Source organism: Kitasatospora sp. NPDC050463 (assembly GCF_040655255.1).
Lineage (GTDB): Bacteria > Actinomycetota > Actinomycetes > Streptomycetales > Streptomycetaceae > Kitasatospora.
In genome coordinates this window covers 1-112,276 of sequence record NZ_JBFAJO010000009.1, presented here as the reverse complement: position 1 = coordinate 112,276, position 112,276 = coordinate 1, and the positions used below count along the sequence as shown (strand labels likewise).

Sequence of the window (112,276 nt, the reverse complement as noted above, 5' to 3'; positions counted from 1 at the left end):
CGGGGGTGCCGACGCCGTTGACCACGGTGATCGGCACGGCCGCCTGCTCGGGGGAGAGCGCGGTGGGCGAGACGGCGGGGAGGGCGGCGTCGGACGGGGAGGGGGACGCGGCGGCCGGGTCGGCCACCTGGCCGGTGTTCTGGCCGTCCAGCGTGCGGCCCTCCCGCAGCAGCTTCCAGAGGGTGTCCACGTCCGGGTGGACCAGCGCGACCCGGTCGCCGGAGAAGCGCCACGGGGTGGTGACGAAGGTGATGTCGGAGAGCTTGATGCTCTGCAGCGACTGGGCGAAGTCCACCAGCTTCATCGCGGTGCCCAGGCCCTCGTCCACGGTGAGCGAGCGGGTGGCGGCGTCGGCCAGCGGGAGCAGGGTCGGCAGCGAGAAGCCCTGGCCCTGGATCTTGCTGATCATCGCGGAGAGGAACGCCTGCTGGCGCTTCATCCGCCCGATGTCGGAGTTGTCGCCGAAGCCGTACCGCGCCCGCAGATAGTCCACCGCGGGCTGCCCGGAGAGCTTCTGCATGCCCTTCCTGAGCTTGATGTTGTGCGAGTTCACGTCGTTCGGGACGCAGACGTCCACGCCGTTGATCGCCTCGGTCATCGCGGCGACGCCCTTGAAGTCGACCACGATGGTGTGATCGATGCGCAGGCCGGTGAGCGCCTCGACGGTGTTCTGCGTGCAGGCCGGGTTCCCCTGGGGGAACTCGCCTATGGTGAACGCCGAGTTGAACATCTGGTTCGTCCGGGGCTCCGTCCACCTGCCGCTCGGCAGCTTGCAGGACGGGATGGTCACCAGCGCGTCGCGGGGTATCGAGACGCCGACGGCGTGCTTGTGGTCGGCGTAGACGTGCAGCAGGATCGCGGTGTCCGAGTGGCCGACGCCCTCCTCGCCGCCGCCGAGGTCGGCGTTGCCGTCGTCCCGGGTGTCCGAGCCGAGCAGCAGGACGTTGACCGGGACGGAGGCGCCCGGGGTGACCGGAACGGGGGCGGGGGGCCGCTCGGTGGCGACGCCGCCCGCGTCGAAGGTGGTGATGTTGCTGTCCAGCCGGTGGTAGAACCAGGCTCCCGCCCCGGCGACGGACAGCACCAGAACGGCGGCGAGCCCCACGGCGGTCCGTACGATGCGCCGCCGGCGTGTGCTGCTGCTCATCCTTCCCGGCCCCCCGTCTTCTGGTGTCGTTCCTGCGCACCGGCCGTGGGAGGGCCGGTGCCAAGTCTCGAACCTTAGACGACTCGGGAGAGTGTTCGGTTACAGCCGATGGCCTGCCAATTCGGCCGGATCGGCCGCTGGGGCTGTGATGCTGCTCACGCCCCCGGGCCGGAGGCGCCCGCCAGCATCCTGCGCAGCAGGTCGCGCAGGGCCGTCCGCTCCTCCGGGCCGAGCGCGGCCAGCGGTTCGCGGGCGAAGTTCAGCGACTCGCGCAGCTCCTCCGAGGCGGCCGAGCCGGTCTCGGTCGCGGCGACGAGCTTGACCCGGCGGTCCTGCCGGTCGGCCTCCCTGGTCACGAAGCCGCGCGACTCCAGCCGGTCGACGATGCCGGTGATGTTGGACGGCTCGCAGCTGAGCGTCTGGGCGATGTGGCGCATCGGCATCGGTCCGCGCCGCAGCAGCGCGAGGACCTTGGCCTGGGCTCCGGTGAGCGAACGGGCGGCGGCGGCCTCCTCGTACTCGCGATGGAAGAGCGCGACCAGATTGGCCATCAGGTCGACGACCTCACGGGTGATCTCGTCGGGCTGCGGCGTGGCGGCCCCGGTCGGCTGGGTGTCCATGGGTGACAGTCTACCTGAACAGTTGACAACATGAACCTTTCATGTCCATCGTTACTTCAGTCGCTCAACCTTTTAGGTCGGGCGGTATCACCGGGGGACCACCCAGAAACCTCAAGGAGCACCACCGATGGCAGAGCAGGAAGCGCCCGCCACCGCCCGCGAATGGCACCTCGCCGCCCGCCCGCAGGGCTGGCCGGTCCCGACGGACTTCGCCCTGGTCCAGGCGCCGGTCCGGGCCCCGGGCCCCGGCGAGATCCTGGTGCGCAACACCCATCTCTCGGTCGACCCGTACATGCGCGGCCGGATGAACGACGTCAAGTCCTACTCCCCGCCGTTCCGGCTCGGCGAGGCGATGGACGGCGGCGCGGTCGGCTACGTGGTCGCCTCCGCCGCCGACGGCTTCGCCCCGGGCGACGCCGTGCTGCACGGCCTGGGCTGGCGCGAGTACGCCACCGTGCCCGCCGAGCGAGCCGTGAAGGTCGACCCGGCGGCCGCGCCGCTGTCCGCCTACCTCGGCGTGCTCGGCATGACCGGTCTGACCGCCTACGCGGGCCTGCTGGCGGTCGGCGGCCTCAAGGAGGGCGACAAGGTCTTCGTCTCCGGCGCGGCCGGCGCCGTGGGCTCGATGGTCGGCCAGATCGCCCGACTCAAGGGCGCCTCGCTGGTGGTCGGTTCGGCCGGCTCGGCGGAGAAGGTCGCCAAGCTGGTCGACGAGTACGGCTTCGACGCCGCGTTCAACTACAAGGACGCGCCGGTCCACGAGCAGCTCGCCAAGGCCGCCCCGGACGGCATCGACCTCTACTTCGACAACGTCGGCGGCGACCACCTGGAGGCCGCGATCGGCGCGCTCGGCGTGCACGGCCGGGCGGTGCTCTGCGGCGCGATCGCGCAGTACAACGACACCACCGCCCCGGCGGGCCCGCGCAACCTGGCGCAGGCGATCGGCAAGCGGCTGCGCCTGGAGGGCATGCTGGTGCGCGACCACGCGGCCCTGCAGCCGCAGTTCATCGCCGAGGTCGGCGGCTGGCTGCGGGAGGGGAAGCTGCGCCACGAGGAGACCGTGGTGGACGGCTTCGAGAACACCGCGGAGGCCTTCCTGGACCTGCTGCGCGGCGCCAACACCGGCAAGATGGTGGTCCGCCTGGACGCCTGACGCCGGGTCAGTGGACCAGCCGCCCCGCCGCCCCTCCGGGCGCGGGGCGGTTTGCGTACCGGGCGCAGGGCATCGCGTCGCACTACCGCATTCCGGCCGGATCCGAAAGTGCGTCATCCATGGTGCGGGACGGCGCGGTACGGTGGTCCCGCCTCACGATGGGGCCGTTCGGGGGAGAGATCCCACCGAGGGGTGGACCTCGTTGGGGATTCGATTAGCATTGAGCGAAAGCCTGTCCGTTTTGCTCAATTTAGTGGCTTAATGTCGGCTAACGTGGGTAACTGTGGATCAACTACAGGCACGAACGCGAGGCAGCTGGGGAAGGCGACCCTCGTCCACAGCCTGGAGGTCCCGGTGACGACACGTGGAGTCCTGTACGTCCACTCCGCGCCCCGCGCGCTGTGCCCGCACGTCGAGTGGGCCGTCGCGGGGGTGCTCGGTGTGCGGGTGAGTCTGGACTGGATCCGCCAGCCGGCCGCGCCCGGCCACTGGCGGGCCGAGCTCTCCTGGCAGGGAGAGTCCGGTACGGCCTCGAAGCTCGCCTCCGCGCTGCGCGGCTGGCAGTTGATGCGGTACGAAGTCACCAGTGAGCCCTGCGCCACGGCGGAGGGCGAGCGGTACAGCAGCACGCCCGCGCTCGGCATCTTCCATGCCGTCACGGGTATCCACGGCGACATCCTGATCCCCGAGGACCGGCTCCGCGCCGTCCTGCTGCGGGCCCGCAGCGAGGGGGCCGATCTGGAGGCCGAGATCTCCCGACTGCTCGGCAAGCCCTGGGACGACGAGCTGGAGCCGTTCCGCTACGCCGGCGAGGGCGCCCCGGTGCGCTGGCTGCACCAGGTGGTCTGAGCCGCCGCGGTTGGTCCGGCCGAGGTCACCCGGCCGGGCGGTCCGGTGCGCACGAAGGGGCCGGCGCTCGTCACGAGCGCCGGCCCCTTCGTCATGGGCTCCGGGGTGGACCTCAGACGGTGCGGAAGGCCAGCACCACGTTGTGGCCGCCGAAGCCGAACGAGTTGTTCAGCGCCGCGATCCGGCCCTCGGGCAGCTTGCGCGGCTCGTCCCGGACGATGTCCGCGTCCACGTCGTCGTCCAGCTCGTCGACGTTGATGGTCGGCGGGGCGAGCCGGTTGTACAGGGCCAGCACGGTGGCGACGGTCTCGATGCCGCCGGCGCCGCCCAGCAGGTGGCCGGTCATCGACTTGGTGGCCGAGACGGCGATGTGGTCGAGGTGCTCGCCGAGCTCCTTGCGCAGCGCCTTCAGCTCCGCCGTGTCACCCTGCGGGGTCGACGTGGCGTGCGCGTTGACGTGCACGATCTCGGCCTTGTCCAGCGCGTTGCGGTCGAACAGGTCGGCCAGCGCGCGGGCCACCCCGGCACCGGTCGGCTCGGGCTGGGCGATGTGGTGGGCGTCGGAGGAGAGGCCCTGGCCCACCGCCTCGCAGTAGATCCGGGCGCCGCGCGCCTCGGCGTGCTCGACCGACTCCAGCACGACCACGCCGGCGCCCTCGCCGAGCACGAAGCCGTCGCGGCCCTTGTCGTACGGGCGGGAGGCGTGCTCGGGGTCGTCGTTGTTCTTGGACATCGCCATCATGTTGGCGAAGGCGGCGATCGGCAGCGGGTGGATCGCCGCCTCGGTGCCGCCGGCCACCACGACGTCGGCGCGGCCGGAGCGGATCATCTCGATCGCGTAGCCGATCGCCTCGGCGCCGGAGGCGCAGGCGGAGACGGGGGTGTGCACACCCGCGCGGGCGCCGACCTCCAGGCCGACGTTGGCCGCCGGGGAGTTGGGCATCAGCATCGGGACGGTGTGCGGAGAGACCTTGCGGGCGCCCTTGTCCTTCAGTACGTCGTACTGGTCGAGCAGGGTGGTGACACCGCCGATGCCCGAGGCGATCACGGCGCCCAGGCGCTCGGGGGCGAGCTTGGAGGAGTCGTCGGTGGCGGGGGTCTCGTAGCCGGCGTCGGCCCACGCCTCGCGGGCCGCGATCAGCGCGAACTGCGCGGAGCGGTCCAGCCGGCGGGCCAGCGGACGGGGGAGGATCTCGCCGGGCTCGACCGCGGTGCGCGCGGCGATCCGGACGGGCAGCTCGGCGGCCCACTCCTCGGTCAGGGCAGCCACTCCGGAGCGCCCGGCGACCAGGTTCTCCCAGGTGGTGGCGGCGTCGCCGCCCAGCGGCGTGAAGGCGCCGATACCCGTGACGACCACGGTACGGTTTTCAGCGGTCACTGGATCTTCTTCTCTCACGTTTGTGCGGGGTGCGGCGGCGAGCCGTGGATGGCCCGGCCGGGCGCCCGGTGGGGCGGCCCGGCCGGCGTGTCGGCCGGCTGCGGGAGCCGGCCGACGTCAGGCGTCGAACGAGTCGAACGCTCAGGCGTTGGCGAGGATGTAGTCCACCGCGTCGCCGACGGTCTTCAGGTTCTTGACCTCGTCGTCCGGGATCTTCACGTCGAAGCGCTCCTCGGCGGCCACGACGACCTCGACCATGGACAGCGAGTCGACGTCCAGGTCGTCGGTGAAGGACTTGTCGACCTCGACGTCCTCGGTCGGGATGCCGGCGATCTCGTTGACGATCTCAGCGAGACCTTCCAGGACCTCGTCCTTGGTAGCCATACTGGCTGCTCCTCTTCGGTGGTGAATGCGGCCGCCCGGCGGACGGACGCAGGCTTGCGGATGGGTGAGGCGAAAGTTGCCTAGGGGAGCGTAACGACTGCTGCCGCGTAGACCAGACCCGCCCCGAACCCGATGATCAGCGCGAGGTCGCCACTGCGGGCCTCGCCGCTCTCCAGCATGCGTTCCATCGCCAGCGGGATGGAGGCCGCGGAGGTGTTGCCGGTCTCGGTGATGTCGCGGGCGACAGGCACCGATTCGGGCAGCTTCAGCGCCTTGATCATGGCATCGGTGATGCGCATGTTGGCCTGGTGCGGGATGAACGCACCGAGCTGGTCGGCGGTGATCCCGGCGGCGTCCAGCGCCTGCTGGGCCACCTTGGCCATCTCCCAGACCGCCCAGCGGAAGACCGACTGGCCCTCCATGCGCAGGGCCGGCCACTTGCCGCGACCGTCGTCGTGGGCCTCGCCGAGGCCGTTGACGGCGTCCTCCTTGCCGAAGGCGGTGTCCCAGGCCTGGGTCTGCGAGATGACGTCCTTCTGGGAGCCGTCCGAGCCCCAGACGACCTTGCCGATGCCGGGCGTGTCGGACGGACCGACGATCGCGGCGCCGGCGCCGTCACCGAAGATGAAGGCGGTCGAGCGGTCCGACCGGTCGGTCAGGTCGCTGAGCCGCTCCACGCCGATCACCAGCACGTACCCGGCGCTGCCGCCGCGGATCATGCCGTCGGCCAGGCTCAGGCCGTAGCCGAAGCCGGCGCAGGCGGCCGAGATGTCGAAGGCCGGGGCGGTGCCGCAGCCCAGCCGCTCGGCGATCTCGGTCGCGATCGCGGGGGTCTGCTTGAGGTGCGAGACGGTCGCGACGATCACGCCGCCGATCTGGTCGGGGCTGATCCCGGCCTGCGCGATGGCCTTGCCGGCGGCCTGCACCGACATCTCGGCGACGGACTCCTCCGGGCCGGCCCAACGGCGCTCGGCGATCCCGCTGCGGCTGCGGATCCACTCGTCCGAGGAGTCGATCCAGTTCAGCACCTCGGAGTTCGGGATCACCCGGACCGGGCGGTAGCCGCCGACACCGTGGATGCGCGCGTACCGGGCGCCCGTGACGGGCTTGATCTGGGGCTGGCTCATGCCTTGGTCTCCTGATCCTGACCGCCGTGCTCCGCGACGAGCGCACGGGCCTTGTCGAGATCGGCGGGGGTCTTGAGGGCAAGCGTCGCCACACCCTTGAGGTTGCGCTTGACCAGTCCGGTGAGGGTACCCGCAGGGGCGAGCTCGATGACGGCTGTCGCGCCCAGCTGCTGCAGGGTCTCCATGCAGAGGTCCCAGCGGACCGGGTTGGAGACCTGCGACACCAGGCGGTTCAGCACCTCGGTGCCGTCGGTCACGACCTCGCCGTCCCGGTTGGAGACGTAGGCGACCTTGGGGTCCGCGACCGCCAGGGTCGGGGCCAGCTTGGCCAGCCGCTCGACACCGGGCGCCATGTGCTCGGTGTGGAACGCGCCGGCGACCTTGAGCCCGATCAGCCGCGAGACGGGCGGCGGATCGGCCTTGAGGGCCTCCAGCTGGGCCAGCGTGCCGGCCGCGACGATCTGACCGCCGCCGTTGTTGTTGGCCGGGGTCAGACCGTGCTCCGCCAGCTTGGCGGCCACGACCTCCGGGTCGCCGCCGAGGACGGCGAGCATGCCGGTCTCGGTGGCGGCGGCGGCCTCGGCCATCGCGAGGCTGCGCTCACGGACGAAGGTCAGCGCGTCATGGGCGGAGAGCACCCCGGCGCCGGCGGCGGCGGTGATCTCGCCGACGCTGTGGCCGGCCACGGCGCCGACCAGCGCACGGGCGCCGTCCTCGTCCGGGAACAGCGCACGGGCGGTCACCAGACCGGCCGCGACCAGCAGCGGCTGGGCGACGGCGGTGTCCTTGATCTCCTCGGCGGATGCCTCAGTGCCGGCGTGCACCAGGTCGAGCCCGGCGACCTCCGACCAGCCGCGCAGGCGGTCGGTGACACCGTCGAGCTCCAGCCAGGGGCTGAGGAAACCGGGGGACTGGGCACCCTGTCCAGGGGCGACGATTACGAGCACGGTTCAACCCTCTCTCGCCAGGCGCCCGCGGGCGGGTAGGCGACGGTAACGAAGAAAAGCATCCGGGATTGTCAGTTCCCTACATCGGGGTCAACTCTGCTCCCCGGCCGCGGCGAGTCGGCCCAGCGCCAGTGCGATACGCAGCGTGAAGGCCGAACGTACGTCGGAGGGAGCGTAGCCCGTGACGTCTGTCACACGTCGGAGCCGGTAGCGCACCGTGTTGGGGTGAACGAAGAGCATCCGGGCGGCTCCCTCCAGGGAGGAGGCCTGCTCCAGGTAGACACTCAAGGTCTCCAGCAGTGCCGAACCGGCCTCGTCGAGCGGTGTGTAGATCTCCTCCACCAGCTGACGGCGGGCCGCCTGGTCCCCGGCGAGCGCCCGCTCGGGCAGCAGGTCGTCGGCCAGAGCCGGGCGCGGGGCGTCCGGCCAGGCGGCGCAGGCCCGCAGGCCGGCGGCGGCGGCGTGTGCCGAACGGGTCGCCGACAGCAGGTCGGGCACGGTCGGGCCGACCACCACCGGGCCCGGCGCGAACTGGCCGATCAGGGCCCGGGCCGCGTGCACCGGCTCCTTCTCGCCGCCGACCACCACCACCAGGCGCTTGCCCAGCACCCCGGTCAGGACGTGCAGCTTGGCGTAGCGGGCGGCCCGGCGGATCGCCTCCACCACCAGCTCGCTGTCGCCGTCCGGGGCGCTGCCCATCACCACCCGGACCTGGCTCGGCTGGCCCCAGCCGAGCGCGGCGGCCCGCGAGAGCACCCCCTCGTCGGCGTCGCCGGAGAGCAGCGAGTTGACGACCAGTGCCTCCAGCCGGGCGTCCCATGCGCCGCGCGCCTCGGCGGCCTGGGCGTACACCTGGGCGGTGGCGAAGGCGATCTCCCGGGCGTAGACCAGGACGGACTCGCGCATGTCCGACTCGTCGCCGGGGGAGGCCACCTCCTCGATGGCCTCCTCCATCACCTCGATGGTGGTGCGGATGAGCTCGACGGTCTGGCGCAGGGTGATGGCCCGGGTCAGCTCGCGCGGCGCGGTGCCGAAGACGTCGGTGGAGATCGCCTGCCGGGCTTCCGGGTGGCGGTACCACTCGGTGAAGGCGGCGATGCCGGCCTGGGCGACCAGGCCGATCCAGGAGCGGTGCTCCGGCGGCATCCGCCGGTACCAGCCGAGCTGGTCGTCCATCCGCGCGATCGCGGCGGTGGCCAGCTTGCCCGCGGACTTCTCCAGCCGCTTGAGCGTCGCGGTCCGCCGTTCGGCCCGCTCGGCCGCGAGTCTGCGCTCCTGCGCGGTCAGGCGTGGCGCCGCCCGGCCGGGCCGGTCGCGGCCGGAGCCGGGCGTCGGGCTCTTCCCGTTCCTGTCGGGCTTGGCGGTCGGATCGTTCTTGGAGTTCGCGGAGGCGGCTGGCACAAGGACAAGACTGCCTCACCGGAGTGACTGCTCGTGCACACCCCCCGGCGCAGTGGCACGGTGGCCACCGTCACGATCACGGCGCCGGGGGTGCCCCGGCGGCTCGGGCACGGGCGCGCCGCCCGGTCGCCGGACCGGGCGGCAGTGTCGCCGCCGGGCCCGGGAACGAGCCTCGGAGCGCGCTACCGTGGGGCCCGTGACCGACGCTCCCGCCCGCCCCCGCGCCGACCTGCGCCGTACCTCCGAGCGCTACCGCTCCACCCCGGCGGAGGGCATCGAGACCAGACACGCGTTCTCCTTCGCCGGACACTACGACCCGAGGAACACCCACTTCGGCGCGCTGCTCGCCTGCAACGAGGAACTGCTCGCCCCCGGGGCGGGGTTCGACGAGCACAAGCACCGGGACACCGAGATCCTCACCTGGGTCCTGGAGGGCGCCCTCGCGCACCGGGACTCCCGGGGCCACAGCGGCGTGGTCCGCCCCGGCATGCTCCAGTACCTGGGCGCGGGCTCGGGCGTCAGCCACACCGAGCGCAACGTCGGCGGCGCCGACGGGCCGGTCCGCTTCGTCCAGATGTGGCTCCAGCCGGACGTGTTCGACGCACCCCCGGTGTACGGGCTGCGCCGGGTGGAACCGGCGGACGGAGGGTTGACGCTGCTCGCCTCCGGGCTGGAGCGGGACGCCGGGACGGACGCCCTGCGGCTGCGCCGCGGTGACGCCGCGCTCTGGCTCGTCACCGCCGGCCCCTGGCAGCCGCTGCCCCGGCTCCCGCTCGCGGCCTGGCGGTACGCGCATCTGACGGCCGGCTCGCTGGGGTACCGGACGGTGCCGGGGCCGCAGGGCGGCGGCCGCTCGATGGTGCCCGGCGACAGCGTGCGGATCACCGGCGAGGCCTTCGCCGACCCGACGGCCGGCGAGGACGGCGCCTGCCTGCTGCTCTGGGAGATGCACTCGCCGGTCTCGTACGGCTGACGGCGGGCCCGGCCCGGATGCCCGCCCCGCCGGGCTCAGCCGCGCAGTTCGGCCAGGACGGCGTCGCCGAGGACCGGCCAGACCTCGGCGGCCCACGGCCCGAAGTCCCGGTCGGTGAGCGCGACGCAGGCCACGCCGGCCTCCGGGTCCACCCAGAGGAAGGTGCCGGACTGCCCGAAGTGGCCGAAGGTGGCCGGGGAGTTGGTGGTGCCCGTCCAGTGCGGCGCCTTGCCGTCCCGGATCTCGAAGCCGAGGCCCCAGTCGTTCGGCCGGCGGTGGCCGAAGCCCGGCAGCACACCGCTCGTCCCGGGGAAGGCGACCTCGCGGGTGGCCGCGCGCAGGGTGGAGGGGTCCAGCAGCTTGGGCGACTGCAGCTCGGCCGCGAACAGCGCGAGGTCCGCCGCCGTGGAGAGGCCACCGGCGCCGGCGGGGGACTTGTGCGCGGTGTTGATCAGCGTCGAGTCCATCCCGAGCGGCTCGAACACGGCCTCGGCGGCGTAGCGGCCGAACTCGATGCCCGAGGCCTGCTGGAGGGTCTGCGCCAGTACGTCGAAGCCGGCGTTGGAGTAGAGCCGGCGGTTGCCCGGCTCGGCCATCACCCGGTGCTCGTCGAAGGCCAGGCCCGAGGTGTGGGCCAGCAGGTGGCGCACGGTCGAGCCGGCCGGCCCGGCCGGGTCGTCCAATTCGAAGACGCCCTCCTCGACCGCGACCAGCACCGCGTACGAGGTGAGCAGCTTGGTCACCGACGCCAGCGGGAACAGGTGCTGCTGCGGGCCGTGCCCGCCCAGGACGGCGCCGTCCGCGCCCCGTACCACCACCGTCGCGGCGTTGGGCACCGGCCAGGTCTCGATCATCCGCAAGCTCTCCATGGCGCCGACTCTAACGGGCGGCCGGATCCGGGTGTCGGGAGTACCCGGATGGCAGGCTTGCTTGGAGTGCACTCCAACTCACTAGCGTCGTCGTCAACGCTCACCACCGGGGGTAATGATCATGGCCAGGCTCGCACCGATCCACGTCGACCTACGGAGCTGCTCCGACGTGTTCAACACGCCGGTCGGCGAGCCGGACCGGACCCCTCGGCACACCATCAGCGAGGTGGCGGCGGCCAGTGGGCTGACCGCCCACACGCTGCGCTGGTACGAGCGGATCGGCCTGCTCGACCCGGTCGACCGCGCCGCCTCCGGCCAGCGCCGCTACCGCGACGCCGACCTGCACCGGCTGGCCTTCCTCGGGCGGCTGCGGCTGACCGGCATGACGGTCGCCGACATGCTCCGGTACGTGGAGCTGGCCCGCCGGGGCGAGCGGACCATGGAGGACCGGCGCGACCTGCTGCTCGCCCACCGCGAAGAGGTCCGGCAGCGGATCGCCGACCTGCACGCCACCCTCGCCGTCATCGACTACAAGATCGACCTGTACGCCGGGAAGATCGCCGACCGCGGCGGACCGGCGGAGGGCGACGAGCCGGCGGACGCCCCGCGGACAAGGGAGCGGAGCGCATGACTCTCCCGGCACTCCCCGCCGCCCGGCTCGGCCCGCCGGGAGGGGCGCCCGCCCCTCCCGGCGCCGGGGATCAGACCGCGCGACCCAGCCAGGCCGCCAGCCGGGTGTAGGCATCGGCATCGGCCGGCGCGGGCCGCACCGTGCCGAACGGGACCGGACCGCCGCGGGACTCGGGCGGCAGCACGGCCTCGGCGATCGCCAGCGCGGTCAGTGCCAGCTGCTCGTCGAGGGCGAGGCGGCTGTCGAGCGCTCGCGCGATGTCCCAGGAGTGGGTGACCGCCTCCATCACGTAGCCGCCCAGCGCGGCCCGGCCGGGCACCTCGCCCCAGGGGGCGACGGTGGGGCGGTCCAGCTTCGCGTCGTCCGCCCAGGCGGCGACGGCCCGGGCGCGGGCCCGGCCGAGGGCGGCCGGCCAGGCGTCGTCGGCCAGCTCGTCGGTGGCCGCCACGACGTCCTCCGCCCGGCCGCCCTCGCCCATGTAGGCGAGCCGGTGCACGCCGCCGACCACGTGGCTGAGCAGCTGGCGCAGGTCGTACTCGGTGCACGGGGTGGGGCGCCCCAGCGCCTGCGGGGTCACCTCGGCGATCAGCTTCTCCAACTGGCCGAGGGCGAGCAGGTACAGCGGGCGGGGGTCCTGGGTGGTGTCCATACGGAATCTGCTCCATCGATGCGAAGGGGGTTGGGCTCTCTGGAGGCAATCTCCCGGTAAAACCTGACAACCAACGTCATGTTTTCTGGAACCCTCTCCTTCCATGAAGGCCGACCGCCTGCTCTCGATCCTGCTGTTGCTCCAGACCCGCGGCCAGGTGTCCGCCACCGAACTGGCCGAGCGCCTGGAGGTGTCGGTCCGCACCATCTACCGCGACGTCGAGGCGCTCTCGTCGGCCGGCGTGCCGGTCTACACCGAGCGCGGCCGACACGGCGGGATCGCCCTGCTGCCCGGCTACCGCACCGATGTCAGCGGTCTGACCGCCGACGAGGCCCGGGCCCTGTTCGTGCTCTCCGCCCGGGGCGCGCACAGCGACCTCGGGCTGGACGGCGCGCTCGGCTCGGCGCTGCGCAAGGTGATGGCCGCGCTGCCCGCCCCGCACCGCCCGGCCGCCGAGCGGATCAGCGAGCGGATCCTGGTGGACCCGGCCCGCTGGTTGCAGGCCGGCGCACCCGCCGGGCCGGACCTCGGCGATCTGCAGTACGCCGTCTTCGCCGACCGCCGGCTGCGGCTGCGCTACCGGCACAGCGGCACACCGGCCCCGGTCGAGTACGTCGTCGACCCGTACGGCCTGGTCAGCAAGGCCGCCGTCTGGTACCTGGTGGCCGATCTGCGCGGTGAGCCCCGGCTGTTCCGGGCCGACCGGGTACTCGTGGCCGAGGCCACCGAGGAGCCGGTGCGCCGGCGACCGGGGCTGGGGCTGGGCGACCTCTGGGCGGTGCTGCGCGAGCAGGTGGAGCGGCTGCCGAAGGAGGTGCCGGTGAAGGTCCGGGTGCGGCGCGGGCGGCTGGACCTGTTCGTCCGGATCCACGGCGGCCGGCTCACGGCGCCGCCGCCCGAGTCGGGCGCCGGGGCCCCGGACGAGTGGGTCGAGCTCGCGATGGGCTTCCAGGCGCTGCCGGCCGTCCGCGCGCTGCTCTCCTTCGGCCCGGACGTCGAGGTGCTGTCGCCGCCGGCCGCCCGGCGGGAGCTGGCCCGGTGCGCCGCCGAGGCCGTCCGGCTCTACCAGGACCAGCCGCACTGACCCGCGGACCGCGGCGGGCTCAGGCCTCGGGAACGGGCCGGACCACGTCCTCGTAGTGGCCGAGCGAGATGGCCGCGAAGTTGTGCAGGCTGTCGGTGCCCTCGGTGAAGTAGCCGTTGTGGCCGGAGGAACGGGCAGAGGAGATCTGCTCGGCGCCGAACTCGGCCGAGGTCGGGTCGGCGCCGTGGCCGAGCCCGCCGACCTCCAGGTACGGCACGTTGCCGATCCAGTCACTGCCGTTGCGGGTGGCCCAGACGTGCACGCCGGTGCCGAGCTCGGCGGTGCTCTGCACGCCCATGCCCGGGCTGCCGAACACCATCAGGTCGGTGACCCCGGAGGTGTCGGACGGCGAGGCGGCCGCCCGGGGGATCTCGGGGGCGGCGTTGCCGCAGACCACCGAGCCGTAGGAGTGGCAGAGCAGCGACGGCGGCGCGTCCGGCCGGGTGGTCTCCTTGAGGCCGGCGAGCAGCCGCTCCAGCCGGGGTGCGCCGACGTCGGCGAGCCGGGAGGTGACGGCGTCCGGGCCGAGGCCGGAGGGTGTGACGTAGCCGGTCCAGGCGATCACCGCGGTACGGGTGCCGGGCGACTGCCGCCGCTCCTCGGCGTACAGCGCGCGGGCCATTCCGGCGGGGGAGCGCAGCGGCTCGGCCGCCTGGTCGAAGTGGCCGAGGTCGGCGTCGGAGCCGGGGACCACCACGGAGATCCGGTCGGCGTCGGTGAGGTCGCCCCAGACCTCGCTGACCAGGCCGCGGCCGCGCGGGTCGAAGGCCAGCACCTGGCGCTCGGGGGCCAGCAGGTGTTCGACGTCGTTGGCGCGGGAGACGGCGAGTGCGCGCAGGTCGGAGTCGAGGCCGCGGTCGGCGGCGCGGGCCCGGGCGCGGTCCCGCTCGGCGGCGAGGGCGATCCGGTTGGCGCGGTAGCGCAGCTCGACCGGGGCGCCGTCGAAGTTGCCGACCACCAGCGGGTAGTCCTGGATCAGCCGGTCCAGCTCGGTGGGGGCCAGTGAGGCGAAGAACTCCGCGGCGGCGGCCGGCGAGGTGACGGCCGGGTCGGGCAGGGAGCGGTCGAAGGAGTGGTCCTCGACCCAGGCGGCGCTGCCGGCCGGTGGCGTGGAGATCGCCAACTGCTCGGTGGACGCGGCGGCCTGGGCCGCCGCGGCGCCGGCATCGGCGAGCACGGCGCACCCGGCGAAGGCACCGATCAGTACACGCTTCCACCGCCGACGGCGCATCGCGTCAACTCCCTAGGGGCCCGTGACCGTTCTGCGGGCGGGGCCCGGAGGGTGGTACGACTGCCAACTTCCCTGGGTAAGCGTAGGGGGAGTGGCGCGGTGTCGGGCCCGCTCAAACTGTGGGATGGATCACATGAACCTCCGGCGTCCTTTCGGCGTCACCGGGACTGCGTCGCGTCGAACTCCCTGACAATGCGCTTCGGTGCGGTGCGCCGCCAGGCCTCGGTCAGCAACTCCCGCAGCTCCTCCGGGTCGATCAGGTCGAGCCGGATCCCCACCCAGCCGTGCCGCCCGACGTACTGGGGGTACGAGAACACCTCGGGCGCGGCGGCGAGCAGTTCGGTCTGCTCCTCGGGAGAGGCCTTGACGCTGACGCTCGCGCCGTCCGGCGAGCCCATCGCGAAGATCTTCGTGCGGACCCGCAGGGTCTCGATCTCCCAGGTGGGCTGCTGCACGGCCTCGGGCAGGGCGAGCGCCATCGCGCGGAACTCATCGAACGTCACCATGGCGGCAGCGTAGGGCAGGGGACCGACACCCGTGCTCCCGGCGCGCGTCGCGGACCGGGAGCACGGGTCCCCGGCTCAGGCCAGTGAGTTCCAGGCGCTGCACGAGCGGTCGTCGGTGAGCTTGCGGTCCGGGTGGCCGCTGCCGTCGGCCACCGAGATCCGGCGGTAGTCCTCGCCGTGGAACACCCAGTACTCGCTCTTGCCGCCGACCCGCTGGCAGTCGGGCACCGGCAGGAAGCAGTCCACCTTGGTGATGCCGCCCAGCGAACCCCACTGGGAGAGTTCGCGGTCGGTGCGCTCACAGACGTCGGTGTGCGCGGCGCCGTCCGCCACCGAGATCAGCCGGTACTGCTGGCGGCCGCCGGTGCTGTGGAACGCCCAGTACCAGCTCTTCCCGCCGACCCGCTGCTGGTCGGGCACCGGGAGGAAGCAGTCCATCCGGTCGACGCCGCCGAGCGAGCCCCAGGCCGAGAGGTCGCGGTCCGGGCGCTCCACGGCGTTGGTGTGGCTCCCGCCGCCGCAGGTGATCGAGACGGCCCGGTACTGCTGGCGGCCGCCGGTGCTGTGGAACACCCAGTACCAGCTCTTGCCGGACGGGTTCTGCAGATCGGGCATCGGCAGCACGCAGTCGATCCGCGCGATGCCCTGCAGGCAGGGCCAGCCGGTCAGCGCGGCGTCGCGCTCGACCGAGCGGTCGGTGTGCGAGGCGCCGTCCTCGACCGAGATCCGGCGGCACTGCTCGCCGTGGAACGCCCAGTACTGGCTCTGCCCGCCCTGGCGCCACTGGTCCGGGACGGCGACGAAGTCGTCGCACGGGTAGCCCCTGCCCTGCTGCGGGGAGGCCTGGCCGCCCTGCTGGCCCTGCGATTGGCCGGTGAGCCGCCCCTCGGCGAGGGCCTTGAGGGTGCTGATGGACGGTGCGAAGGCGTAGACCGAGCCCTGGGTCTGCACGAACTGCTGGAAGCTCAGCGGAGTGTGCTTGATCGCGCCGTCCGGGCCGCGGCTCTCGAAGTCGACGGCGTCGGCCTCGGTGATCACGGGGTCCTTGCCGGGTACCGGGTTGCGGCCGGGCGGGAAGTCCGGCTGGTCGATCCAGTCGGCCTGGATGAATTCGAACTGCCGGGCGATGTCGGCCTGGTAGCAGACGAAGAGCAGGCCGCGCGGGTCGTCGGGCCCGCCGGGGCCCTCGGCGGCCGGGTCGAACGGATGCCCGTAGGGCGCGCCGCGCCGCATGATCCGCCGGCCGTCCAGCTCCTTGGCGTCGAACGGCGGCCGGCTGGGGTCGGGGGCCTGCAGCCCGGCCCGCGGGCTGGACTTGCGCAGGTGCGAGAAGAGCGGGGTGGCCAGGCCCTCCAGGTCGTCCCGGAAGTCGAAGTCGTTGTCCGACGAGGCGTTCGGGTCGTTCGGGACGTCGCGGTCCTGGTGCTTGCAGACCGGCGCGCCGGAGCGCCAGCGGCCGACCAGCCTGGCGGCCAGCCATTCGGTGGTGGCGGTGTCCGGGACGGCCTTGGCCTGCTTGAGCTCCTTCAGCTTGACCGAGACCTGCGACCACCAGCCGGGGACGTCCTGGGAGAGCCGGCGGACGACCTGGAAGGAGCCGTTGCGGGCCCACGCGGGGAAGTCGGTGAAGCTGCCGGGGGCGGGCTGCTCGCCGACGACGAACTCGCCGGCCGGGATGATCCGGGTGCCCGGGTGGCCGTCGACCTCCTCCTCGTTGCCCGCGCTGGGCTGGTCGAAGAAGCGGACGCCGGGCTCGCTGATGCCGTCCTTGAAGCCGAAGTGCTCCTTGCCGCGGCGGCTGCCCAGCAGGGTCTTCGCGTTCTGCTGGAAGATGATGACGATCCTGGCCTCGGCGGCCGCCTCGCGCTGGGCGGTGACGGTGGCGGCGAGGTCCTGCTCGGTGTCCGAGGCGATCGTCAGCACGGCGTGCACCGCCTGGTTCCGGCCGTTGCCGAAGAGCCAGTTCTCCGGGGAGTTGTCGCCGGTGTCGCCGAGTGCGCCGGCCCGTTTGGCCGAACCCTCCCGGAACGCCTCCAGGCCGCTGCCGACCGGCGGGGCCTGCTCGAACGGGTCGGTGGCGGAGAGCTGGCGCATGCCCTCGTAGGTGAGGCTGACGCCCAGCCAGGTGGCCTTGAGGGTCCTGGGGTCGTCGCCGCCCGAGGACCTGCGGGCCTCGCTGAACGCCGCGTTGAAGTCGGCGACCTGGCGGGTGGTGGCGATCTGCGGGGCGAGCCCGCGCAGCCAGTCGCGGGCCCTGGCGGCGTCCTCGAACTTCAGGAACAGCAGGGTGACGTTGTCCTTCTTGAAGCCGGCGATGATGTCGCCCTGGATCTCATCGCTCTGGCGCAGTCTCAGATCCGTTGCCATGGGGTTCCTCCGTGAGGTGGGTGGGGGAGGCCGTGATCAGGCCGAGGAGCTGAGCTGCACCCACTGCGCGACGCTGGGCACGCCCTGGTCGTTGAGCAGGAAGAGCATGTACCAGCCGGGGGGCGCCGCCTTGGCGTCCGGCGGCGCCTGGAACTCCAGCCGGTTGCCGGCCCGGCTGCTGAGCCGCAGCTCGATGTGGCGCTGGCTGGTGTTGACCGAGTGGGTCGCGGTGGTCGGCGCCAGCAGGACGGCCTTGGCCGCGCGCTCCGGCGTCGATGTGGTGACCAGGAACTTCTTGTCGTAGCCGACCGGTGTGGTGGGGGCCCGGTCGAGCGAGGGCCGGTTGCTCTGGTGCAGGTAGTTCGGCTCGTAGATCTCGATGGTGCCGTTCATGGTGACGGGGCCCGTCGTACCGGGGATGCCGCTCACCGTGCCGTTGACGTCCGGATTGTTGGCGAGCTGCTGGAGCTCGTCACCGGTCACCATGACGCGTCCGTCCGGCAGGACCACGGCGTTGGAGTGGTAGCCGCGCGGCAGCCGCTGGACCGGGCCGAGCTTCCAGTTGCCCTGGGCGTCGCGCAGCTCGATCTGGCGGTACTTGAGGTCGGCGTTCGGGTTGTAGGGGCCGTTGCCGTAGTCGCGGATGTCGTACGCGCCGTTGACGGTCAGCAGCTTGCCGTCGGGTAGCAGGATGGTGTCGTCCTGGGTGCGGCCGAACGCGCGCGACTTCTCGGCGGTCCAACTGCCGTTGGAGAAGCGCAGGGTGCTCGGGTTGTCCCGGTCGCCGCCGAGGACCAGCGCGGAGTCCGGGCCGTTCGGGCCGCTCGGCAGCATGACGGCCGAGCCGTAGTTGCGCTTGCGGCCGTCCGGGCGGGGTGCCAGGTCGCTGCGGGACTCCGCGACCGGGTCGAACTTCCACTGCTCGTCGGCCTGGCGGCCGAAGCCGTAGATGTTGCCGTCGTTGAGCGAGAACAGGTGCGGGTAGTCCAGGCTGAACGGAGCGTCCGCCTTGAACCGGTCCACCGGGGTGTTCTTCGGGATCTCGGTCTTGAGCGAGGGCACCGGGTAGCCCTTGGCGGGGAAGCGCTCGACCACCGGGGTCGGGGTTCCCCAGCCCAGTTCGGACTGGCCGGACATGATCAGTTGGCGGCCATCGGCGCCGGTCACCACGGACGGGTACCAGCGGCCGACCGACATGTCCGGGTTCTTGGTCCAGGTCTCGGTCCACGGGTCGAAGATCAGTGAGAGCTTGGCGCCGGTGCCGCCGTTGCCGCCCAGGTTGCCGCCGAAGACGCCGAGCATGCCGTTGGGCAGGAACGAGTGGCCGGAGCAGAAGAACGGGGCCGGCCGGGGTTCGTGCAGCCCGTCCGGCATGTCGACGATCGGCGGGGCGACCTGCTTGAAGGCGTCCGTGCCGTAGCCCTTCGCCGGGTCCCAGAGGAAGGCCCGGCCGGCGTTCTCCTTGCCGGTGGTCTGGGTCGGCGCGGGCTCCTTCTCCGGATTGGTCTCGATCCGCTCGAACGAGAACACCAGGACCTTGCCGGTCGGCAGCAGCGCGATGTGGTCGCCGAAGTCGGGTGAGGGGAAGTACTGCTTGAACGCGCCGAAGAGGGTCGGGTCGAAGCCGGCGTTGGTGCTGGTCTGGGAGTCCGTCAACGCCTTGAGCCGGTTGGTCCGGGTGGTCTGCGGGTAGTCGCCGATGCCGCGGACGGCCGCCCGCATGCGGGCGTGCTCCTCGGCGTGCTCCTGACCGAGCGCCGCGACCTCGTCGTCCCGCATCTCGGCCAGCACCCGGGGTGAGGTGACGTGCGGGGTCAGCTCGTCGTCGGCGCCGCCGTGGGCGAGGACCAGGGCGGCGGCCGGGGTGGCGGCGGTCAGGACGGTGCCGGTGGTCAGCGCGCAGACGACGGCGGTGGCGACGACGGACAGCCGGCGGCGGGCCCGCGGCCGGCGACGCGGCCGCGGTGGGGACAGGGACATGGGACTCCTCGGAACGGGATATGGGGGGAGACGGGGTGGGCGGACGCGCGGACGGCCCCGGCCGTGGGCGGGCGCGGGCGTACCGATAGTTGCCGACGGTCACAGGACATCACAGTGCGTGGTGGTTCGCATGCGGATGCACCGCTTCGACAGGAGCGTGTCGCCGCCGGACGGGGCGTGCGCCGCAGCAGCTCACGCCCCGTCAATCCCCCTGAGAGATCCCGGCTCAGACCACGCCCAGCGCGTACGCGGCGAACAGTGCCGCGCCGGCGCCGGCCACCGCCTTCCAGGTGCGGGAGAACGCCGTCCAGGGGCCGTCGAACCGGCGGGTGAACCACCCGATCGCGATCAGGACAGCGCCGAACAGCGGAAGCAGCGCCACCCGGGCGGCCACCCAGGCCGGCGAGTCCGGTGCGCCGGTCAGGCCGGGCACGGTGCCGAAGGCGGCCGCGCCGGGCACCGCGACGGCCAGCATCGCGCTCTGGTGCCAGCAGAAGATCGTCATCGCCGAGAGGTTGACCGCCACCACCGGCAGCCAGAGCAGCGGACGCCGCAGCAGCCGGCCGAACCGCTCCCGCAGCAGTACCGCGGCGCCGCACTGCACCGCCGCCAGGGCCAGGACCAGCAGGGACGGCGGGTGCGAGTTGGTCCGCTCGGCGCCGGGCACGCCGACCATGCTGGCCGGGTAGTGGAAGACCAGCAGCAGCGCGGCGAACAGCGCGCCACCGCCGAACAGCAGCAGTCGCGCGGCCGGGCGGCCGAGCCGCCCGTGGGCCCAGAGCACGCCCAGCTGGTAGCCGAAGAGCCAGCCCGGAAGGATGTTCAGCAGCCCGACCCAGGACGGCACCGCCTCCGCCCACGGGCCGTACCGCAGCAGGTCGACCACGGCGACCACGGCCGCCAGGACGCCCGCCGACCAGCCGCGCAGCCGCCGGGCGGCGGCCGTGCCGAGCGGGGTCAGCGCGGTCAGCCCCAGGTAGACGGCGATGTACCAGAGGGGCTGCACCACCAGCACCGAACCGGTCCGAACGGTGTCGCCCGGGACACCGAGCCGGCCCAACAGCGGGATCAGCAGCGCCCAGACGGCCGCCACCCCGAGGACCGGCCGCAGCAGCCGCACCGAGCGGCCGCGCAGCCAGCCCGCGTAACCGACCCCCCGGGCGCGGGCCCGTTCCAGTGAGCGGGCCGAGGAGTGACCGCCGACCAGGAAGAACACACCGAGCATCTGGAGCACCCAGCTGACCGGCGCGAAGAAGCCGAGCGAGGCGAGCGGGCTGGCGTTGTGCAGCGCACCGTCGGCGGAGAGGGTGAAGCCGCCGAGCAGCCAGTGGCCGACGGGGACGGCGAGCAGGGCGAGCGCGCGCAGTCCGTCCAGGGCGCGGTCGCGGGTCTCGGGGGTGCGGGCGTCGACCTGGTGCGCGGCGCGGCGCAGGGCGGTCAGCGGGTGGGCCATGGCGTTGCTCCTCGGGAGGTGGCGGGCGGGGCCGGGGTTCGGCGGCCGGGTTTAAGCGGCCCGGCGGGGTGGCCGGCTTCAGCGGCCGAGCGCGAGGGTGGCGAAGGCCGCCAGGGATGCGGTGCCGGGGGCGAAGTAGCCGGTGTGGCCGTGGGAGCCGGTGGCGGGCAGCGGGCGGGCGCCGAAGCCGGGGCCGGTCGGGTCGGCGCCGTGGCCGAGGCCGAGCAGCGAGACGTTGGGCACGTTGCCGATCCAGTCGGAGCCGTTGCGCTCGGTGGCCCAGAGCGGCACCCGGGGATCGAGGTCGGCGGCCGAGCCGACGCCCATGCCGGGGGAGCCGAGCACCACCAGGCCGGCGGCCTGCTCCGGACCGGGGCGGGCCAGGCCGCAGACCACCGAGCCGTAGCTGTGGCAGAACACCGTGGCGGGCGCCGCCGGGCGGGTGGTGACGGCGAGTCCGTCCAGCAGCCGGGTGAGGCGCTGCGCCCCGGCCCGCGCGAGGGTCTCGGTGGCGGCGTCCGGGCCGAGGCCGACCGGGGTGGTGTAGCCGGCCCAGGCGATCACGGCGCTCTGCCGGCCGGTGGCGTCGTACAGCGCGCGGGCCATCCCGGTCGGGGTGCCGTACGGGTCGGTGGGCCGGTCGAAGCTCAGCAGGTCGATGTCCGAGCCGGGGACGACGACGGCCGTCCGGCCGGCGGCGGTCAGGTCGCCGTGGACCTCGGCGACCAGGCCGCGACCGCGCGGGTCGAACGCGAGGATCTGCCGGCCGCCGTCGAGCAGGGTGCGGTAGCGCTCGGCGCGCCCGCGGGCGGCGGCCCGGTCCTTCGGGGTGAGCGCCGGGTCGGTGGCGCGGGCGACTTCGCGTCCGCGCTCCTCGGCCAGGGCCAGCGCGTTGGCCCGGTAGCGGAGGCGGACGGGGGCGCCGTCGAGGTTGCCGACCACCAGCGGGTGGCGGACGGCCAGCGCGTCCTGACCGGCGGGCGGCAGCTGCTCGAAGAAGGCGGCCACCGCGGCGGGGGAGGCGGTGGCCGGGTCGGGCGGCCGGAGGCCGAGAGCGGTGTCGGCGACCCAGGCGGCGCTGCCGGGCGGCGGGCCGGTGATCGCGCGCTGGGTGTCGGCGACCCATCCGCCGGCGCCCAGGACGGCGGCCAGGGCCACCGCGGCGGCGGCGACCGCACGTGCGAAACGCCGGGGCCTGTGGTCGGAGCGAGGCTGCCGCATGTCCGTGTTCTCCCTTGTCCGTCGGGTGTCGACGGAGAGGAAGGTAGAAATGCGGCGGCCCCGCGGACGTCACACCGCGGGGCCAACTCCCGGGTGCTACCCGGGTATCAGAGGGCGGACCGGCCGGTCCGGGATGGCACCGGCGGCCGCCGGGCGGTCATTGACCGGGCGTCACCAGGCCGGACTCGTAGGCCAGCACCACCGCCTGGGCGCGGTCGCGCAGGTCGAGCTTGGCGAGGATTCGGCCGATGTGGGTCTTGACGGTCTGTTCGGCGAGCACCAACCCGGCGGCGATCTCCTGGTTGGACAGGCCGCGGGCGATCAGCTCCAGCACCTCGGTCTCCCGCGGAGTGAGGCCGTTCAGTCGCAGCTTGGGGTCCCGGCGCCGGGTCGGCCTGGCCCGGGCGAAGTCCTCGATCAGCCGCCGGGTCACCGACGGGGCGAGCAGCGCGTCGCCGGCCGCGACCACTCGCACGGCGGCGATCAGGTCGGCAGGCGGTGCGTCCTTGAGCAGGAAGCCGCTGGCCCCGGCCCGCAGCGCCTCGTACACGTAGTCGTCCACGTCGAAGGTGGTCAGCATCAGCACCTTGGGGCGGTGGGCGCCGGGGACGGCCGGGTCGAGCAGTCGGCGGGCCGCCTCCAGGCCGTCCATGCCGGGCATCCGGACGTCCATCAGGACGACGTCGGGGTGGGTGCGGCCGCAGACCTCCAGGGCCTGCGCGCCGTCCGCCGCGTCGCCCACCACGTCGATGTCGCTCTGGACGCCCAGCAGGGCGGCGAAGCCCGCCCGCACCATCGCCTGGTCGTCGACGATGATCACGCGGATGGTCATGCGGTGGTCTCCCGGGGAGTGTCGATCGGCAGGACGGCGGCCACCTTGAAGCCGCCGTCGGGCAGCGGGCCGGTGTCCAGCTTCCCATCCAGCAGCCGGACGCGTTCCCGCATCCCGACCAGCCCGTGGCCGGTGCCCTCGGCGGCGGCCTCCAGCGACGCGGTGCGCGCGGGCGGGGCGCCGTTCACCACGGTGACCAGCAGGGCCGGGCCGTCGACGGTCAGGGACACCCAGGCCTCGGCGCCGGGCGCGTGCCGCACGACGTTGGCCAGCGCCTCCTGGACGATCCGATAGACGGAGAGGTCGACGGCCTGCGGCAGGGCGGTGGCCAGCTCCGGCGGGACGGCCAGCTCGGCCGGTACCCCGGCCCGCCCGACCGTCTCGACCAGCTGGGCCAGCTGTCCGATCCCGGGCTGCGGTGCCTTCTCCCCGCCGGAGTCCTCGCTGCGCAGCACGCCCAGCAGCCGGCGCATCTCGGACAGCGAGTCGCGGGCGGTGCCGGCGATGGCGGTGAACTCCTCGGCCGCCTCGGCCGGGACACCGGCGATCCGGTACGGGGCGCTGGCCGCCTGGACGGCGATCACGGACATGTGGTGGGCGACCACGTCGTGCAGCTCGCGGGCGATCCGGGCGCGCTCCTCCAGCAGGGTGCGGCGCTCGCGCTCGGCCTCGCTGATGTGTTCCTGCTCGGCGAGCAGCCGCTGGGCCTCGGCCCGTTCCCGCAGGGCGCCGCCGAGCACCAGGACGGCTCCGGTCAGGGCCACCGCCAGCAGGCTGTTGTCGTTTCCGAAGCCGCCGCCCACGCCGAGCAGCGACAGTGCGAGGCTGGCGGCGCAGGTGGCGAGCCAGACCGAGAGCAGGGTGCGCCGCCGCTCGCGGAGCGCGAGCGGGAGCATCAGCAGCACATAGCCGACCAGGCCGGTGACCGGCCACGGCCAGGCGGAGGAGGTGTCCCGGCCGGTGGTGAGGATCAGGAGGGAGGACAGCAGGTCGGCGGCGCCGATCATCCACCAGGCGGGCAGCGGGCGACTCAGCGCGAGCAGCAGCGGCACGGTCTGGGCGACGGCGAGGCCCGCGGCGAGGCCGACGTTGAGCCCGTAGTCGTCCGCCAGGACGTTGATCCCGCTGGGCAGCAGGGAGGACACCGCCGACAGGGCGAGGACGTACGGCAGCCAGCGGGCCCAGCGGCTGGCGGCATGGGCCAGCAGCGGGGTGTGGTCGGTGGACGGGCGGGTGAGCGGGGCGAGCAGACCGGGCAGCAGGCCGCCCCGGGTCGGCCCGGTGGGCTGATCGATCATCCCGTCAGCCTAGGGCGGCCCGTGCCGCCGGGCGTCGGACCGGGGACCGGGCTTCGCCGTAGTACTCCGGTATGACCCGGCGGCCCCGGGGCCCGTCCTAGTGCCGCCAGTCGCCGGCCAGGGCGGGGCCGAGCTGGTCGAAGTGGCGCGTGATCAGCGAGATCATGTCCTCCGGGCCGGACTCCTCGCACTCGGCGCTCCAGGACAGGTGGGCCGCGCGCAGCACGCTGCCGAAGACCGCGGCCATCACGGCGGGGCGCAGGTCCTCGGCCGGGTCGAGGCCCTCGCGGGCCGCGAGCACCTGCACCACCACCCGCTCCTGCTCGGTGACCCGGCGCAGATGGGCGGCGAGCAGTGTGGGGGTGTCCTCGATCATCCGCATCAGTTCCAGCGCGCTGGTGACCGAGCCCGGCCCGGTGTGCCGGGAGCCGAGCTCGCGCCAGGACTCGACGATCGCGGCGCGCAGGGCCTCCAGCGGGTTCTCCTCGGCGGGCCTGGCCCGCAGCCGGTCGATGAAGTAGTCCTCGGCATCGGCCATGACGGCGAGGGCGACCTCGTCCTTGTTGGCGAAGTAGCGGAAGAACGTGCGCTGCGAGACGTCGACGGCGGCGGCGATCTCGTCCACCGTCGTCCCGGCGAATCCCTGGCTGAAGAAGAGCCGGTGGGCGGCCTCGATCAGGGCGTCCCGGGTCTGTTGCTTCTTGCGCTCGCGCAGGCCTGGGCCGGCGCCATCGTCCGGCCGGGCGGCCGGGGCGGTGGCGAGGGGCGAGCGCTGAGCGGCCATGGCGGGGGCCTTCCGGACGGCGATGCGGGGGGTGGTACTGGTGCACGAGTCTAGCGGGCTGACAAATGTCAGCCTCAGTAACACGGCAGAGTTTGCCAGATGTCAGTGACTGACATAATCTGCGGAGCGTGGCGCCCCCAGGCCGGGTAACTCGTGGGGACGGGTGGGCCGGGGCGCCACGACCACGTCTGTTCGCTGCCATGCCCCCGGAGGGCCCCAGATGAGTCAGTCCGTCGTCAAGAGCGCCAAGGCGGACGATCCGCCGCAGCCCGAGTCATCGTCCGGGAGCGGTCTGAAGGGGCACCCCTGGCTGACCCTGCTGACCGTCGCCGTCGGCGTCATGATGGTCGCCCTGGACGGCACCATCGTCGCGATCGCGAACCCCGTCATCCAGGCCGACCTCAAGGCCGCGCCGTCCGAGATCCAGTGGGTGACCAGCGGCTACCTGCTCGCCCTCGCGGTCTTCCTGATCACCGCGGGCAAGATCGGCGACCGCTTCGGCCACAAGCGGACCTTCCTGGTCGGCGCCGCCGGGTTCGCCGCCACCTCGGCCGCGATCGCCTTCGCGGGCAACATCCAGACGGTGATCGCCTTCCGCGTCCTGCAGGGTCTGTTCGGCGCGCTGCTCCAGCCGGCCGCGCTCGGCCTGCTGCGCGGGGCCTTCCCGGTCGAGAAGCTCAACATGGCGATCGGCATCTGGGGCGGGGTGATCGGCGCGTCCTCGGCGGCCGGTCCGATCGTCGGCGGCCTGCTGGTCGAGCACGTCAGCTGGCAGTCGGTGTTCTTCATCAACATCCCGGTCGGCCTGCTGACGCTGGCCCTCGGCCTCTGGATCCTGCGGGACGTCCGGGCCGAGAAGGCGGCCAAGTCCTTCGACGTCCCCGGCATCGTGCTGCTCTCGCTGGCGATGTTCGCGCTGGTCTTCGGCATCATCAAGGCACCCGAGTGGGGCTGGGGCGACGTCTCCACGCTGCTCTTCCTGGGCGGCGCGGTGGTCCTGATGACGGCCTTCGCGTTCTGGCAGCGGGTCGCCCGCGAGCCGCTGATCCCGCTCGGCCTGTTCCGCTCCGTCCCGCTGTCGGCCGCCACCCTGCTGATGGTGCTGATGGCCTTCTCGTTCTTCGGCGCGATCTTCTTCGTGACCTTCTACCTGCAGAACGTCCACGGGATGTCGCCGGTCGAGGCCGGCGTCCACCTGCTGCCGATGACCGGCATGATGATCGTCGGCTCACCGGTGGCGGGCCTGGCCATCGGCCGGCTCGGGCCGCGGATCCCGATCGTGGCCGGCATGCTGATCACCACCGTGGCGATGTTCGGGATGTCCACCCTGGACGAGGGCTCCGGCGCCGGAGTGATGTCGCTCTGGTTCGTCCTGATGGGCCTGGGCATGAGCCCCGTCATGGTCGGCGCCACCGAGGTGATCGTCGGCAACGCGCCGATGGAGCTCTCCGGGGTGGCCGGCGGCCTGCAGCAGGCCGCGATGCAGGTCGGCGGCAGCCTGGGCACGGCCGCGCTGGGCGCGCTGATGGCCGCCAAGGTCGGCGACGTGCTGCCCGGCAAGTGGGCCGGGGCCGGACTGCCGCCGGTCCAGGGCGCCGAGGCCGAGGGCCTCAAGCAGGCGGCCCAGCTCGGCTTCGCCCCGCCCGCCCCGGCCGGCACCCCGGCGGAGGTGGTCGACGCGATGGCCGGCGCCGTCCACCAGTCCTTCCTCAGCGGTATGTCGCTCGCCTTCTCGGTGGCCTCCGTGGTGGCCTTCGCCGCCGCCCTGCTCGGACTGCTCGCCCGCCGCGGCAGCGCCGAGGCCGGCCCGGCCGTCCACATCTGACGGCCCGCCCGACCGGGCCTTCGAACGCCGGTGCCCCGGACTCCGTGGAGTCCGGGGCACCGGCGTTCGCGCGTCAGCCTGCCGCGCGGCGCAGCTCCACCAGCGGGACGACGCGGCCGGCCCGGGTCCGGAAGGCGGCGAACGACGGCTGGGCGGCGATCTGGGCCGCCCAGAGGGCCTCGTACCAGTTCTCGTCGGCCACCGGGACGGCGAGTGCCGGGAAGCTCTCGGCACCGAGTTCGACGGTGACCTCGGGGCGGGCGGCCAGGTTGCGGTACCAGTCGGGGTCCGCCGGGGCGCCGCCGTTGGAGGCGAAGACGACGGTGCGGCCGGCGTCCGTCAGGTGGACCAGCGGCGTGGTGCGCGGCTCGCCGCTGCGCCGGCCCCAGGTGGTGAGCAGCAGCAGCGGGGTGCCCGCGAAGGACCCGCCGACCGCGCCGGCCGAGGCCCGGAACTCGGTGATCACACCGCGGTTGTACGCGTTGCCGCCGGCGGCGGGCTCGGGGTGGACGGCGTTCATGGGAGACCTCCTGGGGTGGTCCGGTTCGGCTGGGAACGACCCTAGGAGCTCACACCCGTGTGAGGTTCAAGAGGATGTGACGGAGGTCACCCGACCGCCCGGTGGCCGGGGACGGCGAAGGGCCGGACCCCCACCTGGGAGGTCCGGCCCCTGGACCGGTCCGCCGGCCTACCGGTTGTTCACCGGTGCACTGTTCGCCGGCTCGTTGTTCGCCGGCTCGTTGTTCACCGGCTCGTTGTTCACCGGTTCACTTTCACCGGCTCACCGAGCGGTCAGGCGTCGCCGCCGGCGGCACCCGGGTCGGCCGCCGCCACGTCCAGCAGCTGGTAGCGGTCGATCGCGTCCTTCAGCGCGCTGCGGTCGATCTTGCCCTGCTTGGCGAGCTCGGTGAGCACGCCCAGGACGACCGACTGCGCGTCGATGTGGAAGAAGCGGCGGGCCGCGCCACGGGTGTCGGCGAAGCCGAAGCCGTCGGCGCCAAGGGACTGGTACTGGCCCGGCACCCAGCGCGAGATCTGGTCCGGCACCGCACGCATCCAGTCGGAGACGGCGACGAACGGGCCCTCGGCGCCCTGCAGCTTCTGCGTCACGTACGGGACGCGCTGCTGCTCCTCCGGGTGCAGGAGGTTGAACTCCTCGGCCTCCACCGCGTCGCGGCGCAGCTCGTTCCAGGAGGTCGCGGACCAGACGTCGGCCTTGACGTTCCACTCCTCGGCGAGGATGCGCTGGGCCTCCAGGGCCCACGGCACCGCCACGCCGGAGGCGAGGATCTGGGCCGGGATCTGGCCGGCGGCGGCCGGCGCGTACCGGTGCAGACCCTTGAGGATGCCCTCGACGTCGACGTTCTCCGGCTCGGCCGGCATCTTGATCGGCTCGTTGTAGACGGTCATGTAGTAGAAGACGTCCTCGCCGTGCGGGAACTCCGCCGACGAGCCGTACATCCGCCGCAGGCCGTCCTGGACGATGTGCGCGATCTCGAAGCCGTACGCCGGGTCGTACGCGACGACGCCGGGGTTGGTCGAGGCCAGCAGGTGCGAGTGGCCGTCCGCGTGCTGCAGGCCCTCGCCGGTCAGCGTGGTGCGGCCGGCGGTGGCGCCGATCACGAAGCCGCGGGCCAGCTGGTCGGCCATCTGCCAGAACTGGTCGCCGGTGCGCTGGAACCCGAACATCGAGTAGAAGACGTAGACCGGGATCAGCGGCTCGCCGTGCGTGGCGTAGGAGGAGCCCGCCGCGATCAGCGACGCGGTGCAGCCCGCCTCGGAGATGCCGTCGTGCAGCATCTGGCCGGTCGGGGACTCCTTGTACGCCAGCAGCAGCTCGCGGTCGACCGACTCGTAGGTCTGGCCGAGCGGGTTGTAGATCTTCGCCGACGGGAAGAGCGAGTCCATGCCGAAGGTGCGGTACTCGTCGGGCGCGATCGGCACGAAGCGGTTGCCGATGCCCTTGTCCCGCATCAGGTCCTTGAGCACCCGGACGAACGCCATGGTGGTGGCGATGGTCTGGTTGCCCGAACCCTTCTTGACCGCCTTGTAGGCGTCGTCGCCCGGGAGCTCCAGCTGCCGCGGCCGCACCTTGCGGGTCGGCACGTAGCCGCCCAGCTCCTTGCGGCGGTCGTGCATGTACTGGATCTCCTCCGAGTCCTTGCCCGGGTGGTAGTAGGGCGGGTAGCCCTCGTCCAGCTGCTTGTCCGTGATCGGCAGGTGCAGCCGGTCGCGGAAGCGCTTCAGGTCCTCGACCGTCAGCTTCTTCATCTGGTGGGTGGCGTTGCGGCCCTCGAAGTTGGGGCCCAGCGTCCAGCCCTTGACCGTCTGGGCGAGGATGACCGTCGGCTGGCCCTTGTGCTCGCGGGCGGCCTTGTACGCCGCGTAGACCTTGGCGTGGTCGTGGCCGCCGCGACCCAGGTGCTGGATCTGCTGGTCGGTCATGCTCTCGACCATCTTGCGCAGCCGCAGGTCGCCGCCGAAGAAGTTCTCGCGGATGTACGCGCCGGTCTCGGTGGCGTAGGTCTGGAACTGGCCGTCGACCGTGGTGTTCAGCTTGTTCACCAGGACGCCGTCGCGGTCCTGCGCGAGCAGCGGGTCCCAGCTGCGGTCCCAGACCAGCTTGATGACGTTCCAGCCGGCACCCCGGAACTGGGACTCCAGCTCCTGGATGATCTTGCCGTTGCCGCGGACCGGGCCGTCCAGGCGCTGCAGGTTGCAGTTGACCACGAAGGTCAGGTTGTCCAGGCCCTCGCGCGCGGCCAGCGACAGCTGGCCCAGCGACTCCGGCTCGTCCATCTCGCCGTCGCCGAGGAAGGCGTAGACGTGCGAGGAGGAGGTGTCCTTGATGCCCCGGTGCTCCAGGTAGCGGTTCATCCGGGCCTGGTAGATCGCGCCGAGCGGGCCGAGGCCCATCGAGACGGTCGGGAACTCCCAGAAGTCCGGCATCAGCCGCGGGTGCGGGTAGCTGGAGAGGCCGTACGGCGCCTTCGACTTCTCCTGGCGGAAGGCGTCGAGCTGCTGCTCGGACAGTCGGTCCAGGAGGAAGGCGCGGGCGTAGATGCCGGGGGAGGCGTGACCCTGGAAGAAGATCTGGTCGCCGGACTCGCCCTCGGCGTCCTTGCCGCGGAAGAAGTAGTTGAAGCCGACGTCGTAGAGCGACGCGGAGGAGGCGAAGGTGGCGATGTGGCCGCCCACGCCGATGCCCGGACGCTGGGCCCGGGAGACCATGACGGCCGCGTTCCAGCGGGTCGCGTTGAGGACCTTGCGCTCGATCTCCTCGTTGCCGGGGAAGAACGGCTCGTCCTTGGTGGCGATGGTGTTGACGTAGTCCGTGCTGCGCATCTCGGGCACGGCGACACGCTTCTCGCGGGCGCGCTCGATCAAGCGGAGCATCAGGTAGCGGGCACGCTCGCGCCCCCGCTCGTCGATGGCCGCGTCAAGCGACTCCAGCCATTCCGCGGTCTCCTCGGGATCGAAGTCCGGGACCTGACTCGGAAGGCCGCCAATGATGATCGGGTTGCGATCGGATCCGGAAGCCACGCTGTTCCTTCACTGTCGGTCGAAACTGAGGTGTGTCGCGCCGCCTCCATCGTGCTACCGCGCTCGGAGATCCGTCATCTCTACCGATCGGTAACCGTTCCGCCCGGTGGGCGGTACGGTCTGGTGGCGCGCGGAGCAGGCGCTCTTGCCTGCGCCCCGCACCACCGGGTGTTACGAACGAAGGTGGTCCGACCTGGTTGCCCGACCGTCCGATGGCGGGCGGTCGGGGTGAGGGCCAACAGGAGACTCTACGCCCGCGCACGCGCGGACCCGAATGCCGTTCGCATCTCGGGCACGCGTACGGCCTGTGGACCGGGGTCACCCGAAGCATCCTTGTCTCATGCAGAGAAGGGCAAATCGGTGTGATTCGCGACACGTCGACCGGCGTGTTCCCCTGCGACACGTCAACCTTTGGAGGGGATCGGGGGTCGGGTACTTGCGCGAACCGCCGCGCCCGTGTGGACTACGGCCAAGCCTCGGCAAGGATGCCGAGCCGAATACTGGAGGTTATTCCCGTGAGCGCGACCGCGGACCCCGCGGACAAGTCCAACCCGGCCCACCGTCTCGGTTTCGAGAAGGACCAGATCATCCAGGAGCTGGGGTACGACGAAGACAGTGACCAGGAACTCCGCGAGGGCATCGAGGAGATCACCGGGACGGATCTCGTCGACGAGGACTACGACGACGTCGCCGACGCCGTCCTGCTGTGGCACCGTGACGACGACGGAGATCTCACCGACTCCCTCGTCGACGCCCTGGAATACCTGGCCGAGGGCGGCCTGATCTGGCTGCTGACGCCCAAGACCGGCCGTGACGGTCACATCGAGGCCTCCGACATCGCCGACGCGGCCCGGACCGCCGGCCTCTCGCAGACCAGCTCGATCGCCATCGCCAAGGACTGGGCCGCCACCCGGCTGGCGACCAAGGCAGCCAAGGCGGGCAAGCGCTGAGCGCCCCGCGAGCCTGAGCCGCGATCCTGGGCCGGGCCCCGTTGGAGTTTCCTCCAGCGGGGCCCCGCCGTTTCGCGCCGCGGGCTGGATCCCCCGCCGGGGCCGCGTTCGCCGTGGGCGAAAGTGGCCGCTCCGGTCGCCGGCCGCCTCACCCGTTCGGCCGAATCGGTGCCAGTGAATGCGAGGATGGCGCTTCGCCGCGCCCGCCGCGCGGCCCTGTCGCGTCAGAAAGGTCCCACCATGGCCATCGAGGTCGGCACCGAGGCTCCGGACTTCGAGCTGAAGAACCAGCACGGCGAGCTGGTCAAGCTCTCCGACTTCCGGGGCGAGAAGAACGTCGTCCTGGTCTTCTACCCGTTCGCCTTCACCGGCGTCTGCACCGGCGAGGTCTGCGCGATCCAGAAGGAGCTGCCGCGCCTCCAGAACGACGAGGTGCAGGTGCTCGGGATCTCCAACGACTCCCCGTTCACCCAGCGCGTCTTCGCCGAGCAGGAGGGCCTGGACTACCCGCTGCTCTCCGACTTCTGGCCGCACGGCGAGGTCTCCCGGGCCTACGGCGTCTTCAACGAGGAGAAGGGCTGCGCGGTGCGCGGCACCTTCGTGATCGACAAGGCCGGCGTCGTGCGCTGGAGCGTCGTCAACGACCTGCCGGACGCGCGTGACGAGCAGGAGTACCTGAAGGTCCTCGGCGCGCTCTGACGCCCCCGGCGCACCCCTTCGCGGGTGCGCCCCACGGGCCCGTTCGCGGGTGCGCCCGACGGGCCCGGCGGGCTGTGGACCGACTGCGGGGAAGGCCGCGCAGATTCGAACAGCCACGCCGGGCCCGTTCCCTGCCCAGGACGGGAACCCGGCACTACGATCGGTCCGTTGGCTGGTCAGAGGCTCGGCGCAATCGCCGCCGACACCTCTGACCGCACCACGGGGGCACCAGGGGGTGCCTCCCGAATCTTGGAGGACCAGTGGGTGTCAGCCTGAGCAAGGGCGGCAATGTCTCGCTCACCAAGGAAGCCCCCGGCCTGACCGCCGTGGTCATCGGCCTTGGCTGGGACGTCCGTACCACCACCGGCACGGATTTCGACCTGGACGCCAGCGCCCTGCTCTGCAACGACCAGGGCAAGGTCGACAAGGACGGCAACTTCGTCTTCTTCAACAACCTGAAGAGCCCCGAGGGCTCGGTCGAGCACACCGGCGACAACCTGACCGGTGCGGGTGAGGGCGACGACGAGGCCATCAAGGTCAACCTGGCGACCGTCCCGGCCGACGTGCACAAGATCGTATTCCCGGTGTCGATCTACGACGCCGAGAACCGGACCCAGAACTTCGGCCAGGTCCGCAACGCGTTCATCCGCGTGGTGAACCAGGCCGACAACAACGAGCTGGCGCGCTACGACCTCTCCGAGGACGCCTCGACCGAGACCGCGATGGTCTTCGGCGAGCTGTACCGCAACGGCGCCGAGTGGAAGTTCCGCGCCATCGGCCAGGGTTACGCCTCCGGCCTGCGCGGCATCGCCCAGGACTTCGGCGTCAACGTCTGAGTCGGGCGGCGGGCCCTGCGGGCCTGACGAGGTACCACCGGGCCGGGGCGGCCGCGGACGCGAGGCGTCGGCGGCCGCCCCGGCTTCGTGCTGTCCCGGCGCACTGGAAGGATAGGAGTTCAGGAAGTTCAGCCGGCCGAGGGAGGCCGGGCGGGGCCACGGGGGAATAGACCTTGAGATGCGCCCCGGGAGGAAAGGGAGGAAGGACAGCCATGAGTGTCACGCTCGCCAAGGGTGGAAACGTCTCGCTCACCAAGGCCGCGCCGAATCTGACGCAGGTGCAGATCGGCCTCGGCTGGGACGCCCGCTCGACCACCGGTGCGCCGTTCGACCTCGATGCGAGCGCACTGCTCTGCTCGGGAGGCCGGGTGCTCGGTGACGAGTACTTCGTCTTCTACAACAACCTCAAGAGCCCCGAGGGCTCGGTCGAGCACACCGGCGACAACCTCACCGGTGACGGCGAGGGCGACGACGAGGTCGTACTGGTCAACCTGGACCTCGTCCCGCCGCAGGTGGACAAGGTGGCCTTCCCGGTGTCGATCTACGACGCCGAGTCGCGCCTGCAGAACTTCGGGCAGGTGCGCAACGCCTACATCCGGGTGGTCAACTCCCTGGACGGGCAGGAGATCGCCCGGTACGACCTCACCGAGGACGCCTCCAACGAGACCGCGATGATCTTCGGCGAGCTGTACCGCTACGCCGGCGAGTGGAAGTTCCGCGCGGTGGGCCAGGGCTACGCCTCGGGCTTGCGCGGCATTGCCCTCGATTTCGGCGTAAACGTACAGTAAAGGCCCGAAGCCCTGGTCGACGTGGTCGACGTTCTCGGCGCCATGAACTCGAAAGGTAACCAAGTCCCGTGTTCCTCCGCACCTTCGGCTGGTCATTCGCGATCACCGTCATCGGGCTGATCGCAGCCGGCCTGCTCTGGGGAGCTGAAGGATTCGGCATCGTGCTGATCCTCTCCATCCTGGAGATCTCCCTGTCGTTCGACAACGCGGTGGTCAACGCCACGGTGTTGAAGCGGATGAACCCGTACTGGCAGAAGATCTTCCTCACCGTCGGCGTGCTGATCGCCGTCTTCGGTATGCGGTTGATCTTCCCGCTGCTGGTCGTCGGCCTCACCGCGCACCTCAGTCCGGCGACGGTCATCGACCTCGCGCTCCACTCCGACAAGACGTACGAGGGTCTGACCTACGGCCAGTACCTGGAGGCCGCGAACCCGGCCATCGCGGCCTTCGGCGGCGTCTTCCTGTTGATGATCTTCCTCGACTTCGTCTTCGAGGAGAAGGACTACAACTGGCTGGCCTGGATCGAGCGTCCGCTGGAGAAGGTCGGCAAGCTGGAGGCCTTCTCGACGGTCGTCGCGCTGGTCACGCTGCTGCTGGCGTCCAACTTCTTCGCCGGGGAGCACGCCGAGACGGTGCTGCTGGCCGGTGTGCTCGGCCTGGTCACCTACCTCGCCGTGAACGGCCTCTCCTCGATCTTCGAGGCGGGCCTGGAGGAGGACGAAGAGGCGGAGGAGAAGGCGACGAAGTCCGGGAAGTCCATCGTCCAGGTGGGCGGAAAGGCCGCGTTCTTCCTCTTCATGTACCTGGAGGTGCTGGACGCGTCGTTCTCCTTCGACGGCGTCGTCGGCGCGTTCGCCATCTCCAGCGACATCTTCCAGATCACCCTGGGCCTCGGCATCGGCGCGATGTACATCCGCTCGCTGACCGTCTTCCTGGTCCGTCAGGGCACCCTGGACGACTACGTCTACCTGGAGCACGGCGCGCACTACGCGATCGGCGCGCTCTCGGTGATCCTGCTGGTCGGCATCGAGTACCACATCCCGGAGATCGTCACCGGCCTGATCGGTGTCGCCTTCATCGGTCTCGCCCTCGGCTCGTCGGTCCTGCGCAACCGCCGGGTGGCCGCCGAGGGTGGCGGGGGAGAACACGAACTGGTGAGCGCCGACAAGTAGCGCTCCGACCACGAGCCCCGGGACCCGTCCTCCTGGGTCCTGGGTCCGTGGGTGCTGCCGCTTCGGTCCGCGGAACGCACACGCGAACGGCCGCCCCCTTCCTGTGAGGGGGCGGCCGTTCGCGTGCTCCGGTGCGGTGCGTGCTCCGCTGGGTGGTGCGGTGCGGTGCGTGTTCCGGTGCGTGGCGCGTGCGCCGGGTGCGGGGTGTCGGCTGTCGCGTCGTCCCCGCCGAGGGTCAGCCGAGCTGCTGCTCGATGGCGCGCAGCTTGCGCTCCAGCGAGTCCAGCTTGGGCATCGACAGGGTGTCGTCGTCGGCCGTCAGGTCGATGGTCGAGCTGCGGTAGGACGACGACGAGGAACTGCTGCCGAGGTAGGACGAATCGCCGAGCGAGCCGGTCGAGGACGAGCCGACGGCGGCACGCGGCCGGCGGCCGGCCTCCAGGGCGCTCAACGACGAAGCGGGCTCCAGCGCGGAGCGGCCGGCCTGGGAGGTGGCGTCGGCGTCAGCGGCTAGGGCAGGCTCCGAAGCGCTCGGGCCGTCTCCGGCAGCGGTGAGCGCGGGCACCTGACGGCCGCCGCGGGCCCGGGCGAGCATGCCACCCTGACGGGAGATGGCCTTGAGCTCGGCGCGCTCGCGGCGGTCGGCGCTGCGGGCGCGCAGCTTGGCCGCCTCCTTCGCCTGGCGCTCCTCGCGCACCTCCTCGACCGCCTCGTCCAGGCTGCGGACGTTCTCCAGCAGCATCAGCGACCAGGCGGCGTAGGTCTCGCGGGGGGCGCGCAGCCAGCGCACGATGCGGATCTGCGGCAGCGGCCGCGGGACGAGGCCCTGCTCGCGCAGCGCGGCCTTGCGGGTCTGCTTCAGCGCCCGGTCGAACAGGATCGCGGCCGAGATGGACATGCCGGAGAAGAACTCCGGGGCGCCGTCGTGCGACATGCCGCGCGGGGCGTGCACCCAGTTGAACCAGGCCGAGGCGACCGCGAACACCCAGACCAGCAGGCGGGAGCCGAGCGCCGCGTCACCGTGGCTGGCCTCGCGCACGGCGAGCACCGAGCAGAACATCGCGGCGCCGTCCAGGCCGAACGGGACGAGGTACTCCCAGCCGTTGGACAGGCCCAGGTTCTCCTTGCCGAAGCCCACCAGGCCGTGGAACGACAGCGCGGCCGCGACGCCGGCGCAGCAGAACAGCAGGACGTAGGAGGAGATCCCGTAGATCATCTCCTTGCGCCGGCGGCGCTCCTCGGTGCGCTCCCAGGAGTCGCCCGACTCCTCGTTCCTGGTGGTGTTCTTGAAGCGCAGCGTCGCCACCAGGATGGCGGTGAACAGCAGGGCTGCGCCGCCGATGACGGTCCAGACCAGCTGTATGGAGGTCAGGTTCATTGCGGGTCGGGCCTCGGGTTTCCGCAGGGGACAGGTCACAGTGCGACACAGGCGATCAGATCCCGTCGTCGGGACAGGGCCTGACGGTGCGTCCTTGCCGCCGGGCGTGCCCGCCGCGCCCGGGCGGGGGCGGTCGGGACACCTGTGCGGCTAGACGATATCGCGTCCGAAGGGGCGGCATGTTACGGGAGGGGAGCTTCGCCCCGCCAGCCGACCCGCCGTCGGCCGCCGACCGGCTGCTGTCCGGGTCGGGAGATGCCCGTCGGTGCCGCGTCAGTTGCCGTGCCGGCGCTCCGCCGGCGGCCCGTCGGTGCCGTGGGCGGTGTCCGGTTCACGCTGGTGGGTAGGGAGTTCGGGTACCCGGCGGACGGGCTGATGCCGGATCATTGAGCGGCGGACCGTCGGACCGACTGACGGCCCCTGGGGGAGGACTGGGATGGCCTCGATTTGGGAGTACCTGCGCGGGGAGCGGAACACCCTCGACCCGGGCGGGCAGCACAAGATCACGCTCACCAAGTCGACGCCGCAGCACGCGATCACCGGGGCTGCGGCCACCACCGGCTACCTCTACGTCAACCTGCACTGGACGACCCGGATAGGAGCACCGCGCGCCTCCGGCCGGGACACGCTCAAGCGCTGGTTCAGCCCCCACATCCTCAGCCCGATGGAACCGGACGCCCAGCAGGGCGCCCAGCTCAACGTCGACCTCGACCTGGCCTGCATGTACGAACTCTCGGACGGCAGCCGGGGCGTGGTCCAGCCGCTCGGCGGCTACTTCGGGGACCTCCAGCGCGCGCCCTACGTCAAGCTCAGTGGTGACGACCAGTACGGGGCGCCGTCCGGCGAGACGATGTACGTGAACCTGGAGAAGAAGGACCAGTTCAAGCGGCTGCTCATCTTCGTCTACATCTATGACGGCACCCCCGCGTTCGAGCAGGCCAACGCGGTGGTGACGATCGTGCCGCAGACCGGTCCGCGGATCGAGATCAAGCTGGAGGAGCGTGCCGCGGCCGCGCGCTCCTGCGCGGTGGTGCTGATCGAGAACGCCGGGGACAACCAGCTGACGGTGCGCCGCGAGGTGCGCTACGTCAGCGGCTTCCAGGCGGACATCGACCGGCTGTACGGCTTCGGGATGCAGTGGCAGCGGGGCTACAAGAACCCCTCGGGGCCGGAGTAGCCGCGCGGGCCGGGGCCCCGGGTTCCGGGCCCCGGGCCCGGGGCCGGTGCGGCGGTCGGGTGCCCAGCTCCGGTTGCTGCGGCTCCGGGTCTCGCGGTCGGGCCCCGGGCTGGTGCGGCGGCCGTCAGCGGGGCTGGAACTGCGGACCCTGCGGCGGCAGCGCGAACTCCTCGGTGGCGGCCGGGGACTGGGGAGCCTGCGGTGCGGGCTGCTGCACCGGCGGCTGCTGGGGCTGCGGGGCGGTGTTCGGCGGGGGGTAGCCGTAGCCGCTCTGCTGTTGCGGTGCGAGCTGCTGCGGGTAGCCGTAGCCGGGGGCCGGGTGCTGCGGTGGATAGGTCTGCGGCGGCGCCTGGTGGGCCGGCTGGGGGTAGCCGTAACCGGGGCGCGGCGCCTGCTGCGGGTAGCCGTAGCCGCCCTGCTGCTGAGGGGCCTGCGGCGGATAGCCGTACCCCGGCTGCTGGGCCGGGGGCGCCGGTGGGAGGGTCGGCGCGGTCGTCGGCATCGCGGGTGGGGCGGGCGGCGGCGGAGGAGTGTTCGCGGGTACGGCCGCGGCCGGCGACGACGCGGGTGGCTGCGGGGCGGTGAGGGGGACGGCGGGAGCCAGGGTGTACGTGCCCGGCTCGGGCCGCGGGGCCGGACGGGGATCCGGCAGGGCGGCGCGCGGGTCCGCCCCCGGACCGGGCCGGCCCGGCTGGTCGGCCGGCCCGGCGTCCTGGGGCCCGCCCGCGGCGTCCTCCACGGTGATCCCGAAGTCGGTGGCCAGGCCGATCAGACCGGTGGCGTAGCCCTGGCCGACGGCCCGGAACTTCCACGACCCCGACCGGCGGTAGAGCTCGCCCGCGACCAGCGCGGTGACGTCGTCGTTCTCGGGCATCGCGAACTCGGCGAGCGCGGCGGCGCCCTCCCCGGCGCCGGCGTCGAAGAGCAGCAGGCGCAGCCCGGTCACCGTGCGGAACGAGCCGCCCTCGGAGGAGCCGGCCAGGACCACCCGGTCCACCTCGGGCGGCAGCTTGGCGAGCTCGGCCTCCACGGTGTCGGCGATCTCGGTGCCGGCGGAGGTCTGCTGCTTGGGCAGGTGGCGCACCTGCCCCGAGGGGTGTCTCGGCTGGTTGTAGAAGACGAAGTCGGCATCGGAACGAACCCTGCCGTCGGCGCCGAGGAGCAGCGCGGAGGCGTCCACGTCCGGCGCACCGGGCGTGGCGCTCCAGCGCAGCACGGCGCGGACCGCCGCCACCGGCAGTGCGATGTTGGCGCCCTTGGCCATCACGTGCGTCATAGCCGACCATCCTGCCCGTTCGCCACCCCTTCGGACAACGTGACCGGAGGTGGCGAAACCGTGGGACTTTGCCAATGCTTGCGCTTTGTGAAGCGGAGGGTAATCTTCCGAGAATTCGATGTTTCGGAATCGCATTCGACCGGAAGTCGTCCGTACGATGGGCCCTCAGAGGGTCCCGGGGGGTTCGGCAGGGGGGATCAGCAGCGTGCGCCCGGGAACCACCGGGCCCGGTGGACCGGTTAACCATCGTGACGCCCCGCACCCCGCAGCGGTGCCCGACGGCTCGCACCCCGACCTTCCGCAGCCCGACCTCACACCGGGATCGTGGCCCCCTCCGAGCATCCTCCCGCACTCTCCGAGCACCTCCCTGCACCGCCACCCCCCGGTACCTCCGCGCACGGCCCCAGCACCTCCCCGCACGCCCCCAGCACCTCCCCGCACGTCTCTGAGCACGAACCCCGCCGGATCGGCGGCCGCAACCCTGAGGAGAGCACCATGCGCCATTTCGGCCACCTCGCCGACGACGTACGCGGCCGGCTCTTCCTCGAACAGCCCCGGGCGTTCTCCGCGGAGAGCGACGCGGCCGTCCTGGCCACCGCGCTCGGCGCGACCCTCTACAGCCCCGCCACCAGGCCCACGCTGGGCACGGACATCCGGAAGCAGGCCGGTCGGGGCGTCGTCTCGATGGTGCTCTGCCTGGAGGACGCGATCGCCGACCACGAGGTGACCGCCGCCGAGGCCAACCTGGTGGTCCAGCTCGGCGAGCTGTTCGACGAGCTGCGCGGCGCGTCCCGGGGCGACGCGTCCGGCGCGGCGCTCGACGAGCTGCGGGATGAGCGGCGGGCCCGCGGTGAGGTGCGCGCCGAGGCGCCCGGCGGGTGGTTGGGAGAGGTCCGGGGAGTGGCCTCCGAACCGGCCGGAACCGTCGAAACCTTCACTGCTTGCGCACAAGACCTGCCCCTCCTCTTCATTCGGGTCCGCGCCGCCTCCCAGATCACCGACCTCGCCGACCGGCTCGGCCCCGCGATCGGGCTGCTGACCGGTTTCGTGCTGCCGAAGTTCACCGAGGAGAGCGGCGGCGAGTTCCTGGAGGCGCTCGCCGACGCCGAGGCGGCCACCGGCCGGCGGCTGTTCGCCATGCCCGTGCTGGAGTCCCCCGAGCTGGCCCACCTGGAGACCCGCCGCGAGCAGCTGTTCGGGATCGCCCGGCTCCTCGACAAGTACCGCGAGCGCGTCCTCGCCGTCCGCCTCGGTGTCACCGACCTCTGCTCCGCGTACGGGCTGCGCCGCTCGGCCGACCTCACCGCGTACGACGTCGCCCTGGTCGCGGCGGTGATCGGAGACGTGGTCAACGTGCTCGGCCGGGCCGACGGCACCGGATTCACCGTGACCGGGCCGGTCTGGGAGTACTTCCCCGTGCAGGAGCGGATGTTCAAGCCCCAACTGCGCCGCACCCCGTTCGCCGAGGCGGAGCCCTCAGGGGAGGCGGTGCGCCAGCGGATCATCGAGCACGACCTGGACGGCCTGATCCGCGAAATCGAGCTCGACCGGGCCAACGGGCTGCTCGGCAAGACCTGCATCCACCCCAGCCACGTCCCCGCCGTGCACGCACTCTCCGTGGTCACCCACGAGGAGTACAGCGACGCCCGGGACATCCTGGACCAGGAGCGCGGTGGCGGCGGGGTACTCCGATCGGCGTACACCAACAAGATGAACGAGGCCAAGCCGCACCGGGCATGGGCGGAGCGGGTGATGCTGCGCGCCGAGGTCTTCGGGGTGGCGCGGGAGGACGTGAGCTTCGCCGAGCTGCTCTCGGCCTGCCTCTGCGGCTGACCACACGGGCCGGGTGGCCGTCCGGCCTGCGCGTCCCCGACCTGTACGACCTGTACGGCTGGCACGACCGGCACCACCTGTACGACCTCGCTCCGACTGCACGCATCGCACCGATCGCACGACTCGCACCATCGAAGGCAGGACCAGTAGTGACAGCACAGCAAGAGTGGACCGGCCGCTGGGTGGCCGACCGGGCGGGCGTCGCCCTGACCGGATCGGACCGCCTCCCCGAACTGGTCGGCCTGGCCCTGCGCGAGAACCCCAAGCGCGCCCACCTGCTGGTCTCCACCGTGCTCGGCAAGCACGTCCCGCAGCGCCCCTCCGTGGTGCACGGCGCGGGTCTCGACCTCGGACGCCGGGTTCGCGAGCTGCTGGGCGAGGAGACGGCCGCCCGCGCCGTGGTGCTCGGCTACGCCGAGACGGCCACCGGCCTCGGCCACAGCGTCGCCGACGGCCTGGACGCCCCCTACCTGCACTCCACCCGCCGCCCGGTCGCGGGGGTGACCCCGGTCGGCGGCTTCGAGGAGGAGCACTCGCACGCCACCTCCCACCTGCTGCTGCCCGCCGACCCCGCGCTGCTGGCCGGGGACGGCCCGCTCGTCCTGGTGGACGACGAGTTCTCCACCGGCAACACCGTGCTCAACACCATCCGCGAGCTGCACGCGCACCACCCGCGCGACCACTACGTGGTGGTCGCCCTGGTCGACCTGCGGGACGAGGCCGACCGCCGCCGGCTGGCCGACACCGCCGCCGAACTCGGTACCCGGCTCGACCTGGTCGCCACCGCCGGCGGCGGTGTCGCGCTGCCCGGTGACATCCTCGCCCGCGCCGAGCGGCTGATCGCCGAGGTCGGTCCGGCCCCGGAGCCGCCCCCCGCCGCCCCCGCCCCGCTGGTGCGGGTCGCCCTCGACTGGCCCGACGGCCTGCCCGACGGCGGGCGGCACGGCTTCAGCGCCGTGCACCGGTCGCAACTCGAAGCCGCTCTCCCGGGGTTGGCCGCCCAACTGGCCGTCGCGCTGGAGCCGGCCGAGGGCGGCCGGGTGCCGGAGCCGGCCGGGTCGGGGCGGGCGCTCGCGACGGCCGGGTCGGGGCGGGTGCTGGTCCTCGGCTGCGAGGAACTGATGTACGCGCCGCTGCGCCTCGCCGGCGCCCTCGCGGACCGCCTCGCGAACGGCGAGGAACGGGTCCGCTACTCCACCACCACCCGCTCGCCCGTCCTCGCGGTGGACGACCCGGGCTACGCGATCCGTACCCGGCTCTCCTTCCCCGCCCACGACGAACCTCAGGACAGGGGTTCGCGCGAGCGCTACGTCTACAACGTCGCCCCCGGCGTCGACCCGGCCCGCCGCTTCGACGCGGTCGTGCTGGTGATCGACGACGTTTCCGACACCACCGAACTGCACGAGGGCGAGCGGTCCCTGCTCGGTCAGCTGCGGCAGGTCACCGACCGGGTGGTCCTCGCCGTGCTGCCGTCGCACCGGCCCTCCCGCCTGCCCTCCGGTCCGTCTCCCGCGCTGTCCGCCGCCCTGCCCGCGCCGCTCCACGGCCCGGGGTTCTCGTCCTACCGCGCCGACGAGGTGTCCTGGCTGCTCAAGGACCTCTCCGACGTCCCGCTGGAGGCTCCCACCGAGGAACGCGAGGAGGCCGTCCAGAACGGCGGCGCCCACTACGCGGAATCCCTGCCGGTCGAGTACCAGCCCAGCCCCGAGTACCAGGAGCTGTTCCACCAGGCGCTGCGGATCTCCGCCCGCCGGATCGCGCTCGCCGTCGGCACCGTCGCGGAGACACTGGTACGCGAGCGCGGTCGCGGTCTCGTACTGGCCTCGCTGGCCCGGGCCGGTACCCCGGTGGGGGTCCTGATCCGCCGCTGGCTGGCCTTCGCGCACGGCCTGGACACCCCGCACTACGCGGTCTCGATCATCCGCGGCCGGGGCCTGGACCCGGTCGCCGTGCGATACCTGGACGCCCACCACAACGCCCCCGACGTGGTGTTCGTCGACGGATGGACCGGCAAGGGCGCGATCACCCGCGAGCTCGCCGAGGCCCTGGCCGGCACCGCGTTCGACCCCGAGCTGGCCGTCCTCGCCGACCCCGGTCGCTGCGTGCGCACCTACGGCACCCGGGACGACTTCCTCATCCCGTCCGCCTGCCTCAACTCGACCGTCTCCGGCCTGATCTCCCGTACCGTGCTGCGCGCCGACCTGATCGGACCGGACGACTTCCACGGCGCCAAGCACTACACCGAGCTGGCCGGCGGGGACGTCTCCGGCGCCTTCCTGGACACCGTCGCCGACCACTTCGCCGAGGTGCGGAGCGAGGTGCGGGCGGCAGCCGACCGGCTCGCCGCCGAGGACCGCACCCCCGACTGGGCGGGCTGGGCCGCCGTCGAGCGGATCAGCGCCGAGTACGGCATCGACAACGTCAACCTGGTCAAGCCCGGCGTCGGCGAGACCACCCGGGTCATGCTGCGTCGCGTGCCCTGGCGGGTGCTGGCCCGGCGCGGCACCGGCGCCGATCTCGACCACGTCCGTCTGCTCGCCGCCCAGCGCGGCATCCCCGTCGAGGAGGTGGACGACCTGCCGTACTCGTGCGTCGGCCTGATCCACCCCCGCTACAGCCGCGGAGCGACCGGCGCCTCCGGCACGGCCGTCCTGGCGAAGGAGTCCTGAGCCCGATGAGCAGTCCCCGTGGTTTCCTGGTCGCGAGCGACCTCGACCGCACCCTGATCTACAGCAACCGCGCCCTCGCCCTGGACGTGCCCGACCGTCTCGCACCGCGGTTGCTCTCCGTCGAGGTGCACGACGGCAAGGCGCTCTCGTTCATGACCGAGCAGGCCTCCGAAATGCTCGTCGAACTCGCCCGCGAGGCGCTCCTCGTCCCCGCCACCACCCGGACCAGGACCCAGTACGAGCGGGTCAACCTGCCCGGCCCGACGCCCGGCTGGATCCCCGCCTACGCGATCTGCAGCAACGGCGGCCGGCTGCTCGTCGACGGCGTCCCGGACGAGGACTGGCAGGCCGAGGTGGCCGGCCGGCTGGCCACCGCCTCGGTGCCGCTGGCAGAGGTGGTCGAACACCTGGCCCTGTGCGCGGACCCGGAGTGGACGCACAAGCGGCGGGTCGCCGATGAACTCTTCGCCTACCTGGTCGTGGAACGCGCCGAGCTGCCAGCCGGCTGGCTCGACGAGCTCACCGGCTGGTGCGCCGAACGTGGCTGGACCGTCTCGCTGCAGGGCCGCAAGGTGTACGCGGTGCCGGCGCCGCTGAGCAAGAGCGCGGCGCTGGCCGAGGTCGAGCGGCGGGTCGGCGGGGCCACGGTGCTGGCCGCCGGCGACTCACTGCTCGACGCGGACCTGCTGCTCGCCGCCGACGCCGCCTGGCGCCCCGGCCACGGCGAACTCGCCGACAGCGGCTGGAGGGCCCCCGGCGTCACCGCCCTCGACCAGGTGGGCGTGGCGGCCGGGGAGGAGATCATCCGTCAGTTCCTGGCCCGCGTCCGGGGCGGGGTGGACACCGGCCCGGTCGAGGCAGTCGTCAACGGCTGAGGCCTCGGCCCCGGACGTTCCGCGCCCCGCTCAGCCGCAGCAACCGCCGCCGCAGCAGCCGCCGCCCCCGCCACCGGACGGGGCCTGCTGCGCGGCGCCGCCGGACGCGCCACCGGTGACGGCGACGGCCGACAGCAGCTTCACGGTGTCCTCGTGTCCCTGCGGGCAGACCGCGGGGTCGTTGGCCTGCGCCATCGTGCGGCGGAGTTCGAAGGTGGCGCCGCAGGAGCGGCAGCGGAAGTCGTAGCGTGGCATACCCGCAGGGTAGCCCGGTGCGGACCGGCGGCGCAGGGTGCCCGGGTCGGTGGTGCGGTGCGTTACCGGTGCTCCTGCGCCTCAACGGTGCCCTGCGCCTCTGGTGCTCCTGCGTCAACGGTGCCCTGCGTTACCGGTGTCCGCCCAGGTCCTCCCGGATCAGCTCCACCACCTGCGCCGCCGTCTCCCGCACCGCCGCCAGCTCGGTCAGGAAGTGCCAGTAGTCGGGGTGCCGGCCGGCGGCCTCCAGCGCCGCCACCGCGCCGTCCAGCCGACCGACTGCCGTGTCCAGCGGAGCCGCGTGCCGCGGATCCGGCGCCTGCCGCCCCGCCATCGCGAGCCGCTGGGCGTCCCGGAGCGCGAACCGGGTCCGCTCGATCTCCCGGTTCGGATCGTGCTGCACCTCGTTCAGCTGCCGCAGCCGCTCGTTCACCGCGGCCACCGAGCCGTCCGCCGTGTCCAGCAGGGCGCGCACCGTGCCGATAGCGCCGGTCGCATCCGCCCAGCGCTGCTCGTCGCGCGCCCGCGCCGCCTCGGCGAGCTTCTGCTCTGCCGCGTGCCCCGCCTCCGCCACCTGGTCCGGCACCCGCTGGAGGTCCTGCCAGCAGGCCGTGGAGAACCGCCGCCGCAGCTCGCTCAGTGCCGGCTCCACCGTGGCGGCCTTGGTCTCCAGCGCCTGGATCCGGGTCCGCAGGCTGGCCACCCGCCGGTCGATCTCCCGCGCGCGCTCCGGCAGGTGCTCCGCGTCCGCCGCGATCGCGTCGGCCCGCTCCTTCACCTGCTCCGCACGCTGCAGCGTGGCGGCCACCCCGTGCCGGCCGGCCCCCTCGTTCAGCCGACCCAGCTCCGGGCTCAGCTCGGCCAGCCGGGCAGCCAGATCGTCCGCCCGCAGCCCCGCGCCGCGCACCTCCTCCAGCGTGGTGGCCGCGGTCAGCAACGCCCGCTTCGCCTGCTCCACCGCCGGGGTCACCCGCATCAGCTGCGACTCGGCGCGCTGAAGGACCGGCTGCAACCGCTGCAGGAAGTCGTTCAGCTCCGCCTGCGCCGCGCCCAGCTGCCCCTTCACGTCCTGCAACTGGTGCCGGGCGCGCGCCGCCGCACCGGACTCCAACTCCTCGGCGTCCAGGTCGTGCGCGTCCAGTGCCGCCAGGTAGTTCACGGTGACCTGGTCGACCCGGCCGGAGATCGCCTCGAAGTCCGCTGCCGCCCGTCGCGCCGTCGCACCATCCTCCGCCGCGCGCACCGTCTCCACCGCCAGCCGCACCTCGCGCTGGGCGGAGTCCAGCTCGTAGAACGCCTGCTGCGCCGCGTCCCGGGCCGCCTTCGCGTCCGCTCGCACCCCCTCGCCGCCCCGCCGGCCCCACCAGCCCCCGCCGGCACCGAACGACGCTGCCCCGGCGGCACCCAGCGCACCCGCTACCACCAGCGGCAGCACCAGTGCCTCGGCCACCGCACTCCCCGGCCGCCGCCCCCGCCCACTCCCGCCGGCCACCCTCACTGCGCGCTCCCTGTTCCGACCGCTGATCCACTGCCCATTGTTCCCGATCGCCCCACCACACCGGCACCCCTACCCGTCCCGATCCCCGGCCACCTGCACCACACCACCCCGCGAACCAGGTACCCTAGGCAGTCGTCGTGCCCCCACCGGGCCGCGATGGGGGGCGCGTAGCTCAGTGGTAGAGCGCTGCTCTTACAAAGCAGATGTCGGCGGTTCGAAACCGTCCGCGCCCACAGATGAGAAGGGCCAGTTCGGAGGAGTGATCCTCACGAACTGGCCCTCGGTCGTTTCCGGGCTCTCAGTCGGCCTGTGCCATCGGCGTGCCAAGTGCCTCCGGCGGCGGGTCCTGCCGGCCGAGAGCCTCACGGACGGCTTCACCTCTTTCCACCGCCGTCCCAGGCCGGGCGGTACGCGCGCCGAACCGTGGTGACGGCGGGGGCGATCTCACAGCGCGTCGCACGTGCCGAGCGGCAGCAACTGGTGGAGAGGGTGCCGGGGGAGCCGGGGGAGAGCGGACACCGAGCGGTCCTCGACTCGCTGACGGCGGCCGGGCGCGCGCTCGTCGAGCCGTCGGTGGACGTCGGACGTGCGGGGGAGGGCGGGCCGAATGATCATCGGGGGAACGGGTAGCCCCCGGGGATGATCGGAGGTGATCGCTGATGGACGGACGGACTCCAGCGGCCGGGGAGGCCACAACTGCCGCGCCGGGTGAGAGCCGGGCCGAGCTGTCGGCCCGGCTCAACTGGTTGCGGGCGGCTGTGCTGGGGGCCAACGACGGGGTGGTGTCGACGGCGGGCATCGTGACCGGGGTGGCCGGGGCGTCCGGGTCGCGGACGGCGTTGGCGGTGGCGGGCGTGGCCGGTCTGCTGGCCGGAGCGATGTCGATGGCGGCCGGGGAGTACGTCTCGGTCAGCACCCAACGGGACACCGAGCAGGCCGCGTTGGCGAAGGAGCGGCGTGAGCTGGCGGAGGATCCGGAGGGGGAGCTGGACGAGCTGACCGACTTCTTCCGTAGTGCCGGGCTGGACGACGCGCTGGCCCGTGAGGTGGCCGTGGAGCTCACCGAGCGGGACGCGCTGGTCGCGCACGCGCACACCGAGCTGGGGATCGATCCGACGGTGCTGACCAATCCTTGGCAGGCGGCGTTCGCCAGTGCCGCCGCCTTCACCCTGGGCGCGTTGGTGCCGCTGCTCGCGGTCCTGCTGTCGCCGGCGTCCTGGCGGCTGGGGGTGACGGTCCTGGCCGTGCTGCTCGCGCTCACCGCGTCGGGCTGGGTGAGCGCCGGGCTGGGCGGGGCCGGGCCGGTGCGGGCGGTGCTGCGGAACGTGGCGGGCGGCACGCTGGCGATGGCCGTCACCTACAGCGGTGGTGTGGTGCTCGACCAGCTGACCGGTTCCTGACGGGACTCCGAGGCGCAGCCGACCGGGTCTGCCCGGGAGGCGGGCACCGGGGGGCTGTGTTTGTGTGAGCCCAGACTGCTTGGGAGAGGTGAACCACGGTGACCATGCCCCCGTTCGGATCGAGCGACCCGTTCTCCGACCTGCTCAGCCGGTTCTTCGGAATGAGCCCGATGGCCTCCCCGCCCGCCGTGCAGCGGGTGCCGATCGGGCGGCTCCTGAGCGAGTCGTCGCAGGAGTTGCTGGCGCTCGCCGCGCATCGCGCCACCGAGGACGGAAGCAGCGACCTCGACACCGCGCACCTGGTCTGGGCCGCCACCCGGGTGGATGCGTCGCGGCGGATGCTGGAGCGGGCCGGCATCGACGCCGACCAGCTCGCCGAGGACCTGGGCAAGGAGTTGCCGTCCGGGGTCGGAGCGCAGGCGCCGGAGGGTCGACCCGCGCTCACGCCGTCCGCCAAGCGTGCGCTGCTCGCCGCGCACGCCCGTTCACAGGAGGCCGGCGCCTCGTACATCGGGCCGGAGCACATCCTCGGCGCGCTGCTGGAGGAGGAGCGCTCGGGTGCGGGTGTGGCCCTGCGCAACGCGGCGCCCTCGCAGGAGGCGCTGCGCACGGTGATGGAGGGGCGTGGGACGGGTGGTGAGCGCAGCAGTACCGGCGCGCACCCGAGCCAGACGCCCACCCTGGACGAGTACGGCCGCGACCTGACCGACGAGGCGCGGGCGGGCCGGCTGGATCCGGTGGTCGGGCGGGCGGAGGAGATCGAGCAGACCGTTGAGATCCTCTCCCGCCGGACCAAGAACAACCCGGTGCTGATCGGTGAGCCGGGCGTCGGCAAGACCGCCATCGTGGAGGGTCTGGCCCAGCGGATCGTCTCCGGGGACGTGCCGCAGAGCCTCCGCGACAAGCGGGTGGTGGCTCTCGACCTCACCGGGCTGGTGGCGGGTTCCAAGTACCGGGGCGAGTTCGAGGAACGGCTGAAGAGCGTGATCGACGAGGTCACGGCGGCCGAGAAGAGCGTGATCCTCTTCCTGGACGAGCTGCACACCGTGGTCGGTGCGGGGGGCGGGGGCGAGGGTTCGATGGACGCGGGCAACATCCTCAAGCCGGCCCTGGCACGCGGTGAGTTGAGCGTGGTGGGCGCCACCACCCTGGACGAGTACCGCAAGCACGTGGAGAAGGACGCCGCGTTGGAGCGCCGCTTCCAGCCGGTGCTGGTGCCCGAGCCGAGCGTCGAGGAGACGATCGAGATCCTGCACGGGCTGCGTGACGCGTACGAGGCGCACCACCAGGTGCGGTTCACCGACGAGGCGCTGGATGCCGCGGCGAGCCTCTCCGACCGCTATGTCAGTGACCGCTTCCTGCCCGACAAGGCGATCGACCTGCTCGACCAGGCCGGTGCGCGGGTGCGGCTGCGCAGTCTGAGCGGTTCCACGGAGGCGATGCCGGTGCAGGAGCGGATCACCAAGCTGCGCCGGGAGTTGGAGGAGGCCGTCTCGGACGAGGAGTTCGTGCGGGCCGCCAACCTGAAGACCGAGCTGAGGCAGACCGAGGAGGAGCTGGCCGCGATCACGGAGTCGCGCGAGAAGGTCGTCGCGGTCACCGCGGAGGACATCGCGCAGGTGCTCTCGGGCCGGACCGGCATCCCGGTCGCCGAGCTCAACGCGACCGAGCGCGAGCGGCTCCTCAAGCTGGAGGAGCACCTGCACCAGAAGGTGATCGGGCAGAACCAGGCGGTCACGGCGGTCGCCCAGGCGGTGCGGCGCGGCCGGGCCGGGATGGGCGATCCGGAGCGGCCGACCGGGTCCTTCCTGTTCCTCGGGCCGACCGGCGTCGGCAAGACCGAGCTCGCGAAGGCGCTGGCCGCGCTGCTGTTCGGGGACCCGGACCGGATGATCCGCTTCGACATGAGCGAGTTCCAGGAGAAGCACACCGTCTCCCGGCTGGTCGGCTCCCCGCCCGGGTACGTCGGTTATGACGAGGCGGGGCAGCTCACCGAGGCGGTCCGCCGCAAGCCGTACAGCGTGCTGCTGTTCGACGAAGTGGAGAAGGCGCATCCGGACGTCTTCAACCTGCTGCTCCAGGTGCTGGACGACGGGCGGCTGACGGACGCCCAGGGGCGTACGGTCGATTTCCGCAACACCGTGGTGATCATGACCAGCAACATCGGGTCGCAGCGGATCCTCGACCACGCGGGCGACGTGGACGAGATCAGGGACGACCTGATGCGGGACCTGCGGACGCACTTCCGGCCGGAGTTCCTCAACCGGATCGACGAGGTGATCGTCTTCCACGCGCTCTCCCGCGACGACCTCCTCAAGGTGGTCGACCTGATGCTGGAGCGCAGCCGGCGCCGGCTGAAGGCGCAGGGCGTGCGCCTGGAGGTCACCGACGAGGCCGAGGAGTGGCTGGTGAACCGTGGCTACCAGCCGGAGTTCGGGGCGCGGCCGCTGCGCCGCACCATCCAGTCGGAGCTGGACAACCGGATCTCCAACCTGCTGCTGGACGGCACGGTGCAGGAGGGGGACACGTTGATCGCGGAGGTGGACGCCGGAGAACTGGTGGTGGCGCTGGCCCGGCCGGAACCCTCGGCGACGGCGGAGGAGGCCCAGGCGAAGGCCGCCGAGTCGCGGTAGCGGCGGAGAGTCGGCCTCGCCGGGTGGACCCGGACCGGCCGGCGCGCTTCGGACGTACTCCCGCGGGAGTACGCCCGAAGCCCACTCCCGGGTGACGCGGTGGGGTGCGCCCGGGGTCTAGCCTTCCGGGCATGACGCCGCGTACACCCCAGTCACCGCGGGCGCGCCCCGGACCGTCGTCGGAGGAGCCGCCCGTGTCGCATGGGCTTACCGGGCCGTCGTCGGAGGAGCCGCCGGTGCCGGAGGAGGGCCCCGGTCCCGGCGGGCGTGCCGCGTCCGCGCGCGGGCTCGGCGCACTCGCGAACGGGCAGGCCGAGCCCTGGCGCCCGCCCTGGGTGCGGGCCGCGAAGGCGGGCTGGCCGGTGGCAGCGGCGCTCGTCATCGCGGCGGTGCAGGTGGTCGGGTCCACGGTGGCCGGGCGGCACCAGAGCGGGCGGGCTCCGCTGGACGCGTTCGGCTACCTGTTGCTGCTGCTCGGGCCGGCCCTGTTGGTGCTGCGCCGCCGGTGGCCGGTGGCGGCGGTGGCGGGCAGTTCGGCCGTCACCGCGCTGTACCTGGTGGCCGGCTATCCGTACGGGCCGGTCTTCGTCAGCTGGGTGATCGCCTGCTGCGTGGCGGTCGCCGCCGGCCACCGGCGGGCCGCCTGGGCCGGCCTCGGCGGGGTCTATCTCGCCCATGTGGTGATCACCTTCGTACTGCCGGCCGACTGGCTGCGCACGGCGCCGGTGTCGATCGCGTGGTGGCAGGAGCTGGGGCTGGTGGCCTGGCTGCTGCTGGTGCTGTCGGTCGCCGAGATCATTCGGTTCCGGCGGGAGCAGATGGCCGCCCACCGGGAGTTCCGGCAGCAGCAGGAGCAGCGCCGGGTCGACGAGGAGCGCCTACGGATGGCACGGGAGTTGCACGACATCCTGGCGCACAGCCTGTCGCTGATCAGCGTCCAGGCCGGGGTCGCGCTCGAACTGATCGACAGCAGGCCGGAGCAGGCCCGTACGGCGCTGGCCACGATCAAGGCGACTAGCAAGGAGGCCCTTGGCGAGGTCCGCCAGGTGCTCGGGACGCTGCGCGGACCGGGAGCCGCGGCGCCGCGCGGCCCGGCGCCCGGGCTGGCCCGGCTCGACGAGCTGACCGAGCAGGCCGAGCGGGTCGGCCTGGCGGTGGAGGTGCGTGAGACGGGCGAGCGGCGTGCACCGGCAGCCGGCGTCGACCTGACGGCCTTCCGGATCGTTCAGGAGGCGCTGACCAACGTGATTCGGCACTCGGTCGCCCGGCAGGCGACCGTCGGCCTGGACTGGACCGACCCGGCTGCCCTGGTCGTCACGGTCGACGACCCGGGCCCGGCCGCCACCGGCGACGCGGGCGGCAGCGGCAGCGGGCTGACCGGGATGCGGGAGCGGGTCGCCGCGTTCGGCGGCACCATCACGGCAGGGCCGCTGGCGGGCGGCGGATTCAGGGTCCGGGCGACGCTGCCCACGACCGGGGTGGAGGACGCGTGATCAGGGTCCTGCTGGCGGACGACCAGCTGCTGGTGCGGGCGGGCTTCCGGGCGCTGCTCGACCAGCAGGACGACCTCACCGTGGTCGGCGAGGCGGACGACGGCGAGGCCGCCGTGCGCCTCGCCCGCGAACTGCGCCCCGACGTCGTCCTGATGGACATTCGGATGCCCCGGACGGACGGGCTGGAGGCCACCCGCCGGATCGCCGCTGATCCGGCGCTGGCCGAGGTGCGGGTGGTCGTCCTGACCACCTTCGAACTGGACGAGTACGTCTTCGAGGCGCTGCGCTCGGGGGCGGCCGGCTTCCTGGTCAAGGACACCGAGCCGGCCGAGCTGCTGCGGGCCGTCCGGGTCGCGGCCGAGGGCGACGCCCTGCTCTCGCCGGGGGTGACACGTCGGCTGATCGGCGAGTTCGCCGCCCGCTCCAAGGCGCCGGAGCAGATCCCGGCGGGGCTCTCGGACATCTCGGTGCTCACCGAGCGGGAGCGCGAGGTGCTGGCGCTGGTGGGTATGGGGCTGTCCAACGAGGACATCGCCCGTCGTCTGGTGGTCAGCCCGCTGACCGCGAAGACGCACGTCAGCCGGGCCATGGTGAAGCTCGGCGTGCGGGACCGGGCCCAACTCGTCGTGGTCGCCTATGAGTCGGGCCTGGTCCGGCCCGGCTGGCTGGGCTGAGGGGCGTTCCTGCCGGTCGGCCTCGTTGCGGTCGGCCTTGTTGCGTGTGCGGTGTGCGGTGTGCGGTTGGGGCGGCCGGGTGCCCGGGTGCCCGGGTGCCCGGGTGCCCGGGTGCCCGGGTGGCCGGTGCTCGGCGCTCGGCGCGTACTTCGCGGGCGCGGGCACCCGCCCGTCCGTACTCCCGCGGGAGTAGCCCAACGGCCGCTGTCCGGAGGACGCGGGAGTAGGTCCCCCGGCGGGAGGCTCAAGGTGTTTCGGGGCGTACCCCGAAGCGGCTGAACCCCACCGCCGAGGAGATGAACCACCATGTACACGCTGCTGGCCGACCACGACGGGCATTGGCCCGGCCCCTGGATCCTGCTGATCCCGCTGGCCTGGGCCGCCGTGGTGTTCCTTCTGATCGTCGTCCTGCGCAGGACGGTCTGGCGCCGTGGCTGCGGCGCCGGGGCGGACCACCCGCTGGCCGTCCTGGGCCGCCGGTACGCCGAGGGCGACATCGACGCGGAGGAGTACCGCGCCAAGCGGGCCGTCCTCACCGAGACGCGGCGCGGTCCGGACGGAAGGGGCGCGGGAAAGTGAGCACGCTCGACGTCGTACGCGACACCGCCGCCCGGGTCGTCGACGCCGTGAAGGTCTACGGCGTCGGCGACACCGTGGTCCGGGCGCTGGACCACGTCACGGTCGACTTCCCGGCCGGGGGGTTCACCGCGATCATGGGCCCGTCCGGTTCGGGAAAGTCCACCCTGATGCACTGCGCGGCGGGTCTCGACACCCTCACCGCGGGCCGGGCCTACATCGGCGGTACCGAACTCGGCCCGCTCGGCGACCGGCGCCTCACCCTGCTGCGCCGGGAGCGGATCGGCTTCGTGTTCCAGGCGTTCAACCTGGTGCCCACGCTGACCGTCCGGGAGAACATCACCCTCCCGCTCGACCTGGCCGGCGCCGCGCCCGACCAGGGCTGGCTGGACGCGCTGATCGACGTCGTCGGCCTCGGCGACCGGCTGCACCACCGCCCGAGCGAGCTCTCCGGCGGCCAGCAGCAGCGCGTCGCCGTGGCTCGGGCGCTCGCCGGACGGCCGCAGGTGGTCTTCGCCGACGAACCCACCGGCAACCTCGACTCCCGCACCGGCGGCGAGGTGCTCGGTCTGCTGCGTCGGGCCGTCGACGAGATGGGGCAGGCCGTCGTCATGGTCACCCATGACCCGATGGCGGCCGGCTACGCCGACCAGGCCCTGTTCCTGGCCGACGGCCGACTGGTCGACCAGATGGAGCAGCCGAGCGCGGGCCGGGTGCTGGACCGGATGAAGGCCTTCGAACGGGGGCGGTCATGAGCTCCGCGACGGCCGCCGCCCGGCTCAGCCTGCGCTCCCTGGGAGCGCACAAACGGCGTCTGGTCGGCACCTTCCTCTCGATCCTGCTCGGGGTCGCCTTCCTGACCGGGACGATGGTGCTCGGCGACACCCTGCGCTCCAACTTCGACACCCTGTTCGCCGACGCCAACGCCGGTACCGACGTGGTGGTCCGCAGCGCCGACGTCCTGGACTCCCCGGGGACGCCCGGTGGCGTGCGGGCGCCCGTCGACACGGCGCTCGCCGAGCGGCTGCGGGGCGTACCCGGGGTGGCCGCCGCCGAGGCGTCCGTCCAGGGCGCCGGTCAACTGGTCGGCAGCGACGGCAAGCCGGTCGGCGGGCAGGGACCGCCGACCCTCGCCGGCAACTGGCTCACCGACGGCCGACTCAACCCCTACCGGCTCGCCGAGGGCAGGGCGCCGCAAGCGCCCGGCGAGGCCGTGGTCAACCGCGGTGCGGCGAAGGCCGGCGGGCTGCACGTCGGTTCCACCACCGTGCTGCGCACCCCCGACCCGGTGACCGTCACCGTCGTCGGCATCGCCACTTTCGGGGACAGCGCGGACGGAATGGGGCCGAGCACCTTCACCGCACTGACCCTCGGCGACGCCGAGCGGTACCTCACGCCCAAGGGCACGGGTCAGGCCGGCTCGATCCAGATCCGGTCGGTGGACGGGATCTCCCAGCAGGAGTTGGCGAAGAGGATCACACCGGAGCTGCCGAGCGGGGTGGAGGCGATCACCGGTACGGCGGCCACCCAGGAGAGCACCGCGATGGTGTCGGGGCGATTCCTGACCATGTTCACCACGCTGCTCCTGGTGTTCGCCGGGATCGCGCTGCTGGTCGCGACCTTCACCATCCACAACACCTTCGCGATCGTGGTCGCCCAGCGGACCAGGGAGAACGCCCTGTTGCGGGCGCTCGGTGCGGTGCGCGGTCAGGTGCTCGGGGCGACGCTGGCGGAGGCGCTGGCCGTCGGCGCACTGGCCTCGCTCGGCGGGCTGCTCGCCGGGGTCGGCGTGGCGGCCGGGCTCAAGGCGCTGTTCTCGGCGCTCGGCTTCTCGCTGCCGACGGGTGGCATGGTGATCAGTACGGCCGCGGTCGTGCTGCCATTGCTCGTCGGCACCCTGGTCGCGGTGGGCTCGGCGTTGCTGCCCGCCGTCCGGGCGGGGCGCACGGCGCCGCTGGCGGCGCTCCGCGAGACCGGGGTGGACCGGGCCGCCGAAGGGTGGTCCGGCAGGGTCCGGGCGGTGCTCGGCGGGCTGCTGGTCGCGGCGGGTGTTCCGGTCACCGTCCTCGGTGCGACGGACGGGCCGTCGGTCGCGCTGACCGCGAGTGGTGCGCTGACCGTCCTGGTCGGCGTGGTGGTGCTCGGCCCCGTCACCGCCACCCTCGCGGTCCGGATGCTGGGCGCGCCGCTGGCCCGGCTGCGCGGGGTGTCCGGCACGCTGGCCCGGCGCAACGCGGCCCGCAATCCCCGCCGCACGGCGGCCACGGCGAGCGCCCTGATGATCGGCGTCGCCGTGGTCACGCTGTTCACGGTGTTCGGGGCCTCCATCAAGGCCACCCTGGACTCCACGGTGAGCTCGTCCTTCGCCGGGGATCTCGCCGTCACCGCGCCCTCGTTCGGTGCGGGCGGCAGCGGGGTCAGCCCCAAGTTGGCGGACGCGCTCGCCCAACTGCCCGAGGTACAGCAGACGGTGGGCCTCGGCCGGGGTGTCGCGCGGATCGACGGCCACGGGCGGGTGCTGGACGTCACCGACCCGGCGCGACTGGCCGGGATCGTCGACCTCGGCCGCGTCGACGGCGCCCTCGACACGCTCGGCACAGACGGCCTGGCGGTCACGCGCAGCGAGGCACAGCAGCGGGGCTGGCGGCTCGGCCAGAGCGTGAGTGTCGCCTTCGCGGACGGCACGAGCGGTCCGTTCACGATCCGTGCCCTCTACGAGGACGGAGGGTTGGCCGGGGACTACCTGATCACCCGCCAGGCCTGGGCCCCGCACCGTGGACAGGACGCGGACACCATGGTCGCGGTCGGGCTCAAGGACTCGGTGCCGCTCGGCGTGGGCAGGGTCGCCGTCGAGAAGGCCGCCGCGCCGTTCGGGAACCCGCAGGTGCAGGACCGGGACCAGTACGCGGCGAGTGCGGCCGGCGGGGTCGACATGATGCTCTCGGTGGTCTACGCCCTGCTGGCGCTGGCCGTGCTGATCGCGCTGCTCGGTATCGCCAACACGCTGACGCTGGCCGTGCACGAGCGGACCAGGGAGATGGGGCTGCTGCGGGCGGTCGGTCAGACCCGGGCGCAGCTACGGGGCATGGTGCGCTGGGAGTCGGTTCTGGTGGCCGCGTTCGGGACGGTCGGCGGGCTCGGTCTGGGGGCGTTCCTCGGCTGGGCGTTGGTGCGAGCCTCGGACAGCGCCGGGACGGGCTCGTTCGCGATCCCGCCGGGACAGCTCGCGATAGTGCTGATCGCAGGGTTGGCGGCGGGTGCGGTCGCAGGCCTGCGACCGGCGGCGCGGGCGGCGCGCCTGGATGTGCTCCGGGCGATCGCGACGGAGTGAGGGGGTGAGGGCGTGACGGAGCGACGGTTCGCGCGCAGGCCGAGCGTGCGGCGGGGTGGGTGCACCAGCGGGGCACATGCCTGCCGTGATTCCGCCCCGGCCGCACCGCCCTCGGCTGCAGGCCCTCCAGCACCCGGCCTGCGCAGCCGCCGGCCGTGCTCGTTCCCCCGGCTGGGCCAGGTGCCCGGCCGGGGCCGGAGCTCAGCCGCCCTGGGGAAAGACCTGCCGCAGCAGTGGGTCCGGCAGGCCGCGGCGGCGCCACTCGCGTGGGTAGCCCAGCGAGACCTCTTCGAAGCGGACCCCGTCGTAGCTGGTCACCCGGGGGATGTGCAGATGGCCGTAGATCATCGCGGCGGTGTTGAAGCGTCGGTGCCAGTCGGCCGTCAGTTCGGTGCCGCACCACTGGGCGAACTCCGGGTACCAGAGGATCTCGGTGGGGTGGCGGACCAGCGGGTAGTGGTTGACCAGGACCAGCGGCAGCTCCGGGTCGCAGGCCGCCAGCCGCTTCTCGGTGAGCCGGACGCGCTCGCGGCACCAGGAGTCGCGGTCGGGGAACGGGTCCGGGTGGAGCAGCCGCTCGTCCGAGCAGACCACACCGCTGTTGTACGCGGCTTCCAGGGACTCCTTCTTGGTGGTCGTTCCCGGCGCCCGGAAGGTGTAGTCGTACAGCAGGAACAGCGGTGCGACGGCGACCGGCCCGCCGGCGCCCTCCCAGACCGGGTACGGGTCCTCGGGGGTGACGACACCGAGGCGGCGGCAGAGGTCCACCAGGTACTCGTAGCGGGCGACGCCGCGCAGCTGGACGGGGTCGTCGGGGTGCGTCCACAGCTCGTGGTTGCCGGGCGCCCAGATGACCCGGGCGAAGCGCTCGGCGAGCAGGCCCAGGGACCACTCGATGGTGGTGGTGATCTCGGCGATGTCACCGGCCACGATCAGCCAGTCGTCGGGGGAGTCGGGTTGCAGCTTCTCCACCAGGTCGCGGTTCTCCTGGTAGGAGACGTGCAGGTCGCTGACGGCGAGCAGCCGGCCTGCCCGCGCGGGGCCTCCCGTCCGCCCCGACTGCGCGTCACTCTGGTACTCGGTCGTCACTCCAGCCCCCATGTCGTCACCCGGCCGATGTCGCCACAGTACGGGGGCGGACGGGCTTCGCGCCTCAGGTTGGCTGGATCAGTCGTTCGAGCGGCTCGCTTCCGCCGTTGGACCGGTGCGCCGGCGCCGCCTGGGGTCGCCCGGGTGGTCGCCCGGGGCTCTCCGGGCCCCGAGGGCGGGGGTGCCCGACGTCGACTCAGTCGCCGATCTGCCAGAGCACGCCGTGGCCAGCGACCGTGGTGACGGCGAGGACGACCAGCCCGGCGATGCCGAGGGCGAGGCCGAGGACGGCACGCCCGCGACGGCGGGTGCCCCGGACCAGGGCGAGCGTGGCGAGGGTGATGGCGAGGGGGCCGAGGACGATGTTGAAGAGCAGCAGGCCCGGGAGGCCAAGGAGGAAGGAGGCGACGGCCAGGTTGTCGGCCTCGGCGGTGCGGTGGCGCCGAGCGGTGGCGCCGGTGGCGTTGCTCGTGGCAGTGCTCATGACGGCAGGGTCCTTTCCGGACGGCAAGACGACGGGACGGCGGGACAGGCAGAGGTCAGGGGGTCAGCGCTGCCGCAGGCGGGCGATGCCCTCGCGGGCGGCGAACGCGAGCAGCCAGGCGGTGATGGCGGCGGAGGCGGCGAGGAAGACCGGGAGCGAGGTGTGCGCGGCGGCGCCGACGAGGACGCCCATGGCGACCAGGGCGGTGAGCAGGATCATGGCGGGTCCCTTCCGGCGGCTTCCACCGCCTTGGGTTTACAAGTGTTCGCTGGATCCTCCGTCACTCTACGCCGGGCTGGCCATTTTCGGCAAACACTTGTTTACTGAATGGCGTGAGTCACACCGTTGGGGCCAGGCAGGCCCAGAAGCAGCAGAGCCGGCGCGCGTTGCTGGATGCGGGGCTGCACCTGCTGGCCGATCAGAACCTCGCGAGCCTCGGCGTTCGCGAGGTCACCCGGGCCGCCGGGCTGTCCCCGGCCGCGTTCTACCGGCACTTCCCGGACCTCGCCGCGCTCGGGGTGGCGCTGGTCGAGGAGTCGCTCGCCAGCCTCCACGTGATGATCCGCTCCGTGCTGGCCGGGGCGGGCGGGTCCGAGGAACTGATCGACCGGACGGTGGATGTCATCGAGCGGCATGTGCGCGAACATCAGCCGCACGTACGTTTCCTGGCGCGCGAGCGGCACGGGGGCGTGCGGCAGGTGCGGGAGGCGATCGACACCGAGCTCGGGCGCTTCGCCGCAGAGGTCGGTGCGGCTCTCGCGCTCCAGCCGGTGTCGCGCGGGTGGAGCGACGAGGATCTGCGGATGCTGGCCGAGCTGTACGTCGACCACATGGTCTCCACGGCCGCCGCCTTCCTGGAGGCGCAGGATGCCGATCCGGCCCGCGAGCGGCATATCGCCGCCACCGCCAGGCTCCAGCTGCGCCTGATCAGCCTCGGCCGCCGTCACTGGCAGGGTGGTTGACGGACCCCCGGGCCTGACGGCTTGACGGCTTGACGGCCTGACGGCCAGGCCGCCCTACCCCGCCCCACCCCACCCCATTCCGGCCCGAGTCGGCCCGGTCGGGGAACCGTGGCCCCTCCCCGCCTGACCTCTTCGCCGTGGTGGCGCTCTTGACATCTCGTCATGTCCGCGCCAGCTTGGGTGCACCCCCACAACGAGAGGTCTCTCATGAAGAAGCCGCTCATAGGTATGTTCGCCGCGCTCCTGTTCGCCGGGGCCACCGCCCTTGCCGGTGCCCCCGCCGCGGTCGCCTCGTCGCCGGCGGGCGCGCAGGCCCGATCGGTGGCCGAGGCCCAGGCCCCCTCCCAGGACCAGCAGGCTCAGGCCGTCGCCGCCGTGAACTTCGCCGGGACGGTGGCGCTCAGCAACTGTTCCGGTTCGCTCGTCCGGCTCCCTGGCTCCGCCGCGACGGACCCGGCGCTCGTCCTCTCGAACGGCCACTGCCTGGAGACCGGGTTCCCCGGTCCCGGCGAGGTGGTCGTCAACCAGTCCTCCAGCCGCACGTTCTCGCTGCTCAACGGCACCGGCTCCAAGGTCGCCACGCTGCGCGCGACCAAGGTGGTCTACGGGACGATGACCGACACCGACGTGTCGATCTACCAGCTGAACACCACCTACGCCGCGATCCAGTCCAGCTACGGGATCGCCCCGCTGACCATCTCCGCGAGCCACCCCGTGCAGGGCACCGCGATCAAGGTCGTCTCCGGGTACTGGAAGAGGATCTACTCCTGCTCGGTCGACGGCTTCGTCTACCGGCTCAAGGAGGGCTCCTGGACCTGGAAGGACTCGGTCCGCTACACCTCCAGCTGCAACACCATCGGCGGCACCTCCGGCTCCCCGGTGGTCGACGCCAGCACCGGCCAGGTCGTCGCCGTGAACAACACGGGCAACGAGGACGGGCAGCGCTGCACGGACAACAACCCGTGCGAGGTCGACCAGAACGGTGTGGTGACCGTTCGCCAGGGCATCAACTACGCCCAGGAAACCTACGGCATCCCGGCCTGCTTCGCCGCCGGCAATCGCCTCGACCTCACCCGGCCCGGCTGCGCCCTGCCGCGCCCCTGACCAGCACATTTCCCCCTGGTGGGCCATCCGCGATCCGCGGGTGGCCCACTCGGCCGTCTACCGGACGGCCGATTGTCCGGCAGTCGGGCGCCGATTGCCGGAGAGTGTCGAACAGTTCCGTTGATCCGATGGAGAGTTGATGTCCACCAAGCTCAGAAGGCTGCTGGTCGCCGTTCTGCTGATACCGCTGCTCGGCCTCGGCCTGGCGACGCCGGCCCTGGCGGCCGGTGCGGACCCGGGTGCGGACTCCGGGGCGGCCGCGGCCGGCTCCGCCGTCGCCGACGACCCCGCGGCCGACATCAAGGACCGCTTGGCGGCGATCCCGGGGATGACCGTCACCGAGGAGAAGCCCACCACCACCGGTCACCGCTACTTCCTGCTCACCTACACCCAGCCGATCGATCACTTCCGCCCCTGGCTGGGCACCTTCCAGCAGCGGTTGAGCGTGCTGCACCGGGGCTACGACCGTCCGACCGTCTTCTACACCAACGGCTACACGCTCGGCACCAATCCCTCGCGCACCGAGCCGACCCGGCTGACCGACGGCAACCAGGTCTCGATCGAGTACCGCTACTTCTCGCCGTCCCGCCCGGAGCCCGCGGACTGGACCAAGGCCGGCATCCAGCAGGCCGCCACCGACTCGCACCGGATCATCACCGCGCTGAAGCGGATCTACCAGCGCGCGTGGCTCTCGACCGGGGCCAGCAAGGGCGGCATGTCTTCGACCTACCACCGCCGCTTCTTCCCGGACGACGTGGCCGGCACCGTCGCCTACGTCGCGCCGAACGACGTCGACAACCGCGAGGACTCCGCCTACACCGAGTTCTTCCGGACCGTCGGCACGCCGGAATGCCGCGCCACGCTCGCGGCCGCGCAGCGCGAGCTGCTCGTCCGCCGTGATCGCCTGGAGGCCCGTTACGTGGCCGACAACGCGGCGGCCGGCTCCACCTTCACCACCACCGGCAGCGCCGACCGGGCGTACGAGGCGGGCGTGCTGGACGTCGTCTGGGCGTTCTGGCAGTACAGCACCGAGGCGGACTGCGCCGATGTCCCGGTGGCGGCCACCGCCACCGACGACCAGCTGTACGCGTGGTTCGATGCCCAGTCCGGCATCACCGGCAACAGCGACCAGTCGCTCGCCAAGTACACCGCGTACTACTACCAGGCGGGTACCCAACTGGGTGCGCCCTCCTTCGACGTCTCGCACCTGAAGGGCCTGCAGCACTACGCCTACACGGAGCTGTACTCGCCGCGCACCTATGTGCCGAAGGACATCCCGATGCGCTTCGACCCGTCCGCGATGCGTGACATCGACCGCTGGGTGAAGCACTCCGCCGAGCGGATGATCTTCGTCTACGGCCAGAACGACCCGTGGGGTGCCGAGCCGTTCCGGCTGGGCTGGGGCAGTGAGGACAGCTACGTCTACACCGTGGCCGGGGGCAACCACGGCTCCAACATCGGCAAGTTGAAGGCCGACGAGTCGGCCGAGGCCACCGCCAAGGTGCTGGAGTGGGCCGGTCTGGCCGACCCGACCGCCGCCCGTTCCCTCGCCCAGGCCCACCAGATCCCGCCGTTCGGGCCGCTGGACGAGGAAGGCCTGAAGCTGGAGCACCACCGGCTGTAGGCCGGAGCCGGACGCATCACCCGGGGTCACCCCTCGCGCGAGCGGGGGGTGACCCTTCGGCGTGCCCGCGCCCGGGGCCAGCGGTCGAGCAACGGGCAACGGTGAACGGTGCGCGCCCTCTCCCCGAAGCAATGAATCAGTGCTTCAATACTTTCATGGCCTACCGACGCACCCCCGCCGTACAAGCCCGGCTGGACGCTCAGCGCGAGGCGGTCCTGCAGGCCGCGGTGGGGTTGCTCGCCGAGCGCGGTTACGGCGGCTGCTCGATGGCCGCGGTGGCGGACCGGGCCGGGATCGCCACCGGCAGCCTTTACCAGCACTTCGCCAACAAGGCCGAGCTGTCCGTCGAACTGTTCCGCCGGGTGGTCACCCGGGAGATCGCCGCCGTCACGGAGGCCGTGGCCCGCCGTGAGACCCCGCAGCAGCGGATCGCCGCCGTGGTCGAGACCTTCGCCGCCCGCGCCCTGCGTGCGCCCAGGCTCGCCCATGTGCTGCTGGTCGAGCCGGCCGACGCCGTGGTGGACGCCGAACGCCTGGTGTTCCGCCGGGCGTTCCGCGATGTGATCGCCACCGAGATCGCCGCCGCCGTGGCGGCCGGCCAGCTGCCCCGGCAGGATCCGGAGCTGACCGCGGCAGCCCTGGTCGGCGCGGTCGGCGAGGCGTTGGCCGGCCCGCTCGCCGCGGCCCACGCACCCGTTTCCGGGGACACCCCGCCCGAGGTGGTCCCCGCCCTGGTCTCCTTCACCCTGCGTGCCCTGGGAGGACGCGATGACAGCGACGCCTGACGCCACCACGCCCGACGCCGTGACGCCCGACACCACCACGCCCGACACCACCGAGGTGGCGTACGCGGCCTCCAGGACGCACGAGGTCACCAACCAGGTGCCCCTGCCGTACGGGCACGACACCGCCGCCGATCCGGCTCTGCTCGCGGCCCTGCACCGGGCCGGCGCCGGCTGGGCCGAGGCCGAGCTGCACGAGCTCGGCCGCCTGGCCGGCTCCGAACAGGCCGCCGACTGGGGGCGGTTGGCCAACGAGTACCCGCCCGTACTGCGCACCCACGACCGCTTCGGTCACCGGATCGACGAGGTCGAGTTCCACCCGTACTGGCACGAGCTGATGCGCACCGCCGTCGGCCACGGTCTGCACGCCACGCCCTGGCGGGACGACCGGCCGGGTGCGCACGCAGCCCGCGCCGCCAAGTTCTTCGTCTGGAGTCAGGTCGAGGCCGGCCACACCTGTCCCATCTCGATGACCTACGCCGCCGTTCCCGCGCTGCGCGCGAATCCGGCGCTGGCCGCCGAGTTGGAGCCGTTGCTGGCCGCCACCGAGTACGACTTCGGGCTGCGTGAGCCGCACGGCAAGCGCGGGCTGATCGCCGGCATGTCGATGACCGAGAAGCAGGGCGGCTCGGACGTCCGCACCACCACCACCACCGCCACCCCGCAGGCGGACGGCACCTACCGGTTGACCGGCCACAAGTGGTTCACCTCGGCGCCGATGTCGGACCTCTTCCTGACGCTGGCCCAGGCGCCCGGCGGGCTCAGCTGTTTCATGCTGCCCCGCGTCCTCCCGGACGGCTCCCGCAACCGCCTCCACCTCCAGCGGCTCAAGGACAAGTTGGGGAACAAGTCCAACGCCTCCGCCGAGCTCGAGTACGACGGCGCGGTCGGCTGGCTGGTGGGCGAGGAGGGCCGCGGGGTCCGGACCATCATCGAGATGGTCAACATGACCCGCCTCGACTGCACCGTCGGCGCCGCCGCCGGCATGCGCCTCGGGGCCACTCGGGCGGTCCAGCACGCCCTGCACCGGCGGGCGTTCGGCAAGGCGCTGGTCGACCAGCCGCTGATGCGCAACGTACTCGCCGACCTGGTGGTGGAGTCCGAGGCGGCCACCATCGTGGCGATGCGGCTTGCCGAGGCCACCGACCGGGCGCTCGCCGGGGACGAGACGGAGGTGCTGGTGCGCCGGCTGGGGCTGGCGGTCGCCAAGTACTGGGTCTGCAAGCGCGGTCCGGCCCACGCTGCCGAGGCGCTGGAGTGCCTCGGCGGGAACGGCTACGTCGAGGAGTCCGGCATGCCCCGGCTCTACCGCGAGGCGCCGCTGGTCTCGATCTGGGAGGGCTCCGGCAATGTCGCCGCCCTGGACGCGCTGCGTGCGATGGCCAGGCACCCCGAGACCGTCGAGGCCTTCCTCGGCGAGCTGGACGCCGCTGCCGGCGCGGACCGCCGGCTCGACGCCGCCGTCGCCGAACTCCGCAAGCAGCTCACCGACGCGAGCGATCTGGAGTACCGGACGCGCCGGCTGGTCGAGGCGATGGCGCTGGCCTTCCAGGGTTCGCTGCTGGTGCGGCACGGCGACCCGGCGGTGGCCGACGCCTTCTGCGCCTCCCGCCTCGGCGGCGACCACGGCGCGGCCTTCGGCACCCTGCCCGCCGGCCTCGACGCCGGGGCGATCATCGACCGCGCCCGCCCGGTGCCCGCGTGAGCGCGGACGAGGTGGCGGAGGTCCGCCGGTTCTGGCAGGCCCTCGGCTTGCCCGGCCTGGTCGACGTGCACACCCACTTCATGCCGAAGAACGTACTCGACAAGGTGTGGGCGTACTTCGACGCGGCCGGCCCGCTCGTCAACCGCTCCTGGCCGATCACCTACCGCGTCGCCGAGGCCGAACGCGTCGAGCGGCTGCGGGAGTTCGGCGTCCGGGCGTTCACGTCGATGCTGTACCCGCACAAGCCCGGGATGGCCTCCTGGCTGAACGCCTGGGCGGTCGACTTCGCCGCCCGCACCCCGGACTGCCTGCACACCGCGACCTTCTTCGCCGAGTCCGAGGCACCCGCCTACGTGGCGCGGGCGGTCGAGGACGGCGCCCGGGTGTTCAAGGCGCACCTCCAGGTCGGCGGCTACGACCCGACGGACCGTCGCTTGGACGAGGTCTGGGGGCTGCTCGCGCAGACCGGCACCCCGGTGGTCGTGCACTGCGGATCCGGGCCGGTGGCGGGCAAGTTCACCGGCCCCGGCCCGATCGGCCAGGTGCTGGACCGGCATCCGCGGCTTCCCCTGGTGGTCGCCCACCTGGGTATGTCGGAGTACCGCGACTTCCTCGATCTCGCCGAGCGTCACCCGTCCGTCCGGCTGGACACCACCATGGCGTTCACCGACTTCGTCGAGGCCGACGACCCGTTCCCGCGCACCGAACTGCCGCGCCTGCGCGCTCTCCAGGACCGAGTCCTGCTCGGCAGCGACTTCCCCAACATCCCGTACCGGTACGTCCACCAACTGGAGGCGCTGGCCGCCCTGGGGCTGGGGGAGGAGTGGCTGCGGGCGGTCTGCCACGACAACGCCGCCGGGCTCTTCGGGCTCGACCCGGCGGGCTGATCACCGCACCGTCCGCAACACCTCCAGCAGGTCCGCGTGCAGCCCGGGCGCGGCGGCGAGGAAGCTGTCGGAGCCGGCCGTCCAGGCCGCCCCGGCGGCGTCCGTCACCGTCGCGCCCGCCTCGGCCGCGATCAGCGCGCCCGGCAGCAGGTTGCCCGCGTCCGCCCCGTACTCCCAGAACAGCGCCAACTGTCCGGAGCCGACCTGGGCGACCTGCAACGAGGCCGGCCCGAGGCTGCGGACCGCCAGGACCTCGCCCAGCACCGCCGTCAGCGACTCGCCGGCGCGGCGCAGCGCCACCGGGTCCGCGGCCACCAGGGGCGGCTGGCCCGTCCCGGCGACGGCCGCCGACAGCTCGCGGTCCGGCGGTGCGACGGGCCGCCCGTCCAGCTCGGCGCCGCCGCCCCGCACCGCGCGGAAGGTCCGCCCGCCGAGCTCCGGGGTGTGCACCACGGCCAGGACCGCGACGCCGTCCCGCACCAGGGTGGCGGTGACGGCCCACTGCTGCTGGCCGAGCAGGTACTGTACGGCGCCGTCGACGGCGTCGCAGAGCCACCACTCGCCCTCGGCCGGCACCTCGCCCGCCAGTTCGTCCGTCACCCAGCCGGCCCGCGGCCGCAGTTCACCCAGCCGGGCCCGTAGGTGGCCGGCGGCCGGGCCGTCCACCTCGGCGAAGTGCGCCATCGCCTCCGCGACCGTCCGCCCGGGGGTGGGCCCGGCCGGCCGCACCGCCGCCAGCCGTGCGCCGACCTCCCGTACCGCCGCCTCGACCCCGGGCAGCAGCTCCCTGAGCTCCCGTACCTCGTCCATCGCCGTTCTCCGATCCGTCGCGGGCCGGGGAACCCTCCCGGCCGTTCCGGACAAGGAGTACCGTCAGTGCTGCCGAACGGGACTTCGGGTCGGCCGGAACTGACGGAGATCGGACACCATGGATATCTCGACTGCGGATCCGGACAGCGTGCTGGATCTGCTGGACCGCCGCCTGGTCTGTGCCCTCCAGGTCGACGGCCGGGCCGAGACCGGCCGGATCGCCGAGGTGCTCGGCGTCTCCGCCCGGACCGTCACCCGTCGGCTGGCCCGGTTGCAGCAGACCGGGCTGCTGCGCGTGGTGCGGATGCCCGAGGTCGAGGACGCCGCCGTCGGCGCGTTGCTGCTGAGGGTCCGAGTGCTGCGCGGCAAGGTCGACACCATCGCGCAGGCCCTGGCCGACCGCCCGGACGTCCCGTTCGTCGACGTCATGCTCGGCGGTCAGGAGGTCGGCGCGGTGATGCTGAGCGACGCCGGCGCCCGGGACCGGCTGCTGTACGGGCAGTTGCCCGCCACCGCGGCGGTCACCGAGACCACCACGCACGCGGTGCTGCACGCCTTCTCCGACGCGGGGCAGTGGCAGGCCGGCTACCTCGACGAGGCCGAGGTGGCCGCACTGACGCCGGCCCTACCCGCACCCGCACCAGCGCCCGCACCCGCACCAGCGCCCGCACCCGCACCAGCGCCCGCACCCGCGTCGACCCCGACGGCCGCCGATCACCCCCGGGAGAAGCTCCCGCTCGACGCGCTCGACCGCGCTCTGCTCGCCCGCCTGTCCGTCGACGCCCGGCAGTCCCACGCCACCCTGGCAGCGGCCGTCGGCGCACCCGAGTCGACCGTCCGCCGCCGACTGCACCGGCTTTCCGCCGCTGGTCTGCTCCGCACCCACGCCACCGTCGACCCGCGGCTGCTGGGCATGGCTGTGGACGCGAACCTCTGGTTGGACGTCCCCCCGGGCCGGCTCGCCGAGGTCGGTACGGCGCTGGCCCGTCACCCCCAGGTGCACGGGGTCTTCGCCACCAGTGGCCCGACCAACCTGGTGGCCACTCTGTTCTGTGCTGATCACGGCGGCCTCTACCGCTTCCTCACCGGGACGCTCGGCCCGCTCGGCGTCGACCGGGCCGAGACGGCGATCGTCGCCCGCGCGGTGAAACGGGCGGGCGTCCCGTTGCAGCGTCCGCGACCACGGCCCTGAACCGGGCCCGGCTCAGCCCGGTCCGGCGCCGGCCCGGTCGCCGGCCCGGTCGCTGACCTGGGCCATTACCTCGGAGGTAATCGACGCCCGGGGGAGGGCCGGGCAGAGTGTGGAGCACCTGGTCGCGCCGACCGCACCGGGATCCGACCACTCTTCCGGAGGCTGATCCGCCATGTCCGCGAACACCCTCGCCGCCGCCCGACCCACCTCCGCCGCCGACCGGAAGGGCCGGCAGAACCTGCGCCGCTTCCTCGCCCTCGACGCGCTGGTCAGCGGCGGCAACGGCCTCGCCTACCTGGCCTTCGCCGGCCCGCTCGGCGACCTGCTCGGTGTCGGCAGCTCCACCCTGGTCGAGCTGGGCGCCGTCCTCACGGCGTTCGGCCTGGCGGTCGGCGTCCTGGCCGCCCGCCGTCGCCCGGCCCGCCTCGCCGTGCAGGTGGTGATCGACATCAACGTGGTCTGGGCGGCGCTCAGCCCGGTGGCGATGGTGGTCTGGCTGGAGCCGAGCACCGCCGGGCTGGTCTGGATCCCGGTGCAGGCCGGCACCGTGCTGCTGTTCGCCGCTCTCCAGTTCACCGCCCTGCGCGGCCTCGGCCGGGTGGCCCGCTGACGACCGGCGACGCGACCCGCGCGCGGATGACCGGCCGGGTGGCCCGCTAACGATCGGCCGGTACCGCCGCCTGTAGGAACGCGACCGTCTGCGCGTCGGCCGGGAGGAAGGTCTCCATGGCCAGCTCGGAGACGGTCACGTCCATGGGTGTGTTGAAGGTCGCGATGGTGGAGAGGAAGGACAGCACCTGCCCGTCGACCGCCACCCGCATGGGCAGGGCGAACGGGAACAGTTCGGTGATGTCCTCCTCGGGCTCGTCGAAGACCGACTCCGGCTCGGGATAGGTGCGGACCTCGTCGAACAGCGCTCGCAGCGGCTCCGAGCGGACCCGCGAGATCTGATGGTCCATCCGCTCCAGCAGGTGCCGCCGCCACTGCCGGAAGTTGACGATGTGCGGGGCCAGCCCCTCGGGGTGCAGGGTGATCCGCATGGCGTTGAGCGGAGGTTCCAGCAGGTGCGGGGCCACGCCGGAGAGCAGTACGCCGAGCGAGCGGTTGGCGGCCAGCACCCGGAAGGTGCCGTCGACCACCACGGCCGGGTACGGGTCGTGCGAGGCCAGCAGCCGTTCCATTCCGGCCCGCAGCGCGTCCATCGCCGGGTCGTCCAGCGGCGTCTCGGGGTAGTGCGGGGCGTAACCGGCGGCCAGCAGCAGGGAGTTGCGCTCGCGGACGGGGACGTCCAGCTGCTCGGCGAGCCGCAGCAGCATCTCCTGGCTGGGCCGGGAGCGCCCGGTCTCGACGAAGCTGATGTGCCGGACCGAGGAGCCGGCCCGAAGTGCCAGTTGCAGTTGGCTGAGCTGCCGCCGTTCGCGCCAGCCGCGCAGCAGCGCCCCCGCGCCCGTCCCCGTACCGGTGTCGAGACCCGCTGTCGTCATGACAGGACGGTACTCCCGGCGTGGTCGGCCGGTCAGGCGCCGGTGGTCGAACCGGGGCGGATGATCATCAGGACGACGACCACGGCCCAGAGCAGGTTGAACACCCCGGCCGTCATGGGGAGCAGCCGCAGGCCCTGGACGGCCTTTCCGTGCTCCGGGGCCTCGGCGTCGAGGTCGAGCGCGTCCACCGCCGCCTGCTGCCCGGGCAGGACGAACAGCAGCAGCGAGAGCGCCGCGAGCGCGGTGAGCACCATCGAGACGATCAGCCAGGACTGCCCCAGCACGTCCATCACCTGGGCGACGCCGATGCCCATCATCGGGACGGCTATCCCGAGCAGCGCGTAGACCTGGGTGATCCGGTGCAGCAGACGCAGGGTGCCGGCCTCGGCAGCGCGGTCCGGACCGCCGGCGAGTGCGGCCCTGGCCCGGCGCGGGAACATGCTCACCGCCACCGCCACCGGGCCGACGAACAGCACCGAGGCGAGGACGTGCAGGCTCAGCAGGAATTTGGCCATGGCGGGGACACCCTTTGATCCAACGGGGGCTGCGCACCCGGCACGCGGCGTGGGCAGCCGGGGCGAACGGTTTCCGAGCCCCGAGCAGGCACGCTAACACCGCTTATCCGGGCCCCTGCCGCGCGGGTCGGGCCTCGCGCGCGGGCCCGTAACCCCGGCCCGCCCGGCCCCCGGCCGCCCGGCCCCGGCCGCCCGGCCGCCTGGTCCGCCTGGTCCGCCCGGTCCGGGCGCTCAGGCGCTCAGGCGCTCAGGCGCCCGACGGGGTCAGCACCACGACCCGCGGTGCGGCGGTGCTCACCACCGAGACCGCCGCCCCCTGCCGGACGTCGGCCCAGTCGAGCAGGTACAGGTCCTGGTAGCGGCTGCGCAGCGGCCGGCCCGCGGGCAAGTCGAGCGGCAGTGCGGAGAGGTCCACGCCGGCCAGGGTGTCCAGGCTGGCCCGCCCGAGCTTGATCAGCGATTCCTTCCGCACCCACAGCCGCAGGAACGCCCGCCCGGGCTCCGGGTGCGCCTCGACCTGCCGCAGCTCGGCCGGGCTGAGCACCCGCCCGGCGACGTCGAGGAGCGAGCCGCTGCGGGTCGTCAGCTCGACGTCGACGCCGACCGGCCGGTACCCGGCGGCGGCCGCGACGACCCCGCGGGTGTGCGAGAGGCTCACCTGGACGTCCGGGTGGTCCGGCAGGTAGGGCCGGCCGTGGTCCCCCTTGCCGCAGTCGGGGCAGTTCTGGGCCAGCACCACCTCGGTGGCCGGTACGTCGAGCAGGCGGGCGGCGCAGAGCCGGACCAGGACGTGCGCGGCGATGAAGTCGACCCGCCCGGACTCGTGCCGGAATCGCGCGGCGCGCTCCCGTTCGACGGTGGTGAGCAGGTGTTCGCCGGCCTCGGGGTGCCGCAGGACATCGGCGCTGGCCGAGACGGCGGCGAGCGGAGCGTGCGGGTCCTGGTCCTCGGAAGTCATGGACTCAACCTAGCGGGGCCGACGGGGGCTGTGGTCGCTCGGCCGTCCGGACTGCCTGGGGTCGGTCCTGATGGTCTGCAGGGTATGGACCGTCCGATTTGGTGTTGGATGTAATGAAAAATACCGATTGTCGATTGGGATCAGCTGAAACGCGGCAGGTTGTGCGACCTGCCGCTTTCTCTCTGCGCGGAGGAATGTGTCGATGGATCAGGGGATGGGGTCGCCAGGTCTCAGAACGACCGCCACGAAGCGGCCGCCGGCCGCCCGCAGGCGCCGGGCCGTCCGGCTGGCAGTGGCGACCGCCGTTGCGGCGCTCCCGATGGCCGCCGTGCTGACGGTGGGTTCGGCCGCACCGCTGGCCCCGCCGCTGGGGGCGTGCTCCGGGCCCACCGGTCGTGTTCGGCCTGGCCGGTCTCGGCGGTCTCGCCGTCCTGGCCGCCCGCCGTCGCGGACGCCACGGCTGGTGCCGCTAGCCCGGCGGCGTCGGGGCGCTGAACCGCCGGCAGGCCGCCCAGTCACCTGACCGGGCGGCCTGCCGGTGTCCGGCAGCCGCGCGCCGCCGATCCGGGGCGGGTGGTCAGCGCCCGGCCGGCCCGGCCGGGAACCGGTCCAGCCCCGACCGCAACAGGCCGAACGCCTCCTCGGCCGCCGCCTCGACGCGGGCCCGGACGGTCTCGGCGGGCGTACCGGCCACGATGCCCCGCCGGATCTCCGCGATGACCGCCCGGTGGGCCCCCGCGACAGCGCCCGCCAGGATCCGGGGCAGCGGGTCCTCCGGGCCGGCTTCCGACTCCTCGGCCAGTGCCGCCGCGAGCGCCGCCTCCGAGCGTTCGCCCAGTTCCAGCAGCCGGGCCCGGAGTGCGGGGCTCTCCGCGACCACGCGCCAGAACACCGCCGCCTCGGCACTCAGGCCGAAGGTGACCTCGCCCGCCGCGAGCCCGGCCAGCAGGTCGGCCCGGACCGCGTCGACGGCCGTGACCCCGGCCGGCCGTTCGCGCACCACCGTGGCCAGGTGGGCGACCACCGCGTCCTGCCGGTCGAAGAAGAGGTCCTCCTTGGTCGGGAAGTAGTTGAACACCGTGTTGGTCGAGACTCCGGCGGCCCTGGCCACCTCGGCCACGGTGACCTGGTCGAATCCGCGCTCGACGAACAGCCCCATCGCGGTGTCGGCCAGCAGGGTGCGGGTCTGCTGCTTCTTGGCTTCGCGAAGTCCCATGAGGCAATCATAGGGCCGCACCAAATTTGCAGTGACACCAAAATTCTGGGCTACGGTGACGGCATGACTTTCACCTTCGGCATCTATCCCGGCGGTCTGCTCGGTGACGACATCGGCGTGATCGAACCCGTCAGCCCCGACGACCCGGCGCAGATCGAGGCGGCGCTGCGCGAACTCCAGGGCGAGGCGCCCACCCTGCTGGTGCGGGCCTACCGCCCGTACCCCGAGGGGCCCGGCACCCCGGTCGAACCGGAGCGCTACGCCGTCGAGGGGCGCCGGCTCGACCTGGTGCTCCAGTTCCGCGATCCGACCGGGGGGCTCGACGGCTGGCTGGACTTCGTCCGGCGGACCGTGCGGGAGGAGGGCCCCCGGGTGGCGACACTGCAGATCTGCGAGGAGCCCAACGCCGACCGCCCGGCGCTCGACGGCAGCATTCCGAACGTCCGCCGGGCGCTCGTCCAGGGCGTGGTCGCGGCCAAGGAGGAGGCGCTCGCCCACGGCCTCGACCTCGCGGTCGGGTTCAACGCGGTACTGAGCTTCGATCCCGCCGACACCTTCTGGGCCGAGCTCGGTGCGCTCGCGGACGAGCGCTTTCACCGGGCGCTCGACTACGTCGGCCTGGACTTCTTCCCCGACGTCTTCCGGCCCGTCCCGCCGGACCGGCTCGCCGAGCTGGTCGGCGCGGTGCTCACCGGCTTCCGGCGCGACAGCGTCGCGAAGGCGGGCATCGGGCCCGGTGTGCCGATCAGGATCTGCGAGCACGGCTGGCCCACCGGGCCGGACCGGACGGAGTCGCGGCAGGCCGAGGTGGTCGAGGAGGTGATCCGGACGGTCGTCGGGCTCGCCGGCGAACTGGGCGTCGAGGGCTATGCCTTCTTCAGCCTGCGCGACGCGGACAGCGCCGGCACCGGCGTCTTCGACGGGTTCGGCCTGCTCCGGGACGACTACGCCCGCAAGCCGGCCTTCGAGGTGTACCGGCGGCTGGTCCGGGACCTGACGGTGCGGTGATCACCGAGTCGGACGGCCGAGTCGGACGGGCCGGGCCGCCCGTCGTGGTGGCGGCCCGCCCGGTGGCGTGGAGCTCAGGTGACCTCGCCGCGCCGGCCGAACCGCTCCGCCCGCCACTCGCCGGTCTCCAGGACCTCGGCCAGCTGCCGCGCCGCGTCCCAGACCTCCACGTACGACAGGTACAGCGGGGTGAAGCCGAAGCGCATGAGGTCCGGTGCGCGGAAGTCCCCCACCACCCCGCGCTCGATCAGCGCCTGCACCACCGGGTAGCCGTCGGCGTGCCGCAGGGCGACCTGGCTGCCGCGCCGGGCGTGCTCGCGCGGGGTGGCCACCTCGATCCCGTCCAGCCCCTCCACCAGCGAGACGAACAGGTCGGTCAGCGCCAGGCTCTTCGCCCGTACCGCGCCGAGGTCGGCCCGCTCCCAGACGTCCAGGCTCGCGCCCAGTGCGGCCTGGCCGAGCAGCGAGGGCGAGCTGGTCAGGAACCGCCCGATGCCCCCCTTCGGGTCGTACCCGGGCTCGAAGGCGAACGGACGGGCATGGCCGAACCAGCCGCTCAGCGGCTGCCGCGGGCCGGCCGCGAGGTGACGCCGCGCCACGTACAGGAAGGCGGGGGAGCCGGGGCCGCCGTTCAGGTACTTGTAGGTGCAGCCGACCGCGAAGTCCGCGTTGCTCGCGCCGAGTTCGACCGGAAGCGCGCCCACCGAGTGGCAGACGTCCCAGATCATCAGCGCGCCCGCGGCCTGCACCCGGGCGGTGATCCCGGGCATGTCCAGCAGCTCGCCGGTGCGGTAGTCCACGTGCGAGAGGACGACGGCGGCGACGTCGGCGTCCAGGTGCCGGTCCAGCTCCTCGGGCGCGACCAGCACATTGCGCGCGCCCTCGAACAGCTCGGTCACGCCTTCGGCGATGTAGAGGTCGGTCGGGAAGGCCGCGCCGTCGCCGAGCACCGTGTGCCGCCCGGGGCGCAGCCGCAGCGCGGCCGTCAGCACCTTGAACAGGTTGACCGAGGTGGTGTCGCAGACCACGACCTCGTCCGGGTCGGCCCCGATCAGCGGCGCGATCCGCCGGCCCAGCCGGTACGGCTGCTCGAACCAGCCGGCCTCGTTCCAGCTGCGGATCAGCTCGCGACCCCACTCTTCCTCGACCACCTGCCGCACCCGCTCCGGGGTGCGGGCCGGCAGCGCGCCGAGCGAGTTCCCGTCCAGGTAGACGACGCCCTCGGGCAGGGCGAACTCCTTGCGGAACCCCGCCAGCGGGTCGACGGCGTCCAGCGCCGCGCATTCCTCGCGCGTGATCATGCCCAACGTCCTGCCCACTTTCTCGCTCAAAGTTCGTCCCGTACGGTCCACAGCTCGGGGAACACGTCCTGCTCGGCGGCCTTGCGCAGCCAGGTGAGGCCGCTGGAGCCGCCCGAACCGGGCTTGGCGCCCATCGCGCGCTTGACCGAGGCCAGGTGCCGCTGGCGCCAGCGGGTGACCCGCTCGGCGACGTCCAGCAGTGCCTCGGCGAGCGGCTGCAGCGCCGCGTACGCGGGATCGGTGTAGACCTGCCGCCAGGCCGCCTCCACCGCCGGATCGGCCTGGTGGCGCTGCTCGGAGGGCTCGTGCGGCACCGCCAGCCCGCGGCGGGCGAGCAGCGCCAGGGCGTCGTCGTACAGGCCGGGGGCGCGCAGGGCCGCGCTCAGCTCGGCCTGGGTGTGCGGCACCTCGTCGTACATCCGCAGCAGGGCGGGGTTCTTGTTGCCCAGCAGGAACTCCAGGTGCAGGAAGGCCGAGGACTGGAACCCGGAGGCCTCGCCGAACACCGAGCGGAAGGCGTTGAACTCCTGCGGCGTCATGGTCGCCAGCAGGTCCCAGGACTCCACCAGGACGTTCTGCACGTGGGTGCCGCGCCGCAGCGCGGCCAGCGCGCCCGGCAGGTCGTCCTCGCGCAGCGCCTGCTGGGCCAGCGTCCACTCCTGCCGCAGCAGGTCGAAGAGCAGCTCCATGACCTGGGTGGTGACGATGAACGACAGCTCGGCCGGCACCTTGCTGAGTGGCTGCTGCAGGCTGTGCAGCTCCTCCAGGCGCGCGTACCGGGCGTAGGGGGTGCCCCGACCCGGCTCACCACCCCGACCGAACGACAGGTTGGGTGTCTCCACCGTGTCGTGCCCCATCCCGATTCCTCCTGATGACCCGGACGGCGGGTGTCCCGCCCGCCCGATGACCCGGCCGCCTGCTGGTCCGTTGCGGCCGGGGCCCCATTGTGCGGCGGTCACCGCCCCCGCTTGAATGGGCACCGGGCACGGTAACCGCATCCGCGCCTGTCGATCGAGAGGTCTTCCCGCCGATCTCTTTACGATCGCAAAAGAGCGGGATCCAGCCAGTCGATCAACCTCACCGGGAGCCGTCATGGACGCCGTGGACCGCCGCCTGCTGGCCGAGCTGCAGGCCGACGCCCGGCTCTCGTACAACGAACTCTCCCGCCGGGTGAGCCTCTCCGCACCCGCCGTCGCCGAACGGGTGCGGCGGCTGGAGGCCGACGGGGTGATCAGCGGGTACCACGCCCATGTCGACCCCGCCCGGGCCGGGCTGCCGATCACCGCCCTGGTCCAGCTCCAGTGCTACGGCCCGCGCTGCGTGCTGCGCGACCCGGAGGTGGCCCGGTGGCCGGAGGTCCTCCAGCTGCACCGGGTGACCGGCGGGGCCTGCTGCGTGCTGCTGGTCGCGGTGCCCGCGATGGCCGCCTTCGAGGCGCTGATCGACCGCCTCGGCGGGTACGGGCAGCCGGCCAGCTCGATGATCCTGTCCAGCCCGGTGCCCTGGCGGCCGGTGGTCGCGCCTTGACACCGGCGCACCCGAACGCCTCCCGCCGCTCGCCGAAGCGCCTGACCGGGCGGGCCCGGCCGCACCGGCCTCGCACGCTGATCGGGCCGCACCGGCCTCGCACGCTGATCGGGCCGCACCGGCCTCGCGCCTGACCGGGCGGACCGCGCCGGCCGGCCGCGCCGGTGGTGCGCCGGCGGCGCAACGGCCCGGGCTCAGTGCGCCTCGGGCAGGTGCAGCCCCAGCCCGGCCAGGCCGTTGAGGAACAGCTCCACGCCGACCGCCGCCAGCAACAGCCCGAGCAGCCGGGAGAGGACCTCCAGCGACGTCCGGTGGGTGCGCCGCATCAGCGGGGCGAGCGCCGCCACGCAGATGTAGTTGATCATCACCACGGCGACGTACGCCCCCACGAGGGTGGTCCGCCAGCCCCAGTCGTCCTTGCTGAGCGCGCCCACCAGCACCGCCGTGACCGCCAGCGGGCTCGCGACGTACGGGAGCAGCAGTTCGCGGAGGCCGTCCACCATCGGGTTCGGCAGGTGATCGTCGTCCGCGCTGCCGCCGCTGCCGAGGTGGATGCCCAGGACCAGCGCGACGGCGTAGACGAAGAAGATCGTCCCGCCGGCCAGCTGCAGTGACTGGTCGCTGATGTGGAACAGCGAGGTCACGAAGTCCGCGCTGTACGCGAGCACCACGCCGATGAGGGCGGTGATCAGTGAGCTCCAGGCCGCCAGCCGCCGCAGCTCGTGGGTGCTGCGGGTGGGGGCCAGCCGGGCGAAGGACAGCAGGACCTTCGGGGGGCCGACCACGGCGAAGAAGGCGATGAACGCGGTGCTCAGGTTGAAGACGAACATGGGCCAAGCATGATCGGGGCGCTCGGCGCAGTTCGGCCGCCACGCTGCCGTGCGGGCGGGGACGCGACCGTCGGGCCGCTATTCCCCGGCGGTCCGTAGTTCGCCCGGATGGCGGCCCCGGGTCGAACCGGCTCGTCCTTTCGGGTCCTATGGAAGCCGGATCACCTCCGCTGGAACGAGGACTCGACATGTGTCTGAACCGTAAGGATCTCGGCCTGCTGGCCCTGCGCGGCGCGGTCGGCGGGGTGCTGATCGCGCACGGCACCCAGAAGCTGTTCGGCTGGTTCGGTGGTGGCGGCCTGGAGGGCACCACCAAGGCGATGGAGCAGATGGGCTTCCACCCGGCCCGCCGGAGCGCCCTGGCGGCGGGCCTCGGCGAGGCGGGTGGCGGCGCCCTGCTGGTGGCCGGGCTGGCCACCCCGGCGGCCGGCGCGGTGGTGGCCGGCACCATGGCGGGCGCGGTCGCGGTGCACGCCCCGGCCGGCTTCTTCATCACCTCGGGCGGCTACGAGTACCCGGCCTTCCTCGGGGCGACCGGGCTCGCCCTGGGGCTGGCGGGCCCGGGGCGGTACTCGCTCGACCACCTGACCGGCCATGCCTTCGACCAGCCGTGGGTGGGCCTGACGGCGTTCGCCGCCAGCGCGGCCTCGGCGTACGGCGTGGTGGCCCGCCGCCGGCACGCGGTGCGGTTGCGTGAGGAGCGGGCCGCCGTGGAGGCGCAGACGCAGGAGGGTTCGGGGCTGTCCTGAAACCACCCCTAGGGCGTCGGGCGCACCGGGAGCCGGTGCGTCCGACGCCGTGCGAGCGGTCGGTGCCGGTCCTCACCCGGATGCATCAGCCCTGTTGGCGGGCCCGGCCACGGCCTCGGAGGGTGGGCGTGAGGTGTGCGGGCAGCCCGGCACCGAGCCGGAGCACCGAGCCGGAGCGCAGAGCCACCGAAGCGCGCGGACACCGAAGTGAAGAGACGCCGATGCGCAGAAACGAGGACACCATGGACCGCCAGCCGCCGACCGGGGCGAACCGCCCCACCCGTACCACCGCCCAGGACGTCACCGCTCCGGTGGTCCGGCGCCCGCGCCGGGCCGTGGCCGGTGCGCTGGCCGCGGCCGTCCTGGGTGCGGCGGCCCTGGCCGGCTGTTCCTCCGACAGCACGGCGAGCAAGGCCGTCTCCTCGGCCGCCGGTGCGGTGGAGTCGGGGGTGTCGGCCGCAGCCTCCGCCGCCGCCTCGGCGGTGGCCTCCGCCGCGAGCGGGCTCTCCTCGGCCGCTTCCTCGGCGGTGGCCTCGGTGGCCGCCTCGGCGGAGGCGGCGGCCTCCTCGGCGGTCGCGGACGTCAAGGGCGGGCTGGACGCCAAGGGGGACGTCACCGCGGGCGCGGTGACGATCGCCTCGGACGGCAAGGCCGAGGCGACGCTCACCGTCAGCAACCACGAGCAGCAGTCCAACCGGTACGTGATCCAGATCAACTTCACCGACGACTCCGGCAATGTGCTGGACGCGACGGCGGTGACCGTCCCGGACGTGGCCGCCGGGCAGAGCGCGCAGGCCACCGCACGCAGCAACCGCGACCTCTCCAGCCCGGTCAAGGTCGTGGTGGCCAACGCCGTCAGGTACTGATCCGCAGGTCAGAGAGGTCGGCGAGGCCGGCGCGGCGGGGTGCAACCTTAAGGGCGACTCAAGCCTCAACATCACCCCTTGACGGGCGAGTTGGTCTAGTCCATTTTAATCCACAGGTGCAGGGAGCCCCTGAACCGGCGTCAGCGGTCTGTGGCCGCGGGCGCCGGTTCGGCATATCCCGGTGTCCGTCAAGGCATGTTCCCGCTCGATTCCCTTTCCCGTTCTGTCATGCCCTGGTCGTACGGCCCCACCCCGTGCGAGCCCGCCAGGCGCGGCGGATCCCCCACAACCAGGAGTCACGCACCCATGCTCCGTTCACGTATCGAAAGGGCCGGGACCCCGGCTCAGGAGGGCGGCCGCCGCCGGCGCCCGAAGAGCCTGGCCGCCCTCGCGGTCGGCACGACCGCCTCCCTGCTGCTCGGCGCGGGCCTCGCCCTCACCGGCGGCGCCTCGGCCAGCGCGGCCGTCACCAACTCCACCGGCGCGCCCGCCACCAGCGGTGGCATCAAGGTCGCCTACTTCGACCAGTGGTCGATCTACGCGAACGCGTACTACCCGAAGACGATCCAGGACACCGGCGTCGCCGGGAAGCTGGACTACCTGATCTACTCGTTCGCCAACATCCACCCCACCAACCTGAACTGTTTCGAGGCCACCAAGGCCGCGAGCCAGGACGACAACAACCCCAGCGCGGGCGACGGTGCGGGTGACGCGTTCGCCGACTACCAGAAGAGCTTCGGTCCGGACATCTCGGTCGACGGCGTCGGTGACGCCTGGGGCCAGCCGATCGCGGGCAACTTCAACCAGCTGAAGAAGCTGAAGGCGAAGAACCCCAACCTCAAGATCCTGATCTCGCTGGGCGGTTGGACGTACTCCAAGTACTTCTCGGCGGCGGCCGCAACGGACGCCTCGCGCAAGAAGCTGGTCTCGTCCTGCATCGACATGTTCATCAAGGGCAACCTGCCGGCGGACGCCGGCTACGGCGGCCCGGGCTCGGCGGCCGGCATCTTCGACGGCGTCGACATCGACTGGGAGTACCCGGGCGGCGGTGGCCACACCGGCAACCTGGAGAGCCCGAACGACAAGCAGAACTTCACCCTGCTGCTGAAGGAGCTGCGCGAGCAGCTGGACGCCCAGGGCAAGGCCGACGGCAAGACCTACGCCACCGCGGCGGCCGTCGGCGCCGGCCAGGACAAGATCCGCAACGTGGAGACCGACAAGATCGGCCAGTACCTCACGTTCCTGGACATCATGACCTACGACATGCACGGTGCGTGGGACGCCAAGGGCCCGACCAACCACCAGGCCCCGATCTACTCCGGCCCGGACGACCCGATGACCCCGGCCAAGCCGGGCAACGGCAAGTACTCGGTCGACGCCGCGATCAAGGCGTACACCGCCGGTGACACCGACTACGGCATCCCGGGCGGTTTCCCCGCCAAGAAGATCAACGTGGGTGTCCCGTTCTACTACCGCGGCTGGACCGGCGTTCAGAACAACGGCAAGAACGGCCTCTTCCAGCCCGCCACCGGTCCGGCCGCGGGTGCGGCGATGTCCGGCAACGTCCCCGGAATCCAGATGTACAAGGAGCTCGCGGGCTTCGTCGACAACCCGGCCAGGACCTTCTGGGACGACACGGCGAAGACCACGTACTTCTACGACGGTTCCACCTTCTGGAGCGGTGAGGACACCCGGTCCATCCAGGCCAAGGTCGACTACGCCCACTGCAACGGCCTCGGTGGCTCCTTCGCCTTCTCGCTGTACGACCTGGGTACCAGGACCGCGCTGTTCGACAAGATGGTCGAGGCCACCAACGGCTCCGCCGCCGCCTGCCCGGCCGCGCCGAGCCCCACCCCGACCCCGACCCAGACGGTGACCCCCACTCCGACCCCGACCGCGACGGCCACCGCCACCGCGACCCCGACGGCGACCGCCACCCCGACCTCTCCGGCCGGCTGCTCCGCCGCGCCGAGCTGGGACGCGGCCACCACCTACGCCACCTCGACCAAGGTCTCCTGGAAGGGGCACTACTACACCAACAAGTGGTGGACCAAGGGCGAGGACCCCACCACCACCGGTCAGTGGGGCGTCTGGACCGACAACGGGCCCTGCTGAGGCCGTACCGGTCGACCGCCCGGGCAGCTGAACACCCGGGCACCTGAACACCGGAGCACCTGAACACCCGATTACCGAGGGCCTGACGGACCCTCGCGCCAGACGAGTCCGGCCCGCCGGGGGACGATCCCCCTGCGGGCCGGACTTTCCACGTTTCCGGGCCGCTCGGGCCGGGTCGGCGCTCAGGCCAGGTCGTCGGTGCGCCCGAGCGCGTCGGGCTGGCTCTCCTCGATCCGGCGCAGCATGCGGGCCAGCATTCCGGAGAGGACGGTGCGGTCCTCGCCGACGACGTCCTGGAGCAGCTCCTCCTCGAAGACGGCGGCCATCCGCATCGACTCCAGCCACTTGTCGCGGCCGTTCTCGGTCAGCTCGATGATCACCCGGACCCGGTTGGTCTCGTCCCGCTCCCGGGTGACGAGGTCCTCGGCGACCATCCGGTCGATCCGGTGGGTCATCGCGGCCGGGGTGAGCCCGAGCCGCTTGGCCAGCTCGCCCGGTCCGAGCCGGTACGGGCTGCCGGCGACCACCAGGGCCTTGAGCACCTCCCACTCGGCGGAGGTGATTCCGAGCACAGTCAGCTGCCGGCTGTAGGCGACACCCATCCGCCGGGCGACCCGGGACAGGGTCTGCACGATGGTCTCCACCTGCGGGTCCACGGTGGGGAATTCCCGCTGGTAGACGGCCACCTGCTCGGCGATGCCCAGCTCGTCGGGGGCGGCCGTCGCGGGCTTGTCTGCTGTCATGCGGACCAGTGTCGCACGTGGGGTGCACACCTTAAGCCTTTGACTCCACACTCTTCCGGTGCTAAGACTTTATCTCGGCAGACTTTAGCTCTTAAATCTTCTGGGCTTAAGAGTATCCATCGAAACCCAGTGAAGGGGTGTGCACGGTGACCGGCACGGTGAAGCAGCAGAGGCAGCAGCGTCATGGGGCGGGCGGCCCGCTGCGCCGCGTCCAGATCGGCAACGCGCTCAGCGCGTTCGGCAGCGGGTTCACGATGCCGTACATGTTCGTGTACGTGGACCAGGTGCGGGGCCTGGGCTCGCTGGCCGCCGGGATGGTGTTCACCGTCTTCGCGCTGGCCGCGCTCGCCGTGCTCCCCTTCACCGGCCGTGGCATCGACCGGTACGGCCCGCGCCCGGTGCTGCTCGCCGGCGCCGCGCTCGCCGCCGTCGGCGCGTTCGCCTTCGGTCACGCCACCGGCACCCCGGCCCTGCTGGTCTCGTCCTTCCTGTTCGGTGCGGGTGTCACCACCTGCCAGCCGGCGCTCGCCACGATGATCGTCCGCTGCTCGACCGCCGCGACCAGGTCGCACGCGTTCGCGCTGCAGTTCACCCTGATCAACCTGGGCATGGGCATCGGCGCGCTGGTCGGCGGCCAGATCGTGAACGTCGCCGACCCGGCCAGCCTGACCCGGCTGTTCACCATCGAGGCCGTCACCTTCCTCGGCCTGGCCCTGGTCACCGGCAGCGCCCGGATCCCGAACGCCGCCCCGGTCCTGGTCCAGGGGTCGGCCCAGGGCCCCCAGGGCCTGCGGGCGCTGGTCGCCGACAAGGCGATGCTGCGGCTCTGCGTGCTCGCCGGGCTGATCTTCTTCACCTGCTACGGCCAGTTCGAGTCCGGTGTCGCGGCCTTCGCCACCGACACCGTCGGCACCGCACCCTCCACCCTGGGCATCGCCATCGGCGCCAACGCGCTGACCATCGTGGTGCTGCAGATGTTCATGGTGCGGATCACCGCCCGCCGCCGGCGCACCACCGCGATGGCCGCGGCCGGCGTGGTCTGGCTGGGTGCCTGGGCGATGGCCCTGGTGGCGGGCCTGATCCGGACCGAGACCATGGCCGCCACGGTCGCGATCGTCTCGATCTACGCCCTGTTCGGGGTCGGCGAGTCGCTGCTCGCGCCCACCCTGGGCCCGATCGTCGCCGATCTCGCCCCGGCCAGGCTGCTCGGCACCTACAACTCCGGGTACGCCCTGGTGAAGCAGGTCGCGATCGCGGTCGGCCCGGCCGTCGGCGTGCTGCTGGTCGGCTCCGGCACCTGGCCGCTCTACCTGGCGGCGATGGCCGGCTCCACCGTGCTGATCGTGGTCCTCGCGCTGCGGCTGCGGCCGTACCTCACGGCGGTCCAGGACAACGCCGCCCCGGCGATCGTCCGCACGACCCTCCCCGTCCGGGAGCTCCAGACCGCCGCGTGACGGACATCGAAACGGGCGCCGACCGGATCACCTGGTCGGCGCCCGTCGCGCTTGGCTTCCTGACCACTGCGCCATAGGGTCAGTGGCTGTCGACCTCCCGCCCCGCTATGCCGGGAAGTCCGGTTCGTCCCCCCGGTTGAAGCGGGGCATCCCCGGAGGTATCCGATGACGCAAGCGGCGCTGACGCACCCCCCGGCGGCCCCGGCCCCCGCAGCCCCCGCACCGGCCCGTCGGGGGCTGCCGCGGTGGGCGGCCGAGCGGGCCGGCTGGCTCGGGCCGATCGGCGTGGCGCTCTTCGCCGGACTGCTCAGGTTCTGGAACCTCGGCTACCCCAACGCCTTCGTCTTCGACGAGACGTACTACCCCAAGGACGCCTGGTCGCTGCTCGAACAGGGCTACGAGGGCACCTGGCCGGACAGCGCCAACGCCGACATCCTGGGCGTTCCGCAGCGCATCCCGCTCACCTCCGCGCCCGAGTTCATCGCCCACCCGCCGCTCGGCAAATGGGTCATCTCGCTCGGCGAATGGGGCTTCGGACTGCACCCCTTCGGCTGGCGGTTCATGACCGCGCTGCTCGGTACCGTCACCGTGCTGATGCTGGCCCGGATCGGCCGCCGGCTCTTCGGCTCCACCCTGATCGGCTGCACCGCCGCCCTGCTGATGGCCGTCGACGGCCTCCACCTGGTGATGAGCCGGGTCGGCCTGCTGGACGGCGTCCAGATGACCTTCGTCCTCGCCGCCTTCGGCAGCCTGCTGATCGACCGCGACCGCACCCGTGCCCGCCTGGCGTCCGCCCGCGACGGGGGGGACCCGGACGGCGACCGGATCCGCCTCGGCCCGCGCCCCTGGCGGATCGCCGCCGGTGTCGCCCTCGGCGCCGCCTGCGCGGTGAAGTGGAACGGCGTCATGGTGCTCGCCGCCTTCGGCCTGCTCACCGTGCTCTGGGACCAGTCCGGACGCCGCTGGGCCGGCGCCCGCCGCCCCTGGCGCTCGATGCTGCGCCTGGACGCGCTGCCCGCCCTGCTCGCCATGGTCGGCTCGGCCCTGGTGGTGTACGTCGGCTCCTGGGCCGGCTGGCTCGCCGCCGGTGGCCGCAGCGGCGGGGGGTACGACCGGCACTGGGCCGACGACCGGGCCGGGCTCTCCGCCGACAGCTTCCTCGGCGTCCCGCTGCCGCAGGTCCCGATGAGCTGGGTGCCGGCCCCGCTGCGCAGCCTCTGGCACTACCACGCGCAGATGTACGACTTCAACACCGGTCTGAGCACCCCGCACACCTACCAGTCGAACCCGTTCAGCTGGCTCGTCCAGGGCCGCCCGGTCTCCATGTACTGGGAGCAGGTCCCGAACGGGCAGCAGGGCTGCACGGCCTCCGGCGGCTGCGCCGCGCAGATCCTCGGCCTCGGCACCCCGCTGCTCTGGTGGACGGCCTGCTTCGCCCTGGTCTACCTGCTCTGGCGCTGGTTCTTCCGCCGGGACTGGCGCTCGGGCGCGGTGCTCTGCGGCGTCGCCGGCGTCTACCTGCCCTGGTTCCAGTACCAGGAACGGACGGTCTTCTCGTTCTACATGGTCGTGCTGGTGCCCTTCCTCTGCCTGGCCGTCGCCCAGATGCTCGGAGCGATGCTGGGGCCGCAGGGCTGCTCGCCCGAACGGCGCCGGGTCGGTGCGGCCGGGGCCGGACTGGTCGTGCTGGCGATCGTGGCCTGTTTCGCCTTCTTCTATCCGCTCTACACGGCGGAGGTGATCCCCATGACGTCCTGGCAGGACCGGATGTGGTTCACCAGCTGGATCTGAGGAGTGGCGCTCTCGGCTGCCGCGCAGAACCAGCTGCTGCCGGTCACCCCCACCCTGGGAGTGGTCACCGCCGTGCTGCTGGCAGCCGCCGTGGCGGTGGCCGGGTGGGGCCTGCTCGGGCAGGGGCACGCGGTGCTGCGAGCCGGGCTGCGCGCGGTGGTGCAGCTGGCCGCCGTCGCGCTGGTGATCACCTGGGTGGTCGGCTCGCTCTGGTGGTCGGCGCTGTTCGTCCTGCTGATGTTCGCGGTCGCGGTGCGGACGGCCGGTCGGCGGATGACCGCCGGACCGCAGTGGATCCGGGCGGCCGCGCCGATCGGCGCCGGGGTGCTGCCGGTGCTCGCGCTGCTGCTGGCCGTCGGGCTGCTGCCGCCGAAGGGCCTCTCGATCATCCCGGTGGCGGGCATCCTGATCGGCGGCGCGCTCACCGCCACCTCGCTGGCCGGCCGGCGCGCCCTGGACGAGCTGCGCCAGCGGCACGGCGAGGTCGAGGCGGCGCTCGCGCTGGGCTTCGAGGAGCGCGACGCCCGGCTGGAGATCTGCCGGACCGCCGCCGCGACCTCGCTCGTCCCGGCGCTCGACCAGACCCGGACCGTGGGCCTGGTCACACTGCCCGGCGCGTTCGTCGGCATGCTGCTAGGCGGCGCTTCCCCGACGCAGGCGGGCGCGGTGCAGCTGTTCGTGCTGATCGGGCTGCTGGCGGTGGAGTCGGTGGCGGTGGTGGTGGTGCTGGAGCTGGTCGCCCGGGGACTGGTGGGCACCGTGCGGCCCGGCGGGGTCGGGTAGGCTTGGCGCGTTGAAGGGGAGTAGCCCTCCACCGGACCGTCGACATACTGGCCCCCAGGGGCCCGGCGCCCGGGGCATCCGTAAACGGGTGCCGGCGAGACCTTCGGCCGCAGTGCTGTGATGTTCTGACCAGCGCTGTCGGGCCGGAGCGTCCCCTCACGGAGCCGCCGAGGCCCGGCAGCCCGACCCGAGGGATACCGAACCCCCGATGAGCCTGACCGTAGCCGCGATCACCTTCGGCATCGTCTTCCTGTCCGAACTCCCGGACAAGACCGCCCTGGCCAGCCTGATGCTCGGCGCCAAGTACCGGGCGAGTTATGTCTTCGCGGGCATCGCCGCCGCCTTCGCCCTCCAGGTCGGCATCGCCCTGGTCGCCGGGCAGCTGCTCTCGCTGCTCCCGCACCGCTGGGTGGAGGGCGTCACCGGCGTGCTGTTCCTGGCCGGGGCCGCGATGCTGCTCTTCCACGGCGGCGACGACGAGGACGGCCACGCCGCCAAGGAGCCCTCCGCGAACAGCTTCTGGAAGGTCGCCGGGGCCAGCTTCGTGGTCGTCGCTATCGCCGAGTTCGGCGACCTCACCCAGATCATGACCGCCAACCTGGCCGCCAAGTACGCCGACCTGCTTGCCGTCGGCATCGGCGCCTGGCTGGCGCTGTGCGCCGTCGCCGGGATCGCGATCCTCGGCGGGCAGAAGCTGCTGAAGCACGTCCCGATGAAGATGATCATCAGGGTGGCGGCCGGCATCATGGTGCTGATGGCCGGGTTCAGCATCTTCCAGGCGATCACCGGCTGACGCGCGGTCAGCGGCCGCCGCGTGGAAGGCCGGTGGTCCACGGTGGTGCACGACCACCGGTCCGGCGTGTGGTCAGTAGTCAGCAGGTGGTGCGCTTCGCCAGGGCGGCGGCGGTGTTGGGGCCGTAGACGCCGCTCTCGTCGCCCTGGACCCCCTGCATCACCTGGAAGTACGCGACCGAGCTCTCGGTGCGGCGGTCGAAGGTGCCGTTCGTGGGGACGCTCATCCAGCACAGGACCTCGGCCAGCTTCTCCTGCATGGCCGTCACGCTCGCCCCCTTCATCCCGTACCGCAGCACCTGGAAGGTGGGCGTCGGCGTCGGGGTGGTCGTCGCCGTCGTCGTCGGGGTCGGGGTGACCGGCGTCGGTGTCGGCGCGGGCGGCGTGGTGACCGGCGCCGGGGGAGCGGGCGCGACCGGGGCGGCCGTGACGGCCGTGGCGCTCGGGGTCGCCGTCCTGCTCGGGCTCGGCTTGGCCGTCCTGCTCGGGGACGGGCTCGGGGCCTCACTGGTGGACTGCGGCGCGCTCGGGCTCGGCTCCGCCGGGGTGGTCGGGTCGACCGGCGCGAGCGCCAGGGTCGTGGAGGGCGCGGGCTGCGCCCGGTCGGTCGGTTCGGCGGAGGGCGTCACCGCGTACGCCAGGCCGACGGTGAGCACCAGCAGCGCGGCGCCGCCCGCCGCCAGCAGCCCCTTGCGCCGGGCCGGCATGCCCCCCTCGGCCTGCTCCGTCGCGCGGCGGGCGGCCCGGCCACCGGCGGCGCCGGGCGCGGCCCCGTCGAACGGGAAGTACCCGATCTCCGCGTCCTCGGCCGGGGGCTGTTCCACCGTCGGGCGGGGGCCCGGCGGGGGCACCGACATCACCGGCGGCAGCACCGTGGTCGCATAGGCGTCCGCGTCCGGCCCGACCGGTGGCGCACCGGGCCCTTGGGGCCAGGGCCCCGCCGGCGGCGCGCCGGGCCCCTGGGCGGGTGGCAGCACGGTGGTGGCGAACGGGTCCACGGGAAGGTCCACCGGCGGCATGTCCACGATCCGGCCGACGGCCTGCGGCACGTACGGGCGGACCAGCGGCGGGCCTTCGAGGTGCGGGAGGACGGCGGTCTCGGTCAGGCCCGGATCCGGGAGGCACCTGCACCCGGCGGAGCGTGCGGTGCCGCACGTCGGGCAGTGCTGGTCCGGCATCGGCCGGTCCTCCTCGGTCTCGGATCGTTTCTCGCTGCCCTCGGACGTGTGTTCCCGGGGGCGAACGCGCCTGATTATGCAGGACGGTCCCAGGGGTGGACAGGGGGGGTCCGGGCCCCTGCGGGGGTGTTGTGACGGTTGATGACGGTTGTGCCCCGATGAACGGTCGACGGGCCGGTGGAGTCCCCCGAACGGCCGCCGTTCTTACGTTCGGCTCAACTGAACGGCGCAAACCAGGGCATTTCTGACAGCATGGTGAGCTGGGAGTGATCATCCGCACGGACCCCGCCGACCGGGGGCCGCGACCCCTACGGAGACCCGATGACGGATCCGATCGCCGTGTCCGACCGCGGCCCGGCGGGCGAGCCCGGCCCGCCGGAGGTCACCGTCCCCAACCTCTGGGTGCCGATCGGCGCCCTGCTGCTGGCGATGCTGCTGGCCGCGCTCGACCAGACCATCGTCTCCACCGCCCTGCCCACCATCGTCAGCGACCTCGGCGGCCTGGAGCACCTCTCCTGGGTGGTCACCGCCTACCTGCTGGCCTCCACGGCCGCCACCCCGCTCTGGGGCAAACTCGGCGACATGTACGGCCGGAAGCGCTTCTTCCAGGCCTCGATCGTCATCTTCCTGGTGGGGTCGGTGCTCTGCGGCATCGCCCAGAACATGGGTGAGCTGATCGCCTTCCGGGCCCTCCAGGGCCTCGGCGGCGGCGGGTTGATGGTGCTCTCCCAGGCCATCGTCGGTGACCTGGTCTCACCCCGGGACCGCGGCAAGTACCAGGGCCTGTTCGGCGCGGTCTTCGGCGTCACCAGCGTGCTCGGACCGCTGCTCGGCGGCCTCTTCGTGGACAACCTCAGCTGGCGCTGGGTCTTCTACATCAACCTGCCGATCGGCGTGGTCGCGCTGGTGGTGATCGCCGCCGTGCTGCACGGGTCGGAGGTGAAGCGCCGGCACCGCATCGACTACCTGGGCACCGTGCTGATCGCCTCGGTGGCCACCTGCCTGGTGCTGATGACCTCGCTCGGCGGAACGACCTGGGGCTGGAGCTCCTGGCAGATCGTCGGACTGGGCGTGCTGGGCCTCGTCCTGCTGGTCGCCTTCGTGCTGGTCGAGCGGACCGCGGCCGAACCGGTCCTGCCGCTGCGGCTGTTCCGCTCCCGGACGTTCAGCCTGGTCGCCGTCATCTCCTTCGTGGTCGGCTTCGCGATGTTCGGCGCGCTCACCTACCTGCCGACGTTCCTTCAGGTGGTCATGGAGGTCTCGCCGACCATGTCCGGCATCCACATGCTGCCGATGGTCCTCGGGATGCTGCTCACCTCGATCGGCTCCGGCCAGATCGTCGCCCGCACCGGCCACTACCGGATCTTCCCGATCGTCGGGACGGCCGTCACCACGGTGGGCCTGCTGCTGCTCTCCACGCTGGACGAGCACAGCAGCACCTTCGAGATGAGCTGCTACTTCCTCGTCTTCGGCCTCGGCCTGGGCCTGGTGATGCAGGTGCTGGTGCTGGTCGTGCAGAACTCCGTCGGCTACCAGGACCTGGGGGTGGCCACCGCCGGTGCCACCTTCTTCCGGTCCATCGGGGCGTCGTTCGGCGTCTCCGTCTTCGGTACCGTCTTCGCCTCCGGGCTCAGCAGCCGGCTGGCCGACGCCCTGGCGTCCGGGGTGTCGCTGCCGCCCGGCTTCGACCCCGGGACGATCAGCTCCGACCCGCGCATGATCGCCGGGCTGCCGGCCGCCACGCAGGACGCGATCCACCACGCGTACGCCGAGTCGATCACCCGGGTCTTCCTGTACGCGGTGCCGGTGGTCGTGGTCGCCTTCGTGCTGTCGCTCTTCCTGCGCGAGCAGAAGCTGCGCTCGACGGTGACCGCTCCCGACCTGAGCGAGTCGATCGGTCTCAACCCGGTGGAGCGGTCCTCGTTGGACGAGATCGCCCGCGCCCTGTCGGTGCTGAGCACTCGGGAGGCCCGGCGCGACCTGTTCCGAAGGATCACCGCGGGGGCCGGACTGGACCTCAAGCCGGCCTCCAGCTGGCTGCTGCTGCAGATGCACCACCACGGTTCGGCCGACCCCGCCGACCTGGCCGAGCGTCGGGTGGTGCCGCTCGCCGTCATCGAGGAAGCCACCCGGGAGGTGGAGGGCCGGGGTCTGGCGTCGCGCACCGGCAGCCTCCCGCTGCGGCTCACCGAACCGGGCGAGGCGGCGGCGCTGCGGCTGGTGGCCGCCCGTCGCGAGCAGCTCTCCGAACTGCTCGGCGACTGGGACGAGAAGCAGTACGCGGACCTCGCCGAGCTGCTGACCAAGCTCTCCGCCACGCTCTGTGCGGACGAGCGCGACCGGCCGGACCGGACCGACCACCCCGGGCCGGAGCACGCGCAGCGGTCGTTGTAGCCGTTCAGCCGTTCAGCCGTTCTGCCGCGTGGAAGGTCTCCGGTCCTGCCGCGGGGTGCCGAGCCAGCCTCAGGGGTGCCGAGCCAGCCTCAGGGGGCACCGAACCATCGCGGGGTGTCGAGCCGGAACGGCTCGCCCGGGGCCAGCGTGCGCAGGTCCGTCTCCAGGGTGCGCAGCCGCTCCTCGCCGAGGGTGTCGGACCACTGGGCGCGCAGCTCGTCGAAGATCCTGGCCGACCGCACCAGACAGTCGGTGCCGCGCGCGGTGAGCCGGACCACCTTGCGGCGGGCGTCGGCGGGGTCGCTGCCGCGCTCGACGTAGCCGAGCTGTTCGAGCTGCTCGACCGTCTTGCCGGCGGCCTGCTTGGAGACGCCGAGGCGGCGGCCGAGTTCGACGGCGGTGGTGCCGTCCGGTCCGATCGCCTGGAAGACGAAGCCGTGCATCGGTCGCAGGCCGGGGTGACCCTCGTGGGCGATCCGCTCGTGCAGCTCGTCGATGATCACGCGGAAGGCGAGCAGCAGGCGCAGGGGCAGCTCGTAGCCGGGGGGAGTGGAATCGCTTGACATTGATAGACAACCTCATTGACCATATGGACAACGTCATTGACCATTCTAGGGGGCCACCGCACATGTCAGTCATCCGCAGCACCGAAGCCCGCCGCACCGAGACGCCCAACGCCGCCATGACCACCCTCGCCTCACCCACCCAGGGCGGCACCGGACTCGCGATGTGGCACGTCGACATGATCCCGGGGCGCGAGGGCCCGCTGCACGCCATGAGCACCGAGCAGATCTGGACCTTCCTGGCCGGTGACGCCACCGTCGACCTCGCCGGCGAGGTGCTCACCATGGGGGCGGGCGACACCCTCGTCCTGCCGGCGGACGTCGCCCGGCAGGTTCGCACCACCGCCGGATTCACCGCCGTGGTGGCCTCGCCCACCCCCTCCGTGGCCTACAACCCGGGCGCCGTCACCCCTGAGGGTGCCTGCGGCCTGGCGCCGAGGGACGCCGACCGCGTCGTTCCGCCGTGGATCGCCTGAGGGTGGGCGGATACGGGGCGTCAGGTGTAGCAGACTGCTCGCAACTGACCAGGCCGGGGCCTGTGGTGGCCCCGGCTGACGAGGAGGTGCGGCGTGTCCGTCGTGAAGATCAATGTGCTGACCGTTCCGGCCGAGCAGCGGGCGGAGCTGGAGAAGCGGTTCGCAGCCCGGGCCGGGGCGGTCGAGAACTCGGACGGCTTCGAGTGGTTCGAGCTGCTCCGCCCGGTCGAGGGCACCGACGAGTACCTCGTCTACACCCGCTGGCGCAGCGAGGACGACTTCAAGGCCTGGATGGAGGGCCCGATGCAGGCCGCCCACCGCCAGGGGCCGCCGGCCGCCGAGGGTGAGGCTCCGAAGCGTCCGGCTGCTTCCGGCTCCACCCTGTGGTCCTTCGAGGTCGTCCAGTCGGCGGGCCCGAAGGCCTGAGGCCGCTCGCCTGACGCGCGCCCCCGGTCCTGAGGGTCCGGGGGCGCGCGTCGGTGGTTCTCGTGGTCGAGGACGGCCGCCCGCCCTTCCCCGCCGTTTCGAGAGGGCCCGGACCACCTGGCCGGCTGACGGCCGCCCGCCCTTCCAGGGATCCGGGGAAGGGCGGGCGGGGGGCCTGCGTCAGAGGGTGTCCTTCACCTTGATGTAGCCGCCCTCCACGACGAACTGCTGGTTGGGGTTGTCCGCCCCGCACCGGTAGATGAAGGCGTTGTCGCCGTTGTCGCGCGTGCGGCCGACGTCCAGGCACATCTCGTGGGCGGTGCCGAGCGTCGACTCCAGGACGAACGCTCCCCGGCGCAGCTGCCAGGTCTGGTTGGCGGTGCCTTCGGGCGTGTCCTCGCACGCCCAGATGCGTACGTTGTCGCCGTCGAAGCCGGTGTTGTCGGCGTCCAGGCACATCTCCGGGCTGGAGCCGACGGTGTCGGCGACCTTGACCCGGCCGCCGTCGAGCACGAAGCGCTGGTTGGTGTGGTCGAGACACTGCCAGATCTTGGCATTGTCGGCGTTGAACCGGGTGTTGCCGACGTCCAGGCACATCCCGGTCGGCACCCGGGGCGGGGTGGCGACGTTCAGGGTGCCGTTCTCGATCGTGTAGTCCGTCCCGTTGTTCGGATCGCGGTACCGGAAGCTGCCGTTGCCGCGCGGGAGCGTCGTGTTGGCGGGCGCGGTGGCGTCCACGGTGACCCGCGGGGAGAAACGGAAGTAGCCGTTGGACGGCCAGCTGCTCCGGCCGCCGTTGAGTCCGTAACCCTCGCAGGTGAGCGTCCGGTTGGCGTTGCCGAGCGTGCAGTTCCGCATGCCCACGTTGTTGCCGGTCCAGGTCGAGCCGTTGCCGCTGTACTCGGTGGGGACGGTCGCCTGCGGGGCGAAGGTGGTGTTGCCCGGTGCGGTGAAGACGGCGGTCATGCCGGAGGGGGGAAGGAGGCCGGGACCGCCGGTGTTCTGGTACGTCCACGGCACCGCGGCGGTCTGGCCGGGGGCGATCGTCACGGTGGTCGGTGCGTCGCGTCCGATGAACGTCACGGCGGCGGCCGTCGAGGCGAACGCGCCGGCGAGCGTCAGGGACGCGACGGCCACGGTGGCCGTACGGGCAAGACCTCTCCTGAGGGAACTCACGAACTCGACTCCACTTCCTGGAAGGCACGGTGGGTGTGCGGTCGAGATCTTTGTGTACGGACGGACGGCGGAGGGCGGAGGTCACGCCCGGAGCCGCGCGGTTCACCCGGAAGAGGGGTGTTCGCCGCACGGGCCGCCGCCGCATGGTCCAAGCCCGGCGTGCCCCCGGAGCCGTCCGGGGGCACGCCGGGGTCAGTTCTTCGGCGGGTTGAACTCCACCGGGGCGGCGAAGGCGGCGCGGCGGGTGGCGCGGCGCAGGGCGCGCAGGACGGTGGTGCCGAGGGTCAGGCAGAGGACGACGGTGAGGACCGCGCGGGGGAGGTCCCAGCCGAGGGAGGTGGTGAGGCAGTAGGCGGCGAAACGGACCAGGTTGGCCGTCACCTCGTCCCCCGGGACGAAGGAGATCGAGCCGGAGAGGCCGGCGATGTAGGGCCAGCCCTGGAGGTTCATGATCGTGCCGTAGAGCAGCGAGGCGCCGGCGCCGTAGCCGGCGAGCAGCACGAGTTCGCGGCGGCCGCGCAGGGTGGCGGCGCCCGGGAGGAGGCCCGCGCCCAGGCAGACCCAGCCCATGGCGAGCATCTGGAACGGCAGCCAGGGGCCCACCCCGCCGGTCAGCAGGGCGGAGGCGAACATCGACAGCGAGCCGAGGACGAAGCCGAAGCCCGGGCCGAGGACCCGCCCGGCGAGCACCATCAGGAAGAACATCGGCTCCAGCCCGGCCGTACCCGCGCCGAGTGGGCGCAGCGCCGCGCCCGCCGCGGCCAGTACGCCGAGCAGGGCGACCGACTTGGCGTCCAGGCCGGGTGCGCCGCCGCCGGCCGTCCGGCCCTCGGAGATCTGGGCGATCACCACGGCGAGCAGGAGGGGGAGGAGCAGGGCGAACAGCCAGGGGGCGTCGCTGGAGTGGCCGACCAGGGCGGACCTGGTCGAGGCGAGCAGCGGCCAGCCGAAGGCGGCCACGCCGACGAACGAGGTGAGCAGCAGGGTCGCGATCGAGCGGTGGCCGAGGGGGACGGGGTGGTTCGTCCGGCGCTCGTGGAGGGAGCGGCGGCCGAGGGGGACGCGGCTCGCCTGCCTCGGGGCGCGGCTCATCCGGCGCTCCCGTCGAGAGCCCGTTCGACCTGGCGGACGGTGAGCCAGGGCCCGGGCGCGAGGATCTTGGAGACCTGCGGGGCGAAGGCGGGGGAGGAGACCACCACCTCCGGGGTCGGGCCGTCCGCGACGATCTCGCCGTCGGCCAGGATCACCGTGCGGTGGGCGAGTTCGGCGGCGAGCTCGACATCGTGGGTGGCGAGCAGGACGGCGTGCCCCTCGGCGGCGAGCGCGCGCAGGATCTCCACCAGACGGGCCTTGGCGGCGTAGTCCAGGCCACGGGTGGGCTCGTCGAGCAGGACCAGCGGCGGCCGGGCGGTGAGCACCACGGCCAGTGCCAGGGTGAGCCGCTGGCCCTCGGAGAGGTCGCGGGGGTGGGTGGCCCCGGCGATGCCGGGCAGGAGCCGCTCCACCAGGGCGCGGCAGGTACCGGGCTCGGCGCCCGCGTCGCCGTCGGCGGCGGCGCACTCGGCCGTGACGCTCTCCCCGTACAGCAGGTCGCGCGGGTCCTGCGGGACGAGGCCGACCTGGCGGATCAGCTCGGCGGGCCGGGTGCGGTGCGGGGTGCGGCCACCGACCCGGACGCCGCCGGCGGCGGGGGCGTGCAGGCCGACCAGGGCGCCGAGCAGGGTGGACTTGCCGGCGCCGTTGCGGCCCATCAGCGCGGTGATCTCGCCGGGTTGGAGGGCGAGGTCCACACCGCGCAGGGCCGGGACGGGCCCGCGCTTCACGGCGAGACGGTCGGCGGTGGCGATCGGGGTGTTGGTGGCGACCGGGGTGCCGGTGGCGACCGGTGCGGCGGCGGGCCGCAGGCCGTCCAGCCGGGTGCGCAGCGGTGCGGCCTTGCGGCGGGCGTCGCGGACGGAGAGCGGCAGCGGCTGCCAGCCGGCGAGCCGCCCCAGCCCGACCACGGGCGGGTGGACCGGCGAGTGCGCCATCACCTCGGCCGGTTCGCCCAGGACGGGCGGCGCGCCGGGTGTCAGCAGCAGGACCTGGTCGGCGTACTGGACGACCCGCTCCAGCCGGTGTTCCGCCATCAGCACGGTGGTGCCCAGGTCGTGGACCAGGCGCTGCAGGACGGCCAGCACCTCCTCGGCGGCGCCCGGGTCGAGTGCCGAGGTGGGCTCGTCCAGGACCAGCACGCGCGGGTGGACGGTGAGCACGGAGCCGATGGCGACGCGCTGCTGCTGGCCGCCGGACAGCGAGCCGAGCGCGCGGTCGCGCAGGTCGGCGAGGCCGAGCAGGTCGAGCGTCTCCTCGACCCGGCGCCGCATCACGTCCGGGGCCAGGCCCAGCGACTCCATGCCGTAGGCGAGTTCGTCCTCGACCGTGTCGGTGACGAAGTGGGCGAGCGGGTCCTGGCCCACCGTGCCGACCAGGTCGGCGAGTTCGCGCGGGCGGTGGTCCCGGGTGTCGCGCCCGCCGACGGTGACCCGGCCGTGCAGCACACCGCCGGTGAAGTGCGGAACGAGGCCGCTGACGGTGCCCAGCAGGGTGGACTTGCCGGAGCCGGACGGGCCCACCAGCAGGCAGAGTTCCCCCTCGGGGACGGTCAGGTCGACGCCGCTGAGCGCCGGGGCCTCGGCGTCGGCGTACTGGACGGAGACCTGCTCGAAGGTGATCACGAGGCCCTCCGGGGCGGGTGCGGGGTGACGAATGCCGGCAGCAGACCGACCAGCACGGCGAGGACGGCGGTCAGCGGCAGGGCGGGGGCGGTCGGCGGGACGACGGTCGGGGCGAAGGCGGCGGGATCGCGGGCGGAGAGCCAGATCGTCAACGCGGCCACGGCGGCGCCCGACCCGGCGGTCAGCCACTCGGGCAGGGCCCACGGGTCGGGGCGGTAGCGCGTCCGGGGGGAACGCCGACCGCCGAGCAGCAGGCCGGCGAAGGCCGCGGCCAGGCCGAGCAGCAGGACGGGCAGGGCCCAGCCGGCGCCGCCCGCGGTGAGCAGCCCGTACGCGGCGAGGCAGATCCCGAGCAGACCGGCCAGGGTGAGCGCGGCGGTGGTGCGGGCGAGGCGCGGCGGGACGTCGGCGGTGCGGCCGAAGCCGCGGGTGTCCATCGCGGCGGCCAGTGCCACCGAACGCTCCAACGCGCCCTCCAGCACGGGCAGTCCGACGCTCAGCACGGCGGCCACGCCCCGGTCGGTGCGCCCGCGCAGACGGCGGGCGGCGCGCAGTCGCTGCACGTCGGCGACCAGGTTGGGCGCGAAGGTCATCGCCACCACCACGGCCACGCCCGCCTCGTAGAGCGCGCCGGGCAGCGTGCGCAGCAGGCGGGTCGGGCTGGCGAGGGCGTTCGCGGCGCCGACGCAGACCAGCAGGGTGGCCAGCCGCAGCCCGTCGTAGAGCGCGGCGAGCAGACCCTCGACGGTGACCCGGCCGCCGATCCGCACGCCCTGCGCCCAGGCGGGCAGCGGGACTTCGGGGAGGGTGAAGAGGACGTGGGTGCCGGGGATCGGGGAGCCGAGCAGGACCGCGAAGACCAGGCGGATGCCGAGTACCAGCAGTCCGAGGCGGAGGAACGCGCCGTACGAGCGTGACCAGGGCGCGTCCCCGCGGCGGGCGGCGACGACGTAGCCGGCGACGGCGGCGAGCAGGAGCAGCAGCAGCGGGTTGGTGGTGCGGGTCGCCGCCGCGCCGAGGCCGAGTGCCCACAGCCACCAGGCCCCGGGGTGCAGCTGGCGGGGGCCGAGCGGGGGGCGCCGGGAGCGCGGGGTTCGGGGCGGGCCGGGGGCGCGGGGTGTGGTCACGGGGTGGGGGTCCAGGTCGGGGCGGGCGGGGGCTGAGGCGGGTTGGGGCGAGGTGGGTTGGGGTGAGGCGGGTTGGGGTGGGAGCGGGTCGAGAGGTGTGGGGCTGGTGGCCGGGAGTAGGAAGTCGGGTGGGTCGACTTCCTACTCCCAGCCCTTCTTCCGGTCCTGCCGCGGGCGTCGCATTCTCTGTAGACCGGTCGGTATAGAAGGCCATTTCGTAGGTAGACCGGTCGGTATAGAGGGGGCAGCCCTTCCGTGGTCCGGGCTATCGGCCGGGCCCTGGACGGCACGGGGACGGCACGGGGACGGCACACGGGCGACACGCGGCAAGGCGGCGCTGCAGACCCGGCGCGGAATATGCAGACCGGTCTACATAGGTGGACCGGTCTACATATTCGGCCCCACTCAGCGGCGACGGCGCGCCTGCCAGACGGCGCCGCCGGCCAGGACGGCGACCAGGGCGCCTCCCGCGATCAGTCCGATGTCGGGGCCGCTGCTGTGCTTGCCGTCGGCGGCCCCGGTCGTGGCGGGTCGGTCGGCCGCGCCGAGCTGGTCGCCGCAGCCCGCCTTCGGATAGCCGGCGATGGCGCAGAGCAGCCCGTTGGTGTCGTACCTCAGAGGAGGCGCGACGGCTGCCAACACCTCGGCCGAGTCGGCGTTGCCCGGCACGACCCCGCAGGCGGTGCGGCGCTCGGGCGGGGTCTCGCCGGGAGCGTCGGCGACGCTGCCGAAGTCCAGGACCACGGCGACGCGTTTGCGCCCCGGCTGCTCGGCGGTACTGTCGCAGATGGCGGCGAAGTCCCCGGCGGCGCCGGGCCGCGCGGCGTCCTGGCCGCTGTCGGGGCTGACGGCGAAGCGCCAGCCGTCCACGCTGCCGTCCTGCGGCACGTACACGGCCGGGCCCTGCTGCTGGTAGGCCCAGGCGCCGTCGGACCACTTCCAGAACGACCAGTACCGGTACCCGGCGGCCTGGGCGGGCGCCGCTCCGAGTACCAGCAGGATCAGCACCCCGGCGATCAGTCCGGCGACGAACCGGGCAGCCGCGGCCAGCGCCCGCCGACGCCGCTGGGGGTCGGCACAGAGACGACCGGCCGTGCGGGCACGCCCGGCGGTGCCGCCCGCCGGCTCAGCGCCCGCCGGCCCGCCGCGCCTGGACCGGCCAGCGCCCGCCGACGTGCCAGCGCCCGCCGACGTGCCGGCACCCGCCGACCGGCCCCTGGGGGTGCCGGGGCCGGTCACCGCTTCTGGCCCCGCTTGCGCTGCAGGCTCAGCACCAGGCCGCCGCCGACGCCGATCAGCAGACCGATGCCGATCGGCCACCACTGGCCGAGGCCGTCGTCCTTCTTCTTCTCGGCCGGTGCCGAGGAGGCGGCGGCGGAGGCCGGGGCGGTCGCCTTGGGCGCCGGGCCGAGCGCGGTCAACTGGGCGACCAGGTCGCCGCCGAACGCGGCGGGGTCGCGCTGGGCGGCCTGGGCGACCAGCAGCAGGGTGGCGGTGGCGGAGGCGTCCGTGCCGCCCTTGGTCCAGGTGCCGCCCTCCTTGGCCAGCCAGTCCACTGCGCCGGCGGCCTGCTGCGGGTGGCCGCCCTGGATCAGGCCGAGCGCGGCCCAGGCGGTGGCGGTGTAGTCGGGGGTGGGGGTGGCGCCGGGCATGCTCAGGGTCAGGTGCTGGCCGCCGGCCGCGAGTTGCGCCGTCAGGTAGGCGCCGGCCGCCTCGGCGGAGTCGGCGCGCGGCACGAGCGGCTCCGTGGAGCCGTTCGCGCAGGGCAGCGGCTTGGGCGCGGCATCCGTCCGGTTGGTGTTCGTCACCGGCAGCTTCCCGCCCGCCGCGGCGAGCGAGGCCTGGGCGCCGGCCAGGGCGTTCGGGGCGAGCGCACCGGCCGGGTCCGGCTGGTAGGCGAAGGCCCCGCGCTGGTCGGCGGGGGCGGCGCAGCCGAGCTGGAAGAGCGCCAGTCCGTCGAAGGCGCTGCGGCCCGACTTGGCCACGCCCGCCGGGTCCAGCTTGGCGGCGAGCAGGGCGTTCACGGCCAGGCCGGTGGAGTTGGCGTCACCGGGGCTGCCGGGGTTGTAGGCCCAGCTGCCGTCCGCGTTCTGGTTGGCCTTGAGCCACTGGACGCCCTTGTCGACGGCGTCCTGGTGGCCGCCGAGCGCGACCAGGGCCTGGACGGCGACGGCGGTCGCGTTGCTGTCCTCGGTCTTGGCGTCGCAGGCGGCCGAGGCGTCCGCGCGGTAGGACGGCCAGCCGCCGTCCGCGCACTGCTGGCCGGTGAGCCAGGAGACGGCGGAGTCGGCCGGGGTCACCTTGGCGCCCGCCAGAGCGGTGAGGGCGAGGGACTGGCGCCACACGCCGTCGTACGTCGGGTCGCCCTTGCCGTAGAGGCCCTCGGGGACGGGCGCGGTGGCGCCGGTCGAGGGGCTGTCGGCGAGGGCCGGTGCGGCGGCGGCGCCGGCCAGCAGGGTGGCGGACAGGGCGACGGCGCCCAGGCGGGCGGCGGTGAGCATGGTGGAGATGAGCCTTTCGATGAGCGGTGTGGTGGCCCGGGTGAGCCGTTCCGTAGACCTCGACGGTGCCGGGTACGGGTGTGCCCGGTCAGGCCGCTCGCCTCGCCCCGGGCATTCCGACTGCCCCGGCCGTCCAGCGCCGGGCTCACGGTTGCGGGTCAGTGCCGGATTCGCACCGGCTTTCCCCGGGGGAGAAGCGGGATGGAGTTGTCCTGCCCGTCGACTCTAGCCGCCGCGACTTCGGCCGCCGCGCCCGAGCCGCCGGTGCCCGAGCCGCCGGAGCCGGGGCCCCGGGACCACGGCACGCCACCGGGACCACACCACCCCATCGGGACCACGGCACCCCGCGGAGAACACGGCCCCTGTCGAGAACAGGTTCCACTTCGCCCCCCGGCCCGGCCCGGTGTGCGCTCAGGGCAGGGTGAGCAGCCGCGCGGCGGTGTGCAGGTCGGCACGGACCTCGGCGATCGAGGCGCGCCCGGAGAGCCAGGAGACCAGGGCCGAGTGCCAGGTGTGCTCGATCACCCGGACGGCGGCGCGCTGGCTGTCGGTCGGTGGCCCGGGCTGGCCGAGCGCGTCCAGGATCAGCTGCCCGGTGGCGATGCTCACCTGGTCCACCTCGGTGCTCACCGAGCGGTCCGCGAACGAGAGCGCACGGACCATCGCCTCGGCCAGCAGCGGTTCGCGCTGGAGCGCGTGGAAGGCCCGGGTGAGCGTCTCGGCGACCCTCGAAGCCTCGTCCCGTTCGGCCGGCGGGTGCCGTCGGACCTGCTCCTGGAGGCCCTGCAACTGCTCAAGCATGACCGCGACCAGCAGATGGACCTTGGAGGGGAAGTACCGGTACAGGGTGCCGAGCGCGACCTGTGCGCCCTCCGCGACCTCCCGCATCTGTACGGCCTCGTACCCACCGCGGGCGGCCAGCCCGGTGGCGGCCCGCAGGATCCGCCGCCGCCGTTCGGCCTGGCGGGCGGTCAGCGGCGGGTCGGCGGGCTGCCGGGCGGGGCCCGGGGCGGCGGCGGGCACGGAGGTGGCGGGCGGTGGCAAGGGTGCTCCCGGGGCGCGAGAGTGACGGGGGTGCTCCGGCTGGTCCGGCCGGTGCTCCGGCAGGTGCCCCCGGCGTGGCGTGAATCACCAGCCCTGGCACCTGAGGAGTCGCTACGGGCCGGTATCTTCGAGGTCTCTCATTGTTCACATGGTCACTGGCGAACTCCACACCACACTGAAACCTGATCTACTTTAGCGACCGGCAGCACAGACTTCAGCAAGGACGGGAGCCGTCGATGACCGCGCAGCCGCTGCGGATTGCCCTGCTGTCGTACCGCGGTGACCCGTTCTGCGGCGGCCAGGGCGTCTACGTACGGCACCTCTCCCGCGAGCTGGCCCGCCTGGGCCACCACGTGGACGTGATCGGGTCCCAGCCGTACCCGGTGCTGGACGAGGTCGAGGGCCCCGGTTCGGTCCGCCTGGTCGAGCTGCCCAGCCTGGACCTGTACCGCGCCGACGACCCGTTCCGCACCCCGGGGCTGGCCGAGTACCGGGGCCCGGTGGACGTGCTGGAGGTCGCCACCATGCGCACCGGCGGCTTCCCCGAGCCGCTGACGTTCTCGCTCCGCGCCCGCCAGTACCTCGCCCTGCACAAGGGCCGCTACGACGTGGTGCACGACAACCAGACGCTGGGGTACGGCCTGCTCGGCCTCGCGCGGCACGGCTTCCCGCTGGTCACCACGATCCATCACCCGATCACCGTGGACCGGCAGCTGGAACTCGACGCCGCCCCCACCCTGCGCCGCCGCCTCTCGCTGCGCCGCTGGTACGCCTTCACCCGGATGCAGCGCCGGGTGGCCGCCCGGCTGGACCGCATCATCACCGTCTCCGGCACCTCGAAGCGGGAGATCGCCGAGCAGTTGGGCACCGCGCCGGGCGCCATCTCGGTGGTGCCGATCGGCGCCGACACCCGGCTCTGGTCGCCGTCCGACCGCGTGGCCCGGGTGCCCGGCCGGATCGTCACCACCTCCAGCGCCGACGTCCCGCTCAAGGGTCTCGTCCACCTGGTCGAGGCGCTGGCGAAGGTTCGCACCGAGCGGGACGCGCACCTGGTCGTGGTCGGCAAGCCGCAGAAGGAGCACGGGCCGGTCGCCGAGGCGGTGCGCCGGTTCGGCCTGGAGCAGTTCATCGAGTTCCGCCACGGGCTGACCGACGACGAGCTGGTCGACCTGTACCGCTCGGCCGAGGTGGCCTGCGTGCCGTCGCTGTACGAGGGCTTCTCGCTGCCCGCCGCCGAGGCGATGGCCACGGGCACTCCGCTGGTGGCCACCACCGGCGGGGCGATCCCCGAGGTGGCGGGGCCGGACGGCGAGACCTGTCTCGCGGTGCCGCCGGGTGACGCGGGTGCTTTGGCCGCGGCGCTCGGCCGGCTGCTGGACGATCCGCAGTTGCGCGGCACGCTCGGTGAGGCCGGGCGCGAGCGGGTGCTCGCGCGGTTCACCTGGGAGCGGGCCGCCGTCCTGACCGCCGACAGCTACCGGGCGGCGATCGCCACCGGAGTCGGGCGGCGGGCCCGGTCCGGTCCGGGCTGGCGGTACGTGGCCTGACGGATCGTCGGATCCGTTCTCGTCGGATCCGCCCCGCGGGTGGATCCGACGCTTCTCGGACTCCGCCGGCCCGGTCGGGTCCGGCTCGGCGTCACAAACGTTTGGTACCAGAGGAATGGGAGCCCGCAGTGCTGACCGTTGATTTCTCGCGCTTCCCGCTCGCCCCCGGCGATCGGGTGCTCGACCTGGGCTGCGGCGGGGGGCGGCACGCGTTCGAGTGCTACCGGCGCGGGGCCCGGGTGACCGCCCTCGACCAGAGTGCCGAGGAGATCGCCGAGGTCAGGAAGTGGTTCGCCGCCATGGCGGAGGCCGGCGAGGCTCCCGAGGGCGCGTCGGCGGTCGCGATGGAGGGCAACGCGCTGGCCCTGCCGTTCGAGGACGAGTACTTCGACAAGATCATCATCTCCGAGGTGATGGAGCACATCCCCGACGACAAGGGCGTGCTCAACGAGATGTTCCGGGTGCTCAAGCCCGGCGGGCTGCTGGCCGTCACCGTGCCGCGCTGGCTGCCCGAGAAGATCTGTTGGGCCCTCTCCGACGAGTACCACGAGGTCGAGGGCGGCCACATCCGGATCTACCGGGGCGACGAGCTGCTCGACAAGCTCAAGGACGCCGGCCTGGAGCCGTACGGCACCCACCACGCGCACGCCCTGCACTCGCCGTACTGGTGGATCAAGTGCGCGGTCGGGGTGGACAACGACAAGGCGCTGCCGGTCAAGGCCTATCACCAGCTGCTGGTCTGGGACATCGTCGGCACCCCGGTGATCAGCAAGCTCACCAAGGCCGCGGAGAAGGCGCTCAACCCGGTGATTGGCAAGAGCTTCGTCGCCTACGCCTCCAAGCCGAACCGCGTCGAACCCACGCCGGACCGCGTCGAGGCCCCGGCGGACGGCGCTGAGACCCGGCAGACGGAGACCGCGCGCGCCGAGGCCGGGCAGACCGAGCCCGGGCGGGCCGGAGAGTGACCGCCGCCGTCCCCGAGGTGCTGCTGCTGGACGGCGTGCTCGATGCCGAGCAGGCCGCCCGGACCGTCCGCAGCATCCTCGCCGAGCAGCAGAGCGACGGCGCGATACCGTGGTTCACCGGTCACCACCTGGACCCGTGGGACCACACCGAGGCCGCGATGGCGCTGGACACGGCCGGCGAGCACGCCGCCGCCGAGGCCGCCTACCGCTGGCTGGCGGCCCGCCAGAACCCCGACGGCTCCTGGTACGCCGCCTACGCGTACGGGCAGGGCGGCACCGACGGCGCGGTCACGGACCAGGCCAAGGAGACCAACTTCTGCGCCTACGTGGCCGTCGGCGTCTGGCACCACCACCTCAGCACCGGGGACGACGCCTTCCTGGAGTGGATCTGGCCGGTCGTGCGGCGCGCCCTCGACTTCATCGTCGGCCTGCGGCTGCCGGGCGGCCCGATCTCCTGGCGGGTCGACGAGCACGGCGAGGCGCCCGACGAGGCGCTGCTGACCGGCTCCTCCAGCATCCTGCACGCGCTCCGCTGCGGCCTGGCCGTCGCCGAGTACCTGGAGGAGCCGCAGCCCGACTGGGAGCTGGCGGCCGGCCGGCTGCGGCACGCCATCGCGCACCACCCCGAGCGGTTCCTGGACAAGGACCGCTACTCGATGGACTGGTACTACCCCGTGCTCGGCACCGCGCTGCGCGGCCCGGCCGCCCTGGAGCGGATCGAACGGGACTGGGACCGCTTCGTCGTCCCCGGCCTCGGGGTGCGCTGCGTCAGCGACCGCCCCTGGGTGACCGGCGGCGAGAGCGCCGAACTGGCCATGGCGCTCTGGGCGGTCGGCGAGTCCGACCGCGCGGTCGAGATCCTGCGCTGGATCCAGAAGCACCTGCGGCACAGCGACGGCTCCTACTGGACCGGTTACGTCTTCGAGGACGACGCCATCTGGCCCGAGGAGCGCACCACCTGGACGGCGGGAGCGCTGCTGCTGGCCGTCGCCGCACTCGGTGGCGACCCGGCCACGGTGACGGTCTTCGGCGGCGACCAACTGCCCACCGGGCTGGTGGTCCAGGACTGCTGCTGAGGCCTGCCCGTCGAGCGGGGCGAGCCGTCGAGCGGGCGAACCGCTGGAGAGGCAGGACCGCCGAAGGGGCAGGACCGACGACGAAGGGGCGGGACCGGAGTGATCCGGTCCCGCCCCTTCGGTGTTGCCGGCGGTGTGTCAGCCGCGCTGGATGCCGGTGGTGTCGGCCAGCAGACCCTGGGTGCCGTCCTGGAGCTGGGCGACCAGCGCGGCGCCGCGCTGCTCGACCGCCAGGTACCAGGTGCCCGGGACGAGGTCGCCGACCGGAGCGCCGGCCGGGTTGTCCTTGGGAGCCAGCTGACGCGGCGCCGGAACGGCGAACCAGAACGGCGCGAAGTCGGGCGCCGGGGCCGCCTGGGCGGGAGCCGGCGCCTGGTGGGCGGCCTGCTGCGCGGCGGCGTGCTGAGCGGCCTGCTGGGCGGCGTCCTGCGGCTGGCCGGCCTGCGGGGCCGGGTAGCCGTAGCCGCCGGGCTGGCCGCCGAACGCGGGCGACTGCGCCTGCTGCGGGTCCTGTCCCGGGGCCGGGTAGCCGTACTGGCCGGGCTGGCCCGCCTGCGGGGCCGGGTAGCCACCGGGGTAGCCCTGCGGCACGGCGGGCTTGTCGGTGACCAGCGGGGCCTTCAGCGCGGGGACCAGCGGGCCGGCCGCGGCGGCACCGGCGAGCACCAGCAGCGAGATGACGGCCAGCCAGGCGCCGAAGCCGTGGTCCAGGCCCTTCGGGCCACCGCCCAGGGACCAGATGGAGGTCCAGAGCGCGGTCACGGCGAAGGCGATGCCCCACTGGTCCAGCCGCAGGCCGAGCACCTGGCGGGTGGCGGCGGCGGCGCCCTGGAAGCGCTGCACCAGGATCAGTACGGCGGCGAGGATGCCGAGCAGGAAGACCGAGGGCAGGACGGGGAACAGGACGCTGTCCCAGGCGTTCTGCGACGTGTCACCGCAGTACCTGCCACTGCAGTCCACGGTCCAGTACGGCAGGAAGGAGGCGATGAAGAGCAGGACGGCCGCACCTGCGACGGCGGCGTCTCCCCTGGTGAGAGCGCGCAGATTCACTAACGTTCCCCTCGTTGGTGTGTCGTGGACGGCGGTGTTTCGCGGTCGGCTGACCGGCCCGGAAAACTCCGAACGGACCAGAAGCCTAGGGCCAACCGCCTCGCGGGTGCACAGCGGGCTCGGGAATGGGGCGAAGTCGTTGCAAACTGCGCGGCCCCGGCCCCTTGCTGTCCACCTTCCGGTGGGGCGGGCGGCTCGGCCCCGGCCGCCTACCGCGTGGTCAGAAACGCGGTCAGTGCGTCGGCGATCCCCTGGGCGGCCTGTTGGCGCCACTGAGGGTCCGTCATTCGCTTGGCGTCGGTCGAATTGCGCATGTTACCGCACTCGATGAACACCTTGGGCACGGCCGAGAGGTTCAGCCCGCCGAGGTCGGACCGGGTGTCCAGACCCTGGGCGGCGACGTAGTCGGCGTACGGTTCGCCCGTCGCCGCGCGGAAGCTGTCGCGCAGCAGCAGGCCGAGCCGGTGCGAGGGCTCGACGATCGCGGCGTTGTCCGCCTTACCGGCGACCACCTTGGCGGGCATGATCACGTGGAAGCCACTGCCGCCGGGCGGGCCGCCGTCCCCGTGCACGGAGACCGCCGCGTCGGCGTGCGCGGCGGCGCCCGCCCGCGCGCGCTCGTCGATGCACGGGCCCCAGGGACGGTCGCCGTCCTGGGCCAGGACCACCGTCGCGCCCCGGGCGGTGAGGATCGCGCGGGCCCGGCGGGAGACGTCCAGGGAGTACTCGGCCTCGCTGTAGCCGGCGTTGGTCGAGGTGCCGGTGGTGTCGCACTCCTTGCGGCCGTTGCCGATGTCGACCTGACGGTTGATCTCGGCGCTGTGGGCGGCGTTGCCGGGATTGTGACCGGGGTCGAGCAGGACGGTGCGCCCGGCCAGCACGGTGGAGGTCGCGGTGGACGACGCGGTCGCGGTGGCGGACGGTGTCGCGGCCGCGGTCCCGGGCGTCGCGCCCGGGGCGTCGGCCGAGGGTGAGGCGTCCACCGGCGTCGAGGACGGTGCCGAGAACGCTGCCGAGGGCGGTGCCGAGGGCGGTGCCGAGGAGGATGTCGACGGCGGGGCGGCGGCGCCGGCGGCGCGGGCCGGGGCGGTGTCGTCCCGGCCGTGGTCGGCGACGGCCTGCCAGCTCAGCCAGCCGGCCAGGCAGAGCGGCACCAGGGCGCCGGCCGCAGTGGTGGCGAGCAGCAGGCGGGAGCGGCGGGGCGGTTCGTCGTGCGGACCGGAGGTGGTGCGGGTCACGGGTGGTTCAGATCCTGTCCTGGGTGCGCGCGGTCAGGCCGTACGGGTCGGCGATCGTCTTCCACTTCACCACGAAGTCCTTCTTCGCCTGGGTGGCCTGCGGGTTGAGGTCGTCCGCGTGCTTCTTGTCGGCGGTGTTCGGGGCCGAGCCCGAGCAGCCCTGGGCGGAGACGGCGCGGGCCCAGCTCGCGTACGCCCGGTCGATGTCGGCGGACAGCTGCCAGGCGGACTTCAGCGACTGCACCGCGTCCGGACCACCCGGCAGGTCGGTGACGGTCAGGGTGGCGAGCTTGGCGATCAGCTGGTCGCGCTGCTTGGCGCCGCTGTCGAAGACCTGCGCGGCGCTGTCGATGTCGGCCTTCGCGGGGCAGCTGCTCACCTTGGCGACCGCGCTGCCGATCGGTGCCTTCGCGCTCTCGCCCTGGGTCAGCAGTTCGTCCAGGGCCTTGGCCTGGGCCTGCGCGTTGGGTCCGGCCGCACCGGCGGTCGGGCTCGGGGAGGCGGACGCGGTGTCGGTGGGGCCCGGAGTGCCGGTCGCTCCGTCGGGGGCCGGGGCGGGCGGCGGGTTCCCGGTGCTGCTGGGATCGGCGGTGGTCGCCGAGGACGTGGGGGCGGCGGCCCGGTCGGTCGGGTCGTCCTTGCCCTTGACCGCCCAGAGGATGCCGCCGCCCAGGGCGAGCACGAACAGCAGCGCGAAGGCGATCAGCAACGGCGCGCGCCGGTTGGCCGGGCGGTCCTCGGCGTCCAGGTCCTCGTAGCCCGCCGCGTAGTCCGGCTGCTGGTACGGCTGCTGGTACGGCTGGGCCGGGTAGGCGGGGTACTCCTGGGGGTACGGGGCGGCGGCCGCGTACGGGGGCTGGACGGGCTGGGCCTGAGGCTGGGCCGGGGGCGCCGGCGGGTAGCCGTAGCCGCCGGCCGGGGCCTGGGGGGTCGCGTGGCCCGGGAAGCCCGTCGCGGGCGGCGCCGCCGGTCGCGGGCCGGCGGGCGGCGGTGCGGCGGCCGGGAAGGCGGGCGCGGTCGGGGCGTCGTAGCCCTGGCCGCCGGCGGCCAGGTACGGGCGGGCGGCCAGCGGCGGGCCCTGGTCGCCGACACCGCCCGCCGCGGGCGGTTGCTGCCCGAGGGGCGACCGGCCGGGCGGCTGCGGCGCCTCGCCGGGCAGGCCGTGTACGGGCGGAACCGGCTGGGCCGCGGGAGGTTGGGCCGGTCCGGGGGCGGGCTGCTGCGGGCCGCGCACCCAGCCGCCGGCGCCGCCGCGCGCGGTCGGGTCCCAGACCGCCGGAGCGGTGTTCTGCTGGTCGCTCATCGTGCTGGCCCCCACCGTCTGCCCGGTCGCTCTACGGGTGCTGTGCCGTTGTCCCCGGCGCCTGTGCGCCGCGCGGACACCGTACCGTTCGAACCCCTGCCCGACAGCCCCGGCACGACGTTAGAGCATCCGTGATCGGCCGTGGGGCGGGTCCGGCGATCTCGCCGGGCCGCGGTGACGTTCGAGCGCGACGTTCGAGTGGGGCGTTCGAGGACGGTGCCCGGCGGGCCGGTCGGGCGGGGTTCCACGGCCGGTCGTTCAGCGGCGGGAGCGGCGCAGCACCCGCAGCGAGCCGGTCACCGAGACCTCCTCGAAGCCCTCGGCGAGCGCTCGCAGGTAGACCCGGTAGGGCGCCTGGCCGCCGTCCGCCGGATCGGGGAAGACGTCGTGCACCACCAGCAGGCCCTCGGGGGCCAGGTGCCGGGCCCAGCCCTCGTAGTCGCCGGTGGCGTGCTCGTCGGTGTGGCCGCCGTCGATGAAGACCAGGCCGAGCCGCCCGCCCCAGAGCGCCGCGATCTGCGGCGACCGGCCGACCAGGGCGACCACGTGGTCCTCCAGCCCGGCCGCGTGCAGCGTGCGGCGGAACCGGGGCAGCGTGTCCATCCGGCCCACCTCCTGGTCCACCAGCGTCGGGTCGTGGTACTCCCAGCCGGGCTGCTGTTCCTCGGACCCCCGGTGGTGGTCGACGGTCAGCGCCACCGTGCCCGCCTCCCGGGCGGCCGCGGCCAGCAGGATCGCCGACCGCCCGCAGTACGTGCCGATCTCCAGCACCGGCAGTCCCGTGCGCCGCGCGGCCGTCAGCGCCGCCGCGTACAGCGCGAGCCCCTCGTCCACCGGCATGAACCCGGTCGCGCCCTCGAAGGCCGCCAGCACCTCGGGTGCGGGGCGCGGGTTCTCCAGGAGGTCGGACATGGTGCAGCTCCCTTGCCGGGTGGTCTCGGTGCTCGTGCTCGCCGTCGGACCCTACTGGACGGTAGAGCGCGGCGCCCGCCCCGGGCCCGGGGCGGGGCGGATCCCTCGGCCGGCCAGGAGGGTGTGCGCGATGCGGGTGCGGTGCGGCGCCGGCTCGGCGGCGATGGCGCCGGCCCCGGCGGGGGTCGTCGTGACGGCGGCGGGCAGGTCGGGGCCCCGGTCGAGGAGGGCGAGCCGCAGGTGGGCCGGCGAGCAGGGCGGCTCGCTCCTGCTCGCCGAGAGCAGGACGACCAGGACGACGGTGAGCGCGCCGAGGCAGCGCAGCGGGGTGTTGCCGGTGACGAGCAACCGGAGGCCCCAGGCGCCCAGGGCCGCGGTGGTCAGGGGGCCACGGTGGCGATGGCCGAGGCGGCCGGCGAGGCCCGCTGCCCGACGGTGGGCGGCGGCTCCGGCGACCACTCGTTTCACGGGCCGGACGCGGAGGGTCGAATGGAACGTGTTCTACTCCGCCCCGGCACGTCGTGTCAGAATCGGCCCCGACCCCCGACCCGAGGCGAACCGGGAGCAAGCTCCATGCGCGCAGCCATCCTGCACAAGACCGGCCAGGACACGCTCGACGTCCGCGACGACGTGGTCGCGACCGGCTTCGGCCCCGGTAAGGTGAGGGTCCGTCTGAGGGCGGCCAGCCTCTGCCACTCCGACCTGTCGGCGATGAGCGGCGTCCTGCCGCAGCCCGCGCCGTTCGTCCCCGGCCACGAGGGCGCCGGCGACGTGGTGGAGGTCGGCGAGGGCGTGACCGGCGTTGCCGTCGGGGACCGCGTGGTGCTCTGCTGGATGGCGCCCTGCGGCGACTGCGCCCACTGCGAGCGCGGGCGGGGCCACCTCTGCGTCGCCAGTCTGCGCCGGCTCGGCGCGCCGGGCTTCCGGTTCGGCGGCGGGGAGTCGACCGGCGGGCCCGTGGAGCGGGTGGAGGCCTCCGGCTTCTACGGCACCGGCGCGTTCGCCGAGGAGGTGGTGGTCGATCGCGACGCCGTCATCCCCGTCCCCGCCGACCTGCCGTACGAGCTGGCCGCGCTGATCGGCTGCGGGGTGACCACCGGCATCGGTGCCGCCGTGCACACCGCCCGGGTGGAGCCGGGGGCCTCGGTCGCGGTGATCGGCGCCGGCGGGGTGGGTGTCGCGGCCGTGCAGGGCGCCCGGGTCTGCGGCGCCGCCCGGATCGTCGTGGTGGACCCGGTGGTCTCGCGCCGGGAGCGGGCGCTGGCCTTCGGCGCCACCGAGGCCCTCGCGCCGGAGGACCTGAGGGCCGCCGCGAAGGCCCTGCCGGGTGGCGGCTTCGACTACGTCTTCGAGGCGGTCGGCCGCTCGGCCACCGTGCGGGCCGGGTACGACGCGGCGCGGCGCGGTGGCGCCGTCGTGGTGATCGGCGCCGGGGCGCAGGACGACCTCGCGCAGTTCACCATGGGCGAGCTCTTCTTCAACGAGAAGCGGCTGCTGCCCTCGCTGTACGGCGGCGCGTCGGTGCCGCGCACCGTCGCGCTGGTGGTGGAGCTGTGGCGGGCCGGGCGGATCGACCTCGCGGGCATGGTCACGCACCGGGTCGGGCTGGCGGACGTCAACGAGGCCATCGCGCAGATGCGGGGCGGCGAGGCGCTGCGGACGGTCGTGACGCTGGACTGAGCGCTGGACTGAGCGCCGGGCGGGGTACGGGGCGGCCGGGCGGGCCGTCGCGGGCGCCGGCCGTCACACGGCAGGACCCGCCGGGTGCACCGGCGGGTCCTGCCGTGAAGGACCGCGTACGCGGCGTCGGAGCGGCGTCAGCCCTGCTCAGCGCCCAGGCCGAGGCGGTGCCGGCCGTGCGGGTCGGCCTCGGGCCTGTCGTCGGCGGCGGAAGGGCCCCGGTGGCGACCGTGCGACGCGGTGCCCTCGGCCGTGGTCCCGTCGGCGTTGGTCCCGGCGGTCGCGGTTCCGGTGGTGTCGGTGAGGGTGTGGGACATCGAAAATCGTCTTCCGTGCGAGGGTGCGGGTGCTTCGGCGCCGGCTGGCACCGCGGGCGCGGTCGGCCCGTGATCAGGCGCCTGAGCTGCGCCGGAGCCCGTGATCGCGGCCCGTGCCCCGGCCACCATAACGGCGGGGACGGGCGAGATCCTACCGAGATCACGACGGGCGCCCGGCGAACGGTTCGGCTGCCCGCGGGCCCGCCGAGCCGAGCCAGTGGCCGACCAGTTCGCGGTAGCGGGGCGACAGGACCTGCAGGTCGCCGTGGCGCGCGAGCACGCCCCGGCCGCCGTCGAGCAACAGGACCCGGTCGGCCCGCAGCGCCGAACTGATCCGGTGTGCCACCACGACCAGTACCCCGGGGCGGGCGGCGAAGGCCCGCTCGACCCGTTCCTCCGCCGCGGCGTCCAGCCGGCAGGTGGCCTCGTCGAGCACCACGACGGGCGCGGCGCAGAGGTACGTCCTGACCAGCGCCAGGAGTTGGCGTTCGCCGGCGGAGAGCGTGCCCGGATCGGCGATCACGCCGTCGAGCCCGCCGAGCCGGGTGACCAGTTCGTCCGCGCCCAGCAGGGCCGCCGCGTCGAGCAGTCGGGTGTCGGTCCCGCAGGTCGGGCCGTGCGCCTGGGGCGGGCCGTGCGCGTCGGGCGGGGCGGGCCAGCACAGGTTGGCGCGGACCGGGCCCGGGAAGACGTACGCCTCCTAGGGGAGCAGGGCCACCAGGCGGGCGCGCTCGGGGCCGGGGAGCAGGTGCGGGTGGACGCCGTCGACGGTGACCTCGCCGTCGAGCGGCGAGAGCAGGCCGGCGAGCAGCGCGGCGAGGGTGGACTTGCCCGTGCCGCTCGGGCCGACCACGGCCAGGTGCTCGCCGGGGGCCGTCGTCAGGTCGAGACCGGCGAGGACGGGGGCGGCGTGCGGGCCGTGGGCGTACCGGAGGGCGGTGAGGCGGAGGGTGGGGGCGCGCCCCGGCCGTTCGGCGCCGGCGGGCTCCGGGCCGGGGCCGGGGTCGGGGTCGGGGTCCAGACCGGGGGTCGGGGCCGGTTCGGGGTCCGGGTAGCTGGTGGCGAGCCGGTCGAGCACGACGGTCAGGTTCAGCAGCCAGCCGCCGACGGTACCGGCCAAGGTCCGGACCGCCGGGTCGAGTTGTTGCAGCAGATAGGTGGCGACGCCGAGCAGTTCGCCCGCACTGAGGCCGCCGGCGCCGAGCAGCCGGGGCGCGGCCGCGACCACCGCCAGGACGGGCAGCCGGCCACCGAGCGCCACGACCAGGGAGCGGAGCGCGGCGGCGCGGCCGAGGGCGCGCGAGGCGGCGGCGCTCTCCTCGGCGGTGGCGGCGAGCGCCTCGGCCGTCCGCTGCTGCGCTCCGGTGGCCTGGATGTCGCGCAGTCCGTGGAGGGCCCGGCCGGCCTCGGCGGTCAGCCGTTCCTCGGCGAGGACGACGGCTCGGCGCCGGTCGACCAGCGGGCCCAGCAGCCGGGCGAAGAGCAGGCCGGCGGCGAGCAGGGGGAGCAGCACCAGCGGCAGGACGGGAGGCGCGAGGAGGGCGAGGCCGACCAACGCGGCGGCCAGGGTGACCCCGACTCCGCGCAGGGTGCGCAGCAAGGTGGCGGTCAACTGCCGTGCGGACTCGACCTGTTCGGTCAGCCGCGCGACCTCGGCCGGGTCCGCGTGCGGGCGGGCCAGCGAGCCCCGGACGACGCGCTCCACCAGGGCGTCCCGCAGCGGCTCCACCACGTCCGCGAGGTACGGGAACCCGGCCCGCGCCGCGTACGCGCGCGCGGCGGTGACCGCCCCGAAGGCGGCCAGCCAGGCCACCCCCAGCCCTGGCCGCCCGGCCAGGAACCCCTGATCGACGGCGGCCGAGACCAGCAGCCCGGACAGCAGCACCGGCAGTGCCTCCACCCCGGACCAGGCCAGGAGCCGCCACAGCGCCCCCCGGGTGGCGCCGAGTCGATGCCCGAGCAGGACCCAGCCGGGCGACCACTGCGGACCGGGAAGTCGACGGGGCCGACGTTGCGTACGTCGCGTACGGGGTGGGGACGTGGCCGTCTCGAAGGACCCGGCATGCGGTGGGTCGGGGAGCGACAGGTCGGGGCGTCGCGGGTGGGGGACGGACCGGTCGGCCTTCGGCGTGCCGGGCCGGGCGCTGTGGCGGCCCATCAGGCACCGGCCGCTTCGAGCGCGGCGCCGGCCAGGGTGGCGCGGTAGTCGGGATCGGCGAGCAGGTCGGCGTGCGGGGCGAGGGCCCGCAGCCGGCCGCGGTCGAGCCAGGCGACCAGGTCGGCGCGGGCGGCGGCGGCCTCGCGGTGGGCGACCACCAGGCGGGTCCGCCCCCGGGTGGCCCGGTCCAGCGCCTCGGTGACGTGGTACTCGGTGGCGAGGTCGAGGCCCGAGGTGGCGTCGTCCAGCACCATCAGGCGGACCGGTTCGGCCAGCAGCCGGGCCAGGCCGAGCCGTTGGAGTTCGCCACCGGAGAGCCGCAGGTCGTCGAGCGGGGTGTCCCACCCGGCGGGCAGCCCTCGGAGGAAGGTGTCCGCCCGGGCGGACACCGCCTCGTGGGGGCCGGCGCCGTCGAGCGCCGCGCGGACCGTCCGCCCGACCAGCACCGGCCGCTCGAAGGCGTAGCCGACGGCGTGGCGCAGTGCGGGGGTGGTCAGCTCGGTCACCGGCACGCCGTCGACCAGCACCCGGCCCTCGTCCGGGTCACGCAGCCGTCCGGGCAGGGCGGCCAGCAGCGACTTGCCGCTGCCGGAGCGGCCGACCAGGGCGACGGTGCTGCCGCCGGGCACGGTGAGGTCGAGCGGCCCGAGCAGGACGCGGTCGCCCTCGCGTACCACCACGCCCCGGAAGGCGAGTTCGCCCGTGCCGCCCGCCGGAAGGGTGGACGCGCCGGCCGGGGCGGGGGCGAGCGCCAGCAGGTCGTCCACCCGGGACTGTCCGGCGCGGGCGTGCGCGACCCCCACCAGTGCCTCGACCTGTTCGAAGAGCCCCGCCCCGAGCGCCGCCCAGCCGGCCGCCGCGGCGAGTGCTCCGGGCGCCAGCGCGCCCGCGGCCACCAGGGTGCCCGCGGTCGCCAGCACCGCCACCTCGACCACGGCGATCAGCAGCGTCGCCTGCCAGGCCGTCCGCCGCTGCGCGGACCAGAGCGCGTGCCCGGCCGCCGACAGTGCGGGCAGCGGCGCCAGGATCCGGGCCGCCTCGGTCCGTTCGGCACCGGCCGCCCGGATGCCGCCCAGCCCGGCCAGCGCGCCGGTCAGCCGGGCGGCGAGGTCCGCCTGGACCTCCTGGTAGCGGACGAAGACCTGCCCGGCCTCCCGCAGGAACAGCCGGATCAGCACCACCCCGGGCAGCACACCGCTGAAGAAGGCGAGCGCCAGCCACGGGGACAGGACTCCGAGCCCGACGATCGCGCCGACCGAGGTGAGCAGCGCGGTGGCCGTGCCGAGGAGGGCGGGCAGCCGGCCGCCGGCGTCGGCCGCGGAGCCCGCCAGCCGGGCGGTCAGGTCGCCGGGCGGCGGCCCGCTCAGCCACAGGCGGCCGCCGGGCCCGAGGGCGAGCAGATGGCGGACCAGCCGCCCGCGCAGGGCGGCGGTGGCCTCGGCCGCACAGGCCGGACCGGCCGCGGCGGCCAGTGCGTGGGAGCCGGCGGCGGCGCCGAGGACGAGCGCGAGCAGGAGGACCGCCGAGTGTCCGGCGCGCCGGTCGAGCGCGGCGTCGACGGCTCCGGCGAGCGCCGCGGGCAGGGCGAGTGTGGTGGCGGCCTCGACGGGCAGGGCGACGGCCAGGGCGAGGGTCCAGCCGGTGGGGCGGCGGGGCATGGGCGGGCTCCCGTCGGGTCGGAGATCGGGCGGAAATAAGCGGAGATCGGGCGGGGGTGGGCGCAACGGTGGCGACGGCCCGGCGTCGGAGGCGGGCGGCACCTGGGAGCAGTAGTAAGGGGAGCGGGGCATCGCGCGGGGAAAGCGCCGCGCCGCTCCCGCCTGTCCGGCCTTCCCGCTGGAGCGCGCGGCGGACGCCCACCGGATGGTCGGCACCGGGCACGTCCGCGGAAA

101 protein-coding genes, 1 tRNA gene and 1 riboswitch (1 of these 103 cut by a window edge) are annotated in these 112,276 nt (G+C 73.3%); of the genes, 47 read left to right on the top strand and 55 right to left on the bottom strand.

Translation table 11 applies throughout. The features are described from left to right. Together AB0J08_RS08315 and AB0J08_RS08310 are read right to left on the bottom strand one after the other, a co-directional pair. Nucleotides 1–1,147: the 5' portion of an LCP family protein gene (locus tag AB0J08_RS08315; RefSeq protein ID WP_360628881.1), read on the bottom strand. The gene continues 389 nt to the left of window position 1, outside the view; only the first 1,147 of its 1,536 coding nucleotides appear in the window; its start codon is at nt 1,145–1,147; its stop codon lies beyond the left edge, outside the window. Nucleotides 1,148–1,302: 155 nt separating this feature from the next. Beyond that, complete coding sequence (locus tag AB0J08_RS08310; RefSeq protein WP_360628878.1) at nt 1,303–1,767, bottom strand: MarR family transcriptional regulator; 465 nt, start codon at nt 1,765–1,767, stop codon at nt 1,303–1,305. 127 nt (nt 1,768–1,894) lie between these two features. Here AB0J08_RS08310 and AB0J08_RS08305 point away from each other — a divergent pair, with 127 nt between their 5' ends. Beyond that, complete coding sequence (locus AB0J08_RS08305; RefSeq protein WP_360628875.1) at nt 1,895–2,920, top strand: NADP-dependent oxidoreductase; 1,026 nt, start codon at nt 1,895–1,897, stop codon at nt 2,918–2,920. A gap of 354 nt (nt 2,921–3,274) precedes the next feature. Beyond that, a complete protein-coding gene (locus AB0J08_RS08300) occupies nt 3,275–3,769 on the top strand; it encodes a DUF3145 domain-containing protein (RefSeq protein WP_360628872.1) in 495 nt (164 codons plus the stop codon). A 112-nt stretch (nt 3,770–3,881) separates the two neighbouring features. Here the strand turns inward: AB0J08_RS08300 and fabF are convergent, their stop codons facing one another. From fabF to AB0J08_RS08275, 5 genes are all read right to left on the bottom strand, one after another. Further along, the gene (fabF, locus tag AB0J08_RS08295) at nt 3,882–5,147 is read right to left on the bottom strand and encodes a beta-ketoacyl-ACP synthase II (protein WP_360628869.1); all 1,266 of its coding nucleotides are present in this window, start codon (nt 5,145–5,147) and stop codon (nt 3,882–3,884) included. A gap of 141 nt (nt 5,148–5,288) precedes the next feature. Beyond that, a complete protein-coding gene (locus AB0J08_RS08290) occupies nt 5,289–5,531 on the bottom strand; it encodes an acyl carrier protein (protein WP_329487501.1) in 243 nt (80 codons plus the stop codon). 80 nt (nt 5,532–5,611) lie between these two features. Next, the gene (locus tag AB0J08_RS08285; protein ID WP_360628866.1) at nt 5,612–6,658 is read right to left on the bottom strand and encodes a beta-ketoacyl-ACP synthase III; all 1,047 of its coding nucleotides are present in this window, start codon (nt 6,656–6,658) and stop codon (nt 5,612–5,614) included. Beyond that, a complete protein-coding gene (locus tag AB0J08_RS08280; protein ID WP_360628862.1) occupies nt 6,655–7,605 on the bottom strand; it encodes an ACP S-malonyltransferase in 951 nt (316 codons plus the stop codon). Before AB0J08_RS08280 ends, AB0J08_RS08285 begins: the two co-directional genes overlap by 4 nt. Nucleotides 7,606–7,695: 90 nt before the next feature. Then, complete coding sequence (locus AB0J08_RS08275; protein ID WP_360629030.1) at nt 7,696–8,892, bottom strand: helix-turn-helix domain-containing protein; 1,197 nt, start codon at nt 8,890–8,892, stop codon at nt 7,696–7,698. 310 nt (nt 8,893–9,202) lie between these two features. Between AB0J08_RS08275 and AB0J08_RS08270 the strand changes: the two genes are divergently transcribed. Continuing rightward, nucleotides 9,203–9,979, top strand: coding sequence for a pirin family protein (locus tag AB0J08_RS08270; protein ID WP_360628859.1), 777 nt, complete (start codon nt 9,203–9,205; stop codon nt 9,977–9,979). A 35-nt stretch (nt 9,980–10,014) separates the two neighbouring features. Here AB0J08_RS08270 and AB0J08_RS08265 read toward each other — a convergent pair whose 3' ends face one another. Then, nucleotides 10,015–10,848, bottom strand: a complete 834-nt coding sequence (locus tag AB0J08_RS08265; protein WP_360628856.1) for a serine hydrolase domain-containing protein — start codon at nt 10,846–10,848, stop codon at nt 10,015–10,017. 115 nt (nt 10,849–10,963) lie between these two features. Between AB0J08_RS08265 and AB0J08_RS08260 the strand changes: the two genes are divergently transcribed. Continuing rightward, nucleotides 10,964–11,479 (top strand): MerR family transcriptional regulator, encoded by a 516-nt coding sequence (locus AB0J08_RS08260; RefSeq protein ID WP_360628853.1) that lies wholly within the window; start codon nt 10,964–10,966, stop codon nt 11,477–11,479. Between the two features lie 70 nt (nt 11,480–11,549). Here AB0J08_RS08260 and AB0J08_RS08255 read toward each other — a convergent pair whose 3' ends face one another. Further along, nucleotides 11,550–12,128 carry a TIGR03086 family metal-binding protein gene (locus tag AB0J08_RS08255; protein WP_360628850.1) on the bottom strand — a complete coding sequence of 193 codons (579 nt, stop codon included), beginning with the start codon at nt 12,126–12,128 and terminating at the stop codon, nt 11,550–11,552. A 103-nt stretch (nt 12,129–12,231) separates the two neighbouring features. On the opposite strand from AB0J08_RS08255, the gene AB0J08_RS08250 reads away from it, so the two are divergent. Then, on the top strand, nt 12,232–13,212 hold the full coding sequence (locus AB0J08_RS08250; RefSeq protein WP_360628846.1) for a YafY family protein: 981 nt from the start codon (nt 12,232–12,234) through the stop codon (nt 13,210–13,212). Nucleotides 13,213–13,231: 19 nt separating this feature from the next. Here the strand turns inward: AB0J08_RS08250 and AB0J08_RS08245 are convergent, their stop codons facing one another. From AB0J08_RS08245 to AB0J08_RS08205, 9 genes are all read right to left on the bottom strand, one after another. Beyond that, a complete protein-coding gene (locus AB0J08_RS08245; protein ID WP_360628842.1) occupies nt 13,232–14,443 on the bottom strand; it encodes an alpha/beta hydrolase in 1,212 nt (403 codons plus the stop codon). 158 nt (nt 14,444–14,601) lie between these two features. Continuing rightward, on the bottom strand, nt 14,602–14,949 hold the full coding sequence (locus AB0J08_RS08240) for an MmcQ/YjbR family DNA-binding protein (RefSeq protein ID WP_360628839.1): 348 nt from the start codon (nt 14,947–14,949) through the stop codon (nt 14,602–14,604). Between the two features lie 75 nt (nt 14,950–15,024). After that, nucleotides 15,025–17,316 carry a Dyp-type peroxidase gene (locus tag AB0J08_RS08235; RefSeq protein ID WP_360628836.1) on the bottom strand — a complete coding sequence of 764 codons (2,292 nt, stop codon included), beginning with the start codon at nt 17,314–17,316 and terminating at the stop codon, nt 15,025–15,027. Between the two features lie 36 nt (nt 17,317–17,352). Further along, nucleotides 17,353–19,296 carry a galactose oxidase-like domain-containing protein gene (locus tag AB0J08_RS08230; RefSeq protein WP_360628832.1) on the bottom strand — a complete coding sequence of 648 codons (1,944 nt, stop codon included), beginning with the start codon at nt 19,294–19,296 and terminating at the stop codon, nt 17,353–17,355. 226 nt (nt 19,297–19,522) lie between these two features. Then, a complete protein-coding gene (locus tag AB0J08_RS08225; RefSeq protein ID WP_360628829.1) occupies nt 19,523–20,749 on the bottom strand; it encodes an acyltransferase in 1,227 nt (408 codons plus the stop codon). Between the two features lie 78 nt (nt 20,750–20,827). Continuing rightward, the gene (locus tag AB0J08_RS08220) at nt 20,828–21,970 is read right to left on the bottom strand and encodes an alpha/beta hydrolase (RefSeq protein WP_360628826.1); all 1,143 of its coding nucleotides are present in this window, start codon (nt 21,968–21,970) and stop codon (nt 20,828–20,830) included. A gap of 157 nt (nt 21,971–22,127) precedes the next feature. Beyond that, the gene (locus tag AB0J08_RS08215) at nt 22,128–22,802 is read right to left on the bottom strand and encodes a response regulator transcription factor (RefSeq protein ID WP_360628824.1); all 675 of its coding nucleotides are present in this window, start codon (nt 22,800–22,802) and stop codon (nt 22,128–22,130) included. After that, complete coding sequence (locus AB0J08_RS08210) at nt 22,799–24,100, bottom strand: sensor histidine kinase (RefSeq protein ID WP_360628821.1); 1,302 nt, start codon at nt 24,098–24,100, stop codon at nt 22,799–22,801. Before AB0J08_RS08210 ends, AB0J08_RS08215 begins: the two co-directional genes overlap by 4 nt. 97 nt (nt 24,101–24,197) lie before the next feature. Continuing rightward, nucleotides 24,198–24,884 (bottom strand): TetR family transcriptional regulator, encoded by a 687-nt coding sequence (locus tag AB0J08_RS08205; protein ID WP_360628818.1) that lies wholly within the window; start codon nt 24,882–24,884, stop codon nt 24,198–24,200. A gap of 220 nt (nt 24,885–25,104) precedes the next feature. Here AB0J08_RS08205 and AB0J08_RS08200 point away from each other — a divergent pair, with 220 nt between their 5' ends. Then, nucleotides 25,105–26,709, top strand: a complete 1,605-nt coding sequence (locus tag AB0J08_RS08200) for an MFS transporter (RefSeq protein ID WP_360628815.1) — start codon at nt 25,105–25,107, stop codon at nt 26,707–26,709. Between the two features lie 73 nt (nt 26,710–26,782). Here the strand turns inward: AB0J08_RS08200 and AB0J08_RS08195 are convergent, their stop codons facing one another. Together AB0J08_RS08195 and aceE are read right to left on the bottom strand one after the other, a co-directional pair. Further along, nucleotides 26,783–27,229, bottom strand: a complete 447-nt coding sequence (locus AB0J08_RS08195; protein ID WP_360628812.1) for a nitroreductase/quinone reductase family protein — start codon at nt 27,227–27,229, stop codon at nt 26,783–26,785. A gap of 272 nt (nt 27,230–27,501) precedes the next feature. Beyond that, nucleotides 27,502–30,252, bottom strand: a complete 2,751-nt coding sequence (aceE, locus tag AB0J08_RS08190) for a pyruvate dehydrogenase (acetyl-transferring), homodimeric type (protein ID WP_360628809.1) — start codon at nt 30,250–30,252, stop codon at nt 27,502–27,504. 515 nt (nt 30,253–30,767) lie between these two features. Here aceE and AB0J08_RS08185 point away from each other — a divergent pair. From AB0J08_RS08185 to AB0J08_RS08165, 5 genes are all read left to right on the top strand, one after another. Beyond that, on the top strand, nt 30,768–31,202 hold the full coding sequence (locus AB0J08_RS08185; RefSeq protein ID WP_329487476.1) for a DUF3052 domain-containing protein: 435 nt from the start codon (nt 30,768–30,770) through the stop codon (nt 31,200–31,202). A 240-nt stretch (nt 31,203–31,442) separates the two neighbouring features. After that, a complete protein-coding gene (locus tag AB0J08_RS08180) occupies nt 31,443–31,901 on the top strand; it encodes a peroxiredoxin (RefSeq protein ID WP_360628806.1) in 459 nt (152 codons plus the stop codon). A 260-nt stretch (nt 31,902–32,161) separates the two neighbouring features. Then, a complete protein-coding gene (locus AB0J08_RS08175) occupies nt 32,162–32,737 on the top strand; it encodes a TerD family protein (protein ID WP_360628802.1) in 576 nt (191 codons plus the stop codon). A 212-nt stretch (nt 32,738–32,949) separates the two neighbouring features. Continuing rightward, nucleotides 32,950–33,525: a TerD family protein gene (locus AB0J08_RS08170; RefSeq protein ID WP_360628799.1), complete on the top strand. Its 576-nt coding sequence runs from the start codon at nt 32,950–32,952 to the stop codon at nt 33,523–33,525. A 68-nt stretch (nt 33,526–33,593) separates the two neighbouring features. Further along, entirely contained in the window at nt 33,594–34,697 is a 1,104-nt protein-coding gene (locus AB0J08_RS08165) for a DUF475 domain-containing protein (RefSeq protein ID WP_360628796.1), read from the top strand. 235 nt (nt 34,698–34,932) lie between these two features. On the opposite strand, the gene AB0J08_RS08160 is transcribed toward AB0J08_RS08165, so the two are convergent. Further along, nucleotides 34,933–36,075, bottom strand: a complete 1,143-nt coding sequence (locus tag AB0J08_RS08160; RefSeq protein WP_360628793.1) for a DUF2637 domain-containing protein — start codon at nt 36,073–36,075, stop codon at nt 34,933–34,935. Nucleotides 36,076–36,511: 436 nt separating this feature from the next. On the opposite strand from AB0J08_RS08160, the gene AB0J08_RS08155 reads away from it, so the two are divergent. Next, nucleotides 36,512–37,252, top strand: coding sequence for a Tellurium resistance (locus tag AB0J08_RS08155; RefSeq protein WP_360628790.1), 741 nt, complete (start codon nt 36,512–36,514; stop codon nt 37,250–37,252). A 124-nt stretch (nt 37,253–37,376) separates the two neighbouring features. Here the strand turns inward: AB0J08_RS08155 and AB0J08_RS08150 are convergent, their stop codons facing one another. Continuing rightward, nucleotides 37,377–38,528: a TerD family protein gene (locus AB0J08_RS08150; RefSeq protein WP_360628787.1), complete on the bottom strand. Its 1,152-nt coding sequence runs from the start codon at nt 38,526–38,528 to the stop codon at nt 37,377–37,379. 495 nt (nt 38,529–39,023) lie between these two features. Here AB0J08_RS08150 and AB0J08_RS08145 point away from each other — a divergent pair, with 495 nt between their 5' ends. The 3 genes from AB0J08_RS08145 to AB0J08_RS08135 all read left to right on the top strand — a co-directional run bounded on the left by AB0J08_RS08145 (nt 39,024) and on the right by AB0J08_RS08135 (nt 43,905). Beyond that, nucleotides 39,024–40,361 carry an HpcH/HpaI aldolase/citrate lyase family protein gene (locus AB0J08_RS08145; protein ID WP_360628784.1) on the top strand — a complete coding sequence of 446 codons (1,338 nt, stop codon included), beginning with the start codon at nt 39,024–39,026 and terminating at the stop codon, nt 40,359–40,361. A gap of 149 nt (nt 40,362–40,510) precedes the next feature. Continuing rightward, nucleotides 40,511–43,030 carry a phosphoribosyltransferase gene (locus AB0J08_RS08140; RefSeq protein ID WP_360628781.1) on the top strand — a complete coding sequence of 840 codons (2,520 nt, stop codon included), beginning with the start codon at nt 40,511–40,513 and terminating at the stop codon, nt 43,028–43,030. 5 nt (nt 43,031–43,035) lie between these two features. Continuing rightward, nucleotides 43,036–43,905 carry an HAD family hydrolase gene (locus AB0J08_RS08135; RefSeq protein WP_360628778.1) on the top strand — a complete coding sequence of 290 codons (870 nt, stop codon included), beginning with the start codon at nt 43,036–43,038 and terminating at the stop codon, nt 43,903–43,905. A gap of 30 nt (nt 43,906–43,935) precedes the next feature. Here AB0J08_RS08135 and AB0J08_RS08130 read toward each other — a convergent pair whose 3' ends face one another. Both AB0J08_RS08130 and AB0J08_RS08125 read right to left on the bottom strand, forming a co-directional pair. Then, nucleotides 43,936–44,160, bottom strand: coding sequence for a zinc ribbon domain-containing protein (locus AB0J08_RS08130; protein WP_148645294.1), 225 nt, complete (start codon nt 44,158–44,160; stop codon nt 43,936–43,938). 130 nt (nt 44,161–44,290) lie between these two features. Next, nucleotides 44,291–45,610, bottom strand: a complete 1,320-nt coding sequence (locus tag AB0J08_RS08125; RefSeq protein WP_360628775.1) for a hypothetical protein — start codon at nt 45,608–45,610, stop codon at nt 44,291–44,293. Between the two features lie 209 nt (nt 45,611–45,819). Between AB0J08_RS08125 and AB0J08_RS08120 the strand changes: the two genes are divergently transcribed. Beyond that, nucleotides 45,820–45,891: transfer RNA gene (locus AB0J08_RS08120), tRNA-Val, on the top strand. A 211-nt stretch (nt 45,892–46,102) separates the two neighbouring features. Here the strand turns inward: AB0J08_RS08120 and AB0J08_RS08115 are convergent. Continuing rightward, entirely contained in the window at nt 46,103–46,273 is a 171-nt protein-coding gene (locus tag AB0J08_RS08115; RefSeq protein WP_360628772.1) for a hypothetical protein, read from the bottom strand. A 44-nt stretch (nt 46,274–46,317) separates the two neighbouring features. Between AB0J08_RS08115 and AB0J08_RS08110 the strand changes: the two genes are divergently transcribed. The 7 genes from AB0J08_RS08110 (at nt 46,318) to AB0J08_RS08080 (ending at nt 55,765) form a co-directional block, all read left to right on the top strand. Beyond that, nucleotides 46,318–47,058: a VIT family protein gene (locus AB0J08_RS08110; RefSeq protein ID WP_360628769.1), complete on the top strand. Its 741-nt coding sequence runs from the start codon at nt 46,318–46,320 to the stop codon at nt 47,056–47,058. Between the two features lie 98 nt (nt 47,059–47,156). After that, nucleotides 47,157–49,691, top strand: a complete 2,535-nt coding sequence (locus AB0J08_RS08105; protein ID WP_360628766.1) for an ATP-dependent Clp protease ATP-binding subunit — start codon at nt 47,157–47,159, stop codon at nt 49,689–49,691. A 194-nt stretch (nt 49,692–49,885) separates the two neighbouring features. After that, nucleotides 49,886–51,184: a sensor histidine kinase gene (locus AB0J08_RS08100; RefSeq protein ID WP_360628763.1), complete on the top strand. Its 1,299-nt coding sequence runs from the start codon at nt 49,886–49,888 to the stop codon at nt 51,182–51,184. Beyond that, nucleotides 51,181–51,858: a response regulator transcription factor gene (locus tag AB0J08_RS08095; protein ID WP_360628760.1), complete on the top strand. Its 678-nt coding sequence runs from the start codon at nt 51,181–51,183 to the stop codon at nt 51,856–51,858. Before AB0J08_RS08100 ends, AB0J08_RS08095 begins: the two co-directional genes overlap by 4 nt. A 306-nt stretch (nt 51,859–52,164) precedes the next feature. Then, nucleotides 52,165–52,437: an SHOCT domain-containing protein gene (locus tag AB0J08_RS08090; protein WP_360628757.1), complete on the top strand. Its 273-nt coding sequence runs from the start codon at nt 52,165–52,167 to the stop codon at nt 52,435–52,437. Beyond that, a complete protein-coding gene (locus tag AB0J08_RS08085) occupies nt 52,434–53,189 on the top strand; it encodes an ABC transporter ATP-binding protein (protein WP_360628754.1) in 756 nt (251 codons plus the stop codon). The genes AB0J08_RS08090 and AB0J08_RS08085 overlap by 4 nt, the downstream gene beginning before the upstream one ends. Further along, nucleotides 53,186–55,765, top strand: coding sequence for an ABC transporter permease (locus AB0J08_RS08080; protein WP_360628751.1), 2,580 nt, complete (start codon nt 53,186–53,188; stop codon nt 55,763–55,765). Before AB0J08_RS08085 ends, AB0J08_RS08080 begins: the two co-directional genes overlap by 4 nt. Nucleotides 55,766–55,966: 201 nt before the next feature. Here AB0J08_RS08080 and AB0J08_RS08075 read toward each other — a convergent pair whose 3' ends face one another. The 3 genes from AB0J08_RS08075 to AB0J08_RS08065 form a co-directional block, all read right to left on the bottom strand. Further along, on the bottom strand, nt 55,967–56,854 hold the full coding sequence (locus AB0J08_RS08075; RefSeq protein WP_360628748.1) for a metallophosphoesterase: 888 nt from the start codon (nt 56,852–56,854) through the stop codon (nt 55,967–55,969). Nucleotides 56,855–57,050: 196 nt separating this feature from the next. Next, nucleotides 57,051–57,338, bottom strand: coding sequence for a DUF4190 domain-containing protein (locus AB0J08_RS08070; protein ID WP_360628745.1), 288 nt, complete (start codon nt 57,336–57,338; stop codon nt 57,051–57,053). Nucleotides 57,339–57,401: 63 nt separating this feature from the next. Beyond that, nucleotides 57,402–57,557: a hypothetical protein gene (locus AB0J08_RS08065; RefSeq protein WP_360628742.1), complete on the bottom strand. Its 156-nt coding sequence runs from the start codon at nt 57,555–57,557 to the stop codon at nt 57,402–57,404. Between the two features lie 113 nt (nt 57,558–57,670). Here AB0J08_RS08065 and AB0J08_RS08060 point away from each other — a divergent pair, with 113 nt between their 5' ends. The 6 genes from AB0J08_RS08060 to AB0J08_RS08035 all read left to right on the top strand — a co-directional run bounded on the left by AB0J08_RS08060 (nt 57,671) and on the right by AB0J08_RS08035 (nt 64,402). Beyond that, complete coding sequence (locus AB0J08_RS08060) at nt 57,671–58,300, top strand: TetR family transcriptional regulator (RefSeq protein WP_360628739.1); 630 nt, start codon at nt 57,671–57,673, stop codon at nt 58,298–58,300. Between the two features lie 207 nt (nt 58,301–58,507). After that, the gene (locus tag AB0J08_RS08055; RefSeq protein WP_360628736.1) at nt 58,508–59,404 is read left to right on the top strand and encodes a serine protease; all 897 of its coding nucleotides are present in this window, start codon (nt 58,508–58,510) and stop codon (nt 59,402–59,404) included. Between the two features lie 139 nt (nt 59,405–59,543). Next, nucleotides 59,544–61,028 carry a S28 family serine protease gene (locus tag AB0J08_RS08050; protein ID WP_360628733.1) on the top strand — a complete coding sequence of 495 codons (1,485 nt, stop codon included), beginning with the start codon at nt 59,544–59,546 and terminating at the stop codon, nt 61,026–61,028. Between the two features lie 155 nt (nt 61,029–61,183). Next, nucleotides 61,184–61,813, top strand: a complete 630-nt coding sequence (locus tag AB0J08_RS08045) for a TetR/AcrR family transcriptional regulator (protein WP_360628730.1) — start codon at nt 61,184–61,186, stop codon at nt 61,811–61,813. Next, the gene (locus AB0J08_RS08040; RefSeq protein ID WP_360628726.1) at nt 61,797–63,515 is read left to right on the top strand and encodes an acyl-CoA dehydrogenase family protein; all 1,719 of its coding nucleotides are present in this window, start codon (nt 61,797–61,799) and stop codon (nt 63,513–63,515) included. Before AB0J08_RS08045 ends, AB0J08_RS08040 begins: the two co-directional genes overlap by 17 nt. Next, nucleotides 63,512–64,402, top strand: a complete 891-nt coding sequence (locus AB0J08_RS08035) for an amidohydrolase family protein (RefSeq protein WP_360628723.1) — start codon at nt 63,512–63,514, stop codon at nt 64,400–64,402. The genes AB0J08_RS08040 and AB0J08_RS08035 overlap by 4 nt, the downstream gene beginning before the upstream one ends. Here the strand turns inward: AB0J08_RS08035 and AB0J08_RS08030 are convergent, their stop codons facing one another. After that, nucleotides 64,403–65,212 carry an inositol monophosphatase family protein gene (locus AB0J08_RS08030; protein ID WP_360628720.1) on the bottom strand — a complete coding sequence of 270 codons (810 nt, stop codon included), beginning with the start codon at nt 65,210–65,212 and terminating at the stop codon, nt 64,403–64,405. A gap of 118 nt (nt 65,213–65,330) precedes the next feature. Between AB0J08_RS08030 and AB0J08_RS08025 the strand changes: the two genes are divergently transcribed. Both AB0J08_RS08025 and AB0J08_RS08020 read left to right on the top strand, forming a co-directional pair. Beyond that, nucleotides 65,331–66,404 (top strand): Lrp/AsnC family transcriptional regulator, encoded by a 1,074-nt coding sequence (locus AB0J08_RS08025; protein ID WP_360628717.1) that lies wholly within the window; start codon nt 65,331–65,333, stop codon nt 66,402–66,404. A gap of 172 nt (nt 66,405–66,576) precedes the next feature. Further along, nucleotides 66,577–67,014 carry a hypothetical protein gene (locus AB0J08_RS08020; RefSeq protein ID WP_360628714.1) on the top strand — a complete coding sequence of 146 codons (438 nt, stop codon included), beginning with the start codon at nt 66,577–66,579 and terminating at the stop codon, nt 67,012–67,014. Nucleotides 67,015–67,060: 46 nt separating this feature from the next. Here the strand turns inward: AB0J08_RS08020 and AB0J08_RS08015 are convergent, their stop codons facing one another. From AB0J08_RS08015 to AB0J08_RS08000, 4 genes are all read right to left on the bottom strand, one after another. Continuing rightward, nucleotides 67,061–67,888, bottom strand: coding sequence for a helix-turn-helix transcriptional regulator (locus AB0J08_RS08015; RefSeq protein ID WP_360628711.1), 828 nt, complete (start codon nt 67,886–67,888; stop codon nt 67,061–67,063). Nucleotides 67,889–67,920: 32 nt separating this feature from the next. Next, nucleotides 67,921–68,403: a DUF2269 family protein gene (locus AB0J08_RS08010; protein WP_360628708.1), complete on the bottom strand. Its 483-nt coding sequence runs from the start codon at nt 68,401–68,403 to the stop codon at nt 67,921–67,923. 247 nt (nt 68,404–68,650) lie between these two features. Then, complete coding sequence (locus AB0J08_RS08005; protein WP_360628705.1) at nt 68,651–69,361, bottom strand: 4'-phosphopantetheinyl transferase superfamily protein; 711 nt, start codon at nt 69,359–69,361, stop codon at nt 68,651–68,653. Between the two features lie 577 nt (nt 69,362–69,938). Beyond that, nucleotides 69,939–70,577, bottom strand: coding sequence for a TetR family transcriptional regulator (locus tag AB0J08_RS08000; protein ID WP_360628702.1), 639 nt, complete (start codon nt 70,575–70,577; stop codon nt 69,939–69,941). A 63-nt stretch (nt 70,578–70,640) separates the two neighbouring features. On the opposite strand from AB0J08_RS08000, the gene AB0J08_RS07995 reads away from it, so the two are divergent. Beyond that, nucleotides 70,641–71,585, top strand: a complete 945-nt coding sequence (locus AB0J08_RS07995) for a hypothetical protein (protein ID WP_360628699.1) — start codon at nt 70,641–70,643, stop codon at nt 71,583–71,585. 74 nt (nt 71,586–71,659) lie between these two features. Here AB0J08_RS07995 and kynU read toward each other — a convergent pair whose 3' ends face one another. Beyond that, nucleotides 71,660–72,886 carry a kynureninase gene (gene kynU, locus AB0J08_RS07990; RefSeq protein ID WP_360628696.1) on the bottom strand — a complete coding sequence of 409 codons (1,227 nt, stop codon included), beginning with the start codon at nt 72,884–72,886 and terminating at the stop codon, nt 71,660–71,662. A gap of 26 nt (nt 72,887–72,912) precedes the next feature. Next, complete coding sequence (locus AB0J08_RS07985) at nt 72,913–73,743, bottom strand: tryptophan 2,3-dioxygenase family protein (protein WP_360628693.1); 831 nt, start codon at nt 73,741–73,743, stop codon at nt 72,913–72,915. A gap of 235 nt (nt 73,744–73,978) precedes the next feature. Between AB0J08_RS07985 and AB0J08_RS07980 the strand changes: the two genes are divergently transcribed. Further along, nucleotides 73,979–74,413 carry an Lrp/AsnC family transcriptional regulator gene (locus AB0J08_RS07980; RefSeq protein ID WP_360628690.1) on the top strand — a complete coding sequence of 145 codons (435 nt, stop codon included), beginning with the start codon at nt 73,979–73,981 and terminating at the stop codon, nt 74,411–74,413. 194 nt (nt 74,414–74,607) lie between these two features. Here AB0J08_RS07980 and AB0J08_RS07975 read toward each other — a convergent pair whose 3' ends face one another. Next, the gene (locus tag AB0J08_RS07975; RefSeq protein WP_360628687.1) at nt 74,608–75,243 is read right to left on the bottom strand and encodes a MarC family protein; all 636 of its coding nucleotides are present in this window, start codon (nt 75,241–75,243) and stop codon (nt 74,608–74,610) included. 188 nt (nt 75,244–75,431) lie between these two features. On the opposite strand from AB0J08_RS07975, the gene AB0J08_RS07970 reads away from it, so the two are divergent. The 3 genes from AB0J08_RS07970 to AB0J08_RS07960 all read left to right on the top strand — a co-directional run bounded on the left by AB0J08_RS07970 (nt 75,432) and on the right by AB0J08_RS07960 (nt 78,973). Continuing rightward, nucleotides 75,432–75,992: a DoxX family protein gene (locus tag AB0J08_RS07970; protein ID WP_360628684.1), complete on the top strand. Its 561-nt coding sequence runs from the start codon at nt 75,432–75,434 to the stop codon at nt 75,990–75,992. A 221-nt stretch (nt 75,993–76,213) separates the two neighbouring features. Further along, on the top strand, nt 76,214–76,858 hold the full coding sequence (locus tag AB0J08_RS07965; RefSeq protein ID WP_360628681.1) for a hypothetical protein: 645 nt from the start codon (nt 76,214–76,216) through the stop codon (nt 76,856–76,858). Nucleotides 76,859–77,164: 306 nt separating this feature from the next. Beyond that, entirely contained in the window at nt 77,165–78,973 is a 1,809-nt protein-coding gene (locus AB0J08_RS07960; protein WP_360628678.1) for a glycosyl hydrolase family 18 protein, read from the top strand. 182 nt (nt 78,974–79,155) lie between these two features. Here the strand turns inward: AB0J08_RS07960 and AB0J08_RS07955 are convergent, their stop codons facing one another. Beyond that, nucleotides 79,156–79,716 (bottom strand): MarR family transcriptional regulator, encoded by a 561-nt coding sequence (locus AB0J08_RS07955; protein WP_360628675.1) that lies wholly within the window; start codon nt 79,714–79,716, stop codon nt 79,156–79,158. Between the two features lie 146 nt (nt 79,717–79,862). On the opposite strand from AB0J08_RS07955, the gene AB0J08_RS07950 reads away from it, so the two are divergent. The 4 genes from AB0J08_RS07950 (at nt 79,863) to AB0J08_RS07935 (ending at nt 84,537) form a co-directional block, all read left to right on the top strand. Continuing rightward, entirely contained in the window at nt 79,863–81,170 is a 1,308-nt protein-coding gene (locus tag AB0J08_RS07950) for an MFS transporter (protein ID WP_360628672.1), read from the top strand. A 165-nt stretch (nt 81,171–81,335) separates the two neighbouring features. Next, nucleotides 81,336–82,961, top strand: a complete 1,626-nt coding sequence (locus AB0J08_RS07945) for a phospholipid carrier-dependent glycosyltransferase (protein ID WP_360628669.1) — start codon at nt 81,336–81,338, stop codon at nt 82,959–82,961. 3 nt (nt 82,962–82,964) lie between these two features. After that, nucleotides 82,965–83,744 (top strand): ABC transporter permease, encoded by a 780-nt coding sequence (locus AB0J08_RS07940; RefSeq protein ID WP_360628666.1) that lies wholly within the window; start codon nt 82,965–82,967, stop codon nt 83,742–83,744. 208 nt (nt 83,745–83,952) lie between these two features. Then, nucleotides 83,953–84,537: a TMEM165/GDT1 family protein gene (locus AB0J08_RS07935; protein WP_360628663.1), complete on the top strand. Its 585-nt coding sequence runs from the start codon at nt 83,953–83,955 to the stop codon at nt 84,535–84,537. Between the two features lie 79 nt (nt 84,538–84,616). Here the strand turns inward: AB0J08_RS07935 and AB0J08_RS07930 are convergent, their stop codons facing one another. After that, on the bottom strand, nt 84,617–85,714 hold the full coding sequence (locus AB0J08_RS07930) for a peptidoglycan-binding protein (RefSeq protein WP_360628660.1): 1,098 nt from the start codon (nt 85,712–85,714) through the stop codon (nt 84,617–84,619). Nucleotides 85,715–86,035: 321 nt separating this feature from the next. Here AB0J08_RS07930 and AB0J08_RS07925 point away from each other — a divergent pair, with 321 nt between their 5' ends. Beyond that, on the top strand, nt 86,036–88,108 hold the full coding sequence (locus tag AB0J08_RS07925) for an MFS transporter (RefSeq protein WP_360628657.1): 2,073 nt from the start codon (nt 86,036–86,038) through the stop codon (nt 88,106–88,108). Nucleotides 88,109–88,197: 89 nt separating this feature from the next. Here AB0J08_RS07925 and AB0J08_RS07920 read toward each other — a convergent pair whose 3' ends face one another. Then, nucleotides 88,198–88,674 (bottom strand): MarR family winged helix-turn-helix transcriptional regulator, encoded by a 477-nt coding sequence (locus AB0J08_RS07920; RefSeq protein WP_360628654.1) that lies wholly within the window; start codon nt 88,672–88,674, stop codon nt 88,198–88,200. Nucleotides 88,675–88,736: 62 nt separating this feature from the next. Between AB0J08_RS07920 and AB0J08_RS07915 the strand changes: the two genes are divergently transcribed. After that, nucleotides 88,737–89,147 (top strand): cupin domain-containing protein, encoded by a 411-nt coding sequence (locus AB0J08_RS07915; protein ID WP_360628651.1) that lies wholly within the window; start codon nt 88,737–88,739, stop codon nt 89,145–89,147. A gap of 93 nt (nt 89,148–89,240) precedes the next feature. Then, on the top strand, nt 89,241–89,573 hold the full coding sequence (locus AB0J08_RS07910; RefSeq protein WP_360628648.1) for an antibiotic biosynthesis monooxygenase: 333 nt from the start codon (nt 89,241–89,243) through the stop codon (nt 89,571–89,573). A 180-nt stretch (nt 89,574–89,753) separates the two neighbouring features. Here the strand turns inward: AB0J08_RS07910 and AB0J08_RS07905 are convergent, their stop codons facing one another. The 7 genes from AB0J08_RS07905 to AB0J08_RS07875 form a co-directional block, all read right to left on the bottom strand. Beyond that, on the bottom strand, nt 89,754–90,749 hold the full coding sequence (locus AB0J08_RS07905) for an RICIN domain-containing protein (RefSeq protein WP_360628645.1): 996 nt from the start codon (nt 90,747–90,749) through the stop codon (nt 89,754–89,756). Nucleotides 90,750–90,941: 192 nt separating this feature from the next. Continuing rightward, on the bottom strand, nt 90,942–91,841 hold the full coding sequence (locus AB0J08_RS07900; RefSeq protein ID WP_360628642.1) for an ECF transporter S component: 900 nt from the start codon (nt 91,839–91,841) through the stop codon (nt 90,942–90,944). Beyond that, on the bottom strand, nt 91,838–93,466 hold the full coding sequence (locus AB0J08_RS07895) for an ATP-binding cassette domain-containing protein (protein ID WP_360628639.1): 1,629 nt from the start codon (nt 93,464–93,466) through the stop codon (nt 91,838–91,840). The genes AB0J08_RS07900 and AB0J08_RS07895 overlap by 4 nt, the downstream gene beginning before the upstream one ends. After that, nucleotides 93,463–94,521, bottom strand: a complete 1,059-nt coding sequence (locus tag AB0J08_RS07890) for an energy-coupling factor transporter transmembrane protein EcfT (RefSeq protein WP_360629027.1) — start codon at nt 94,519–94,521, stop codon at nt 93,463–93,465. The genes AB0J08_RS07895 and AB0J08_RS07890 overlap by 4 nt, the downstream gene beginning before the upstream one ends. Nucleotides 94,522–94,998: 477 nt before the next feature. Next, entirely contained in the window at nt 94,999–95,601 is a 603-nt protein-coding gene (locus AB0J08_RS07885; protein WP_360628636.1) for an SCO2322 family protein, read from the bottom strand. Nucleotides 95,602–95,828: 227 nt separating this feature from the next. Continuing rightward, entirely contained in the window at nt 95,829–97,094 is a 1,266-nt protein-coding gene (locus AB0J08_RS07880) for a prenyltransferase/squalene oxidase repeat-containing protein (RefSeq protein WP_360628633.1), read from the bottom strand. 109 nt (nt 97,095–97,203) lie between these two features. Beyond that, nucleotides 97,204–97,280: riboswitch (cobalamin riboswitch) on the bottom strand. Between the two features lie 225 nt (nt 97,281–97,505). Beyond that, nucleotides 97,506–98,138 (bottom strand): TetR family transcriptional regulator, encoded by a 633-nt coding sequence (locus tag AB0J08_RS07875; protein ID WP_360628630.1) that lies wholly within the window; start codon nt 98,136–98,138, stop codon nt 97,506–97,508. Between the two features lie 236 nt (nt 98,139–98,374). Here AB0J08_RS07875 and AB0J08_RS07870 point away from each other — a divergent pair, with 236 nt between their 5' ends. The 3 genes from AB0J08_RS07870 to AB0J08_RS07860 all read left to right on the top strand — a co-directional run bounded on the left by AB0J08_RS07870 (nt 98,375) and on the right by AB0J08_RS07860 (nt 101,726). Next, on the top strand, nt 98,375–99,685 hold the full coding sequence (locus AB0J08_RS07870; RefSeq protein ID WP_360628627.1) for a glycosyltransferase family 4 protein: 1,311 nt from the start codon (nt 98,375–98,377) through the stop codon (nt 99,683–99,685). A gap of 128 nt (nt 99,686–99,813) precedes the next feature. After that, nucleotides 99,814–100,650 carry a methyltransferase domain-containing protein gene (locus AB0J08_RS07865; protein ID WP_360628624.1) on the top strand — a complete coding sequence of 279 codons (837 nt, stop codon included), beginning with the start codon at nt 99,814–99,816 and terminating at the stop codon, nt 100,648–100,650. Continuing rightward, a complete protein-coding gene (locus AB0J08_RS07860) occupies nt 100,647–101,726 on the top strand; it encodes a prenyltransferase (protein WP_360628621.1) in 1,080 nt (359 codons plus the stop codon). Before AB0J08_RS07865 ends, AB0J08_RS07860 begins: the two co-directional genes overlap by 4 nt. A 138-nt stretch (nt 101,727–101,864) precedes the next feature. Here AB0J08_RS07860 and AB0J08_RS07855 read toward each other — a convergent pair whose 3' ends face one another. The 5 genes from AB0J08_RS07855 to AB0J08_RS07835 all read right to left on the bottom strand — a co-directional run bounded on the left by AB0J08_RS07855 (nt 101,865) and on the right by AB0J08_RS07835 (nt 106,697). Continuing rightward, entirely contained in the window at nt 101,865–102,776 is a 912-nt protein-coding gene (locus AB0J08_RS07855; RefSeq protein ID WP_360628618.1) for a hypothetical protein, read from the bottom strand. Between the two features lie 209 nt (nt 102,777–102,985). Further along, a complete protein-coding gene (locus AB0J08_RS07850; RefSeq protein WP_360628615.1) occupies nt 102,986–104,014 on the bottom strand; it encodes an N-acetylmuramoyl-L-alanine amidase in 1,029 nt (342 codons plus the stop codon). 7 nt (nt 104,015–104,021) lie between these two features. Next, on the bottom strand, nt 104,022–105,317 hold the full coding sequence (locus tag AB0J08_RS07845) for a hypothetical protein (RefSeq protein ID WP_360628612.1): 1,296 nt from the start codon (nt 105,315–105,317) through the stop codon (nt 104,022–104,024). Between the two features lie 258 nt (nt 105,318–105,575). After that, a complete protein-coding gene (locus tag AB0J08_RS07840) occupies nt 105,576–106,229 on the bottom strand; it encodes a class I SAM-dependent methyltransferase (protein WP_360628609.1) in 654 nt (217 codons plus the stop codon). 51 nt (nt 106,230–106,280) lie between these two features. Next, entirely contained in the window at nt 106,281–106,697 is a 417-nt protein-coding gene (locus AB0J08_RS07835; RefSeq protein WP_360628606.1) for a hypothetical protein, read from the bottom strand. A 105-nt stretch (nt 106,698–106,802) separates the two neighbouring features. On the opposite strand from AB0J08_RS07835, the gene AB0J08_RS07830 reads away from it, so the two are divergent. Beyond that, nucleotides 106,803–107,909, top strand: a complete 1,107-nt coding sequence (locus AB0J08_RS07830) for an alcohol dehydrogenase catalytic domain-containing protein (RefSeq protein WP_360628603.1) — start codon at nt 106,803–106,805, stop codon at nt 107,907–107,909. 137 nt (nt 107,910–108,046) lie between these two features. Here the strand turns inward: AB0J08_RS07830 and AB0J08_RS07825 are convergent, their stop codons facing one another. From AB0J08_RS07825 to AB0J08_RS07810, 4 genes are all read right to left on the bottom strand, one after another. Next, nucleotides 108,047–108,226 carry a hypothetical protein gene (locus tag AB0J08_RS07825; RefSeq protein ID WP_360628600.1) on the bottom strand — a complete coding sequence of 60 codons (180 nt, stop codon included), beginning with the start codon at nt 108,224–108,226 and terminating at the stop codon, nt 108,047–108,049. A 160-nt stretch (nt 108,227–108,386) separates the two neighbouring features. Continuing rightward, nucleotides 108,387–108,749: a hypothetical protein gene (locus tag AB0J08_RS07820; RefSeq protein WP_360628597.1), complete on the bottom strand. Its 363-nt coding sequence runs from the start codon at nt 108,747–108,749 to the stop codon at nt 108,387–108,389. A gap of 177 nt (nt 108,750–108,926) precedes the next feature. Further along, a complete protein-coding gene (locus tag AB0J08_RS07815; protein WP_360628594.1) occupies nt 108,927–110,126 on the bottom strand; it encodes an ATP-binding cassette domain-containing protein in 1,200 nt (399 codons plus the stop codon). A gap of 257 nt (nt 110,127–110,383) precedes the next feature. After that, nucleotides 110,384–112,042 (bottom strand): ABC transporter ATP-binding protein, encoded by a 1,659-nt coding sequence (locus tag AB0J08_RS07810; RefSeq protein ID WP_360628591.1) that lies wholly within the window; start codon nt 112,040–112,042, stop codon nt 110,384–110,386. Between the last annotated feature and the right edge of the window lie 234 nt (nt 112,043–112,276).

Excerpts from the sequence above, each read along its gene's own strand:
- AB0J08_RS08310 (WP_360628878.1), bottom strand. The coding sequence starts at position 1,767 with ATGGACACCCAGCCGACCGGGGCCGCCACGCCGCAGCCCGACGAGATC.
- AB0J08_RS08305 (WP_360628875.1), top strand. The coding sequence starts at position 1,895 with ATGGCAGAGCAGGAAGCGCCCGCCACCGCCCGCGAATGGCACCTCGCC.
- AB0J08_RS08290 (WP_329487501.1), bottom strand. The coding sequence starts at position 5,531 with ATGGCTACCAAGGACGAGGTCCTGGAAGGTCTCGCTGAGATCGTCAAC.
- AB0J08_RS08285 (WP_360628866.1), bottom strand. The coding sequence starts at position 6,658 with ATGAGCCAGCCCCAGATCAAGCCCGTCACGGGCGCCCGGTACGCGCGC.
- AB0J08_RS08265 (WP_360628856.1), bottom strand. The coding sequence starts at position 10,848 with ATGGAGAGCTTGCGGATGATCGAGACCTGGCCGGTGCCCAACGCCGCG.
- AB0J08_RS08260 (WP_360628853.1), top strand. The coding sequence starts at position 10,964 with ATGATCATGGCCAGGCTCGCACCGATCCACGTCGACCTACGGAGCTGC.
- AB0J08_RS08255 (WP_360628850.1), bottom strand. The coding sequence starts at position 12,128 with ATGGACACCACCCAGGACCCCCGCCCGCTGTACCTGCTCGCCCTCGGC.
- AB0J08_RS08250 (WP_360628846.1), top strand. The coding sequence starts at position 12,232 with ATGAAGGCCGACCGCCTGCTCTCGATCCTGCTGTTGCTCCAGACCCGC.
- AB0J08_RS08245 (WP_360628842.1), bottom strand. The coding sequence starts at position 14,443 with ATGCGCCGTCGGCGGTGGAAGCGTGTACTGATCGGTGCCTTCGCCGGG.
- AB0J08_RS08240 (WP_360628839.1), bottom strand. The coding sequence starts at position 14,949 with ATGGTGACGTTCGATGAGTTCCGCGCGATGGCGCTCGCCCTGCCCGAG.
- AB0J08_RS08235 (WP_360628836.1), bottom strand. The coding sequence starts at position 17,316 with ATGGCAACGGATCTGAGACTGCGCCAGAGCGATGAGATCCAGGGCGAC.
- AB0J08_RS08230 (WP_360628832.1), bottom strand. The coding sequence starts at position 19,296 with ATGTCCCTGTCCCCACCGCGGCCGCGTCGCCGGCCGCGGGCCCGCCGC.
- AB0J08_RS08225 (WP_360628829.1), bottom strand. The coding sequence starts at position 20,749 with ATGGCCCACCCGCTGACCGCCCTGCGCCGCGCCGCGCACCAGGTCGAC.
- AB0J08_RS08220 (WP_360628826.1), bottom strand. The coding sequence starts at position 21,970 with ATGCGGCAGCCTCGCTCCGACCACAGGCCCCGGCGTTTCGCACGTGCG.
- AB0J08_RS08215 (WP_360628824.1), bottom strand. The coding sequence starts at position 22,802 with ATGACCATCCGCGTGATCATCGTCGACGACCAGGCGATGGTGCGGGCG.
- AB0J08_RS08210 (WP_360628821.1), bottom strand. The coding sequence starts at position 24,100 with ATGATCGATCAGCCCACCGGGCCGACCCGGGGCGGCCTGCTGCCCGGT.
- AB0J08_RS08205 (WP_360628818.1), bottom strand. The coding sequence starts at position 24,884 with ATGGCCGCTCAGCGCTCGCCCCTCGCCACCGCCCCGGCCGCCCGGCCG.
- AB0J08_RS08200 (WP_360628815.1), top strand. The coding sequence starts at position 25,105 with ATGAGTCAGTCCGTCGTCAAGAGCGCCAAGGCGGACGATCCGCCGCAG.
- AB0J08_RS08195 (WP_360628812.1), bottom strand. The coding sequence starts at position 27,229 with ATGAACGCCGTCCACCCCGAGCCCGCCGCCGGCGGCAACGCGTACAAC.
- AB0J08_RS08180 (WP_360628806.1), top strand. The coding sequence starts at position 31,443 with ATGGCCATCGAGGTCGGCACCGAGGCTCCGGACTTCGAGCTGAAGAAC.
- AB0J08_RS08170 (WP_360628799.1), top strand. The coding sequence starts at position 32,950 with ATGAGTGTCACGCTCGCCAAGGGTGGAAACGTCTCGCTCACCAAGGCC.
- AB0J08_RS08160 (WP_360628793.1), bottom strand. The coding sequence starts at position 36,075 with ATGAACCTGACCTCCATACAGCTGGTCTGGACCGTCATCGGCGGCGCA.
- AB0J08_RS08155 (WP_360628790.1), top strand. The coding sequence starts at position 36,512 with ATGGCCTCGATTTGGGAGTACCTGCGCGGGGAGCGGAACACCCTCGAC.
- AB0J08_RS08150 (WP_360628787.1), bottom strand. The coding sequence starts at position 38,528 with ATGACGCACGTGATGGCCAAGGGCGCCAACATCGCACTGCCGGTGGCG.
- AB0J08_RS08145 (WP_360628784.1), top strand. The coding sequence starts at position 39,024 with ATGCGCCATTTCGGCCACCTCGCCGACGACGTACGCGGCCGGCTCTTC.
- AB0J08_RS08135 (WP_360628778.1), top strand. The coding sequence starts at position 43,036 with ATGAGCAGTCCCCGTGGTTTCCTGGTCGCGAGCGACCTCGACCGCACC.
- AB0J08_RS08130 (WP_148645294.1), bottom strand. The coding sequence starts at position 44,160 with ATGCCACGCTACGACTTCCGCTGCCGCTCCTGCGGCGCCACCTTCGAA.
- AB0J08_RS08115 (WP_360628772.1), bottom strand. The coding sequence starts at position 46,273 with ATGATCATTCGGCCCGCCCTCCCCCGCACGTCCGACGTCCACCGACGG.
- AB0J08_RS08110 (WP_360628769.1), top strand. The coding sequence starts at position 46,318 with ATGGACGGACGGACTCCAGCGGCCGGGGAGGCCACAACTGCCGCGCCG.
- AB0J08_RS08090 (WP_360628757.1), top strand. The coding sequence starts at position 52,165 with ATGTACACGCTGCTGGCCGACCACGACGGGCATTGGCCCGGCCCCTGG.
- AB0J08_RS08080 (WP_360628751.1), top strand. The coding sequence starts at position 53,186 with ATGAGCTCCGCGACGGCCGCCGCCCGGCTCAGCCTGCGCTCCCTGGGA.
- AB0J08_RS08070 (WP_360628745.1), bottom strand. The coding sequence starts at position 57,338 with ATGAGCACTGCCACGAGCAACGCCACCGGCGCCACCGCTCGGCGCCAC.
- AB0J08_RS08065 (WP_360628742.1), bottom strand. The coding sequence starts at position 57,557 with ATGATCCTGCTCACCGCCCTGGTCGCCATGGGCGTCCTCGTCGGCGCC.
- AB0J08_RS08055 (WP_360628736.1), top strand. The coding sequence starts at position 58,508 with ATGAAGAAGCCGCTCATAGGTATGTTCGCCGCGCTCCTGTTCGCCGGG.
- AB0J08_RS08050 (WP_360628733.1), top strand. The coding sequence starts at position 59,544 with ATGTCCACCAAGCTCAGAAGGCTGCTGGTCGCCGTTCTGCTGATACCG.
- AB0J08_RS08045 (WP_360628730.1), top strand. The coding sequence starts at position 61,184 with ATGGCCTACCGACGCACCCCCGCCGTACAAGCCCGGCTGGACGCTCAG.
- AB0J08_RS08040 (WP_360628726.1), top strand. The coding sequence starts at position 61,797 with ATGACAGCGACGCCTGACGCCACCACGCCCGACGCCGTGACGCCCGAC.
- AB0J08_RS08030 (WP_360628720.1), bottom strand. The coding sequence starts at position 65,212 with ATGGACGAGGTACGGGAGCTCAGGGAGCTGCTGCCCGGGGTCGAGGCG.
- AB0J08_RS08025 (WP_360628717.1), top strand. The coding sequence starts at position 65,331 with ATGGATATCTCGACTGCGGATCCGGACAGCGTGCTGGATCTGCTGGAC.
- AB0J08_RS08020 (WP_360628714.1), top strand. The coding sequence starts at position 66,577 with ATGTCCGCGAACACCCTCGCCGCCGCCCGACCCACCTCCGCCGCCGAC.
- AB0J08_RS08015 (WP_360628711.1), bottom strand. The coding sequence starts at position 67,888 with ATGACGACAGCGGGTCTCGACACCGGTACGGGGACGGGCGCGGGGGCG.
- AB0J08_RS08010 (WP_360628708.1), bottom strand. The coding sequence starts at position 68,403 with ATGGCCAAATTCCTGCTGAGCCTGCACGTCCTCGCCTCGGTGCTGTTC.
- AB0J08_RS08005 (WP_360628705.1), bottom strand. The coding sequence starts at position 69,361 with ATGACTTCCGAGGACCAGGACCCGCACGCTCCGCTCGCCGCCGTCTCG.
- AB0J08_RS08000 (WP_360628702.1), bottom strand. The coding sequence starts at position 70,577 with ATGGGACTTCGCGAAGCCAAGAAGCAGCAGACCCGCACCCTGCTGGCC.
- AB0J08_RS07995 (WP_360628699.1), top strand. The coding sequence starts at position 70,641 with ATGACTTTCACCTTCGGCATCTATCCCGGCGGTCTGCTCGGTGACGAC.
- kynU (WP_360628696.1), bottom strand. The coding sequence starts at position 72,886 with ATGATCACGCGCGAGGAATGCGCGGCGCTGGACGCCGTCGACCCGCTG.
- AB0J08_RS07985 (WP_360628693.1), bottom strand. The coding sequence starts at position 73,743 with ATGGGGCACGACACGGTGGAGACACCCAACCTGTCGTTCGGTCGGGGT.
- AB0J08_RS07980 (WP_360628690.1), top strand. The coding sequence starts at position 73,979 with ATGGACGCCGTGGACCGCCGCCTGCTGGCCGAGCTGCAGGCCGACGCC.
- AB0J08_RS07975 (WP_360628687.1), bottom strand. The coding sequence starts at position 75,243 with ATGTTCGTCTTCAACCTGAGCACCGCGTTCATCGCCTTCTTCGCCGTG.
- AB0J08_RS07970 (WP_360628684.1), top strand. The coding sequence starts at position 75,432 with ATGTGTCTGAACCGTAAGGATCTCGGCCTGCTGGCCCTGCGCGGCGCG.
- AB0J08_RS07965 (WP_360628681.1), top strand. The coding sequence starts at position 76,214 with ATGCGCAGAAACGAGGACACCATGGACCGCCAGCCGCCGACCGGGGCG.
- AB0J08_RS07960 (WP_360628678.1), top strand. The coding sequence starts at position 77,165 with ATGCTCCGTTCACGTATCGAAAGGGCCGGGACCCCGGCTCAGGAGGGC.
- AB0J08_RS07955 (WP_360628675.1), bottom strand. The coding sequence starts at position 79,716 with ATGACAGCAGACAAGCCCGCGACGGCCGCCCCCGACGAGCTGGGCATC.
- AB0J08_RS07945 (WP_360628669.1), top strand. The coding sequence starts at position 81,336 with ATGACGCAAGCGGCGCTGACGCACCCCCCGGCGGCCCCGGCCCCCGCA.
- AB0J08_RS07935 (WP_360628663.1), top strand. The coding sequence starts at position 83,953 with ATGAGCCTGACCGTAGCCGCGATCACCTTCGGCATCGTCTTCCTGTCC.
- AB0J08_RS07930 (WP_360628660.1), bottom strand. The coding sequence starts at position 85,714 with ATGCCGGACCAGCACTGCCCGACGTGCGGCACCGCACGCTCCGCCGGG.
- AB0J08_RS07925 (WP_360628657.1), top strand. The coding sequence starts at position 86,036 with ATGACGGATCCGATCGCCGTGTCCGACCGCGGCCCGGCGGGCGAGCCC.
- AB0J08_RS07920 (WP_360628654.1), bottom strand. The coding sequence starts at position 88,674 with ATGTCAAGCGATTCCACTCCCCCCGGCTACGAGCTGCCCCTGCGCCTG.
- AB0J08_RS07915 (WP_360628651.1), top strand. The coding sequence starts at position 88,737 with ATGTCAGTCATCCGCAGCACCGAAGCCCGCCGCACCGAGACGCCCAAC.
- AB0J08_RS07900 (WP_360628642.1), bottom strand. The coding sequence starts at position 91,841 with ATGAGCCGCGCCCCGAGGCAGGCGAGCCGCGTCCCCCTCGGCCGCCGC.
- AB0J08_RS07880 (WP_360628633.1), bottom strand. The coding sequence starts at position 97,094 with ATGCTCACCGCCGCCCGCCTGGGCGCCGTCGCCCTGTCCGCCACCCTG.
- AB0J08_RS07870 (WP_360628627.1), top strand. The coding sequence starts at position 98,375 with ATGACCGCGCAGCCGCTGCGGATTGCCCTGCTGTCGTACCGCGGTGAC.
- AB0J08_RS07845 (WP_360628612.1), bottom strand. The coding sequence starts at position 105,317 with ATGAGCGACCAGCAGAACACCGCTCCGGCGGTCTGGGACCCGACCGCG.
- AB0J08_RS07840 (WP_360628609.1), bottom strand. The coding sequence starts at position 106,229 with ATGTCCGACCTCCTGGAGAACCCGCGCCCCGCACCCGAGGTGCTGGCG.
- AB0J08_RS07830 (WP_360628603.1), top strand. The coding sequence starts at position 106,803 with ATGCGCGCAGCCATCCTGCACAAGACCGGCCAGGACACGCTCGACGTC.
- AB0J08_RS07825 (WP_360628600.1), bottom strand. The coding sequence starts at position 108,226 with ATGTCCCACACCCTCACCGACACCACCGGAACCGCGACCGCCGGGACC.
- AB0J08_RS07810 (WP_360628591.1), bottom strand. The coding sequence starts at position 112,042 with ATGCCCCGCCGCCCCACCGGCTGGACCCTCGCCCTGGCCGTCGCCCTG.